Consider the following 113348-nt stretch of genomic DNA (forward strand, 5'->3'; position numbering starts at 1 on the left):
CTGACCCCATGCCGAACTCAGAAGTGAAACGCTGTAGCGCCGATGGTAGTGTGGCATTCGCCATGCGAGAGTAGGACACTGCCAGGCACCCAATTTTAGATTACGCGGTGAGCGTGGTCTTTACCGGTTAGTGTGCTGATATGGCTCAGTCGGTAGAGCGCATCCTTGGTAAGGATGAGGTCCCCAGTTCGATTCTGGGTATCAGCACCATTTTCAAGTAGTACAGCTTTTGCCTGACGGCATTAGCGCCGTGGAACCACCTGATCCCATGCCGAACTCAGAAGTGAAACGCGGTAGCGTCGATGGTAGTGTGGCATTCGCCATGCGAGAGTAGAACACTGTCAGGCACCCATTTAGAAGAGGCCTCCCATTCGGGAGGCCTTTTTGCATTGGAAATTTGCCGTTATGATGGGTCTCTTTTAGTAAAAATGCTGGGATGTCAGCACGTTGCCCGTTAATCTTGGTCTGGTGTTGTCGCGCGTCATTGCCAGAGGAGTATGCATGGCCACGTTGAAGGAAATTGCACAGGAGGCGGGGGTATCCCAGGCTACCGTGTCGCGGGTGCTCAATGAAGATCCGACGCTGAGCGTCAAGGAAGAGACCAAGCAGAAGATCTTCGAGATCGCCGAGCGGCTGGAGTACAAGACCAGCGGTGCCCGCAAGGGGGTTCACAAGAGCAAGCTGCACTTCCTGGCGGTCTATGCCTACCCGCAGAGCACCGAGGTCAACGATCCCTACTATCTGGCCATCCGCTACGGCATCGAGACCCAGTGCGCCCGCCTCAACATCGAACTGACCCACTTCTACAACGGTGCCGAGGGGCGCGATCTCTCCGCCGTCGACGGTATCCTGGTCATCGGCCATCTGCCCGCAGAGCGTCTCGCCGCGCTTCACTCCCTCTCTGCCCAGCTGGTGTTCGTGGATTGCCGCTCTCAAGGTGACTTTGACTCGATTGACGTGGATCTGGCGCTGATCAGCCAGCAGGTCGTGGATTTTTTCATGGCCCAGGGACACCAGCGCATCGGCTATATCGGCGGTCAGGATGATGGCCCGGATCTGCGCGAACTGGCCTTCCTCGACTACGGTCAACGCCTTGGTGTGGTGCAGGAGAGCGACCTCTATCGTGGGGATTTCTCCAGCGCCTCCGGTTACAAGTTGGCCAAAGAGATGCTGGCCGGGGATTGGCCCAAGGCACTGTTTGTGGCCTCCGACTCCATCGCCATCGGCGTGCTGCGTGCCATCCACGAGAAGGGGCTGGCGATTCCCCAGCAGATCGAGCTTATCAGCGTCAACGATATCCCGACCGCCAAGTTCACCTTCCCGCCACTTTCCACGGTGCGGATCCACTCCGAGTTGATGGGCTCCCAGGGGGTCAATCTGCTGGTTGAACGGCTGCGTGACGAGCGGGATATCCCGCTGCGGGTGCTGGTACCGAGCAAGCTGACCCTGCGCGGCACCACACGATAATTTTAGTAAAACCCCCCTATTTTTAGTCGCGCCATCTTGCGGTGGCGCAACACCTCTCCCAAGTAAACCGCTTTCCCATCTCTTCCAAGAAACTCATATCATATTGTTTTATAGTTAATTTAATTACATCATGGGCTGCTGTTATCAACATCCATGCCACTCATCTATACCTTGCCCTCCTTTGTCTTCCGCTTCTGATCTCGCTCACAAAACCATCCGCTCACTGTGATTAGGTTAAAACTTTACCGATCTAAAACTGATATTTAGTAAATGTTTATCTAGAGTTTACCCAGTTAACGTTGCCTTGTTCCGGGAGGACATGTGAATAACTGGGAAAACGTCCAATTCGTTGGTGAAAACAGGCTGGCCCCGCGCGCCTACTTCTTCTCTTATGCCGACCACGCGCTGGCGGCCACCATGCAGCGCGAGCTGAGCCGCCGTTTTCTGAGCCTGAGCGGTCAGTGGCAGTTCCACTACTTCGACCACCCTCTGCAGGTACCGGAGGCCTTCTATCACAGCCCCATGAGTGAGTGGGGCCAGATCACCGTGCCCAACATGTGGCAGATGGAAGGGCATGGTCAGCTGCAGTACACCGACGAAGGTTTTCCCTTCCCCATCGACGTGCCCTTCGTGCCGACCAACAACCCCACCGGCGCCTATCAGCGCAGCTTCACGCTGAGCCCGACCTGGGATGGCGAGCAGGTGATCATCAAGTTTGACGGGGTGGAGACCTACTTCGAGGTCTATGTGAACGGCCACTATGTCGGCTTCAACAAGGGGAGCCGTCTCACCGCCGAGTTCGATATCAGCGCCTACGCCAAGGTTGGCGAGAACCTGCTGTCGGTGCGGGTGATGCAGTGGGCTGACTCCACTTACATCGAAGATCAGGACATGTGGTGGATGGCGGGGATCTTCCGCGACGTCTACCTGGTGGGCAAACCGGCGGTCCATGTGCAGGACTTCTTCATCCAGACCGCGCTGGCCGATGACAACCAGAGTGCCACCCTGAGCTGCGACATCCAGCTGGAAAATCTGGGTGAGTCGGCCAAGGATCACCGTCTGGTCTGGTCACTGCTGGATCAGGGCAGCGAGATCGCCAGCGGCTCGCTCGACCATCTCGCCATCGACGGCAAGTGTGATTGCCGCTTCACGCTGGATCTGGCCAACCCCCATCTGTGGAGCGCCGAAGATCCCTACCTCTATCAGCTGCAACTCTCCCTCTACAACGCTCAGGGCGAGCTGCTGGAAGTGATCCCACAGCGGGTCGGGGTGCGTGAAATCAAGGTCAAAGATGGCCTCTTCCATGTCAACGGCCGCTATCTCAAGCTGCACGGGGTGAACCGTCACGACAACGACCACCTCAAGAGCCGTGCGGTCGGCATGGACCGGGTAGAGCGCGATATCGTGCTGATGAAGCAGCACAACCTCAACTCGGTGCGCACCGCTCACTACCCGAACGACCCGCGTTTCTACGAGCTGTGCGACCAGTACGGTCTGTTCGTGATGGCGGAGACCGACGTGGAGACCCACGGCTTTGCCAACGTCGGCGACCTCAGCCGCATCACCGACGATCCCTTCTGGGAGCCGGTGTTCGTGGATCGCATTGAGCGCCACGTACACGCTCAAAAGAACCACCCCTCCATCATCATCTGGTCGCTGGGCAACGAGTCCGGCTACGGCTGCAACATCAGAGCCATGTACCAGCGCTGCAAGGCGATCGACCCGACCCGGCTGGTGCACTACGAAGAGGATCGCGATGCCGAGGTGGTGGACGTGGTGAGCACCATGTATTCGCGCGTCTCCCAGATGAACTGCTTCGGCGAGTTCCCGATGGAGAAACCGCGCATCCTCTGTGAATACGCCCATGCCATGGGCAACGGCCCGGGGGGTCTCACCGAATATCAACAGGTGTTCGACCGCCATCCCCATATCCAGGGCCACTACATCTGGGAGTGGTGCGATCACGGCATCCTGGATCAGGACGAGCAGGGGCGCCCCGTCTACAAGTACGGCGGCGACTACGGCGACTATCCCAACAACTACAACTTCTGTATGGATGGCCTCATCTACCCGGATCAGACCCCGGGGCCGGGCCTGCGGGAATACAAGCAGGTGCTCTGCCCGGTCAAGGTGCGCGCCCTGGATCTGGCGAGCGGCAAGCTTGAGCTGGAAAACCGCTACTGGTTCTCCAACCTGGACGACATCCGCCTGCTGGTCGAGGTGAAGGCGGAAGGCGAACTGCTGGCGAGCCAGCACATCCGCCTGGAAGGGGTGGCCCCCGGAGCCACCACAGAGTTGCAACTGGCGCTGCCGACTCTCGACGAGCGGGAAACCTTCGTCCAGCTGCGAGTCATCAAGGCCAGCACGACCCGCTACAGTGCGGCGGAGCATGAGCTGGGCCAGTACCAGTTCCAGCTGAAGGCATCGACCCGTCAGCTGCAACCCTTTGCCAATCCCAACGCCACCCCGCTGCACATTGCCGACGAGCGGCTCGCGCTGACTTTGAGCGGTAGCGGCTTTGCCCTGCGCTTCTCGCGCCTCGACGGCAAGCTGGTGAGCTGGCAGCAGGATGGCATCGAGCTTATCGAGCGGGCGCCGCGCCTCACCTTCTTCAAGCCGATGATCGACAACCACAAGCAGGAGTACGAGAGCCTGTGGCACCCGAACCACCTGCAGATCATGCAGGAGCACTTCCGTGGCTTGAGCTGGCGTCAGCTGGGAGAGGCGGTGGAGGTGACGGTGGAAAGCCTGATCGCCCCGCCGGTGTTCGACTTCGGTATGCGTTGCCGCTACGTCTACACCCTGAACCAGAACGGCCAGCTGCACGTGGCCCTCTCTGGCCAGCCCTACGGCAGCTATGACGACATCATTCCCAAGATCGGTTTCGAGCTGGGTATTCGCCAGGATCTCGATCGGGTGCACTACTACGGTATGGGCCCGGGCGAGAACTATCAGGACAGCCGCCAGAGCAACTGGATCGACTGCTTCCAGAGCACGGTGGGCGAGATGTGGGAGCACTACCCCTTCCCGCAGGACAACGGCAACCGTCAGCAGGTGCGCTGGGCAACCCTGACCAACCGTCACGGTGCCGGTCTCTACGTGCGGCCCGATGCCCCCATCAACCTGAGCGTCTGGCCCTACAGCTGGGAGCACATCCACGCGGCGCAGCACATCAACGAGCTGGAACCGAGTGGCTATCTCACCCTCAATCTGGATCACAAGGTGCTGGGGCTTGGCTCCAACTCCTGGGGCTCCGAGGTGCTGGACTCCTGGCGGGTACGCTTCGAGCCGTTCAGCTTCGGCCTGACCCTGCTGCCCATCGCCCGTGGCAACCTCAATCCGGCTGCGCTGGCCGGGCTCGATCTCACCATCAACGGCGGGAGGAACCTCGCATGATCACCCTGGACAACCTGACCCTGTTCAAAAACATCTACCGGGAGGGCAAGAAGTGGGGCCGCTGCGTGGAGGCCATCAACAACGTTGGCAACCTCAAGCCGGGGATCTGCCACTCCATCGGTGACTCCCTCACCTACCGCTTGCAGGAGGGGGCCAGCCCGGCCACCTCATTGTTCGAGGGGCAGCGCCGCTACTTCGACGTCCACTACTACCTGGAAGGGGAAGAGACGGTGGAGTGGGCTGCCAAGAATGAGCTGCGGGTCGAACAGGCTTACGACGACACCACAGACCGCGAGTGGCTGGCCGGCGAGGTGCGCGAGCGCCAGAAGGTGGGCAACGGCCAGGTGGTGATCTTCGAGAACGATGAGGCCTATCGCTTCGCAGGTGACGCGCCGGTGCGCAAGGTGATCATCAAGGTCACAGTCGAAGGCGGCTACTTCAAAAACAAATAACAAGCCGCTGATTTTGTACTGATAAAAAGCCGGAAGGCGCGGGGTTCACCCTACAGCTCAGGCCCCGCCCTTTCGCAGACAACTACTACAGGTCTGGAGATGCACCATGTCTGATTCCAAACGGAATACGATAGGCAAGTTCGGTTTGCTGTCGCTCACCTTTGCGGCGGTATTCAGTTTCAACAACGTCATCAACAACAACATCGAGATCGGTCTGGCGTCAGCCCCGATGTTCTTTCTGGCCACCATTTTTTACTTCATTCCGTTTTGCCTGATCATTGCGGAATTTGTGTCACTGAATAAGAACTCCGAAGCGGGGGTTTATGCCTGGGTGAAGAGTTCCCTCGGCGGTCGCTGGGCCTTCATCTCCGCCTACACCTACTGGTTCGTGAACCTCTTCTTCTTCACCTCCTTGCTGCCGCGGGTCATCGCCTACGCCTCTTACGCCTTCCTGGGTTACGAGTACATCCTCACTCCGCTGGCCACCACGGGCCTGAGCATGATCCTGTTCGCCTTTGCCACCTATGTCTCTACCAACGGCGCCAAAATGCTGGGCCCCATCACCTCGGTGACCTCGTCCCTGATGCTGCTGCTGACACTCTCCTACATTCTGCTGGCGGGCGCGGCCCTGATCGGCGGCGTGCAGCCGGCCGACCCCATCACGGTGGAAGCCATGGTTCCCGATTTCAGCTGGGCCTTCCTGGGTATTACCACCTGGATCTTTATGGCGGCCGGTGGCGCCGAGTCGGTGGCGGTCTACGTGAATGACGTGAAAGGCGGCTCCAAATCCTTCGTCAAGGTGATCATCGTCGCCGGCATCTTTATCGGCGTGCTCTACTCCATCGCCTCCCTGCTGATAAACGTCTTCGTGCCGAGCGATACCCTGAAATACACCGGCGGCTCGGTGCAGGTGTTCGAGGGGCTGGCCTCCTACTTCGGTCTGCCTGAAATCCTGGTGAACCGCTTCGTGGGTCTGGTCTCCTTCACCGCCATGTTCGGCTCCCTGCTGATGTGGACTGCGACTCCGGTGAAGATCTTCTTCTCCGAGATCCCGGCCGGCATCTTCGGCAAGAAGACGGTCGAGCTGAACGAGAACGGAGTGCCGGCTCGTGCAGCCTGGATCCAGTACCTGATCGTGCTGCCGTTGATGGTGATCCCGACCCTGGGCTCCAACACCGCGCAAGACCTGATGAATACCGTGATCAATATGACCGCCGCCGCCTCCATGCTGCCGCCCCTGTTCATCATGCTGGCCTACCTGAATCTGCGCCTGAAGCTGGATCACCTGCCGCGGGACTTCAAGATGGGCTCGCGCACCACCGGCATCGCAGTGGTTTCGGTGCTGATCGCCATCTTCTCGGTGGGTTTCCTGGCCTCCACCTTCCCGACCGGCGCCGACATCATGACCATCATCTTCTACAACGTGGGCGGGATTGTGATTTTCCTCGGCTTCGCCTGGTGGAAATACAACAAATACGAAGCCTCCCTGAGCGATGAAGCGCGCGCCAAAGAGGCCCAGCCGGCCGCGCAGGTGTCGCTCCAGGCGTCATGAGCCGCGTCCCTGAACAGACAGGCCCGAGTGGCCAACACGAGCAAAACGGGTGGCCGATGGCCACCCGTACCCCGTTAAACCCAACTAGAAAAGGAAGAACACAATGAGCGAGGTGATCGAGTTTGCCGAATTCAAGCGAGTCGAGATGAAGGTGGGCAAGGTGCTGGAAGTGGTGCGCCACCCGGGTGCCGACAAACTCTATATCGTCCAGATCGATGTGGGTGGCGAGCGTCCCCTGCAGACCGTCACCAGCCTGGTGCCCTACTACAGCGAGGCGGAACTGCTGGGCAGCCAGGTGGTGGTGCTGACCAATCTCAAACCTACCAAGATGCGCGGAGAGCGCTCCGAATGCATGTTGCTCTGCGCCGAGACCCCGGACGAGAGCCAGAGCGTGCTGTTGCAGCCGCGGGTGCCGATGGCACCGGGCACTCCGATCGTCTGACTGGTTTTGCGAGCCGGTGCGGGAGACTGCACCGGTTCACCAACGAGGCCGCCCAAGCGGCCCGATCATAACAAGAGAGTAAAGCGCAGGGCCGACAGACCCTTGCCAAACACATCACAGAGTCACAGCGTTACCCGCAGGGAGCGCGAGTCCACTGGAGGACACCATGTCTGAATCCGTACGCGGCACCATAGGCAAGTTTGCCCTGTTGTCGATGACCTTTGCCGCCGTGTTCAACGTGCGCAACATCGTCAACAACAACATCGAGCTGGGGCTGAGCTCCGCCCCCATCTTCCTGCTGGCGACCCTCGTCTACTTCATCCCGTTCGTCTTCATCATTGCCGAGTTCGTCTCGGCCAACAAAAACTCCGAGTCGGGCATGTACGACTGGCTTAAAAAACCGCTCGGCACCCGGATGGCCTATCTGGGCTCGTTCCTCTACTGGTTTGTGAACCTGTTCTGGTTCGTCTCATTGCTGCCCAACGTCATCGCCTATGCCTCCTACGCCATGCTGGGCTATGAGTACAGCTTCTCGCCCATGGTCACCTCGGTCATCTCCATCGTGCTGTTTGCGGCGGCGACCCACATCTCCACCAAGGGGGCGAGCTGGCTCGGCAAGATTGCCGAGATCGTGGCCTACGGGGTGTTTGCCCTGTTCGCCATCTATGTGCTGGGCGCCCTGATGGCTCTGAGCGGCGACCATGTACCGGCCCAGCCCATCACCCTGGAGGCGATGACCCCCACCATCAACTGGGCGACGCTCGGCATCATGTGCTGGATCTTCCAGGCGGCGGGCGGTGCCGAGACGGCGGCGGCCTACCTCAATGACGTGAAGGGGGGCCAGAAGTCCTTCATCAAGGTGATCATCAGCGCCGGTATCGTCATCGGTGCCATGTATGCGGTCGGTTCCCTGCTGGTGAACGTGTTCGTGCCGCGCGAGAGCCTCACCTATGCCGGCGGCATGGTGGAGATCTTCACCGGCATGGCCCAGTACTTTGGGCTCTCCGAGGCGCTGGTGGGCCGATTCGTCGGCGTGGTGCTGTTCATCGCCATGTTCGGCTCCATGATGATGTGGACCTCGGCGCCGGTGAAGATCCACTTCTCCGAGATCCCCCAGGGCGTCTACGGCGAGAAGACCACTCAGCTCAACGAGCACGGCGTGCCGGTGCGCGCCGCCTGGTGGCAGTTTGCCTTCGTGTTCGTGATGCTGGTGGTCAACGGCTTCGGCTCCGAGTCGGTGCAGCAGATGATGAACACCGCCATCAATCTCACTGCAGGGACAGCCATGCTGCCGCCGATCTTCATCATGGTGGCCTACTTCGTGTTCCGCTGGAAACACGACGACACCCCGCGCGAGTTTCGCATGGGGTCGCGCAAGTTCGGGATGGGGGTGGTGTCGGTGCTGATCGCCATCTTCGTGGTGAGCATGAGCGCCTCCGCCTTCCCGGCCGGGGTCGATCTGGTGCGCGCCTTCTTCATCAACGTCTTCATGACGGCGGTCTTCTCGGCGCTGGCCTACTGGTGGATCTCCCGTTTCGAGAAGCGCCAGGTCCGCAAGCAGGCAACCGGCACAGCTGGCGGCAAGCTGGCCAAACAGAGCTGAAGCACAAGGCTGGCCGGCTCCGGTGGCCAGCCGGGTTTGCTTAATTTCCGGCAGATAAAGAGGGGTCGCTCAACTTTGCGCCTCCCGCTTATCGGGGTAAGCTGGGGATCCGTTTCAACAGGAGCTGTGCCACAGCTCCTGTTGTGTTTCCTGTCGTCCCCGATCACCGGCCCCGCGCGGGGACGGGATCTGCTTTCACCGGAGACCGCTCGTGCGTCTGGATCCCTTTACCTCTGTACTGATTGTGGTGGTCGCGCTGGCCTCCTTCTTCCCCTGCGAGGGGCAGGTAGCCGTCTGGTTCGGTTTGCTGACCAAGCTGGCGGTAGCGCTCTTGTTCTTCATGCATGGTGCCAAGCTGTCGCGCCAGAACCTGCTGGCGGGCCTCGGCCACTGGCGGCTGCACCTGGTGGTGATGGCCAGCACCTTCGTGCTGTTTCCGCTGCTGGGGTTGCTGCTCACGCCACTGGTGCCCCACTGGCTGAGCCCGGCCATCTACCTTGGTTTCCTCTACCTCTGCGCCCTGCCCGCCACCGTGCAGTCGGCCATTGCCTTCACCTCCATGGCCGGCGGCAATGTATCGGCGGCGGTGTGCAGCGCCTCGGCCTCCAGCATCCTCGGCATCTTCCTCTCGCCGGTGCTGGTGGGGCTGATGATCAATGTACAGGGGGAGGGGGTCGACACCTGGCACTCGATCCAGGCCATCATGGTGCAGCTGATGCTGCCGTTCGTGGTGGGCCACCTGTCACGCCCGCTCATCGGCCGCTGGGTCGACAGCCACCGGCCGCTCATTGGCAAGCTTGATCAGAGCTCCATCCTACTGGTGGTTTACGTCGCCTTCAGCGAGGCGGTGGTGCAGGGGATCTGGCATCAGGTCGGCTGGTACGATCTGGCCAGCATCGTGCTGCTGAGCTGCGTGCTGTTGGCACTGGTGCTGGGCTGGAACGTCTGGATCAGCCGTCGCCTCGGTTTTGGCAAGGTGGACGAGATCACCATCGTTTTCTGCGGCTCGAAGAAGAGCCTCGCCAACGGGGTGCCGATGGCCAACGTCATGTTCCCGGCCGCCAGCGTCGGGGTCATGGTGCTGCCGCTGATGATCTTCCACCAGATCCAGCTGATGGTGTGCGCCGTGCTGGCCCGTCGCTACCGCGAGCAGGAGGCGGTGCCCCAGGTGCAGGAGGGGTAAGCCATCGGGATAAAAAAGAGGGAGGCCATGGGCCTCCCTCTTTCGTTTGCCGCCTCGTCAGCGTTTGCGCCAGACGGTGAGCTGGGCCACCGTGTGCTGGTACTTGCGGGCGGTCTCGCGGATGACGAAGGGGACGTCCCGCGGGGGCATGTGCTCCTCGAACTCCTCCGCCAGCAGCCGTTGCAGCGCCTGATAGGTGCCGAGGGCCTCGCCGTTTTCCCGGATGCCGCCGAGCCAGTTGGCCTTGGGGGTGTAGTCGGTCAGCCAGGTGTAGGGGCTGGTGAGCACCAGCAGGCCGCCGCTGCGAAGGCGCGGAGCAATGTCCCGCAGGAAGCGGGCGGGTTCCCGCAGCCGGTCGATGAGGTTGGAGGCGAGCACCAGATCGTAGTCACCGTACTTGGGCTTGAGGTTGCAGGCATCCCCCTGGCTGAAGTGGACCCGCTCGCTCTGCTCGCGACCGAGCTCGTGGTGTGAGAGGCGCGCCTCGCAATATTCCACCAGATCCCCTTCCACCGGCACCGCATAGTGGAAGCTGTCCTGTCTTGCCAGGGTCAGGGCCACGTCGATGAAGCGGGCCGAGTAGTCCACCCCGTCCACGTGGGCGAAGCGGCGAGCCAGTTCGAAGCTGGCGCGGCCGGTGGCGCAGCCGATGTCGAGCGCCCGCTCATGGCGGCTGCACAGCTCGCAGGCAAGACCGGCCAGAGCCTCGGCGTAGTTGGCGACCCCGAAGTGGTTCGGCCCGTACTGGAAGTCGAGATACTGAGCGACCAGGGTGTCGGTTTCATAAGGGTTCACGATGACGGGCTCCTGATGGCGTGAGACTAGGTAGCGGAAGCCCGCGTGCTGGAAGAAGTGGCGACGGAAGGCGTAGCGGGAGGACTTGAGCGCCTCGTTGCCGGTGCTGATCCAGCTGCCCCCCTTGATGAGGGTGTGCTTGCCGTCGAAGGTGGGGGTGGAGAAGTCGTCGTAGAGGGGATGCACCTTGAACCCCTCGAAGCCGTCGATGGCGGTGTTGGTCCACTGCCAGACGTTGCCCACCAGATCGAAGAAGCTGCCCTGCGGGCAGGCATCCACCGGACAGGAGGACGCGAAGCGGGCCAGGTTGATGTTGCCGGGCGCCTCGATCCAGTCCGGCTGATCGCCGGTCAGCTGTTCGCGCAGCAGCATCCACTCCGCCTCGCTCGGCAGCTGGATGGGCAGGCCGGTCTGGGCCGCCTGCCAGCGACAGAAGGCGGCGGCCTCCAGCTGGTTCACCTCCACCGGCCAGTCCCAGGGCATAGGAACCTGCCTTGTCATCAGCCGTAGTTGCAGTTGCTCGGGTTCGAGGGGGTCGCCGACCCAGAAGGTGGGCATGCGCGCCCCGGCATACTGGCGCCAGCCCCAGCCTTCGTCATCCCACCAGGCACGGGTCTCGTAGCCGCCCGCCTGCACGAAATCGAAAAATTCTGCGTTGCTCACCAGCATGCGGCTGGCCTGGAAGGGGGCCAGTTCGATGTGGCGCTCGCCATATTCGTTGTCCCAGCCGTAGGTGGCGTCCTGTTTGCCAAGCCGCACCCGGCCGCCGGCCACCGGCAGCAGGGTGTTGGCGGGCACCTCGTCACGGCGATGGCGCGCCTCGGGGCAGACCGGCCACTGGGGCTGGCTGCGTACCCAGGCCAGCGGCAGCTGGCGGATCAGCACGCTGGAGGTCTCGAGGTGGATGCGCTCGTGCTCTATCCCCATCAGGATGACCCAGGCCGGGCTCTGCCAATGGATGGGCAGCTCGATCGGCATCCGCTCGATGAAATCACACACCAGGGCGCGCACCCGGCCCCGATAGTCGCGCAGCTCGCTGACGGAGGGCCAGTCGTAGTGGGTCTCGTCCAGATCGTCCCAGCTCATCTCGTCCACCCCGATGGCGACCATGGCCTCGATGCGGGCGTCGAGTCGCCCCTCGATGAGGCGTGCCGCCAGCAGCTTGTTGATGAAGAAGGCGGCGGTGTGGCCGTAGTAGAAGATGAGCGGGTGGCGCAGGGGGATCGCCTTGTCAAACCAGGCCCGCTCGTCGGCCAGGCAGTCGAACAGCGAGTCGTAGAGATCGAAGGTCTGGCAGAAGTAGGCGAGCAGCTCGCGGCGCTTGTGTTCGGGATCGCTGCCGGTCAGCAGCGGGGTTCGGGTCGGTTCCGGCAGGCCGGTGGCGGTGGAATAGAGAAGAGTGGCTTGGGTCACGCTCTGACTCCTTGTTGGCAGTGAAGACTGACAAGACAGTGGTAATGGCATTACCGCAATGGAGAGCTTTGTACGCACAAAGTATCACTATTGGCTCAACAGACCGGCTCGGCAACCAAAAACTTCCGCGGCTTGTCAGCATAGCGACCCCGCGAACGGCTCGCCAGCCAACCCTCCGCCTGCCCGTTCGGGGATGGTCAGATTCGCCATTTTATGGTCTGAATGACTCTCTGTTTGCTGTGCCCATGTGGAGTGAAAATGGATATCTTCTTGTAAATCATGTGGTTGATTAACTGGCACAGGCTTTGCGATGGATGCTGAACAAGGGGCCGCGACTGGCCAATACACAATGAGGAGAGTGGCGATGAAATGGATGATGGGCGTGGTGCTGACGGTCGGGCTCAGCGGGTGCAGCTGGCTGGATGATACCCGGGTGAGCGGGGCGGGGGCCCTGATCGAGCAGCAGCACGGGATGGGCCGGCAGGTGACCCGGGTGCTGGCCGGGGTGCCCGCCAGTGTCCATCTGGTGGCCGGCGAGCCGCGCGGGGTGCGCATCCGCGGGCAGGAGAACCTGCTGCCCTATCTGGTGCTGAGCGAGCGGGGCGACAAGCTGGAGATCGAGGTGAAGGACGGCTACCGGCTCGATCCGACCGAACCGCTGGAGATCACAATCACCCTGCCCGCGCTTCATGAGCTGGCGCTGGCAGGGGTCGCCAGCGGCGAGCTGCGCGGCTTCAAGGGGGAGGCGCTGGTGCTGTCGGTGGCCGGGGTCGGCGACATAGTCGCCGACGGGCTTGAGCTGGAGCGACTGGAGGGCAACATCGCGGGAGCGGGCAGCCTGGATCTGGGGAACAGCACGGCCAGGGCCGTCGAGCTCAACATCGCTGGCTCGGGGGATGTGCTGGGGGCCGAGCTGAAGGGGCGCGAGGTGGAGGTCAATATCGCCGGCAGCGGCGACGTGGAGGTTCGGGCGCAGGATCGGCTCAAGGTGGGCATCGCCGGCTCTGGCTCGGTCAGCTACTGGGGCGATCCCGTGCTGCAGAGCGAGATTGCCGGCTCCGGCGAGGTGAGCCGGCAGGGCAGCTGAATGGTCTTGTCCACCGACCAGAAGAAAACAGGCCCGTTACGGGCCTGTTTCGATCAGAGGTGGCGGGCGTGAAAGCGCAGGTGCGCCTCGATAAAGCTCGCCACGAAGTAGTAGCTGTGATCGTACCCGGGGTGGCGGTTGAGCTCCAGCGGCCACTCCTTGCTGGCGGCCACATCGGCCAGGGCATCGATGTGCAGCTGTTCGGCCAGGAAGGGATCGTCCAGCCCCACGTCTACCAGAGTCGGCAGTGGTTTGACCGACTCATTGCGCAGCAGCTGGCAGGCGTCCCACTCCTGCCACAGCAGGGGGTTGTTGCCGAGGTAGGCACCGAGCGCCTTCTGGCCCCAGGGGCAGCGGCTCGGGTGGCTGATGGGGCTGAAGGCCGACACCGAGCGGTAGCGACCCGGCTCGCGCAGGGCGGCGATGAGCGCCCCGTGGCCACCCATGGAGTGGCCGCTGATGGCCCGTTTCGTCGAGACCGGGAAGTGGGTCTCGATGAGCTCGGGCAACTCGCGGGTGACGTAGTCGTACATCTGGTAGTGATCGCGCCAGGGGTGCTGGGTGGCGTTGACGTAGAAGCCGGCGCCCATGCCGAGATCGTAACCGGGGTCGTCCGCCACCTCTTCACCGCGCGGGCTGGTGTCCGGCGCCACCAGGGCGATGCCGAGCTCGGCGGCGATGCGCTGGGCGCCCGCCTTCTGCATGAAGTTTTCATCGGTGCAGGTGAGGCCGGAGAGCCAGTAGAGCACCGGCACCTTCTGGCCGGTGAGGGCCTGGGGTGGCAGATAGATGGCGAAGCGCATCTCGCAACCCAGCACCTCGGAGGCGTGGCTGTAGCGCTTGTGCCAGCCGCCGAAGCTCTTGTTGCTGCTGATTATGTCCAGATTCATCGGGGGAACTCCTGCACCCCGCCCACGGTGGCGAGCGGGGTGATCATGCTCAGTAGTGGATGACGCTGCGGATGCTCTTGCCTTCGTGCATCAGATCGAACGCCTCGTTGATCTGCTCAAGCCCCATGGTGTGGGTGATGAAGTCGTCCAGCTTGAACTCACCCTGCATGTAGCGCTGCACGTAGCTCGGCAGCTCGCTGCGACCGCGCACGCCGCCGAAGGCGCTGCCGCGCCAGACCCGGCCGGTGACCAGCTGGAACGGGCGGGTGCTGATCTCCTGGCCCGCGCCGGCCACGCCGATGATGACCGACTCGCCCCAGCCCTTGTGGCAGCACTCCAGCGCCGCGCGCATCACCTTGACGTTGCCGATGCACTCGAACGAGAAGTCGACGCCGCCGTCGGTGAGCTCGACGATCACCTCCTGAATGGGCTTGTCATAATCGTTCGGGTTGATGCAGTCGGTGGCGCCCAGCTTGCGGGCCAGTTCGAATTTGCTCTCGTTGATGTCGATGGCGATGATGCGGCCGGCCTTGGCCAGGCGTGCCCCGATCACCGCGGAGAGGCCGATGCCCCCCAGCCCGAAGATGGCGACGCTCTCACCCTCTTTCACCTTGGCGGTGTTCATCACGGCGCCTATGCCGGTGGTGACGCCGCAACCGAGCAGGCAGACCTCTTCCAGCGGGGCGGCCGGGTCCACCTTGGCGATGGAGATCTCGGGCAGTACCGTGTACTCGCTGAAGGTGGAGGTGCCCATGTAGTGATAGATGGGCTGGCCATCTTTTGAGAAGCGGGTGGTGCCGTCTGGCATCAGCCCCTTGCCCTGGGTGGCGCGGATCTTCTGGCACAGGTTGGTCTTGCCGGATTTGCAGAATTTGCACTCGCCGCACTCGGGGGTGTAGAGCGGGATCACGTGATCGCCCACCTTGACGCTGGTGACGCCCTCGCCGACGGATTCGACGATGCCGCCCCCCTCGTGGCCGAGGATGCAGGGGAAGACCCCTTCCGGATCTTCACCGGAGAGGGTGAAGGCATCGGTGTGGCAGACGCCGGTCGCGACGATGCGCACCCGCACTTCGCCCGCCTGGGGCGGCATGACCTCGACTTCTTCGATGGAGAGGGGCTGGCCCGGGCCCCAGGCGATGGCGGCCTTACACTTGATGCTTTGAACCTGTGCCATGACGGATGTCCTTATTGTTGAGCAGGGTGAGGAGAATGGGTTCGGACATCCAGTGTAGTTTCCCGCTTATTTGGTGATAATAAGGCGAAATCTGAAATCACTTTTACAGACAGGTAATAATGTTCGGCTGGGAAGGGATCTGTGAATTTGTCAGCGTGGCGGAGCAGGGGGGCTTTACCCCGGCGGCGCGCAAGCTGGGGGTGTCGGTGGCGCAAGTCAGCCGGCAGGTGGCGCAGCTGGAGGATCGGCTGCAGGCCAAGCTGCTGCTGCGCACCACCCGTCAGGTGCGGCTCACCGAGCTCGGCGAGATCTACTATCGCCACTGTCGCCAGCTGCTGGACAACCTCTATGAGGCGGAGCTGGCGGTGGGGCGCCATCAGGCGGTGCCGCAGGGCACCCTGCGCATCACGGCCCCGGTCTCCTACGGTGAGAGCCGCATCGCCCCGCTGGTGAACGACTTCATGGTGCGCTTTCCCCAGCTGGAGGTGACCCTCAACCTCACCAACCAGCTGCTGGATCTGGTGCACGAGGGCTACGATCTGGCGCTGCGACTCGGCCACCTCAAGGACTCCAGCCTGGTGGCGCGCAAGCTGGCGCAGCGGGTGCCCTATGTGTGCGCCTCGCCGGCTTACACCGCCCGTCACGGCATGCCCAACAGCCTCTCCGAGCTCACTCGCCACACTTGCCTGGTGGGCAACAGCGACGAGTGGCACTTCACCCTGGATGGCCGCCCCCACAGCGTGCGGGTGCACGGCCTGCTGCACTGCAACAGCGGCCACGCCCTGCTGGATGCGGCGCTCAAGGGGATCGGCATCATCCAGCTGCCGGACTACTACGTGAGCGACCACCTGGCCCAAGGCGAGCTTATCGAGTTGCTGCCGGAGCTGCGGGCGCCGGCGGAGGGGATCTGGGCCCTCTATCCCCACAACCGCCATCTCTCTCCCAAGGTGCGGCTGCTGGTGGACTATCTGGCGGAGCGGCTGAGCGATCCCCATCAGCCCGCGCTGGTGCGCCCCGTCGGCTGAGCTCAGCTCAATAAAAAAGGCCCGCTTGTGCGGGCCTTTTGCATGGCATGAAGGGGGGTTATTCCCGCTCCTTGACGTAGGGGGTGCCGAGCGCCTTGGGTGCCACCGCCTTGCCGATGAAGCCGGCCAGCAGGAACACGGTCAGGATGTAGGGCAGTGCCTCGATGGCCTGCACCGGGATCGGGAAACTGCCGATGCTGACCCCTTGCAGCCGGATGGCGACCGCATCGAGGAAGCCGAACAGCAGGCAGGCCGCCATGGCGTTCCAGGGGCGCCACTTGCCGAACACCAGCGCCGCCAGCGCCATGAAGCCCTTGCCCGCGCTCATGTTGGGGATGAACTGGGCAGTCTGGGCCACCGCCAGGTAGGTGCCGCCGATGCCGGCCAGCAGGCCGCCGATGATGAGCGCGGTGTAGCGCATGCGCACCACAGAGATACCGGCGGTGTCGACCGCAGCCGGGGCCTCGCCCACCGCCCGCAGGCGCAGACCGAAGCGGGTACGGAACAGCACCCACCAGGCCAGCGGCACGGCGGCGAACGCCACGTACTCCAGCAGGGAGTGGCCGCTCAAGAGCTCGCTGTAGAGCTGGCCAACGACCGGCACGTCATACAGCTCCTTGGCATAGGGCAGGTCAATGGGGGCGAAGCGGGCCGCGCCGGACAGCGCCGGGGTCTGGCCGCCCTGATCGAACCAGTAACGGCCCAGGGTGACGGTGAGGCCGGCCGCCAGGATGTTGATGGCCATGCCGCTCACCACCTGATCACCGCGGTGGGTGATGGTGGCAAAGCCGTGCATCAGGGCGAACAGGATGGAGACACCCACCCCGGCACCCAGCCCAATCCAGGCAGAGCCGGAGACGGCTGCCGCCGCCGCGCTGGCGAACGCCGCCGCCAGCAGCTTGCCCTCCAGGGCGATGTTGACCACCCCGGAGCGCTCGCAGAACATGCCGGCCATGGCCGCCAGGATCAGCGGTGGCGCGGTGCGGATGGTGGCATCCAGCATCAGGATCAGAATTTCGAACATGATCAGGCCCCCTTGACTTGCGCAGAGCGGTTGGCAAACGCCAGATAGAGCTGCTCGATGCGCGGACGCATCATGTGCTCGAGGGCGCCACAGAACAGGATCACCAGACCCTGCAACACCACCACTATGTTGCGGTCCACCCCGAACTCGAAGCTCAGCTCGGCGCCGCCCTGATAGAGGAAGCCGAACAGCAGGCTGGCGATGATGACGCCGACCGGGTGGTTACGGCCCATCAGTGCCACTGCTATGCCGGTGAAGCCGAAGCCTTCCACGAAGTTGAGCTTGATCTGGTGCAGTTCACCCTGCAGCACGTTGAGGGCGAAGAAGCCCGACAGCATGCCGGAGATCACCATGGCCAGGATCACCACCTTGGGATAGGAGATGCCGGCATAGGCGGACGCACTCTGGCTGGCGCCGACCGAGCGGATCTCGTAGCCCCAGCGGGTATGCCAGATGAAGACCCACACCAGGGCCGCGCAGAGCAGTGCCCAGAAGAAGCTGATGTTGAGCGGGCTGTTCGACATCTCCATGCCGAATGCCCCCGCCAGTTCGCTCATCTTCGGCAGCCAGCTCGCCTCGGCGAACACCTTGCTCTCGGTGGCCATGGAGCCCGCCGGCTTGAACACCTCGACCAGCAGGTAAGCCATCAGGGAGGCGGCGATGAAGTTGAACATGATGGTGGTGATGACGATGTGGCTGCCGCGCTTGGCTTGCAACCAGGCCGGGATGAAGGCCCAGGCCGCGCCGAACAGGCCGCCGGCGATGATGGCCAGCGGCAGCAGCAGGGCGAACGGCAGGGAGTCACCCAGCAGCAGACAGACCAGACCGACGCCGAGGCCGCCGATATAGGCCTGCCCCTCGCCACCGATGTTGAACAGGCCGGCGTGGAAGGCCACCGCCACCGACAGACCGGTAAAGATGAAGCCGGTCGCGTAGTAGAGGGTGAAACCGACCCCTTCACCAGTGCCGAAGGCGCCGTACCACATGATCTCGGCGGCATCGACCGGGTTGATGTCGAGGTAGTAGAACAGGATGGCCGACACCAGGAAGGCCAGCAGGATGTTGACCGCAGGCAGTACGCCCACGGAGATCCAGGCAGGGATACGTGCTTGGCTCATGGGCGAGCCTCCTTGGCAATCTGGTCGAAGACGGGAGTGTTGACCATCAGCAGGCCGAATCCGTTACAAGTGGCTGTGAGCTTCATGATGTGGCTCCTTGTGATTGGCTTGCCGCCACCTCGTCAGGAACTATGTTCGCCATCATCAGACCTATGGTGCGCTCATCCGCCTTGGCGGCATCCAGCTCACCGACGATGCGACCGTCGGCGATGACCAGGATGCGGTCAGAGAGGCTCATGATCTCGTCCAGCTCCACCGAGACCAGCAACACCGCCTTGCCCTTGTCGCGCATGGCAATGATCTGCTGGTGGATGTACTCGATGGCGCCGATGTCGACCCCGCGGGTCGGCTGGCCGATCAGCAGCACATCCGGGTCCTGCTCCACTTCCCGGGCGATCACCAGCTTCTGCTGGTTGCCGCCGGAGAAGTTGGCGGTCTTGTGCTCGGGATGGGGTGGGCGCACGTCCCACTTGTCCATCTTGGCCTGGCAATCCTGCAGGATCGCCTCCTTGTTCTGCAGCCAGCCCTTGTTGTACTGGGGGCGGCGGTGATAGCCGAGGATGAAGGCCTCTTTCGCCTCGAAGCGGTTGATGAGACCCATCTTGTGTCTGTCTTCCGGCACGTGGCCGAGACCGAAGTTGCGCACCCGCTCCGGGTCGGCCGGGTGACTCACGCTCACCTCGTGGGCCTGACCGTTGCCGGTGATGGTGAAGCTGCCCTTGCTGGGCTTGAGGATGCCGCCGAGCAGGCTGAGCAGCTCGGACTGGCCGTTGCCGGAGACACCGGCGATGCCGACCACTTCACCGGCCCGCACCTCGAAGCTGACGGATTTGACCCGCTCCACCCTGGCATCGTCCACATAGCTGAGGCCATCGACCTTGAGCTTGGCGTCGCCCGGCTGGGTCGGCCCCTTGTCGACCTTGAGGCGCACCTTGCGGCCCACCATCAGTTCGGCCAACTGCTCCTTGTCGGTATCCCTGGTGGCGACGTGGGCCACCATTTCACCCCGGCGCATGATGGAGACCTGATCCGTGATGGCCAGGATCTCCCGCAGCTTGTGGGTGATGAGGATGATGGTGGCGCCCTGATCCCGCAGCTTCTTGAGCACCTCGAACAGGTGATCCGCCTCTTGCGGGGTCAGTACCCCGGTCGGCTCGTCCAGGATCAGGATGCGGGCGCCGCGATAGAGCGCCTTGAGGATCTCGACTCGCTGTTGCAGGCCCACCGGAAGATCCTCGACCTTCTCGTGCAGCGGCACTTCGAGACCATAGTCCCGTGCCAGCTCGCCCAGCAGCTTTTCGGCCGCCGCCAGGCTCTGGCCCAGGTGCCAGCCGTTTTCCGCGCCGAGAATGACGTTTTCCAATACGGTGAAGTTGTTCACCAGCATGAAGTGCTGGTGCACCATGCCCACGCCTGCGGCGATCGCATCTTGTGAGCCATGGGGTTTGAAGGGGTTGCCGTCGATGAACATCTCGCCTTTGTCGGCGTGGTAGAAACCGTAGATGATGCTCATCAGGGTCGACTTGCCGGCGCCATTTTCGCCGACGATGCCGTGAATGCTGCCTTTACGAACCTTAAGGTCGATCTGCTTGTTGGCGTACACTTCGCCAAACCGCTTATCGATACCCCTTAATTCGATGGCATAGCGATCTGTCTGGTCCATGATGCAGTCCTTGCGGGTCATGAAAAGAGACTAAAAACCGGCCCGTGCGGGCCGGTCGTTGGGTTGAGAGTAGTAGCGGTTACTCAGTATTTGCAGGTGCTGTCGCTCATATAGTCGTGCACCTTGACCTTGCCGGAGATGATCTCGGCCTTGATGGCCTCCACCTTGGCTTTCATCTCGGGGGTGATCAGCTTCTCGTTGTCTTTGTCGAGTGCCCAATCCACCCCACCCTCGGCCAGGCCCAGGTTCTTGATACCCGGTTTCCAGGTGCCCTTGGCGGCGTCATCCCAGGTCTGGTAGGCGGCGAGGCCCACCGACTTGACCATGGAGGTCAGCATGGTGCCCGGTTGCAGGTGGTTCTGGTTGGAGTCCACGCCGATGGCCAGCTTGCCTTCGTCCTTGGCGGCCTGGTAAACACCGATGCCGGTACCGCCGGCGGCGGCATAGACAACATCGGCGCCCTTGGCGAACTGGGACTTGGCAAGCTCAGCACCCTTGGCCGGGTCAGCAAACGCCGCCGGGGTGGAGCCGGTCATGTTCTGGAACACTTCGATCTTCGGATTGACGTACTTGGCACCCTGCTCGTAGCCGCACTCGAACTTGCGGATCAGCGGGATGTCCATGCCGCCCACGAAGCCGACCTTACCGCTCTTGGAGGCGATGGCCGCCAGCGCGCCCACCAGGAAGGAACCTTCATGCTCCTTGAAGATGACGGACTGGACGTTCGGCTTGTCGACCACCATGTCGATGATGGTGAACTGGGTTTTCGGGAATTCGGTCGCGACCTTTTCTACCGCGGAACCCATGTTGAAGCCGACGGCCACGATCGGGCCATTGCCACGGCTGGCCAGACGACGCAGACCCTGCTCGCGCTGGGCTTCGTTCTGGGGTTCGAACTCCTTGACCTTGACGCCTTTGTCCTTGTTGTAGACTTCGACGCCATTGCGGAACACGGCTTCGTTGAACGATTTGTCGAATTTGCCTGCGGTGTCGTAGATGACGGCGGGCTGGGAGGCTGCCTGGGCAGAAAGGGCAGCGAGAGTGAGGGCGGCAACGGTGGCCAGCTTGAGCACTTTAGTCACGATCGTATCCTTGATTGTTATGTGAGGGTCCACAACCTGCCGGGGCAGGCCATAAAGCACGCCGGCTAACTGTAAGTGAGCCGTGGTACGGGTCAAGGAGATCATAAAGGAAAAACGTTTGCGTTAACGGTTTGAAATATAAGCAAATGACTTTATAAGTTGTTGTTTTGATGCCTGTTTTTAGATTTAAATTCTGTGAATAATTGGCTCCAAATGACATTTCTGTTTGTATTCATGAGGTTATAAGCAAGCGTTTTCCTGAAATCGGCTAAAAAGTGGCTTCCAATGGTGCCAGCTGATGGATTTTTCTCTGTGGTCAGGCCTCCGCTCGGGGTAGCAGAGAAGCGGGCCGTGGTGATCACCACTACGCCGATTTGGTCTGCGGCGCCGCAGGTCGTATAATCCCCGCCTGTATAAATAAACAGGAGTGGTGATGGACGTTTCAACCCTGCTCGACGGGCTCAATGACAAGCAAAGAGACGCGGTGGCGGCCCCCCGTTGCAACCTGCTGGTACTGGCCGGTGCCGGTTCGGGCAAGACCCGGGTGCTGGTGCACCGTATCGCCTGGCTGATGCAGGTGGAACGCTGTTCGCCCTTCTCCATCATCGCGGTGACCTTTACCAACAAGGCGGCGGCCGAGATGCGCGGCCGGGTCGAGAAGGTGATCGGCGACGGCGTGCGCGGCATGTGGATCGGCACCTTCCACGGCATCGCCCACCGCCTGCTGCGGGCCCACCATCTGGATGCGGGGCTGCCGCAGGATTTCCAGATCCTCGACTCCGATGACCAGTACCGACTGATCCGCCGGGTGCTCAAGGCGCTCAACCTCGACGAGAAGCACTGGGCCCCGCGCGCCGTGATGGGCTACATCAACGGCAAGAAGGACGAGGGGCTACGCCCCGGCGACATCGACCTCTACGGCGACCCCGTCACCCGCACCTATCAGCAGATCTACAAGACCTATCAGGAGACCTGCGATCGCTCCGGGCTGGTGGACTTCGCAGAACTGTTGCTGCGCGCCCACGAGCTGTGGCTGAACAAGCCCCACATCCTCGAGCACTACCGCGACCGCTTCCAGAACATCCTGGTGGACGAGTTCCAGGACACCAACGGCATCCAGTACGCCTGGCTGCGGATGCTGGCAGGGGACACCGGCAAGGTGATGATCGTCGGCGACGATGACCAGTCCATCTACGGCTGGCGCGGCGCCAAGATCGAGAACATCCAGCGCTTCCTGACCGACTATCAGGGGGCCGAAACCATCCGCCTCGAGCAGAACTACCGCTCCACCGCCAACATCCTCAAGGCCGCCAACAGCGTGATCGCCAACAACGCCGAGCGCCTCGGCAAGGAGCTGTGGACCGAGGGGGCCGAGGGCGAGCCGATTTCGTTGTACGCCGCCTTCAACGAGGTGGACGAGGCCCGCTTCGTGGTCGGCCGCCTCAAGGACTGGAAAGAGAAGGGCGGCCTCTTGGCCGACTGCGCCATCCTCTATCGCTCCAACGCCCAGTCACGGGTGCTGGAAGAGGCGCTGATGCAGGACGCCATGCCGTATCGCATCTACGGCGGCCTGCGCTTCTTCGAGCGCCAGGAGATCAAGGACGCCATGGCCTACCTGCGTCTTATCAACAACCGTGGCGACGACGCCAGCTTCGAGCGGGTGGTCAACACCCCGACCCGGGGCATCGGCGATCGCACCCTGGAGATACTGCGCAATAACGCCCGGGATCAGGGCCAGAACCTCTGGCAGTCCGCCAAGACCCTGCTGAACGACAAGGTGCTGACCGGCCGTGCCGGCAACGCGGTGCGCGGCTTTGTCGAGCTCATTGACACGCTGGAGGAGCAGGTCGCCATGCTGCCCCTGCACCAGCAGGCGGATATCGCCATCCAGCACTCCGGCCTCAAGGCCATGTATCTGGCGGAGAAGGGCGAGAAGTCCCAGGCGCGGGTAGAAAACCTGGACGAACTGGTCACCGCCTGCCGCCAGTACCAGCGGCCGGATGAGCTGGAAGATATGAGCGATCTCTCCGCCTTCCTCGCCCACGCGGCGCTGGAATCCGGCGAGAATCAGGCGGACGAATATGCCGACGCGGTGCAGCTGATGACGCTGCACAGCGCCAAGGGCTTGGAGTTCCCGCTGGTGCTGCTGGTTGGCGTCGAGGAAGGGATGTTCCCCAGCCAGCAATCCACCGAGGAGTCGGGCCGGCTGGAGGAGGAGCGCCGCCTCTGTTACGTCGGCATGACCCGCGCCATGGAGAAGCTCTACATCTGTTATGCCGAGAGCCGCCGCATCTACGGCCGCGAGATGTTCCACAAGCCGAGCCGCTTTATCCGCGAGATGCCCGCCGAGTGTCTGGAAGAGATCCGGCTGCGCACTCAGGTCAGCCGCCCCACCCAGTACGGTCGCTTTAGCCAGAACGAGGTGCAGCAAAGCTTCGACGCCAGCGGCATCAAGCTCGGCCAGCGGGTGCTCCATCCTAAATTCGGCGAAGGGATAGTGCTGAACTTCGAAGGGGTCGGCCAGCAGAGCCGGGTGCAGATCCAGTTCGACGACGTCGGCGCCAAGTGGCTGGTGACGGCGTATGCCAGATTGGAAGCGCTTTGATTTTCCCCGTCTTTTGATACAACCAACCCGGCTTAGGCCGGGTTGGTTGTATCAATCAATGGCATACAAATAACTTCTAACAATCTTATTTAACACATTTAAAATAACTGCTTAAGTCAAGGCAATGGCTTGTTTTCTGTATTATAAATCTGTCTCAAAATTTCCATTATTAGTGGCTCTACAAAATCAATTATAAACAAATCATGCGATTCAGTTATAATATATTCACCAATTTTGTTGTGAGCAATAGAACATCGTGTTCGATAGATCCAATATGCAGATAAATTAGATATCCATTTTTCATAAAGCTCAATATCATTCTTAGATATCAATTTTTTATCTTTAAGTTGCTGAGAAGTATGATCAGTATTTTCAAAAAAATCAATTGCCTCATCCCACTTATCTTTTATGGGATTTGAATCTTTGGAATAATCCTGAAATATACATCTTGCAACATCTTTGTGTTGAGCAGGGATAACCATCAAAGCGCATATCTTGGTAAAATCGTAAGCATGGCAATAAATTATCTCTTTTAAAGAGTCAATTTCCTTATTTGAATAATTTTTAACAAGCTTGCCAAATCCAACAATATCATCATTGAGTTTCTTGATATTCTGAACAAAAATCCAATCAAAAGATAACTCTATTTGATGGTATAGCTTTAGAAATCTTGATATTGAGCTATGTGAGTGAATTGCAGATGTCAATGATTTCTTATGGCTGTCGGAGGGTATTTTTAAATTATCTAATAGTGTTATTTGAGTAAGGGTTGGCCGCATAGAAAATGCTAACTCTTGATGTGAAAAACCGCCCCATATCTCAGAGGTATACTTAAATTTTTGATTATAATCAGCTATGAAATCTTTATTTACAACAACATAGTCATGCTGGAATTCACTTAATCCAGCCGCACGACCTTTCCCATTAGTTTCAATGATAAAGCATGATTTTCTTAAATCCGTAAAGTTCTCCTCGTCTGAATATTGGATTCCCTTGGTAAAACATAGAACTCCAATTACAGAGCCCTGGTATATTAACTCAATATCTTCATTCCTACACGTCCCGGATATTATACCAAAGACTTTCATAGGAACATGGTCATTTACAGCAATCAAGTCCTGTAGACACAATTCAATATTATGAGCTTCATCTTCTAACTCGTGTTCTGCAAGATTTGAGATGATTTCATCTACTTTAGCTTGAGTTGCTTGAGTTGCTTGAGTTGCTTGAATTACTTGAATTGCAGGGAGGCTAGGCTCCCCTGCGATATCTATCACTTCACTCGTCATGTTAAGATCCAGAGAAAGAATTATTTCTGATAATCTGCCGCATATTTCCAGCACTCTTTCAAGTCGACAGCCGCCTCACTATTGAAATACTCTTTCAGACCATCATGAGTTAATTTCCTGGTTGCGAAACCAATATTTTTCTTTCTTGGGTTAAAAGTATCCTTAGCATTCTCGAAGGATAGTATTGCAAGGGGATCGAGGTCTTTATCTTCCTTTAACCGAGCAATTACAGCTTCCAATCCGGAATCAAATCTTTTTGTAAACCTAGGGTTGCTGTCGAAAAATGATGCCATACTGAAATATGCTAACATGGTATTTTCAGAACCTAGCCAATTATATCCTCTTTTCAACTTTTCCAGATCGCTTATTTTTTTTCCTTTGGTGTTCTCATCATATTCGTCGTTATCCATCACACTCGCAGACTCAGCTGCAAAATCTATTTCTGAATAATGATTCCAACACAACTCGTCAATCATTACGAAACTATGGAGCCTATTAAGATAGGCTTTGAATTTTTCTGTTAAGACCTCTTCAGATGCATCTAAAATATCTGAGTCAAACAACTTGGTGACAAGGCCATCTTTTTCAATTTCATGCGAACCAGTTAAATAGGCGTAATAGCTTGTTGCAAGATCACTTAATGGATATTTATTAGGTTGAGTTCTACGAAAACCATCTCGCTCTTTGATTATAGAAATACCAGGAACAGCTTTTTCTATTTCACCGGATAATGATGTAAACAGTAACTCTATTTGATGTCTCATAGACATAGTCTTCTGCCCTGAGTTTAATACGATCATCCGATATATAAGCTTTCCTAAGTCTTTTTCGAGCCAAAACTCCAGCAACAGCTTCGCCTTTGGATTAAATTCAAAATCGTTGTCTTTAATATCCTTCAATATATAGCTTCTTTGTAACCCATCTAAAATATCGACTTGATTTGGCTGTGACAGAGATGCAATTAAAGCCTCCTTGTCATCACAGAGAGAAATTATTTTCTCGACAATATCTGGCTTTACTGAAAGAGTTATCGTTGGCAATAACGCACCTAGTTTAATATCATCAGATAGACGTCTATATGCCTTGTGTGACTCTCTTCTACGCTGAATTAGATAGTCACCAAAAGAACTCCCAATTATATTTAGATATGTTTCAATGTCTGCTTGGCAATATATTACTTTAGTCCCTTGTTTCAGGTCCTCTGCCTGACCGATAAATTCAAGTCCCATGATTTTTTATCCTTGTTCTGTTATTGATACAATCGCACGATTTTAACTAAATAGTGTCAGCAAAGAAATCTAGGGTTACATTCTTTCGAAGCAAGGCTTAACACCAAGTATTAGGAGTTCGTTCCAGTCACTCACTTAACCAACTTGCTCTCCATCACCCCTTGCTTGCCTTCCTCTTCACTGACCTGGCTCAGCTTGGAGCGGGCCATCAGCAGGCCCATTTTGACCTCCTGCCAGACGTAGTAGTTTTTGCCCGCCTCGGTGCTGAGGGTCAGGGTGGCGTCGTTCTCCGACTTGGAGGTGATGGTGTGGCTGCCTGGCGTCACCTGCTTGAGGATATAGCTGTGGGCCACGGTGTCGCCGACCGCCATGCCATCCACCAGCACCGGCATCTTCACGGCCGTGCCGAAGGTTTCGTTGCGATAGATATAGAGGTTGGCTGCATCCTTGGGCGCCACAAACTGCTTGGCCTGCGCGTCTGCGGTGGCATCGGCCATGGGTACGGAAGCACAACCGGAAAGCAGCGCCGCCGACAGCAGGGCAGCACTCATCATTATTTGCCTGAACATAGTGTTTGGTTTTAGTGGGTTAACGGGATTTAAAGGTTCGCATGAGGCTTTGTGGCCGGGCAACCACTCAAACCGCTGCCGGTGTGACGGGATTCAATATTCCGGCAATTAACCGGCATGGTGCGGCACTTGGACTGTGCAGCGAACCGCGGCATATCGCTTGTCATTGATGCCCAAATGGATGCTGACGCTACGCAGGCCAGGGACTTAGGTTCGATTACACCTCGCTGATCAAACCTGCACGAGCTGACAGGGGGTATGGCCACTCAGCGTCTGATATCAAACATGGCCGTCAGTTATTCGAATGCGCTTTTACGTCAGGGTGTTGCATGCTTGCCAGCTCACTCTGGACGGTCTGGAACAAGCTGATCAGGCGCGCTCGATAGGTGTGATGGGCCAGCACTGTCTGTTGCCCATGGGCGGCGATGGCGGCGCGTTCCTCCTCGTGGCTCAGGTAATAGCGACAGATCTCCAGCAGATCCTGCTTGTCACGGAAGATCACCAGATCCTTGCCCGGGGTGAAGAGATGATGCAGATCCTCCTTGTCGTTGGTCACCATGAATCCACCGGCGCCAAGAATATCAAACACCCGCATGGGGAGTCCCGACTCGACGAAGCTGAGTACCAGATTCAGGTTGATCCTGCTGCGTTGAAACAGGCGTGGCATCGCTTGGTAATGTTCTGCGTATCCGCAATAGCTCTCTGTGTGTGTCGCCCACTCCGGGTGTCCATACACGGCGACCCGTTCAAACCGGGCCGCCAGAGCCTGGATACAGGACACCCTTTCTCGATAGGAGTGTTCGCGCCCCAGCAGATACGCCAGTTTTTCATATTCGCTCAGGTAGGGTAGCCCGCTCAGCGGATACACCTCTTTCACAAGCCGTAGATGAGATTCCGTGAGTTGTGCGGTCAGGGGCCGCCCCTCCAGGTGCGCATCGATGTGCCCAATCAGCTCTTCCAGCGTTTGCAGCGGTCCGGGGGCCAGCCGTGGCTTGATGTGGGTCTGGTATTCCGGCGGGGTCAGGTTGGCGATGAAGGAGATATCGTGATCATAACCCGGCTCGGCTGGCAGTTGGCGCTGCTCGTTGATGGCGACCGGCAGGTAGTAGACGTTGCCATTGCCCCGCTCCTTGAGCCTGCTTGCTACGGCAAGGTCGTAGACAAACGTGAAGGAGAGGGGGTTGGAGATGGCGTCATGATGCATGCCATAGCAAGGTGTATCGACCACCCAGGCAATGTAGGGCTTGCGCAACGCTTCGGCCGCTTGAGAGAGGAGGGGGTTGAAGTTGATGCTGAAAAGGTAATCAAAATTGAGAAATGGCAGCCTGGTAAACACCTCGGCAGAATAGGCGATGCGAATCACGTTAAACCCCAACGCCTGGAGCGTGTCCATGCAGTCTCTCGCTATGGTGACATGCTCAAAGCAGAGTACGGTTGCAGCCTGATCCTTCATGCTTGCTCCCCTGTGTCTGGTCATGGAGAGGGGTGATCTTGCAGGCTCCTGCGTCATGCCATTGAGCCCTGTACCCTCGTCATGTCCTGATGACTGTTTTGCTGCCCCATCATGGGATGGGCCTGTTTTTGGCCCTGGCCTCCCGGCTTGTCAAGAGAGAGGGGTCGTCAAGGCGACGTTGTCCATACTGGTCTCAATTGTCCCTGTATAACGCGATGATGAGTCTCGCACGAAGCTTGATGATCAACAATCACCCAGGCAGGGTGTCAACGAGTGACACATCTTCAGATGCGGGTACCCGTCTAGCTCCCCATATGCCCGATGACGCTTGGTCAATGGAACCAACATGTCGCTCTTGGCTGTAACTCGGAGGCAGAAGAGCGTGTGGGCGTAGGCAAGAGGGTCTGCAGGGCGGCTTTGATCACGCCGCCAGCCAAGGCATACTGCCCCGTCACCAGATGGGAGTCATTGATGTCTACATGGATGCCGACACTGCGCCGGATGGGGCGCTGGCTGTTGCGAAAAACGGCGCTGGCGCTGCTGACCAGCCTGCTGTTTCTGATTTCGTTTACCCTGTTTCAATACGCATCCTGGTGGCCTGTATTGGCCGAGGGGACGCCTGTCCAATGGAGCGGTCTCTCCCCCAGTCATACCTTGGCTGAGCTGACCCCGGCCATGCTGGAGTTCAGCGTCGTACTCGCCTGTGTTTACTTGCCGCTGTTTTTGCTGACACCCCGCCCGCTGTTGTTGCCGCTCTTTGCCGGGCTCTGGTTGTGGGAGACCTATGACATCGCCTTTATGACGGCAACCGCGTCGACCTGGCTACCTCACGAGATCATCTGGAGCTTTATCCTGCCCCACACCCACTGGCTGCTGCTCACCCTGTTGTCGCCGCTGCTGCTGATCCGCCAGCTTGGCAGGCGACTATTTGCGGATACATCGGCAACACAGGCAGGGGGCGTCATCCTGGACGGCGGGCGGTAGCCAGAGGGAGCGATCGATGACGCGATCGTCCGATTCCACGAACGTCCGATTACGCTTCGCTAATCGAACCCACATGCAGGCGGGTTCCAACAGGCATCCGCCTGTCGGGCTCACCTCGGCTGAAACGCTTTGACGATAAATTCGATAAAGAGCCGCACGTTGGGGGACTGCTCCTTGTGGAAGGGGTAGACGGCGAACAGGGCGTGGGGGTCGGGTTGCCAGTCGGGAAGCAGTTTGACCAGGGTGCCGTCCGCCAGCTCGCTTGCTACGAACTCATGCGGCACCAGGATCACCCCAAGCCCTTGCACCGCAGCCTGTTTGAGGGCGATGCCGTTGTTGGCGCAGAAGCTGGCAAGACGCATATCCACCGCCAGGCTCTCCTCTGCCCGGCTAAAGCACCACTTGTTGGGGGAAGAGGAGAGGCTGTAGCGCAGGCAGTTGTGATCTTTGAGATCCTCCGGATGGGCGGGCTGACCCGCCTCCTTGAGATAGTCGGGGGCCGCACACAGCATCCGCTGCACCTGGCACAGGGGTTTGGCACGCAGGGTGGAGTCATCCAGGGCGCCTGCCCCCCGGATCACCACGTCCAGCCCCTGATCCACCAGATCCATGTAGGCGTCGCTCAGGATCACCTCGATGCCGATTGCCGGATAGCGGCGCTGGAACTCGCAGACGAGGGGGTTGAGCCGGATCAGCCCGTAGGACATGGGCATGCCGATCCTAAGCCTGCCCCTTGGGGTGAAGGAGGTAGCCATGATGGACTGGTCGGCGGCGTCCAGGCCATCCAGCACGGCGCAAATCTGGCGGTAATAGGTCATGCCGGCTTCGGTGACGCTCAGCCGCCTTGTGGTGCGGTTGATGAGGGCGATGCCGAGAAAGGCTTCCAGCTCGTTGATGTTCTTGCTGACCGCAGCCTGTGAGAGGTGCAGGTCATATGCCGCCGCCCTGAAGGTGCCCATCTCCACCACCCGGCGAAAGACGTTCAGCGCCGTGATCTTGTTCATCCTGCCCCCGATAATTCACCAATGGTAAATGATGGTGCCATCATGGCGCGGTGAATTCACCCAATCCGGTTCGCCGGGCGCCAGGAAAGAGAGATATGCAACAAGGGCGGCAGGGCCTTGACCCGACCGCCCGGTGCCGCGCGAAGGCTTATTGCGCCTTGCCGGGGGCGGGAGGCAGGTTGATGCCGACATCGGCCCAGGGGTTGGTGCCGAGCAGCTGGGCGTGGGGCACGTCGGCCTGGTAGCGCATGGTGAATGCTCTGGGTCCGTGGGCGAAGGCCACCAGCAGCCCCTGTTTTGCATCCATCAACCCGGCGTGCATGCCGAGCCCGTGATAGCTGACTCGCACGGCCTTGTCCTCAAGGCCCACCTTGTCGATCTGGAAGCGGGCGATGCTGCCATCTTGCAGGGTAAAGCCCCAGCGGAACGGCCCGCCGCTGACCACAGTCATCACCTCGTCGATGTCGGTGCCGTCCTCTGCAGAGTTGACGTGCATGCGGCCGTATTTCCCCAGTACGGCGCTGCGGGTGCGCTCGTCCAGCGCCATCAGGTCATAGACCTTGGGGTAGGGGCCGACGCCTGTCTCCTCGGTGGCGACGCCGCCCCCCTGCACCGCGGGCGCACGCCCTGCTAGCCTGGCCTGCTCCAGCAGCTCCCCCTGACTCAGGTTGAAGGCCGCAATCAGGGCGCCGTGCTCCGCTTTGGTCAACGCGCGGCGGTGGGAGGCCTCAAGCAGCGGCCTGGCGGCGTCGGGGATGTCGACGGTGACCACGTTGACGCCGATGGGGTTGAGCGCTTTGTTGGCCGCCTCGACTCCGGTCACGGCGGCGCGACCATCACTGAACTGCACCGAGACCAGGTCACCGGCGAAGGTGTTGAAAGAGAGGGCCGAAGCGATGGTGCCGGCCAGCAATGTAATATGGGTGAGCTTCATACAAGACTCCTCGTTAAGGTTCGAGAAGCAGTCTAGGGCGGTGGAAAGTGCACTGAAATAGCATCAAATGAATATCAAAATTCACTGCTGGTAATCAATCGTATGGGGGATGCCATCCTGCCGCTTGGAGCCGCAGGTGCCAAGGTTGATTGACGCATCCTTGCGCGAACCTGCGTAGAAGCTGGGGTCACATAGGGAAGGGAGATCAGAAACCCGGCCTCGACGGGGCGCGGCGGCCGGGTGAATTGTAAAGAGTAGGGTGACAGGTAACGCCGGGTATCAGCCTAGTCTAATCAACTCGATGGGGGCGTAGCGCTCCCGGGAGTTGGCCAGCAGCACGCACTGCTCGTGCTCGGCCTGATAGGGGGTCAGGTTGTCGGTGTGGGCCTCTTTCAGAACGTCGACGGCGCCGGTGGCGGCGATCATCACCCGCTGACCCGGTGTGAGCGCATTGCGGTTTCGGTCATAGATTTTCATGGCACTCTCCTTTGGTGGTGCCCGGCGACATGCCCGGGCTGCGCGAATCAGCCTACGCCTCTGTAAAAGAGTGATGCATGTCACAGATCAGAAAAGAGCCAAAGAGGGCCTCGGCATATCGGCAGCCGCAGGGGCCGTCCAATCCTGTCGCTGGGCAGCTGGCCGGGGCCGGCATTTTGCGGGGGCGGGCTCGAACAAACGGGGGGATACGCTATAGTGGATGCCGCTCGTGCAACCGCCTTCAACCAACCGAGAGCGCATTATGAATCGTGAGATCGCCGCCCAGTTTATCAAGATGCTGACCAACCTCGACCACTGTCTGGCCAAGGCCGAGGCCCATGCCGCCGCCAAGAAATTCAACGTGGAGAACTTCTTCAATGAGCGGCTCATCGTCGACATGCTGCCGCTGGTCAAGCAGGTGCTGATCTGCTGCGACAGCGCCCGCGCCGTGGTGGCCACCGCCAGCCTGAGCGAGCCGCCGGTGCTGGGGGATGACCCCAAGACCATGGCGGATCTGCGCGCCCATGTGGCCAAGACCCTCACCTATCTGCAGAGCAAGCTGGATGCCGATTTCAGCCAGTATGCGAGCGGCCACTACACTCCCTACTGGGCCGGTGGCAAGGGGATGGACGGCCACACCTGCGTGCACGAGTACGGCATCCCCAACTTCTACTTCCACCTCACCATGACCTATGCCCTGCTGCGCCAGGCCGGGGTCGAGCTTGGCAAGGGGGATTACCTGGGTGCCATCAAGCTGCAATAAGCTGTATTCAGGAACGAAAAAGCCTGCCCGCTGGCAGGCTTTTTTTATCCGCGAACGGGGGCGAGCCAGATCTAGCTGCATGAGCGCTGGTGACGGCTCTGGGCATAAAGGCGTGGTCTTCGGCCCTCGCGCGGTTACAATCCGGCGTCAAAGTAGAAAGGGTAAGAGAAACATGAAGATCCGAGTAATGATGCTGGCGGCCTTGCTGTGCCATGGCGCCGTGCAGGCGCAGGAAAGCGTCGCCGCAAGCTGGCCAGACACCCCCGTCACCCGTCTCAAGGCGCAGGCGCTGCTGCAGACCCTCAATGCCACCCTGCTCAGCAACCCGAGCGCCACCGTCACCCTGCAGAACTGGTGCGCCGACCACCGGATGGCCGGGGAGCCGCGCATCCGCGCCCTGCGTGATCAGGATACCCGCAAACCGGCCGATGCTGCCGTCCGCGAGCAGCTCAAGATCGCGGCCGACGAGCCCGTCGGCTATCGCCGGGTGCAGCTCGCCTGCGGCGATCATGTCTTCTCCGAAGCGGACAACTGGTACGTGCAAAGCCGCCTCACACCGGAGATGAACCGGCTCCTCGACACCAGCGATACCCCGTTTGGCCTGGCCGTCAAGGCGCTCAACTTCAGCCGCCGGACCCTCTCTTCCACCCTGCTGTGGACACCCCTGCCGGCCGGTTGGGAGATGCAGATGCCCACCCTCACCAGCAGTGACCAGCCGCTGGCGATCCCCGAGCGGGTGCTGCAGCATAGGGCCATCCTCTCACGGGGGGATGGCGTGCCGTTCAGCCTGGTGGTCGAGACCTATCGCCGCGATCTCTTCGCCTTCCCGCTGGACAAGGCCCCCGGCCGCTGAGCCCGGATGGTGGTTTGGCGCACAGGCCGCCAGAAATAAAAAAAGCCTGCCGGCTGGCAGGCTTTTTCGTGGGCGTCACTCAGCCCGGCGGGATCTCCGGCTCCACCAAGGCCGCCAGCTGGGCCAGGGACTCCTGCCAACCGAGATAGCACATCTCCACCGGGATGGCTGCGGGGATCCCCTCCTGCACGATGACGAGTTCGGTGCCGCACACTACCCCGGTCAGGATCACGGTCACGTGCATCACCCCCGGCAGGTTGGGGTCGTCGAAGCTGTCGGTGTAGCGAATGCGCTTGCCCGGTTCGAGCTCCAGGTATTCGCCGCCAAAGGCATGACTGTGGCCGTTGCCGAACTGGGTGAACGCCATTCGGAAGTGGCCGCCGACCCTGGCCTCCAGCTGTTCCACCTGGCAGGTGAAGCCGTGGGGTGGCAGCCATTTGGCTAGCGCATCGGCCTCGATAAAGGCCCGGTAGATCCGCATCGGCGGCGCCTTGAGCACCCGATGCAGTCGCACTGTTCCTGTCTTCATCTCTCTTCCTCGTTGCCTTGGGTCCATCAAGGATAGTCGGTTGCGTCCGCTTGCCGACCAGAGGCCGGCCGCGGTGCCCTAGAAGGGGCCGTTGCGCTCGCGCAGCTGGTCGGGCAGGCCGTCGTGGTCCCCCAGCTCGCGCTCGGGTACCGCATCCCAATGCCGCTCACCGATGAAGCGGTTACGCTCGGGGTGCAGGGCGTAGTGGATGTGGTTGTCCGCCCGATCGGTGTCGCCCACGCAGAGCAGCCGCACCGGCTGATCGGTGTTGTTGATGAAGGTGTGGGCCAACCCGTCGCCCGCCTTGAAGCCGACCGAGTCGCCGGGTTGCAGCCGATGGAGCACGCCGTCGAGCCAGACATCCGGAGTGCCTTCCAGCACGTGGACAAACTCATCCTCGGTCTCCTCGGCGTGGGGCCAGCTGGTGCGCCGGCCCGGCGGCAGCAGCTCGTGGTGAATGCCGAGACGGGCAAAGCCGTAGTGTCTGCCGAGGGCACTGCCCAGAGAGAGCGGCTCCTCGCTGCCGGAGTAGCGGCCGGGTTCGGGCTCCTGCAGCTCGCGCCAGTGTTTGATGCTGGGGTGACGGGTCATAGTGGTTCCTTTTCTATGAAGATATGGTCACGGGAAGGGTCATCCTGACTGCCGGAGTGCGGGGAGAACAGCAGAGATTTGCTGGTCAGATGAGCCCCTCTGGCGAGGGGCCCGATGCTCGGGGCTATTTGGCCTTGACGCAAGGCATGGCGGGCAGTTCCCCCTGGGCGGCCGGCCGGGTCATCTGGTAGTGGCCGGCGAGATCCCGATAGACGCGGGTATTCCACACCTCGCCGTTGTCGAGCTGGAAGGCGATGTCGTAGTTGATCCCGGAGACCACCTGGCTGCGCACCTCGAGAATGCGCTCCAGCCTGGCGGAAGTGTTCATGCGCGCCAGCACGCTGGCCAGCGCTGCTTCGGCGCCGGCGTTCGGCAACGGCTGACTCTGCCATCCGCCGGCCATGGGGGCGCACTCCTGCTGTTGCGGAGCCATGCTGCAGGCGCTCAGCAGGCCAGCAACCAGAATGGGAAACAGCGCTTTTTTCATATCTTTTTCTCCAGCCAATAAAGTAATGACCTTATCAACATTCGGGCGATAACGCAGCTGTCATGGCTCCAAAAGCCCCCCTTTTGGGAGGCGGCCGGCCCGTTCAGCGACCCAGGTTGTCGGCCAGCTGCTTGGCGCGGCCGGCGGCCCACTGGTCGATCATCTTCGCCATCTCGCCGGCGGTGATGGGGCTCTCCTTGTGGGTGGTGTCCGGGCTCTCGCGTGCATCCATCACCCGCACCAGCAGCTTGCCGCTTTGGGAGTCGAGCAGCTGGGCCATGCTGCCCACCCTGAGCAGATAGGGCTCCTTGCCGATCACCTCACGGGTGACGTTGATGGCGATCTTGGCGGGCAGCAGATCCCGCAGCTTGGGGTCGGGCCGGGTCAGGTCGAAGTTGGTGATGGCGGCCTGTACCCGCAGCACGCCAGGGCCGGGGGCGGTGGCGATCTTGACGCCGTGGCTCATCAGCTCGCGCTGGAAGGTGGCGTGGTAGTAGCGGCCGATCTCGTTCTGCTCGTTGGCGGTCAGCAGATACCACTGGCCATTTTCCTGCCGGATAAACTGGAGCGGATCGAGCAGCACCTCATTGTATTGGCGCAGATCCACGCCGGGCTCCTTGTAGATGCGCTGGTTGGGGTTGCTTTCACTCTGCTGGAAGGCGGTCAGCGGGATCGCCTGCAGGCTGTGGGAGACCTGGTTCTTCACCGCGCAGCCACTCAGTAGAATGGCCACCATGCCCGCGATTACGGCTCTCTTCATCTCTTGCTCCTGATTGCGCTGCTTGTCCGACCCTGGCATCCGCTGCGCAGGGCATGGCAAGAGAGATAACCGATTCAAAGAGCGCCCACAAGGACAGAATGCGGGGTGTTCAGGCAGGGTCCAGCCTGGCGTCGATGGCTATCCGATTGCCGGGACATGACGCCAATACGATGATTTTGTTTCGGATCGGCAATCATTTGATCAAGGTTGCGGATATTGACGCCGTTCGCTCATATAATCGCCGCCATGACACTGATTCGGAAGGATTCGATGACCAGCCTGATGGCGGCCCTGTGGGGGCTGCTCTTCTCCTGCCTGGCCTGGGCGGCACCCGGCCCCTTCGTCACCACGCCCCCTGACAGCACCACCACGACGCAGCCTGCCAGCATGGAGCCGCTGCTCTCCTGGTTTACCGGCGAGTTCTCCAGCCGCGAGCAGGCCAGCTACGACAGCCGCTTTACCAGCGCCGAGCTGCGGCTGGTGGAGATCTGGCCCGGCTACAAGGGCTTTCGCTGGGTCTATGCCGAGCAGTTCCTGACCGAGCGGGCGGTGCGCCCGTTTCGCCAGCGCATCTATCGCTTCTCGCTGGTGCCCGATGGCCGCATCCTGATGGCCGAGCTGACCATGCCGCGAGCCATCGACTTCGCCGGTGCCTGGCGCCGGCCCGAGCTGCTAGACTCCCTCACCCCGCAACAGCTCTCCCTGCGCCAGGGTTGCGAGATCTGGCTGACTCGCCAGCCGTCGGGGGAGTATGCCGGCCACAGCAAGGTGGGCAGCTGCTCCACCAATTTCGGCGGTGCCAGCACCCTGGTGCAATACCTCTGGATCGGCCCCCACAGTGTGCGACTGCTGGATCGGGCCTATGACACCGATGCCCATCAGCGCTGGGGCAGCCCGGGGGAGGGCTATGTCTATCTGCGCCGGGTGAAGCAGCGCGGCGAATAGGCTTGCCCCCTACAGCTGGTGGCGCTGCTCGATCAGGTAGTCGATGAGCAACCGCAGGCGCAGCGGCAGCGGCTCCCTGGCCGGGTAGAGCAGGTTGACCGGGCGCGGGGCGGGCAGCGCCTCCGCCAGGATCTCCTGCAGGGTACCGCGCTCTAGCTCCTCGCTCAGCAGGGCGCGCGGCTGCAGCAGGATGCCGGCGTGGTTGAGGGCGGCCACCTTGAGGGCGCCGCCGTGGTTGCTGATGAAGGGGCTGTCCCACAGGTGCAGCAGTTCGAGGGGAAAGGCCTCGGCCAGGCGTGACTGGCCGAGCCAGGGGCTGAATCCCAGGCAGTGGTGGCTGGCCAGATCCGCCAGCGTGAGGGGAGTGCCGTGGCGTTGCAGATAGTCTGGCGAGGCGCAGAACACCGAGCCCGTGCTGGCCAGTGGCCGGGCTATGTAACCGGCGTCCTTGGGCTGGCCGATCCGGAAGATGAGGTCGAAGCCGTCGCCGATGACGTCCACCAGCCGATCCGACAGATCCAGCTCGATGCGGATCTGCGGGTAGCGCTCCATGAAGCGGCACAGCAGCGGCGTCAGCCGGTAGCTGCCGAAGGTGACGGGGGCGTTGATGCGGATCCTGCCCGCCGCCTGGCCGGTATTGGCCAGGGTGTTCTGCTCCAGCTCCCGGTAGTGTTGCAACAGGTTCTGGCAGCCGGCGAGGTACTCCAGGCCCGCCTCGGTCAGGCTCTGGCAACGGGTGTTGCGATTGAGCAGGCGGGAGCCGACCCTGGCCTCCAGCCACTTGATGTACTTGCCGATCATGGCCGGCGTCATCGCGAAGCGCTCCGCCACGGCGGCGAAACTGCCCGCGCGGGCAACCTCGACGAAGATCTCGATGGCGGTCAAGCGGTCCACTCTAAACTCCTGGTTTATAAAGCCCGGCGCCACTATGTCTGGCTGGCGTCGCGGCTGTCAATATACTGGGCGGCAGCCAATCCACGCTGGAATCTCTCTCGATGACGCTCGACTATTACGCCCTCTATCTGCTGCTCGCCATCGGCACAGTGCTGAGCCCGGGGCCCGCCGTGATCTACACCATAGGCAACACCCTGACCCGGGGCGCCCGCCATGCCATCGCCGGTTTTTGCGGGGTGGCGGTGGGCATCCTGCTGGTGGCGAGCCTGGCCTCGCTGGCGGTGCTCTGGTTCACCCGCTGGCTGGCCGCGGGCCAGCAGATCCTCACCCTGGGCGGCGCGCTCTATCTGCTCTATCTGGGGCTCAACTCCTGGCGCCAGCGGGCGGTGAGCCCGGTGCCGGGGGCCGGGCCGGCTCGGGATTGCCGTCGCAGCTTCATCAAGGGGGCGCTCATCAGCCTGCTCAACCCCAAGGCGATCATCTTCTTCACCAGCCTGTTCCCCCAGTTCATCGACTTTCAACACGGGGCGCTGGGTCAGTGCATGCTGCTGGCGGTCACCTTCAGCGCCGTGGTGCTGGTGGTGCATGGCGGCTACTGCCTGGTGTTCCACTGGGTGGGGGCGCAAGGCTATGGCGAACGCTTCGCCAGGGGGATCAACCGGCTGTCGGCGGTGATGTTCACCGGCTTCGCCCTGTTGCTGCTGTTTAAAGGACTGCGATAGAGAAGAGGGGGTTGGGGGGCTGCGTGGGATCGGCGCACCGGCGTGGAAGGGGAATCGTGACGGGATGGCGTTTAACCGCGCCATCCCGTTGTTTTATCAGAGCTTGAACAGCGGGCGCAGGCGGATGCCGATCAGGCTGCCGGCGAGGGCCATCAACATCCAGACCCAGCCGTGCAGGCTGCCCGATGCCGTGCCGTCGAAGAAGCCGCCAAGGTTGCAGGCGCTGTACATGGCACCCATCCCCATCAGCAGGCCGCCGATGATGGAGGCCAGGCTGTTGCCAAGCCGCATCGGGGCGAATTGGCCGCCACCGCTGATGCAGCGCGCCAGCATGGCCCCCAGGATCCCCAGCCAGAACATGCCGACCATGGGGTTGATGAAGAGCGGCTGGGCCAGCTTGGGGTGCCCCTCGAATAGACCGAACAGGGAGGCACCGCGCAGCGCCATGTCATAGACGGCGCCAGTGATGGTCCAGGCCGAGCCGTGCAGGGCGACCACGCTGGAGTTGAGCACGGCGATGATGATGCCGCCGGTCAGCACGGTGAAGCGGCCATCGCGCCAGAACAGGTTGCCGCCGCTGAAGAGGGGCTTGAGCTCACCGGTGCGCTTGAGCTCGCTCTTGCGAAACAGCAGGAACAGCGCGGCGACCAGCGCCAGGTTGAGCAGCATGCCGCTCCAGATATTGCCGGTCAGGTCTTTTGCCAGCACCACATGGCTGGAGAAGGTGGCCTCCAGCTCGGGGCGGAACTGGTTGCTGATCAGGGTGCCGATGCCGTAGCAGAGCAGCACCAGCCAGAAGCGGGGTTGCCCCTCGCCGCAGCAGTAAAGGGTGCCGGTGGCGCAGACGCCCGCCAGCTGCATGCCGATGCCGAACAGGAAGGCACCGACGATGAAGGGAATGCCGATGGCCATCACGTTGCCCACCATGGCGTCGCCAAACAGGGCGTGGCTAAAGGAGAGGAAGCCGGTGAACAGCAGAATTTCGATGGCGATGGTGAGCAGGTGAACCCGCACGTAGTAGCTGTTGCGCTTGGTCAGCATCTCGCGCCAACCGAACACGATGCCGAAGCGGCTGAAGGAGAGGGTGAAGCCGAAGCCGAATCCGATCAGGGCCATAAGAGCCCATTTCATACCAAAGGTGTTGCCGAGCCAGAGTAACGCTCCCCCCGCGATTGCCACGATGGGGAGCGACCATTTTCGATTCATGCCTGTTGTTTCCTGTGCGTCATGGATGGAAGCCGTGCATCCTATTCCCACATTGAGTCCGATTCCAGCCCGGATCCGGTGGATGGCCGGAAAATTCGGGCAAAACCCCATCCAGATCAATTAACCCTGTGTTGCAGAGCTAAATGAGGATGAATCCGTTTTCGCGCAATAATTAATATCTCTGCCGTCTTGAATTGGAATTTGATGACGAAAGATGAATTTATATTTTGCGCCACCCAATATTTCTGGGTAGAATCTTGGCGTGTTATCAACAGGTGGAAGGATATTATGGACAGCGACAGTTGTAGCCGATTGCACAGCGCGATGTGGGCTAATCAGAACTGAGGTTGATATCCCTTCTTCTCCCTCACTCTGATCGCTCAGAGTGTGGCATCTAGCGAGTCATCCCGACTCTTGCAACCCAGTCCCGCCGGGATCTGCGTTGTTCCCCGGATTGTTCCACTCCCTCTGCGAGCCATGCCGCCTCGCGCCCCAGCAATTGCACGCCTTGTCACGCGAGCCCTTGGTAATGGGCACGTGTCTGCTCGTCATGGCCGCTCGAAGGTTTCTTTGTGAGCATGGTCAGCCAGGCTGGCGTGAAATAACAGGATGAACCGTGTGTATTGAAGACAATGTTGTTTTCGATAGGACGGGTTGCGAATTTAAATAATGAAAGCCTCTGTCATATATATATTCAAAATATGCCTTGGCGATTTTGAAATATATTCATGGGGTGCGGTTGTTTCCCTGCTGAACCGGCCCATGAGCCGCCGCTCGTTATTGTTCGACCATCATGCCGTTATGGTTGCCTGCCGTTATCCTGATCTTCTTTGTGCAATGAGTCGCCGTCGCGATTCATGCCCTGTCGATAATACGCGCCGCGCGGATCTGCCCGCCGGCGATGACCAGCTGCGCCCTCGAGATGCCGGGCCGGCTTGCTGCAGCCCAACTCGGAGGAACCGCCATGACCGAAGAGCCCGAACCTAGACCCTCGGGGTCCACGCCTGCCCACTCCTGATCCCTGCGGGACGGGATGCGGTGTCCTGACCCCTGATCCGACCTGACCATGCCGGTTGGTACGACGGCAGACATTTGTCTAACGGGCCGCCCTGCGCGCGGCGATTGACCGTGCCGGCATTGTGTTGGGTTCACAGCCTTCGATTTCAGTACTGACGCCAGGCCCGGCCCGCGACAGCGCCCGCTTGCGCGTAAAAATCAGGATAAAGAGTCATGAAACAACAACATACCGCCAGCCGGCACAAGCAGCAGGGGTTCGTCGCCCCGGGCAGCCAGAAGGAGAAGCTCTCCTCCCGGGTGCTCGACGAGGCCGACAAATCCCTCGAGTACACCCTCACTGCCGTGCGCGGCAACATCGACGGCCTCACCGCGACCGAGGCCGCCAACCGCCTGATCCAGTTTGGTCCCAACGAGGTGACCCACGACAAGCCGCCCCATGCGCTGATCCAGCTGCTGCAGGCGTTCAAGAACCCTTTCGTGATGGTGCTGATCGTGCTCGGGCTGGTCAGCTACGTGATGGACGTGCTGATGGCCGAGCCGGGCGACGAGGACTGGGTCAAGGTGATCATCCTCGGCGTCATGGTGGGGCTGAGCGGCTTGCTGCGCTTCTGGCAGGAGTACCGCTCCGCCAAGGCGGCCGAAGCGCTCAAGTCGCTGGTGCGCAACACCGCCACCGTGCAGCGTCGCCCCTCGCCGGGAGTCGCCCCCCAGCGCAAGGAGGTGGCGATGACCGAGCTGGTGGCCGGTGACATAGTGCACCTGCAGGCGGGGGACATGATCCCGGCCGACATCAAGCTGATCGAATCCCGCGATCTCTTCATCAGCCAGGCGGTGCTGACCGGTGAAGCGCTGCCGGTGGAGAAGTACGACACCCTGGGTGCCGTGGCTGGCAAGTCGGCGGAAGGGAGCGCTGCAGCCGAGGGGGGGATGCTCGATCTGCCCAATATCTGCTTCATGGGCACCAACGTGGTGAGCGGCACCGCTCGCGCCGTGGTGGTGGCCACCGGCAGCGACACCTATTTCGGTTCGCTGGCCCGCAACGTGGTGAGCCATAAGCGCATCGAGACCAGTTTCGATCGCGGCGTGAACAGCGTCACCAGGCTGCTGATCCGCTTCATGCTGGTGATGGTGCCCATCGTCTTCATGCTGAGCGGGGTCAGCAGCGGTGACTGGATGTCGGCGCTCACCTTCGCGCTGGCGGTGGCGGTGGGTCTCACCCCCGAGATGCTGCCGATGATCGTCTCCGCCAACCTGGCGCGCGGCGCGGTGGCCATGGCCAAGCGCAAGGTGGTGGTGAAGCGGCTCAACTCGGTGCAGAACTTCGGTGCCATGGACGTGCTCTGCACCGACAAGACCGGCACCCTGACCCAGGACAAGATCATCCTCGAGCACCACTACGACGTGCGTGGCAACCGGGACGACCGGATCCTGCAGCTGGCCTGGCTCAACAGCTTTCACCAGAGCGGCATGAAGAACCTGATGGACATCGCGGTGGTCGAGCACGCCGATGCGCTGGGGGAGAGCTGCAAGCCGGCCAACTACCGCAAGGTAGACGAGCTGCCGTTCGACTTCGTGCGCCGCCGCCTGTCAGTCATTGTGCAGGACGATCTGGGCCAGCAGCTGATGGTCTCCAAGGGGGCGGTGGAAGAGATGCTGGCCGTCTCCAGCCAGATCGCCGATGGCCAGGAGGTGCGGGAGCTGACCGACGCGGATCGCCGCGCCCTGCTGCGCCAGAGCGAGGAGTTCAACGCCGAGGGCTATCGGGTGCTGATCGTGGCGACCCGCGAGATCCCGGCGGGCGAGTGCAAGCAGAGCTATCAGACCCGCGACGAGGCCAAGCTGGTGGTGCGCGGCTTCCTCACCTTCTTCGATCCGCCCAAGGATTCGGCCGCGCCGGCCATCCGCGCACTGAACGACTACGGGGTGGCGGTCAAGGTGCTGACCGGCGACAACCCCATCATCACCAGCAAGGTGTGTCGTGATGTGGGGCTGGCGCCCGGCGTGCCGCTGCTCGGCAAGGATATCGAGGGGATGGACGACGTGGCGCTGTGCGAGGCGGTCAAGCAGACCACCATCTTCGCCAAGCTCACCCCGCTGCAGAAGTCGCGGGTGGTGAAGGCGCTGCAGGCCAACGGCAATACCGTGGGTTTCCTCGGTGACGGCATCAACGATGCGCCGGCGCTGCGGGATGCAGACGTGGGGATCTCGGTGGACAGCGGTGCCGACATCGCCAAGGAGACCGCCGACATCATCCTGCTGGAGAAGAGCCTGATGGTGCTGGAGGAGGGGGTGATCAAGGGGCGAGAGACCTTTGGCAACATCTTGAAGTACCTCAACATGACCGCCAGCTCCAACTTCGGCAACGTCTTCTCGGTGCTGGTGGCCTCCGCCTGGCTGCCCTGGGCGCCAATGCTGGCGATGCAGATGCTGATCCAGAATCTGGTGTACGACGTCTCCCAGATGTTGCTGCCGTGGGACAAGATGGACCCCGAGTTCCTCAAGCGGCCGCGCAAGTGGGAGGCGAGCAACATCAAGCGCTTCATGCTGTGGCTCGGCCCGACCTCGTCGGTGTTCGATATCAGCACCTACTGCCTGATGTGGTTCGTGTTCGGGGCTGGCGCCCTCTATGCCACCGCCAACGGCAGCATGGATCCGCTGGTCAACGGTCAGGCCATCATGAACTCCGGCTGGTTTATCGAGGGGCTGGTGTCACAGACCCTGGTGGTGCATATGCTGCGTACCCGCAAGATCCCCTTCCTGCAGAGTACCGCCACCCTGCCGGTGCTGCTCTCCACCTCGATCGCCATCGCCATCGGCTGCTACCTGCCGTTCTCGCCGCTGGCTGAGCACTTCGGCTTCATCACTCTGGATGGGCCCAAGTACTTCATGTGGCTGGTGATCACCATGCTGGCCTACATGGGGCTGGCCCAGACCGTCAAGACCCTCTACATCAAGCGCCACGGTCAGTGGTTCTGATGAAGGGTGAGTGAGAGGGCCGGTTACCCGGCCAGGAGCAATGAACGCAAAGAGGGATGGCCCGGGCCATCCCTCTTTTTCATGGCTGCAAAACAGATGTCAGGGCAGGACCAGGGCGTAGGCCTCGCCGGCCATGCCGGTCAGGATGGAGAGGCTGACGGCGCCGAACAGCAGGCCGGTGACCAGGTTGAGCGGACGCTGCACGCGGCCGAGCAGGCGCTGGGCGCGAACGGTGGAGAGGCTCCAGGCCAGCACGCCGAACCAGGCCAGCGAGAGCAGGAACAGCTCCAGCACCAGCAGGCCGCGGGTCAGGCCGTCCACCTGGGGCGTCACCATGGCGGCCAGCAGCCCCATGAAGAACAGCAGCGCCTTGGGGTTGAGCAGGTTGGTGGCAATGCCGCGCTGCACTCCCTTGCGCCAACCCTGCGCCTCGCCGCCGGCGTGCAGGGCGAGCTCGGCCGAGCTGCGCCAGGCCGCCTTCAGCGCCCCCCAGCCAAGCCAGCCCAGATAGAGGGCGCCGACCACCTTCACCGTCATGAACAGCCAGGGGTGTTCGGCAATCAGCAGGCTGATGCCGGTGAGGCTGAGGGTGGCATGTACCACAATCGCCAAGGCGATGCCCAGCGCCGCCCCGAGGGCGGTGGGCCTGTGCAGGCTGGTGCGCAGGATCAGCGCGAAGTCCGGGCCCGGGCTCGCCAGGGCGATGAGGTGGATGAGACCTATGGTCAGAAACAGGCTGGTGAACATGGTGAAACCTCGATGATGGTACGAGGCGACAGCATGGCGGATCGCGAGGGCGCAGGATTGTAAAAGATTGCAGTGCGGGGCTAGTCGGTGCGCCCAATGGCGGCCTGCATCTGCTGGCGAAAATCGGCAGGGGTGAGGCCGAACGCCTGCCGAAAGCCGTGGTGGAAGTGACTCTGATCGAAGAAGCCGACCGCCAGCGCCACCTCGCTCACCGGCAGGCCGCTGCCGAGCAGGCGCTTGCTCTGCTCGAGCCGCAGCCGCTTGAGCCAGGCGTAGGGGGTCATGCCGGTCTTTTTCTTGAACTGGCGCAGGAAGGCGAAGCGATCCAGCCCGAACAGGGCGGCCAGATCCTCCAGGCTGTGGCGCTGATCCAGCCGGGCCATCAGATAGTCGCGCAGGTACCTGAGCTGGGGGTCGGCCAGGGCGTGGCGCTCGGGGGCGATGTGCAGCAGCTCGCCGAGCAGGGCCAGCAGCTGGCTCTCCGCCAGCAGGCCGTCGGGGCTGGGGTTGTCCAGATACATGTGCAGCCTGGCAAAACCCTGATAGAGGTCGGGGCGGCTCTGCAACCCCTTGTCGAAGAAAGGCTCCGGGCTCTCTGGCAGCCAGCGGGCCAGCTGCTCGGGGGCGATGGCGAACACCCGCACCTCGTACCCTTCCGGCCGCAGGCTGAGGCCGTCGTGCATCTCGTCCGGGTTGACGGTGGAGAGCTCGCCGCGCACTAGGTGGTGGCTGTTGCCCTTGTGGATGAATTTCTGGCCGCCCTGCTGCACCAGACCTATGTGGTAGTCCAGGTGAACATGGCGGCCATAGCTGAACTCCCTGTGGTGGGAGTGGGAAAGTTCAACTCCCGGCAGCAGCCGGGATTGCCAGTAGTGGATGCGGGATTGGGGTGCGCTCATCGGCTATTGATAACCTGAAACCCGGGCATGGGCTTGTAGATTATTGCAGCGCCGGGCGGCGTCCCGTCAAGCCTGCTCCGCAGCCTGCCGGCGCTTGCCGCTGCGCAGCCCGTCCAGACTGAACAGCACCAGCGCACTCCAGATGAAGGCGAAGGTGATCATCTTGTCCAGCGCCAGCGCTTCGCCATAGAGGGTGACCGCCAGGATGAACATCAGGCTGGGGCCTATGTACTGGAAGAAACCCAGGGTGGAGAGCTTGAGCCGGGTGGCCGCGGCGGTGAAGCAGAGCAGCGGCGCCGTGGTGACGGCACCGGCGGCGATCAGCAGCAAGTTGAGGTGCCAGTCATTCTGGGTGAGATGGCTGGTAGGGCTGTCGGCGATGCCCCACAGATAGATGGCGGCCGGCGGCAGCATGATCAGGGTCTCGATCAAGAGGCCGGTCAGCGCGTCGAGGGCCAGCTTCTTGCGAATGAGGCCGTAGATGGCGAAGCTCGAGGCCAGCACCAGTGCGATCCAGGGCAGGGAGCCGAAGGCGATGATCTGGATGGCGACACCGATCGCGGCCAGTCCCACCGCCCACCACTGCAGGCGGCGCAGCTTCTCGCTCAGGAACAACATGCCGAGCAGCACGTTGAACAGCGGGTTGATGTAGTAGCCGAGGCTGGCATCCAGCATGTGGCCGTTGTTGATGGCCCAGATGAACAGCAGCCAGTTGCCGCCGACCGTGATGGAGGTGAAGGCCAGGGTGAGCAGCACCTTCGGCTGGCGCAGTACCGCCTGCACCTTGTGCCACTGGCGGCCGAGCAGGGTCAGCACCAGCAGCAGGGCGCACGACCAGATCATGCGATGGGTCAGGATCTCGGCGGCCGGCACGGCGGCGATGGTCTTGAAGTAGATGGGCGCCAGGCCCCAAAGGGTATAGGCGCACAAGGCGTAGATGACGCCCTGGCGCTGAACGTGTTGCTGCATGCGGATAACCTTCACTGGAGAGGCGGATGCTGGAACGCATCGCAAAAAATCAGTGTAGCGATCCTTTTGCGGGGAAAGAAGCGAATAAATGGTGATCAGCGGATTTTAACGGCGTACTGCCCGGCTCAGCGGCCTCCGCCGCGGCGGATCTTGTCCACGTCCAGCAGCAGCCACAGCATGAGTGCGATGGCAGAGATCCACGGACCCCAGGTCACGTAGGCCTCACCGTGTCCCAGTATGTAGAACAGCAGCGGCAGTCCTATTACCAGAAACAGTACACTTCCCAGAAAAAATAACATTTTTATCTTTATATTTAAGGGCTTGTCTATTTGATGATTATATCGATTGAGGCCGACGATGAAAGGGTAAAAATGAAAAAGGGGGATTTCTCCCCCTTTTCGATAAATGAACGTCATTTCTGATGCTATTCGAGCTGGATCCAGGTGCTTTTCAGCTCGGTGTACTTCTCCAGCGCATGCAACGACTTGTCGCGACCGTTGCCGGACTGCTTGAAACCGCCGAACGGCATGGTCATGTCGCCGCCATCCCAGTTGTTGACGAACACGGTGCCGGCGCGCAGGGCGCGGGAGCCCTTCACCGCCTTGTTGAGATCCGCCGTCCAGATTGCGGCCGCCAGACCGTAGTCGGTGTCGTTGCCGAGCGCAATGGCCTCTTCCAGGGTCTCGAAGCCGGTTACCGCCAGCACAGGGCCGAAGATCTCCTCGCGGAAGATGCGCATCTCTGGGGTCACCTCATCGAAGATGGTGGGCTCGATATAGAAGCCGCCGCTCTCGGTATTGGTGCGTTTGCCCCCCAGCAGCAGCTTGGCGCCCTCCTGCTGGCCGATGGCGATGTAGTTGAGCACCTGCTCCATCTGGATGTGATCCACCATGGCGCCGATGCGGGTGGTGGGGTCGAGCGGGTTGGCCGAGATCCACTCGCGGGCATGGGCCAGCAGCCGCTCCATGAACTGCGGCTTGATGCTGTTTTGCACCAGCAGGCGGGAGGCTGCGGTGCACACCTCGCCCTGGTTGTAGAAGATGGCACCGGCCGCGCTGCGGGCGGCGGCGTCCAGGTCAGGCGCATCCGCCAGTATGATGTTGGGGCTCTTGCCGCCGCACTCCATGAAGGCACGCTTGAGGTTGGACTTGCCGGAGCACTGCACCAGATGCTTGCCGATCTTGGTGGAGCCGGTGAAGGTGATGCAGTCGACGTCCATGTGCATGGCCAGCGCCTCGCCGACCGTGTGGCCGAAGCCGGGCAGTACGTTGAACACCCCGTCCGGAATGCCCGCCTCTTTGGCAATGCCCGCGATGCGCAGGGCGGTGAGGGGAGATTTTTCAGAGGGTTTGAGGATCACCGAGTTGCCGGTGGCAAGTGCCGGGCCCAGCTTCCAGCAGGCCATCACCAGCGGGAAGTTCCAGGGGACGATGGCGGCCACAACGCCGAGCGGCTCGCGGGTCACCAGGGCCAGGGCGGACTCCTCGACCGGCGCGACCTGATCGTAGATCTTGTCGATGGCCTCGGCGTTCCAGGCGATGCAGTTGGCGGCGGCGGGGGCGTCATAGCCCATGGCGTCGCCGATGGGCTTGCCCATGTCGAGCGATTCCAGCAGTGCCAGCTCCACCAGATTGAGCCGCATCAGTTCGGCGAAGCGCTGCAGGACCTGCTTGCGCTGCTTGGGCGACAGACCGCTCCAGCGTTTGTCGTCAAAGGCTGCGCGGGCGGCCTGCACCGCCAGTTCGGCATCGGCGGCGTCGCAGGCGGCGACCCTGGTCAGCAGTTTGCCATTGGCCGGGTTGATGCAGTCGAAGGTGGCGCCGTTGATGGCGTCCCGGTAGCTGCCGTCGATGAAGGCTTGCGAGGGCAGGGTCAGGTGGGAGGCCTTGTGTTGCCACTGGGCCAGGGTCAGGTCACTCATGTTCACTCCTTGAACCGGCAAAAAGTCAGTTTCCGCGTATCAATATGCTAAACATCCTGCCGCTTGTAAATCCATCTTGTAACAATTCGTTAAACACTTTGCTGGTTTGGCCTCATCCGGCATCCGTCCCGTTGAGAGTATCCGGCAGGGCAAACCGCACCGCAAGCGCGGCCGTCGGCGCCTGCCAAACCTGAGGCCGGCGCTAAGGGGCTGGTCGTGCTGCTGGGTCCGCCGAGGGGCGGGATCTCCCCTCTCATGGCTTAGAAGCTGGCGGGGGTGTTGGCCGAGATCAGCACGCATTCGTGCTCATCCACATTGCGAAAACGGTGCGGGGTGCGGCTGTCGAAGTAGTAGCCGTCCCCCGGCGCCAGCAGATAGACCTGCTCGCCGACGGTGACCTCCACCTGGCCCTGGATGACGATGCCACACTCTTCGCCTTCGTGGCTCAGCATGTCGTCGCCGGTGTCGGCGCCCGGTGGCAGTATCTCCTGCATCATGCCGATGGCGCGGTTGGCGCGGCTGTGGCCCACCAGTCGGTAGCTGATGGGGTGGGTGCCGAGATCCGGCATGTCGGCGGCGCGGAAGATCACCTCGGAGTCCATCTCCGTTTCATCGGTGAAGAAGGTGGCCAGCGACATGGGGATCCCTTCCAGCACCTTGCGCAGGGAGGCGACCGAGGGGCTCACCTGATTTTTCTCGATCTGGGAGATAAAGCCGTTGGTCACACCGGAGCGTTTGGCCAGCTCGCGCTGGGAGAGGGCGGCTTTGGTGCGAACCGCCTTGAGGCGGTGACCGATATCCATCGATAGACACTCCTTGACTGTTTACTATTATTAAATTTGTGTTAAATATCTTATACCACCCCGCTCAGAGCAGCTAGCCGGGTGACACCATATGGGGCAAGTTTGAGCCCTTTTTTAAGATTTTAGGTGTTTAATTTAATAGGCATTGGCCGATAGTTACTAAACACCTTAAGGATGAGGTGACCATGAAACCGATCAGCGACATCAATACGCCCTCCGACATGTCCGCCTTCTGGATGCCGTTTACCGCCAACCAGCAGTTCAAGGCGGCGCCGCGCATCCTGAAGTCGGCCGAGGGAATGTATTATCACTCAGAGGATGGCCGCAAGATACTGGATGGCACCGCCGGGCTCTGGTGTTGCAACGCGGGTCATGGTCGGCGCGAGATTGCCGAGGCGGTCTCCCAGCAGATTTCCCACCTCGATTTTGCCCCCACGTTCCAGATGGGGCACCCCCTGCCGTTCGAGCTGGCCAACCGGCTGGTGGAGATCGCCCCCAAGGGCTTCGGCCACGTCTTTTATACCAACTCAGGTTCGGAGTCAGTGGATACCGCGCTCAAGATTGCGCTGGCTTGGCAGCGGGCTCGCGGCCAGGGCACCCGTACCCGGCTCATCGGCCGTGAGCGCGGCTACCACGGGGTCGGTTTTGGCGGCATCTCGGTGGGGGGCATTCCCGGCAACCGCAAGTGGTTCGGCTCCCTGCTGGGCGGGGTGGATCATCTGCCACACACCCTCAACATCACCAAGAATGCCTTTACCAAGGGGCTGCCCGAGGAGGATGTGGCGCTGGCCGACGAGCTGGAGAAGATCGTCTTCCTGCACGATGCCAGCAATATAGCGGCGGTGATCGTCGAACCCATCGCCGGCAGTACCGGCGTGCTGATGCCGCCCAAGGGCTACCTCAAGCGGCTGCGGGAGATCTGCACCAAACACGGCATCCTGCTGATCTTCGACGAGGTGATCACCGGCTTCGGTCGCCTCGGCTCCCCCTTCGCCGCCCAGGAGTTCGACGTCATCCCCGACATGATCACCTGTGCCAAGGGGCTCACCAATGGGGCCATCCCCATGGGCGCCGTGCTGGTACAGAACCACATCTATGACGACATGATGGCGGCCGGCAAGGGGGCCATCGAGCTGTTCCACGGCTACACCTATTCCGGCCATCCGGTGGCGGCCGCCGCGGGCCTCGCGACCCTCGAAATCTATCGCAACGAGAACCTGCTGAGCCGCGCCGCCGATCTGGCGGGCTACTGGGAGGAGGCGGCCCATTCGCTAAAGGGCTGCAAGCACGTGAAGGATGTGCGCAACTACGGGCTGGTGGCGGGCATCGAGCTCGAGTCCATGCCGGATGCACTGGGCAAGCGCGCCTACGAGGTGTTCGTGCGCTGCTTTCAGAAGGGTCTGCTTATCCGCGTCACCGGCGACATCATCGCCCTGTCGCCGCCCCTCATCATCGAGCGCAGCCAGATCGACGATCTCTTCACCCTGCTGCAGGACGCCCTGCAGGCCCAGGACTGACTTTTAACCGGTTGATGGCGCCCGTCGCGGCGCCACTTGCCCGTGCCTGCTCCCCGGGGCGGCGCGGGCAGGCACGCATAACCCATCACGGAGGATTTATGACATACAGGGTCAGCAACTTCATCGACGGCGAGACGACCGAGAGCCGCAGCGAGCGCTTCGGAGCCATCTTCAACCCGGCCACCGGCCAGCAGCAGGGCCAGGTGGTGCTCAGCACCGTCGCCGAGTGCCAGGATGCCATCGCCAGCGCCGAGCGGGCCCTGGCCGACTGGGCGCAGACCCCGCCCCTGGTGCGGGCCCGGGTGCTGTTTCGCTTCAAGGAGCTGATGGAGCAGCACAGGGACGATCTGGCGCGGCTGATCAGCCGCGAGCACGGCAAGGTGTTTTCCGACGCTCAGGGCGAGCTGACCCGAGGTCTCGAGGTGGTGGAGTTCGCCTGCGGCATTCCCCATCTGCTCAAGGGGGAGCACTCTCTCAACGTGGGCCGCGGGGTCGACAGCCACTCCATGATGCAGCCGGTGGGGGTCTGTGCCGGCATCACCCCGTTCAACTTCCCGGCCATGGTGCCGCTGTGGATGTTCCCGGTGGCCATCGCCTGCGGCAACACCTTCATCCTCAAGCCCTCCGAGAAGGATCCCTCCCTCTCCCTGCGCATGGCCGAGCTGCTCAAGCAGGCCGGCCTGCCGGACGGGGTGCTCAACGTGGTCAACGGCGACAAGGAGGTGGTGGACGTGCTGCTGACCGATCCGAGAGTCGGTGCCGTATCGTTTGTCGGCTCCACCCCCATCGCCGAGTACATCTACTCGACCGCTTCGGCCCACGGCAAGCGGGTACAGGCGTTGGGCGGCGCCAAGAACCACATGGTGGTGATGCCGGATGCGGATCTCGAGCTGGCGGTCTCCGCCCTGATGGGGGCGGCCTACGGTGCGGCCGGCGAGCGCTGCATGGCCATTTCGGTGGCCGTGGTGGTGGGAGATGAGACGGCCGATGCGCTGGTGGCCAGGCTGTCGCCGCTGGTGGTGGCGCTGCGGGTGGGCCCGGGGCTGGGCCAGAGCCCGGAGAACGAGATGGGGCCCCTCATCAGCCGCGAGCACCTGGCCAAGGTGCGTGGCTATGTGGATCAGGGGGTGGCCGAGGGGGCCGAACTGGTGGTCGATGGCCGCGGTGTCAGCCATGGGGAAGGCTACTTTATCGGCGGCAGCCTGTTCGATCGGGTCGGCCCCGAGATGCGCATCTACCGGGAGGAGATCTTCGGCCCTGTGCTGGCCATCGTGCGGGCGCCGGACTACGAGACGGCGCTCAAGCTCATCAACGAGCACGAGTACGGCAACGGCACCGCCATCTTCACCTGTGACGGCGACACAGCGCGGGACTTCACCGCTCGCGTGCAGGTCGGTATGGTAGGGGTGAACGTTCCCATCCCGGTGCCCATGGCGTTTCACAGCTTCGGTGGCTGGAAGCGGTCCATCTTCGGGCCGCTCAACATGCACGGGCCGGATGGGGTGCGCTTCTATACCCGGATGAAGACGGTGACTGCCCGCTGGCCCCAGAGCCTGCGGGCTGGCGCGGAGTTCTCCATGCCGACCATGAAGTAATCAACCATGCAGCAGCTAGCCCGGACATGGCCCGGTGGCAGGAATCCACCTTCGTTCGCCGCTATCACTGTGAAGGAGTAACAGATGCGACTGGGAATTCTCGATTGTGACCGGCTGGACCCCGACTTGGCGGGGGACTTCGGCCCCGTTTACTCCGAGATGTTTATCAAGGGCTTCCGGGCCCTGGCCCCCGGGCTGGAATTTCGGGTCTGGTCGGCGCTCGATGGCGAGCTGCCGGCCGATCTGCACGAGTGCGATGCCTGGCTCATCACCGGCTCGCGCCACGATGCCTACAGCGACATTCCCTGGATCCAGGCGCTGCGCGACTGGATCCGGCGCGCCCACGATGCCGACGTCAAGCTGGCGGGGGTCTGCTTCGGTCACCAGGTGATCGCCCAGGCGCTGGGGGGCGAGGTGGTGAAGTCCACCAAGGGGTGGGGGCTGGGGGTGTCGGTCCATCCCATGCTGGCCAGGCAACCCTGGATGGAACCCGGGCTCGAGACCATCCGGATCCTGGCCAGTCACCAGGATCAGGTGGAGCAGTTGCCACCGGGGGCCACCCGGCTGGCGGGCAATGATTTTTGTCCCAATTTCATGTTTTTGCAGGGTGACCACATAGTGGCCATCCAGGGACATCCGGAATTCTCGGTGGCGTACAACCGGGTGCTGATCGAGCGGCGGCGGGACTTCCTGTCCGATGACCGCTATCAGCGCAGCCTCTCCTCGCTGGAGGGAGAGGTGGATTCGGCCACCATGATGCAGTGGTTGTTGCAATTTTTGGGCATCCTGCCCGGCGCCGACACGGCCGCCGGCGGGATCACAGCAGGAGAGCGAGCATGATTATTGGCGTACCCAAGGAAATCAAAAACCATGAATACCGGGTCGGCATGACTCCCGCCGGAGTGCAGGAGCTGACGGCCCGGGGACACAAGGTGCTGGTGCAGCAGCAGGGAGGCGAGGCGATCGGGCTGTCCGACACCGAGTACCAGGCAGCCGGTGCCGAACTGGTGGCCAGCGCGGCGGAGATCTTCGCCCGGGCCGAGATGATAGTGAAGGTGAAGGAGCCCCAGCCGGAGGAGTGCGAACTGCTCAGACCGGGTCAGCTGCTGTTCACCTATCTGCACCTGGCGCCGGATCCGGTGCAGACCCAGCTGCTGGTGCACTCGGGGGCGGTGGCCATCGCTTACGAGACGGTGACCGACGATCGCGGCGGCCTGCCGCTGCTGGCGCCCATGTCCGAGGTGGCGGGGCGGATGGCGATCCAGGCCGGTGCCCACAGCCTCGAAAAGGCGCAGGGGGGCAACGGCACCCTGCTGGGCGGTGTGCCGGCGGTGGCACCCGCCAAGGTGGTGGTGCTGGGTGGCGGCGTGGTCGGCGTCAACTCGGCGCGCATGGCGCTGGGACTGGGGGCCGACGTCACCATCCTGGATCGCTCCCTGCCGCGGCTGCGGGAGCTGGACAGCCTCTACGGCCCGGCCCTCAAGACCCTCTACTCCACCCGCACCAACATAGAGGCGTGCATCGCCCAGGCTGACCTGGTGATCGGTGCCGTGCTGATCCCGGGGGCGGCGGCGCCCAAGCTGCTGACCCGCGACATGCTCAAGCTGATGCGCAAGGGCTCGGTGCTGGTGGACGTGGCCATCGATCAGGGCGGCTGTTTTGAGACCTCCCACCCGACCACCCACGAGGAGCCCACCTACGTGGTGGACGGCATCATCCACTACTGCGTGGCCAACATGCCGGGCGGGGTGGCGCGCACCTCCACCTTCGCGCTGACCAACGCCACCCTGCCGTTCGTGCTGGCGCTGGCGGACAAGGGCTATGCCCGGGCGTTGCAGGAGGATCGCCACCTGCGAGCCGGTCTGAACGTGTTCAAGGGCAAGATCACCCAGGCGGCGGTGGCGCAGGCGCTCGGCTACGAGTACGTCAGCGCCGAGGCGGTTCTGGACTGACGCAGCCGTCGCGGGCCCGCCCGGCAAACGTCGAGCGGGCTCACAAACCCCGCGATTTCAGGGAGGGCCGCTGCGGCCCTTTCTCATATACTGGGCTCCCCTGTCAGTGAGGTCTCTTCATGTCCCGCATTCTGCTGCTCGCCAATCTCAACTGTGATCACGTGCTCTCCCTCTCCGAACCCCTGGTGGCCGGTGCCCGCCTGCAGTACGTGGATCAGGGCCGCCGGCTCGGCGGTGGCGCCGCCAACACCGGCATCGGGCTGGTGTGGGCCGGCCACGAGGTGACCATAGCGTCGCGCATCGGGCTGGACGAAACCGGCGACTGGCTGCTGGAGCAGGCGGCGGGCTACGGCCTGGACTGCAGCCATGTGGAGCGCTTCGGCGGCGAGACCGGCGAACTGCTGATCCTGGTGGACTCCACCGGCGAGCGCACCATCCTCAGGCGGCCGCGCCGTCCGGATCTGCCGGGGGATCTGCCGAGCGAGGGGGTGGACTGCCTCTACGTGAACTACCCCGGCACCGCCATCATCGGCTACATGCGCCAGATGCTCGGCAAGAGCTTCGTGGTGGCCCAGTACCCCAAGGGCGGCCAGGCGCGTCGCCCCTGCCACGTGCTGGTGGCCTCCCGCTCCGATCTCGGTGAGGTGGACGACCTCTGGCAGCATGCCCGCCAGATCGCCGGCGAGCAGCTGGCCTGGCTGGTACTGACCGAAGGCAAGGCGGGGGCGGTGGCCATTCACGGCGAGGAGCAGATCCGGGTGGCGGCGCGGCCGGTGTCGGTGGTCGATACCACGGGGGCGGGGGATGCCTTCGCCGGCGGCCTGATCCACGGGCTGGCGCGGGGCATGGCGATCCGGGAGGCGCTGCAGTGCGCGGTGGACTGGGGCGCTTTTGCGGTCGCCTCCGAGAGTTCCATCCCCTCCAGCGCCCTGAAGAACTGGCTCAAGCAGCCCCATTGAATCGGCAAAAACGGTTGCGAATGACACATGGCAGCATCGACGGGGGCGAGGGAGGAAACCGGCGAATTTAACCGTCAAAACCCGCCAAAACCTTGGGCTAACCCTGCAAGTTTGCGATCAATCAAAGAAAGTGTCGATTTATGTGCATCTTCATCGACACCCGCCTGAGCTGCTCTTAACCTTGACCTCCACGACTCAGATTAAGAGGCGGACGCTGCGCGGGCGCAGGGGTTCCCCTACCTCTTAGCTTTAGGTCGTCGTCCTGATTTCTGGCTTGTAGTAAGAGGCAAGTGCGACCATGCAACTGACACGATTTACCGACTATGCCCTGCGTACCCTCACCTTTCTGGCCGTCCAGCCGGGAGATCGCCTGTCGACCATCACAGAGGTGGCCGATACCTTTGGCATCTCCCGCAACCATGTGGTCAAGATTGTCCACCAGCTCGGCATCAAGGGGTACATAGAGACGGTGCGTGGCAAGCATGGCGGCATCCGGCTCGGTCGCTCCGCCGTCTCCATCAACCTGCGCGACGTGGTGATGGACATGGAGCACGTGCTCTGCCCGGTGGACTGCAAGCGCGAAAACTGCCGCCTCTCCGGTGGCTGCCGCATCCAGGGCATTTTGCGTCGCGCCATGAACGCCTTCCTCGAGGTGCTGGGCGAATACACCCTGGCCGATGCGGTGCGCGACCCGACCCGGCTCTGCCACCTGCTCGGCATCGAACAGGATTCCATTCTGGCCATGGCATAAGCCAGGCAAGCACGACAAAGGGGCCCGCGGGCCCCTTTGTCGTTTGCGCCGGACGCGGGATCAGGGTTGGGGGATCAGGGTGATGGCGCCGTGCAGGCAGGCGAGGCCGCAGGCGCCGCAACCGTCGCAGGCCGCCATGTTGATGCTGACGCCGTCGGCGCAGGCCTTGATCGCCTGCTGGGGGCAGGCATCTTCACAGAGCAGGCAGTAGAAGCCCTGGCGGGCCTGACAGCTTGCCTCGATCCGCACCCGGGTCTGCACCTGACGGCCAAGTTGCAGGTCGAGGGCGCCGGTCGGACAGGCTCTGGCGCAGCTGCCGCAGTAGCTGCACTGGCCGCAGGCGAGATCGAGCAGCGGCGTGCCGGCGATGGGGGTGCCATCGTATTCGGGCTGGGTGGCCGGCTTGAGCAGGCCGTTGGGACAGGCCTTGAAGCATTCGCCGCAGCGGGAGCATAGGGAGAGGAACTGGGACTCTTCGATGGCCCAGGGGGGACGGGCTTCATGGCAAACCACCTCGGGTTTGCGGGAGCCTCCCAATGCCTGCGTCAGCCAGCGACAGAAAAAATGCGTCATGCCCACCCCTGATACCTATTAGGGGTTAATTTTATCCAAGTTTCCCTTCGCAAGCCAGAGAATAGCGCCGGCCAGGATCGCAAGCCGGGTTGCCCTTGTGTAAGCTAGGCGGGTCTTTTTGCAGGATTGAATGAACTCATGTGGTTATTTCTGTGGCGTGCTTCTCTGCTCTATGTCTTCCCCTTGCTGATGTGGGGCTACTGCCGCATCAAGGGGATCGAATTCGTCGAGCTCGACACCGGGGTTAACAGCCACAAGTGGGTGGTGCTGGCCGCCTATCTGCTCTACGTGCTGATCTGGCTGCTGCTCAACCGCTATCTCGAACTGTTCCTGCGCCAACGGGGTCGCAAATGATCGAGCCCGGGCTCTGGACCCTGTTGCTGCCGGGTGCGCTGCTGGCCATCGGTATTGGCTGGGGGATCGGGCGGCGCAGCGGCACGGCACAAGTCCGGGAATTGCTGCTGAGCCAGGAGCGCCTGCAGATGCTGCAGGAGCGTTATGACGAGCTGCAGGACGAGCGGCTGCTGGGCCAGCAGAAGCTGGATCAGCAGCAGACCCTGCTCATCAAGCTCACCGCCCGCCTCAAGGATGCCGAGGCCACCCTGCGCAGCGAGCGGCTGGCTGCCGCCGAGAAGCTGCAACTGCAACAGGAGGCGGAGGCACGCCTCAGTCAGCAGTTCGAGAACCTCGCCAACCGCATCTTCGAGCAGAACTCGGGCAACTTCCGCGAACTGAACCAGAACAGCCTGGATCTGCTGCTCACCCCGCTGAAAGAGCAGCTTGAGGGCTTTCGCCGCCAGGTGGGGGAGACCCACGCCCAGGAGACGGCCCAACGCCACAGCCTCAAGTTCGAGCTGGAGCGCCTCGCTGAGCTCAACGCCCGCATGACCGAGGAGGCGGCGGCGCTGACCCGCGCCCTCAAGGGCGACAGCAAGCAGCAGGGCAACTGGGGCGAGGTGGTGCTGGCGCGCATCCTCAGCGAATGCGGTCTGCGCGAGGGTCACGAGTACCACACCCAGGTCAACATCGAGGTGGACAAGGGCAAGCGCTATCAGCCCGACGTCATCGTCCACCTGCCGCAGGACAAGGACATCATCATCGATGCCAAGGTGTCGCTGACCGCTTATGAGCGCTGGTACAACGCCGCTGACGAGCTGGAGAAGGCGGTAGCGCTGAAAGAGCACGTCGCCTCGGTACGCAACCACATCCGCGAGCTGGGCCGCAAGGATTACCAGCAGCTGCCCGGGGTGCGCACCCTCGATTACGTGCTGATGTTCGTGGCGGTGGAGCCCGCCTTCCTCACCGCGGTGGAGGCCGACCCCTCGCTGGTGCGCTACGGTCTCGACAACAACATCCTGCTGGTGAGCCCCACCAACCTGATGGTGGCGCTGCGCACCATAGAGAATCTGTGGCGCTACGAACGGCAGAACCAGAATGCCCGCCAGATCGCCGAGCGGGCCGGCCGCCTCTACGAGAAGCTGCGGCTGTTCGTGGAGGAGATGCAGCAACTGGGGGGCAGCCTGCACAAGGCGCAGGAGAGCTACGACAAGGCGATGGGGCGGCTGGTGAACGGCCGCGGCAACCTGATCGCCCAGGTGGAGCGCTTTCGCGAGCTGGGGGTGGAGGTGACCAAGACCCTGCCCGAGCCGCTGGTCAACCGGGCGCTGGAGCGAGAAGACCCGGCCGAGTGAGACGGAGCCTCATGCTTCATGTAACAAGAAGGGCAGCCAGTGGCTGCCCTTTTGTATTGCTTCGTCCGCACAGGCTTCGCTCTTCGAACGCGTGAACTCACCGGCATGCGGGTTGCCGCCCTGGTCGGTTATTGCCTCCAGAAGGAGGGGAAGAAGATCACCGCCACGGTCAGGATCTCGAGGCGCCCCAGCAGCATGCCGAACGACAGGATCCACTTGGCCGAGTCCGGCAGGGAGGCGAAGTTGGCGCTGGGGCCGATGACCGGGCCCATGCCCGGGCCCACGTTGGCCACGGCGGTGATGGAGCCCGAGATGGCGGTCAGGGGATCTAGTCCGATGGCGCCGAGCAGGGCCGCGATCAGCAAGATGATGGCGAAGTAGGCCAGCACGAACGAGATCATCGAGCGGATGATGGCGTCGTTGACCGGCCGGCCGTTGTACTTCTGCGGGAAGACGCCGGAGGGGTGCATCAGCTGGCGCATCTGCTTCTTGAACAGGGCGAAGGCCACCTGTACCCGGAAGATCTTGAGGCCGCCGGCGGTGGAGCCGGAGCAGGCGCCGAGCGCCAGCAGCACGATGAAGATGATGCTGGTGAGCGGGCCCCAGGTGCCATAGTCGCCGAGACCATAGCCAGTGGTGGTGAGCACGGAGACGATGTTGAAGCTGCTGATACGCAGGGCATCCGTGAAGTCGTAGGTGCCCCGCAACCAGAGATAGACGGTGACCACCAGGGTGACCCAGACCACCAGCCAGAAGAAGCCCCGCACCTGGGCATCCTTGAGCAGGCTGTGATCGCGCCGGCTCAGGCTCTGCACGTAGAGCAGGAAGGGCAGGCCGCCGAGAAACATGAAGAGCGTGCCGATCCAGTGCGCCGAGTTGGAGAAGTGGGACATGGATTGATCGGAGGTGGAGTAGCCGCCGGTACTCAGGGTGGTCATGGCGTGATTGACCGCCTCGAACAGGGTCATGCCGCTCACCCAGTAGGCCAGGAAGCAGAGCATGGAGAGCACCAGGTAGACCAGCACTATGTTGTTGGCCACCGTCTTGGCGCGCGGGGCACTTTTATCCGACCAGTCCGAGCTCTCGGTCTGGAACAGCTTCATGCCCCCCACGTTGAGGTAGGGCAGTACCGCCACCGCCATCACGATGAAACCCACCCCGCCCAGCCACTGCAGGATGGAGCGCCACAACAGGATGCTGTGGGCCATGTTGTCGAGCCCGGACAGCACGGTGGAGCCTGTGGTGGTCACCCCCGACATGGTTTCGAAGTAGGCGTCGGTGAAGTTGATGTGGGTGATGAAGAAGAAGGGCAGGGCGCCAAAGATACAGGCCACCACCCAGACCGAGGTGGTGAGCAGGAACATCTCCCGCACGCCGAGGTGAAACTCCGCCTTGCGGCCGTAATGAAGGCAAAGCAGGGCCGCGCCGTGGGTGATCAGCACCGACTTGAGAAACTCGACGAACCCCTCTGAGCCGGTCAGCAGGGCCAGCAGGGTGGGCAGCCACATGAACAGGGCCAGTTTGGAGAGCACCAGCCCGAGGGTGAAGATGATGGGACGCAGCTTGATCATGCAAGATAACCTGGTCGTTGATTGACAAAAGACCCGGACACCCCCCTGGAGAGGCGGTGCCGGGTCTGCTTTGCGCTGCCTGGGTACATGGGCAGGTTACAGGAAGAAGGGACTTGGCTGGAACAAGCGTTCCACTTCCGGAATGTATTTCTTGTCCACCAGGAACATCACCACGTGGTCGTCCTGCTGGATCTGGGTGCGGTCGTGGGCGATCAGTACTTCATCCCCCCGAACCACGGCACCTATGGTGGTGCCGGGCGGCAGCTTGAGCTCGCCCACCGTCTTGCCAACCACCTTGGAGGTGTTCTCGTCACCGTGGGCGATGGCCTCGATGGCCTCGGCGGCACCGCGACGCAGGCTGTAGACGTTGGCGATGTCGGCCCGACGCACATGGGTCAGCAGGGCCGAGATGGTGGCCTGCTGGGGCGAGATGGCGATGTCGATGGAGCCGCCCTGCACCAGATCCACGTAGGCGCTGCGCTGGATCAGCACCATGGTCTTCTTGGCGCCCATCTTCTTGGCGAGCAGGGCCGACATGATGTTGGCCTCGTCCTCGTTGGTCACCGCGATGAAGACGTCGATCTGGTCGATGTGCTCCTCCGCCAGCAGCTCCTGATCCGCCGCATCGCCGCAGAAGACGATGGTGTGCTCCAGCACCTCGGAGAGCTGCTCCGCCCGCTTCTGGCTGCGCTCGATGAGCTTTACGCTGTAGCGCTTCTCCAGCTGACGGGCGAGGCCGGCGCCTATGTTGCCGCCACCGACGATCATGATGCGCCGGTAGGGACTCTCGAGGCGCTGCAGCTCCGACATCACGGCGCGGATATGGCCGGCCGCCGCCACGAAGAACACTTCGTCATCCGCTTCTATGATGGTGGTGCCCTGCGGACGGATGGAGCGGCCCTGACGGAAGATGGCCGCCACCCGGGTCTCGATGTTGGGCATGTGATCGCGCAGGGTGGAGAGGGCGTTGCCCACCAGCGGACCGCCATAGTAGGCCTTGACCGCCACCAGACCCACCTTGCCGCCGGCGAAGTCCACCACCTGCAGAGCGCCCGGGTATTCGATCAGGCGGCGCACATAGTCGGTCACTAGCTGCTCGGGGGCGATCAGGTGATCCACCGGCACGGATTCGGGCAGGAACAGCCGATCCCGCTCCACCAGATAGGCCGGGGAGCGAATGCGCGCCACCTTGTTCGGGGTGTTGAACAGGGAATAGGCCACCTGGCAGGCGATCATGTTGGTCTCGTCGCTGTTGGTGACGGCGACCAGCATGTCGGCATCCTGGGCGCCGGCTTCGCGCAGCACCTTGGGATGGGCGCCGTGGCCGTTCACAACCCGCAGGTCAAACTTGTCCTGCAGCTCGCGCAGCCGATCGCTGTCGGTGTCGACTATGGTGATGTCGTTGTTCTCGCCGGCCAGGTTCTCGGCCAGGGTGCCGCCGACCTGACCGGCGCCCAGAATGATGATCTTCATAGAACAGCCTCATGGACGTCACCCTTGCCAGCTCTGCCTGTGTGCGCGGGGACAGTCATCAACATCATGAATCTCATAGGGAAAACGTGCTCGATATTGGGCAGTAACGGGTGCCGACCGGCGGCACCCCCGTACTTGCGGCCCTGCTTAGCGCTTGCTCAGCCTGGCGTAGTAGAAGCCGTCCATCTCGGCCTCGCCCGGCAGGAACTGGCGACCCGGGCACTCCGGTGTGTCCTCTGCGTGCAGGGGCACCAGGGTGGCATCCGGCGTGGCCGCGAGGAAGGCGCGGATCTGATCGCGGTTCTCTTCCGGCAGCACGGAACAGGTGGCGTAGAGCAGAGTACCGCCGCTTTTCAGTTTCGACCAGAGGGCACCGAGGATGCGGCGCTGCAGTTCTGCCAGCTCGCGAATGTCCTGATCCCGGCGCAGCCACTTGATGTCGGGGTGGCGGCGGATGACGCCGGTGGCGGAGCAGGGGGCATCCAGCAGGATGCGGTCGAACTGCCCCTCTGGCCACCACTGATCCGGCGTGCTGGCATCGCCGTGGATCACCTTGGCGCTGAGGCCGATGCGATCCAGGTTCTCCTGCACCCGCTTAAGGCGGTTCTCGTCGGCATCGACGGCGACCACGCCGGCCAGCTTGGGTTGGCGCTCCAGCAGGTGAGCTGTCTTGCCACCGGGGGCGGCGCAGGCATCCAGCACCCACTCGCCCGGCTGCGGGTCGAGCAGGGCGGCCGCCTGTTGGGCGGCACCATCCTGTACCGAACAGTCGCCGACCTCGAAGCCGGGCAGCTTGGTCACGTCGCAGGGACGCTCCAGCAGGATGCAATCCTCGCCCTCTTCACCGGCCACCGCATTGATGCCGGCGTCAGCCATGCGGGCCAGCATCTGCTCGCGGCTCTGGCGCTGGCTGTTGTTGCGGATCCACATGGGCGGGCGCTGGTTGTTGGCCTCCATGATGAACTCCCACTCCTCCGGATAGGCCTGACGCAGACGCTTGGTGAGCCACTCGGGGTGGCCGAGGCGCACGCTCGGCACGCGGTCGATACGCAGCAGAATGACTTCGGCGCTGCGCTGGAAGTTGCGCAGCACGCCGTTGATGAGGCCGCGCAGAGAGGTACCTTTGAGCAGCTTGACGGCGTTGACGGTCTCGGCCACCGCGGCGTGAGCCGGAATGCGGGTGTAGATGAGCTGATAGAGACCGACCAGGATCAGGTAGTGGAAGATGCGGCTCTTGTTCTTGAGCGGCTTGTCCATCATCTCGCCGACCGCCGCATCGAGGCGGGGCAGCCAGCGCAGGGTACCGTAGCAGAGTTCTTGCAGGAGGGCGCGATCGCGGGGCGCAACCTTCTCCTGGGCAGCAGGCAGAACGGCTGAGAGGGACTGGCCCTGATCCAGCACCTGTTGAATGACGAGAGCAGCCTGTGCGCGTGTTTTCATAGTGTTACCTTAGATGCGCAAGTCGGGGCCTGGGCCCCGCCTTGTGTCAATTCAGTTCAATTCAATTGCGTGCCGGGTTCAAACCAGTCGCGGCGAGAGTTGAGCAGATCCGTCACGGACATCGCCTTCTTGCCGGGCGGCTGCAGGGTCAGCAGGCGCAGTACCCCCTTGCCGGTGGCGACATCGATCCCCTGCTTGTCGGCCTTGAGCAGGGTGCCGGCGCGCTGGCCGTGATCCTGTGTGATGACCTCGGCCTGCCATACCTTGACGGTCTGGTCAGCCACCTCGAACCAGCTGATGGGCCAGGGGTTGAAGGCGCGGATGCAGCGCTCGATGGCGACGGCTTCCATCGACCAGTCGATACGGGCCTCTTCCTTGGAGAGCTTCTCGGCGTAGTTGGCCAGCGCATCGTCTTGCGCCTCGGCGGCGGTGTCGCCGGCGGCCATGGCATCGATGGTGTCGACCAGCGCCTGCGGGCCCAGCTCGGCCAGCTTGTCATAGAGGCTGGCGGAGGTCTCGTCGGCGGCGATGGGGCAGCTCATCTTGCGGATCATGGCGCCGGTATCCAGCCCCACATCCATCTGCATGATGGTGACGCCGGTTTCGGCATCGCCCGCCCAGATGGAACGCTGGATCGGGGCGGCGCCGCGCCAGCGCGGCAGCAGGGAGCCGTGCACGTTGATACAGCCCAGGCGCGGGGTATCGAGCACCACCCTGGGCAGGATCAGGCCGTAGGCCACCACCACCATCAGGTCGGCGCCAAGGGCAGCCAGTTCGGCCTGGGCCTCTTCCTTGCGCAGGCTCGCCGGTTGATAAACCGGCAGATCGTGGGCCAGCGCCAGCTCCTTGACCGGGCTGGCGGTGAGCTTCTGGCCGCGGCCGGCGGGCTTGTCCGGCTGGGTATAAACGGCGACGACCTCGTGGTCGGAAGACAACAACGCCGCCAGGTGACGGGCGGCGAAGTCGGGAGTACCGGCAAAAATCAGTTTCAGCTTATTCAATGGGGCAGATCCTCAGAGAACTTTGCGATCTTCACGGGCCATCTTTTCCAGCTTCTGGCGAATGCGCTGGCGCTTGAGTGGGGAGAGGTAATCCACAAACAGCTTGCCGACCAGATGATCCATCTCATGCTGGATGCAGATGGCGAGCAGATCGTCTGCTTCCAGCTCGAATGCCTTGCCGTGGCGATCCAGTGCGCGCACCTTGACCCACTCGGCGCGGGGCACCAGGGCACGGCTGCCGGGCACGGAGAGACACCCTTCCTCGATGCCGGTGCTGCCGGCCTGCTCGATGATCTCGGGGTTGATCAATACCAGAGGATCTTCACGGTTTTCAGAGACATCGATCACTATGATGCGCTGATGAATGTCGACCTGAGTGGCGGCAAGGCCGATGCCTTCCTCCGCGTACATGGTTTCGAACATATCATCTACAATGTGTTGTAACTCGGGTGTAAAGGTCTCGACAGGGGCTGCGACGGTACGCAGACGCTCATCGGGGAAACGCAATACATCTAGAATGGCCATAGTTTTTTCTTTAGTTTCGTATAAATGCAGTCAATATTGGCGTAATTCTAGTCATTTACGCCGACAAAAAACAGCAACACTTTGCGCGCAGAAGTAACAGGGAGTGTTATGTATCTGAAGCAAACCATCCTCGCCTGCCTGTTGGCCACGTTGAGCCAGGGAGCTCAGGCCGACCAGCTCAAACTGAAGGCAGGCTATCCCGAGACCTATGTGGTGCAAAAAGGCGACACCCTCTGGGATATTTCCGGCCAGTATCTGGCAGAGCCCTGGCTCTGGCCAAGGCTCTGGAACATCAACCCGCAGATTGCCAATCCCCACTGGATCTACCCGGGTGACGTGCTGCACCTGAGCTGGGTCAACGGCGAGCCACGGCTCGGCAAGGCGACCCAGGGCGGCAAGCAGGTGATCCGCCTCTCTCCCAAGAGCCGCTACGAGAACAAGGCCAATCCCATTCCAACCCTGCCGCTCAGCGAGATAGGCCCCTTCCTGCAGACCGACCATATTCTGGCAAACAGCCAGCAGGCGAAGCAGTTGCCCTACGTGCTCGGCAATGATGAGGCCCATATCGGCATGCTGGAGGGCGATACCCTCTACGTGCAGGGTTCGCTGATCCCGGGCCAGGATTACGGCATCTACCACCCTGGCGCCATCTACAAGGATCGGAAAACCGGCGAGCAACTTGGGCAGGAGGCGGTCTTCGTCGGTACGGCCAGGGCGGAGGCCCTGCTGCCGGATGGTCGTACCCGGGTCACCCTCAGCCACAGCAAGCGGGAAGTGTATCAGGGAGACAAGCTGATGCCGTTCCCGCCGCAGGAGAGCCTCTCCGCCGTGTTTACACCCAAGGCGGCCCCCGTCATCTCGCCCGGCTATATCGTCGATCTGCCGAGCAAGGCCCGGGGCGGCGGCAAGTTCGATGTCGTGCTCATCAACAAGGGTCTGCGGGATCAGGTGGCGCCCGGCGATGTGCTGGAGATCCTGCGACCCGGGACCCGGCTGGTGAGCAAGAATGGCAAGGTCGCCTATCGGGAGTACTCTTCCGTCTATGACAAGGCCTTCTATTCTGCCGGCAAACCACCGCTCCCCTCGGAGGCGGTGGCGCGGGTCATGCTGTTCAAGGTGTATGACAAGTTGAGCTACGGGCTGATCCTGCAAAGCCAGAACATGGTCGGCACCGGCTATCAGGTCAGCAACTTCTGACGTGACGCTTCCATCCGGGCGACTCGCGCTGTGGCTGACACTGGATGCCGTCACCGGTATCGGCCCGGTCACTGCCGCTCGTCTGCTCGCCCATTTCGGCGGCGACATCACTGCCCTGTTCGACTCGGAAGACGGCACCTTGCGAGAACTGGGTCTGCAAAGTGCCCAGATCCGGCAGATGCGATGGCCTCTGCCGATGGTCGAACAGGGGCTGAGCTGGGCAGCCGAGCCCGGCAATCACCTTCTCTGCCCCGACGATCCCGCCTATCCACCTCTGCTCAAGGAGATCCCAGCCGCCCCTCTGTTGCTCTACTGCCGCGGCAATCTGGCGGCTTTGTCTGTTCCCCAGCTGGCGATGGTCGGCACGCGCCACCCGACCTATGCCGGCAAGGACAATGCGGCCCGCCTCTGCAGCGAGCTGGTCGGGTACGGATTGGCCATTACCTCAGGTCTGGCACTTGGCATCGACGGGATTTGTCATCAACAGGCGCTGACAAACGGGGGGATCACCCTGGCAGTGCTGGGTTCCGGGCTCGACAGCCTCTACCCAAAGCGTCATCAGGGGCTGGCAGAGCAGATCCTGGCGCAGGATGGTGTGCTCATCTCCGAGCTGGTGCCCGACAAGGGGCCGCTGGCGGAACACTTTCCACGGCGCAATCGCATCATCAGCGGCCTGTCGCTGGGAACCCTGGTGGTGGAGGCTGCCGAGCAGAGCGGTTCGCTCATCACGGCCCGTTACGCGCTAGAACAGGGACGGGATGTCTTCGCCGTGCCGGGGGCACCGCAGAACGGGCAGGCGCTGGGCTGCAACAAATTAATCCAGCAGGGGGCCAAACTTGTGTTGAACGCGGCCGATATAGTGGAAGAGCTGCCGGGATTCTGTGCCCTGAGCCATCAAGGGACGGATATGTCTGAGCAGCAGCATAATAGCGAATTGCCTTATGCCGATTTGTTGGATAACGTAGATTACGAGACCACGAGCGTGGATACCGTTGCCGAGCGGACCCAGCTTCCTGTCGAAGTGGTATTGGGCAGGTTGGTTGAGCTGGAGCTGGCCGGAGCAGTGATGGCGGTAGCCGGTGGATACGTCAGAGCGAGGAGGGCGAATCATGTTTGATGTACTGATGTACCTTTTCGAGACCTACATCCACAGCGATGCAGATGTGACGGTCGAACAGAACGAACTCACCGATGAACTGAGCCGCGCCGGTTTCGACAAGGAGGAGATCGAGAAGGCACTCGACTGGCTGGAAAGATTGGCCAACCTGCACGACAGCGAGCGGGAGGTCTATGTGGCCGCCAGCACGCAAGGCTCGATGCGCATCTATGCCCCGCAAGAACTGGCCCGTCTAAGCACCGAGTGCCGCGGCTTCCTGCTGTTTCTGGAGCAGGCCCAGGTGCTCAACGCCGAAACCCGCGAAATCTGCATCGAGCGTCTGCTCGAGCTGGACAAGCCGGATATCGAGCTGGATGACCTGAAGTGGGTGGTCATGATGGTGCTCTTCAACGTTCCCGGCAGTGAAAACGCCTACCAGCAGATGGAAGAGCTGGTGTTTGACGAGTCAGATGGCGTCATCCACTGACAGCCCGCAGCCGCGCTGGTAGAATCCGGATCATCTGGATTTCAAGGCGCGGCCCATGTCAAAGATCGATCACCACCTCTTTTCTGCCCACGAGCATGCGCTTGACCGTGAGCCATGCCCGCAGTGTGGTGCCGAGCTGGTGATCCGCCAGGGCAAGCACGGCCCTTTTCTGGGCTGTTCCGCCTACCCCGCCTGCGACTTCATTCGCTCCCTGACCCCCTCCGGCCGTGACATCGAGAAAGTGCTCGAGGGGTCTGCCTGTCCGGACTGCGGTCAGCCGCTGGCGATCAAGAAGGGGCGCTATGGGTTGTTCGTGGGCTGTACCCAATATCCGGCCTGCCAGCACATCGAATCCCTGCAGGAGAGTGACGATACCCAGGTACTCTGTCCCGAGTGCGGCAAGGGTCATCTGATCAGCCGTACCTCGCGTTATGGCAAGCAGTTCTACTCCTGCGACGGATATCCCCACTGCAAATACGTCGTCAATGACAAGCCGGTTGCCATGCCTTGTCCGCAGTGCGGCTGGGGCATCATGGTGGAGAAAAAGGTGCGGGGGAGTGTGCGCTGGATCTGTCCGCAAAAGAAATGCGGCCACCAGAGCGAGCGGGTATAATCGCGCCGCCTTGAGCGAATTGAAACGTTTTCGGCAACCTTCCACCCCCCACTTGGAGTAAGGAAATTCCCGCCATGACTAAACCTTTCGTTGCCGTATTGATGGGCTCTGATTCCGATTTTCCCGTGATGCAGACCACTCTTGAGGTTCTCAAGTCGTTCGACATCGCGGTGGAAGTGAAGGTGACTTCCGCACACCGTACCCCGGCGGCGACCCACCAGTACGTAACCGATGCCGAAGCCCGTGGCTGCAAGGTCTTTATCTGCGCCGCCGGTCTGGCCGCTCATCTGGCAGGTGCCGTGGCTGGCATCACTACGCGTCCCGTGATCGGCGTGCCCATTGATGGTGGCCCGCTCAAGGGGCTGGATGCCCTGCTCTCCACCGTGCAGATGCCGGGTGGTGTGCCGGTGGCAACCGTGGCTATCGGTAAAGCCGGTGCCAAAAATGCCGGCTATCTGGCAGCCCAGATGCTGGCGGTGGCCGATGATGAACTGGCGGCCAAGGTTCGGGCCGAGCGCCAGAAGAATGCCGACGAGGTGCTGGCCAAGGATGCCGCCCTGCAGGCTCAACTCAAGTAAGCCCCGAGACGGCAACCACGGTCAGCCTCGCTCTCTGTTGTTGGCAGGGGGATGAAGGGGGCTGCGGTGGTTGCCACCCTGCGGGGTCAACCTTAATTGATGATGAGGCGACAGCCCGGCTGTCGCATTTTTTATGTCCAAAGAATTTGAACTTGCTGTTGCCGCACTCCAGCACGATGGGGTGATTGCCTACGCTACCGAAGCGGTTTTTGGCCTGGGATGTGACCCCGATTCCGAAGCGGCGGTACAACGCCTGCTGGCGATCAAGCAACGACCGGTAGAGAAAGGGTTGATCCTGATTGCCGCCGATCTGGCCCAGCTGCAGGATTACATCGATTTGGACCAGCTCACCAGCGAGCAGCTGGCCAGGGTGGAGGCCAGCTGGCCCGGTCCCTTTACCTGGATCATGCCGGCTCGTCCCGATACGCCGGCCTGGCTGACCGGACAATTTGACACCCTGGCCGTGCGCGTCACGGCACATCCACAGGTACAGGCGCTGTGTCGTGCTTTTGGCAAGCCGCTGGTCTCCACCAGTGCCAATCTGACTGGCGAGGAGCCTGCCCGCCGGCTGGCCGACATCGGCGAATTGCTGGCCAGCCAGCTGGCCTATATCCTGCCCGGCGAGGTGGGGGGGCAGGCCAACCCATCCGAGATCAAGGATGCCAGAACCGGTGCCGTCATTCGCCCCTCCTGAGCGGCGTTGGTGACGAGGTCTGGTGGCTATGCGGACGGGCGGAGTGCCGGTTCGAGGACATCACAATAATAGGGTCAGGCGACGATCCTGGCTGACTGGAGACAAGATGAGCAAACCGGATGTAGCCCAGGTCAAGGCCTTCCTGCTGCAGTTGCAGGACGACATCTGCCGTGGACTGGAGCAGGCTGACGGTGCCGGGCACTTTGTGGAGGATGCCTGGCAGCGTGAGGGGGGCGGCGGTGGCCGTACCCGGGTGCTGCGCCATGGCGCCGTGATCGAACAGGGGGGAGTCAACTTCTCCCATGTTTATGGCGATGCCATGCCGGCTTCCGCCACGGCCCATCGCCCCGAGTTGGCCGGCCGCAGGTTCGAGGCCATGGGGGTGTCGCTGGTGATCCATCCACACAACCCCTACGTGCCGACCAGCCATGCCAACGTGCGCTTCTTCATCGCCGAAAAAGAGGGGGAGGCGCCCATCTGGTGGTTCGGAGGGGGCTTCGATCTGACGCCCTTCTATCCGTTCGAAGAGGACGTTCGGCACTGGCATCAGGTTTCCCACGACCTCTGCCAGCCGTTTGGCGATGACATCTATCCCGAGTTCAAAGCCTGGTGCGATCGCTACTTCTTCCTCAAGCATAGAGGCGAGACCCGTGGTGTCGGCGGTCTCTTCTTCGACGATCTCAATCGCTGGCCGTTTGACGACAGTTTTGCCTTCATGCGAGCGGTGGGTGAAGGCTACCTCGCCGCCTATCTGCCGATTGTCGAGCGACGTAAAGGAGATGCCTATGGCGAGCGGGAGCGGGAGTTCCAGTTATATCGCCGCGGTCGCTACGTGGAGTTCAATCTGGTGTACGACCGCGGTACCCTGTTCGGTCTGCAGACGGGGGGGCGTACCGAGTCGATCCTGATGTCGATGCCGCCACTGGCCCGCTGGGAGTATGACTGGCAACCGGCGGCTGGCAGCCCGGAGGCGCAGCTCTACACCGACTATCTCAAGCCGCGTGAGTGGCTGTGAAGCAAGGGGCCATCGCGGCCCCTTCTTGTTGCCGATATTCGACTTGTTCCCGCGGGGGAAAACCCGTTAAATCGGGAGATTGCCCTCTAAAGGAACGCCTTGATGGATCGTTATCTGGTTTTTGGCCACCCGGTGCGCCACAGCAAATCCCCCTTCATTCATACCCTCTTTGCCCGGCAGACCCAGCAAGAGCTGGAATATGGTCTGGCCGAGCCGGCAGTCGAGGAGTTCGCCACCGCATTGAGTGCCTTCTTTGCCCAGGGCGGCAAAGGGTGCAACGTCACAGTCCCCTTCAAGGAGCAGGCATTTGCCCTGGTCGACCGGTTGAGCCCCAGGGCCAAACGGGCGGGGGCGGTCAATACCATCAAGTTGACCGATGACGGCGTATTGCTGGGGGACAATACCGATGGGGCCGGGCTGGTGGCTGACCTCAAGTCCCACGGGATGAATTTGGCCGGCAGCAGGATCCTGTTGCTAGGAGCGGGTGGTGCGGCGCGCGGTGCGCTGGCGCCCTTGTTGGCCGAACAGCCGGCCGAAGTGGTGATCGCCAACCGGACCCACGCCCGGGCCGAGCAGCTGGCAGCCGAGTTTGCTGATCTGGGGGCCGTCAGTGCCCAGACTTACCCACAGCTGGTTGGTTCTTTTGATCTGATCATCAACTCCACCTCCGCCAGTCTGCAGGGAGAGCTCCCACCTCTGGATCCTGCCCTGATCCATGCCGACATCGCCATCTACGACATGATGTATGGTGCGACGGATACCCCTTTTATTGGTTGGGCCAGACAACATGGTGCCCGCCAGACCATGGACGGGCTGGGTATGCTGGTGGAACAAGCTGCCGAAGCATTTACCGTGTGGCGCGGAATCCGGCCAGGGACTAAACAGGTATTGAGAGAACTGCAACGCAATCTGGGGACCCTATGAATCAAGGCATCCTGTTTCCCGAGCTGGCGGACTGGCAACCGCATGAACAGCGCATCCATTTTCCCGCCCAGCAGATGGGTGCACTGGTCGACTGCTACATCAGCCGCCGGCGACTGGAAAAAATGACCGGTCTCTCCTTGGCCAGGGAGGAGGACATACTGCGGGCCTTCGAAAGCGTGCGTTTTGACATCGAAGAGATGGCTGAAAAACTCATTGAAGAACAAGAGTTTGCCGAAGATGGTGCAATCTATCTGTGATTTCTACGAGTTTTTTCTCAAAGCAGCGGAACTTGTACCAAGAGACGTGGACTAACTAGATAGTTGAGGAAGTGCTAGCTAGTCACCTTTATAACGCCCCGGTATTCGTACTGGGGATTTTTTTATCTGCATGAAAAGTAAGAAAATTTATGTAATTCATTTTTTGTGAAACTAAATTACATAAATTACTTTCACTTTCTGCTGCTTTGCTATACAGTTAGCAACGTAGGGTACAGAGGTAAGATGTTCTATCTTTCAGACCTTTTATTTCACGTAATTGAATGTGGCTGAATAGCAGCCCCGGTGAGTCATCATCGGGGCGTTTTTTTATGGGTTGCGTTTAGAGTAAATGCTTTAATGTCGGTGAATATTTGTTAGAATGAAAGGGCTTCTTGAGGAAAAACTAGTCGTCTTTGTTCTCAAGATTTAGCTTCTTCCCAATTTTTGAACTGATTGTTTAAGGCCGGTACTGCATCTGCAGTATCGGCCTCATTTTTATCCCTCCGCCACAGAAAATGTAATTAAATTTCATTTTGGTACTTATTAAGCGATATCGCCGCTTTTCCTCTGCATGAATTTGAAAACGTTGCCAATGGGATGAAAAGTTAATTGTTATATAAAATTAACTGTTTATCCCATTGATCAATATGGTTATTCAGATTTTTGGAGGGAAGTAAGCCAAGCGTGGATGGAGGGCAGAGAAGGGGACTCACAGGCTGAAAGCCTTTCAATCAGCGGAGGAGCCGCTCCGCCAATTGCATGGTTGCTTGCCGCGTCAACAAGAGGGGAGCTATTCCTCGATCGACTCTTGTTCGTCGTCAATCACCTCATCAGCGCCAGCCTGATACCAGCCGGTTAGCGTCTGGGCCAGCTTTTCCACCCCGATGTTGTTCAGCGAGGAGAAGGCTTCCACCTGGATATGCGGGCCCAGTGCCGCCACGGCCTGGCGTACCTTGATGACCTGATTGTTGCGCGGGCCCGGGCTCAGCTTGTCGGCCTTGGTCAGCAGCAGCATGACAGGCAGTGCGCGGTGGGCGCTCCACTCCAGCATGTTCATGTCGGTATCTTTGAGCGGGTGACGGATGTCCATCAGGATCACCAGCCCTTTCAAGGACTCGCGACGCTGCAGATATTCAGCCAGGGACTTTTGCCACTTAAGCTTCATTTCCAGCGGAACTTGCGCATAACCGTAACCTGGCAGATCGACCAGACGCTTGCCCGGCTCCAGCTCGAACAGGTTGATCAACTGGGTGCGACCCGGGGTCTTACTGGTACGCGCCAGGTTCTTGTGCTTGGTCAAGGTATTCAATGCAGATGACTTACCGGCGTTGGAACGGCCGGCAAACGCAATCTCGACACCCCCATCATTTGGCAGGTGACGGATGTCGGGTGCGCTGGTCACAAAATGCACCTTATTGAAATTCAGAGTTTGTGTATCCAACGTAAATTCCCCATAGAGATAGAGGGTTATAGAGTTACTTTTTTGTGAAATCGTGTAAAATGGCGTCGCTTAAACGCGTTTATTTTAACATGCCTTCAGCGGCATGGGATCTGGAAGCCTAATAACGAGAAGTTGGAACGCCATGAAGAACCTAGTCATTACTCTTGCTCTGATGGTTGGCGTAACGGGGATGGCACAAGCCAAGGGCGATGCCGCTGCGGGACAAACCAAGGCTGCCGTTTGCGCGGCCTGTCACGGACCGGACGGAAACAGCCTTGTCGACATGTATCCCAAGATTGCTGGTCAGCACGCATCATATATCAAAAAGCAGTTAGTTGAACTGAAGGCTGCAGCTTCCGGCCAAACTGGTCGGGTTGCTCCCATCATGGGGCCGATGGCGCTTCCCCTGTCCGAGCAGGACATGGAGGACCTGGCTGCCTACTTCTCCAGCCAGAAGGTGACGCCGATCGCCGTGCCCGATGATGCTGTGGCGGCAGGCAAGGCGCTCTACATGGGGGGCGACATGAGCCGCGGTCTGGCTGCCTGTACCGCCTGTCATGGTCCTCGTGGTTCCGGGGTCGAGCAGGCCAAGTATCCAAGCCTCTCCGGCCAGCACCCTGCCTACATCAAGGCTCAACTCACCGCCTTCCGGGCTGCCGCTCGTGACAACGATCCGAACGGCATGATGCGGGATGTGGCCAAGAAGCTGACCGATCAGGATATCGAAGTGCTATCCAAATATGTGGCGGGCCTGCACTGATTGCGGTCGTTTATCCAGCCCGTTGATATTGACGAGGAGCCAGCGGCTCCTCGTTTCTTTTTGGCCTTTAACACCATTTGGCCAATTTTTTCTCGCATTGTTGTAAGAGATCTCCCATTCATGAGCCTGGCCAGGGCTTAAAAAATTCGGGAATAATGCTTAGTAATTCATTAATTTCAATATGTTAAATGACAATAGATGGATTATTTCCGTTTGAAAACGCTCCTGGTGGATTGAGCCACTTTATTAAGTTGATACAGTGGATGCATGGAGTGGCCCGCAGGGCAGTTCACGACAGGGATGACGTGAAAGACAGGATGTCGAGACGGCAGGACGCCACGGAGCCATGCAAGTGGCAGGCAAAGGATTGAAAAACCAGGATGGTGACCGTTCAGGAAGAGCGGGGCTGCGGGAAGCAACCACCCCAGAAGATGACCGGACGTCGTCTGCATGGGTCAGGCAAGCACACGCACATTCAGGATCGACCAATTAAGGTCAGGATGACCACACACAAGATATGATGCGCAGAGGTATCACCACGGACAGGGTGACTTGCAGCCAGGGATGGGACTCGCATAAACATATCAAGGCAGCTTCGGCTGCCTTTTTTCTTTTGGGTCATTAACCCGCCCGGTCATTCTGTGTCAAAATACCAGCAACATGCCCAGAGGATGCCGATCCTGCGGTATTTGGCGGTCATTCATGGCCGGATGGGTGCGGGATCCCACTTTTTGTTTCTCGTCCATCACTCCCGGTATCAGCATCCTCCCCGGCCCACATCAGGCCGGGAACGGGTTTCAATCCAGTTATTTGTCGGAGTCAGTCATTCATGTCGGCTAAACAACCCAATCGCAAGCCCGCCGGTAAGCGCAAAGAATCAGAGGCCAGTGCCCAGGAAGGCCGTGAGCGCAAGCGCGCCGCCAAGCGCAAGGGATTGAAGGCCGGATCCCGCCAGCAAGTTGAGCAGAGCGGCAAGAAAGGCGGTACCAAGCAGGCCAAGGACCCGCGTATCGGTTCCCGCAAGCCCGTCGCGCTGATCGTGGAAGAGAAGGGTGGCAAGCCGGTGGCGCCCAAGCCGGCCAAAGAGAAGAAGCTGGTGATGACCCCTGAGCAGGAGCTGGCCTCCATCGAGAATGATGATCGCCTCAATGACCTGCTGGATCGTCTGGATGCTGGTGAAACCCTGGAAGCGACCGAGCAGGCCTGGGTCGATCAGCGGGTCGATCGCTATCAGGAGCTGATGGACGAGCTTGGCATCATCGACAACGATGATGACGAAGACGACATGGACTTTGATGATGCCGACTTTGACGAGCCGAACCAACCTGCCTCCGAAGAGGAGCTGTGGGATCGTTTCACTCAGGTTGACTATCAGCCGGAGCCCAAGCCTGAGCCGAAGAAAAAGTGATGAGTGGATGGATGCTGGCCGCCTTGTTGGGCGGCCTGATTTTGTTGGGGCTGGCCTTCTATGCCGGTTCCCTGCTGGCCCGTCTCAAGCGCCAGCACGACAGCCAGCAGCAGGCCATCGCGGCCCGCAATGAGCGTATTCTCGAGAGCGTCAGGGTCATCGCCCACGCGGTACGAGACGGCCAGTGCGACTACTCCGAAGGTGCCATCCGGCTGACCAACCTGCTCGATGCACTGCAGATCAAGGGCGGTCGTGCCTTTGCCGGTGAATTTCCGGGTCTGTACGGTCTCTACGAGAAGGTGAAAGAGATGCCGACCCATGAGGCGAGGCGGGCCCTCAAGCGCAATGAAATCATGAAGATGGATCTCGAACGCAGTGGCTATGAGGCCGAGCTGGAGGCGCAGATCCTCAAGGATGTGGCCCGACTGAAGGATTTTCAGTTAAGCCGGTGAGCCAATAACAACAAGAGGAAGCAAGCGTGCAAGCAGAACAGATTGTGTGGGATCAGGCCCTGATCGAAAAATATAATTACAGCGGCCCACGTTATACCTCCTATCCCACTGCGCTGGAGTTCAACGAGGGCTTCGGTTATCCGGACTTTGTCCAGGCCGCGAGCCAGTATCCGGCGCGCAACCTGTCGCTTTACGTGCACATCCCCTTCTGTCACAAGCTCTGCTACTACTGCGGCTGCAACAAGGTGATCACCCGTCACCGCCACAAGGCTGACCAGTACCTCGATTACCTCGAGCAGGAGATCAAGGCACAGGCCCCGCTGTTCAAGCAGCGGCTGGTGACCCAGCTGCACTGGGGCGGCGGCACGCCCACCTATCTGGATGAACCCCAGACCCGCCGACTGATGGCCATGTTGCGGGAGCACTTCCATTTCGCCGAAGAGGGAGAGATCAGCATCGAGGTGGATCCGCGCGAGATCGAACTCTCCATGCTGGACGTGCTGCGGGAAATCGGCTTCAACCGCATCAGCCTCGGCGTGCAGGATTTCAACAAGGAGGTCCAGGTCGCGGTCAACCGCGAGCAGGACAACGACTTCATCCGCGCCATGCTGGAGCGGGCCCGCGAACTGGGTTTTCGTTCCACCAACCTGGATCTCATCTATGGCCTGCCGCACCAGAACCGGGAGAGCTTCCACCACACCCTGGAAGAGGTGCTCAAGACCGACCCGGCGCGCCTCTCCATCTTCAACTATGCCCACCTGCCGAGCCGCTTTGCCGCCCAGCACAAGCTGAAGGAGGCGGACATGCCGGCGCCGCAGGAAAAGCTGGCCATGCTGCAGTACACCATCGCCTTCCTGACTGGCCGCGGTTACCAGTTCATCGGCATGGATCACTTCGCCAAGCCGGACGACGAGCTGGCGGTAGCCCAGCGTGAGGGCAAGCTGCATCGCAACTTCCAGGGCTATACCACCCAGGGGGATTGCGACCTGCTGGGGCTGGGGGTCTCCTCCATCAGCATGATCGGCGATGCCTATTCCCAGAACCAGAAAGAGCTCAAAGCCTACTATGGCCAGGTAGAAACGCTGGGACACGCCCAGTGGAAGGGGTGCTCCCTCAACCGGGACGACCTGATCCGCCGCGAGGTAATCAAGCGCCTTATCTGCGATTTTTCCCTGAACTTTGCCGCCGTCGAGCAGGCCCATGATCTGGTGTTCAATGAGTACTTCGCCGAGGATCTCAAGCTGCTGCAGACCTTCATCGATGACGGCTTGGTGCGCATGACCGAAGAGGGGCTGGAGGTGATCTCCACCGGTCAGCTGCTGATCCGCAACATCTGCATGTGTTTCGATGTTTACCTGCGGAGCAAGGCGCGCCAGCAGCAGTTTTCCCGGGTGATCTAAGCCGGTCGATGCTGTTGGAAAATAAAAAAACCGCCTCTCGGCGGTTTTTTTATTGGGCCTGGCTGTACTCAGCGCTGGGCTGCGCGGGCACTCAGCTCGGCCTTTTCGCTCTCGTTCAGGAAGGCCAGGGTCAGGCCATTCTGCTGGGCGGTGCGGATCTCGCTGGCGGTCATGCCAGCGGCTGGAGCGGCTACTTCATATTCGTGGGGCAGGTCGATCCCCTCTACCGCCGGGTCGTCGGTGTTGAGACAGGCCAGCACGCCGGCGGCCAGGAACTGGCGGATCGGGTGCTCGCTCAGACTCGCCACCGTGGTGGTCTGAATGTTGGAGGTGAGGCAGGATTCGATGCCAATGCGGTGCTCGGCCAGATAGGCCATCAGGGCTGGATCCTGAATTGCCTTGACGCCGTGGCCGATACGCTCGGCCCCCAGCTCGCGAATAGCCTGCCACATGCTTTCGGGGCCAGCGGCTTCACCGGCGTGCACGGTGACGCGCATGCCCGCATCGCGCACCCGGCGGAAGTGCTCGATGAACAGCTCGCCCGGGAAGCCCAGCTCGTCGCCGGCCAGATCGATGGCAACCAGCTTGTCGCGATGAGCCAGACAGGCATCCAGCTCCTGCTTGCACTGCTCGGTGCCGAAGGTACGGCTCATGATGCCGATCAGGTTGGTCTTGATGCCGAAGTCGCGGCTACCGGCCGCCACGCCGTCGATGATGGCTTCGACCACGCCCTGCGGGTGCAGCTTGTGAGCCATCGCCATGTAGGCCGGGCTGAAACGCAGCTCGGCATAGTCGATGCCGGCGCGCAGCAAGTCTTCCACGTTCTCGTAGGCCACCCGGCGGCAGGCATCGTAGTCGGCCAGCACAGCTACGCCCCAGTCCAGTTTCTTCAGGAAGGCGACCAGGCTCGGCTCGTTCTCGACGATCTGCACGTGGGGGCGCAGCGCTTCGAGTTCGTCTGCCGGCAGCCGGATATTGTGCTGACGGCCCAGCTCGAGGATGGACTGCGGACGGATGTTGCCGTCCAGATGGCGGTGCAGGTCGGTCAGGGGAAGAGATCTGTCAATCATGATGGCGCCTTCTTCGAGTCGGGTTGGAAAGCCTGCCATTCTAGGCGGGGCTTCCAAAAAAGATACCCCGTTTGAAATCAAACGGGGTCTTATTGGTCGGCGATTTGCCAAGGCGTGATGGGAATCGTTTTTCCTCGGGACTCAGGAGAGGTCGAGTTCCTTCAGTTTGCGGGTGAGGGTATTGCGTCCCCAACCGAGCAGGCGCGCCGCCTCCTGTTTGTGGCCATGGGTATGGTCCAGCGCGGTTTCCAGCATGATCCGCTCGAACTGGGGCAGGGCATCGGCCAGGATGTCGGTTTCCCCCAGGGCCAGCTTGGCGGCGACCCAATCCTGCAACTGCTGCTGCCAGCCGCCGGACAGCGCCGGCTGGCCCGGCTCGGCGGTGCTGGTGATGGGGGTCAGCAGCTCGGTGGGCAGGTCGCTCACCAGCACCTCCTGCCCCGAGGCCATCACGGTGAGCCAGCGACAGACGTTCTCCAGCTGGCGCACGTTGCCGGGCCAGGGCAGACGGCTGATATAGGCCTGGGTATCCGGATGCAGGCTCTTGGCCTCCACGTTCAGCTCCTTGGCTGCCCGCAGCAGGAAGTGACGGGCCAGTTGGGGAATGTCTTCGCGCCGCTCCTTGAGGGCGGGAATGTGGATGCGGATGACGTTGAGGCGGTGGAACAGGTCTTCCCGAAACTCGCCGTCGGCCACCCGTTTCTCCAGGTTCTGGTGGGTGGCGGCGATGATCCGCACATCCACCTGTACCGGCTGATGGCCACCGACCCGGTAGAACTGGCCGTCGGCCAGCACCCGCAGCAGCCGGGTCTGCACATCCAGCGGCATGTCGCCTATCTCGTCGAGAAACAGGGTGCCGCCGTCGGCCTGTTCGAAGCGGCCGTGGCGGATGTTGTTGGCGCCGGTGAAGGCCCCCTTCTCATGGCCGAACAGTTCCGACTCGATGAGATCTTTCGGGATGGCCGCCATGTTGAGGGCGATGAAGTTCTTGTGGGCGCGTGGGCTGTGCTTGTGCAGGGCGTGGGCGACCAGCTCCTTGCCGGTGCCGCTCTGGCCGTTGATCAGCACCGAGATGCTGGAGCGCGACAGCCGGCCGATGGCGCGGAATACCTCCTGCATGGCCGGCGCCTCGCCGATGATCTCCGGGCTGCTGGCCGGATCCTGCTGGCGTGCCTTGCGCTTGGTGCGCTGCTCCTTGAGGTGATTCTCGGCGCGGCGCACCAGGGTGACCGCCTCGTCGATGTCGAACGGCTTGGGGAGGTATTCGAAGGCGCCGCGCTGGTAGGCGTTGACTGCGCTGTCGAGATCCGAGTGGGCGGTCATGATGATGATGGGCAGGTCGGCCTGGCGGCGATGGATCTGCTCAAGCAGGCTGAGGCCGTCGATGCCGGGCATGCGGATGTCGGAGAGGATCACGTCCGGTGAGCGCATCTCCAGCGAGCTCAGCAGCGCCTCGCCATCGGCGAAGCTCTCGCATTCGAAACCTTCACTGCCGAGGGTGCGCTCCAGCACCCAGCGGATAGAACTGTCGTCATCGACGATCCACACTTTTGCTGTCATGACGTTCCCTTATTTGCGAAGCGGTAGAAAGATGGTGAATTCGGTATGGCCTGGCCAGCTGATGCAGTCGATCCGCCCCTTGTGCTGGTCGATCAGGTTCTGGGCAATGGAGAGGCCGAGCCCTGTGCCCCCCTCCTTGCCGGTGATCATCGGATAGAAGAGGGTGTCGCGGATGGCATCCGGGATGCCGGGGCCGTTGTCGATGATCTTGATCTCGGCCGCCAGCCGGTAGCGCTGGCCGTGGATGGTGATCTGGAACGCGGTGCGGGTCTTGATGCGGATGAGGCCGGTCTGCTCACCGATGGCCTCGGCGGCGTTGCGCACCATGTTGAGAAAGGCCTGCTGCAACTGGTCCGGCTCCATCTCGAACTCCGGGATGCTGGGATCGTAATCCCGCTCGATGCGCACCGTCTGCGGCAGCTCCAGTTCTACCAGCCGGCGCACCTGCTCCAGCACCGAGTGCACATTGTGCATCTGGTGGCGACCGGGCCGCTGGGGGCCTAGCAGCCGGTCGACCAGCACCCGCAGCCGGTCGGCCTGCTCGATGATGATGCCGGTGTACTCGCGCAGGGCGGGGTCGGGCAGCTCCTTTTGCAGCAGCTGGGCCGCGCCGCGCAGACCGCCGAGGGGATTCTTGATCTCGTGGGCCAGGCCGCGTACCAGCTCCTTGGCCGCCTGCTGCTGGGCATGCTGCTGCAACTCCTGGCTGATCTTCTTCTGCTGGTCGATCTTGCGCAGCTCCACCACCATCAGCCGCTGTTCGTGGTCGGCCAGTGGACTGACGCTCATCTCCACCAGTCTGGGCTCCCCTTCCACCACCAGGGTGACTTCGCTGTCGGTGAAGCCCTGCCCCGAACTGAGGCACTGCTTGAGGCGATGCAGATCGAGGGAGATATGTTCCAGCAGATGGGGCAGCTCGATGCCGATCAACCGGCGCTGACTGAGGGAGAGCAGCTGCTCGGCGGCGGGGTTGACGAACTGGATGCAGAGCCGCTCATCCATCAGGATGACGGCAGTCAGCAGGTTGTCGAGCAGTATCCTGGCTTGATCCGGGCGGGTTGGCACTGGTTTCTCCCTAAAACGGTGCTATACACCAGCTATGCACCAATGTGGTGCATTTAGTCTACCCGTATCGAGGCACAGGATCACCCCTTGTTGTTGAGCGGGGTCGCTTTGGGGGCTGAATTGATGCTGGCCCGGTGCAGGTAGAAGGTGACTGCCTTGGATTTAGCAAGGATCGTACCGTCTTTGGCGAGCAGCTCGAGCTGGGCCTCGTGGGCACCCCGATCCAGGTTTTCGACCCGGATGGCGAGGGCATTGTTGACGAGAGGGGCCGCCTTGCCGTCCAGGGTCAGGCGCACGTCATACTGGGTGGGCGGCTGGGGCCTGACCTGGCCCTGGAACACCACGTTGCCTGTGTTGTCGCGCAGGGTGCTGCCCTGTTCCGGGGAGAGCAGTTCGATCACCAGCTTGGCCGCTTCCTTCTCTTTTTTGGCATCGACACCGGTCAGGCTGTTGAAGTTGTCCACCTGGACCGAACGTGGGGCAGTGCCGATGAAGGGGGCGACGCGTAGATCGACCTCCTTGGCCTTCTGTCCCGGGGGCGGTGCATCCGTGTAGTGGACGACCCCCTGGTTGTCGGTCCAGGAGTATACCTTGGCGGCCTGGGCGGCACTGGTGGCCAGCAGCAACAGGCTCAGCATCCATACTGGGTAGGCGGTTTTCATCCATCTCTCCTTGACGGGATTCTGCTTAATCCTATCAGAGAAAAAACCCGCCTGTCGGCGGGTTTGGTCAAGTTCTGAGCTGGGATCCGGATTAAACGGAGTAGTACAGTTCAAATTCCAGCGGGTGCGGGGTCATGCGCACACGGTCAACGTCCTGCTGCTTCAGCTCCAGGTAGGAGTTGATGAAGTCGTCGCTGAACACGCCACCGCGGGTCAGGAACTCGCGATCCGCATCCAGAGCGGCCAGGGCTTCGTCCAGAGAGCCGGCCACGGTCGGCACTTCGGCAGCCTCTTCCGGCGGCAGATCATACAGGTTCTTGTCCATGGCATCGCCCGGATGGATCTTGTTGATGATGCCGTCCAGACCGGCCATCAACTGGGCAGCGAAGGCCAGATACGGGTTGGCAGCCGGATCCGGGAAGCGGACTTCGATGCGGCGCGCTTTCGGGCTCGGCACGACCGGGATACGGATGGAGGCAGAGCGGTTGCGGGCGGAGTAGGCCAGCATGACCGGTGCTTCATAACCCGGTACCAGACGCTTGTAGGAGTTGGTGGTCGGGTTGGCGAAGGCGTTGATGGCCTTGGCGTGCTTGATGATGCCGCCGATGTAGTGCAGCGCCATCTCGGACAGACCGCCGTACAGGTCGCCGGCGAACAGGTTGACGCCGTTCTTGGCCAGAGACTGGTGGCAGTGCATGCCGGAGCCGTTGTCGCCGAACATGGGTTTCGGCATGAAGGTGACGGTCTTGTTGTAGGCGTGGGCCACGTTGTGGATCACGTACTTCAGCACCTGTACTTCGTCAGCCTTCAGGGTGAGGGTGTTGAAGCGGGTGGCGATCTCGTTCTGACCGGCAGTGGCCACTTCGTGGTGGTGAGCCTCAACGACCTGGCCCATCTCTTCCAGCACCAGGCACATGGCGGCGCGGATGTCCTGGGAGGAGTCGACCGGGGCAACCGGGAAGTAACCGCCCTTCACGAACGGACGGTGGCCTTTGTTGCCGTGCTCGTAGTTGGTACCGGAGTTCCAGGCGGCTTCTTCGGATTCGATCTTCACGAAGCTGTGACCCATGGTGTTCGAGAAGGTGATGTTGTCGAACATGAAGAATTCCGGCTCCGGCCCGAACAGCACGGTGTCGGCGATGCCACTGGCTTTCAGGAAGTCTTCGGCACGCTTGGCGATGGAGCGTGGATCGCGGTCGTAACCCTGCATGGTAGCGGGTTCCAGCACGTCACAGACGATGTTCAGGGTGGTCTCTTCGGTGAACGGGTCCAGCTTGGCGGAGGCAGGATCCGGCATCAGCACCATGTCGGATTCGTTGATGCCTTTCCAGCCGCCGATGGAGGAGCCGTCGAACATCTTGCCGTCTTCGAAGAAATCTTCGTCGACCTGGTGGGCAGGGATGGATACGTGCTGCTCTTTACCCTTGGTATCGGTAAAGCGCAGGTCGACAAACTTGACTTCGTGTTCCTGGATCAGGGCCAAAACGTTCTGGGCTGACATGCTAAGTAACCTCCGGTGTTAAAACTCTTAGGGTGAATGCGTCATCACATTCACATAAGCCAGTATCGTGCCAAGTTTGTGACAGCTTGATTTCAGGGCATTTGCGACTACGGGCCTGCCCCGAGACTCGCTATCTCAGCGCGTTACGCCTCAAAGTAGTGCAACCTTGGATCGTTTTGGTGCACTAAAATGGTGCGTGGTATACGGTCGGCCCCTATCTAAGCAGGCTTTGATGAGAAGGTCTATGATCCTGATCCCCTGTTATGCGCGAATGTACTGCAATTCTGCTAGGCAGATCACAAAGGCGAGAGTACAATTAGCGCCCAATTTTACCCGGTGATTTGAGGCGAGAATGTTAGAGAATTTACGCAATATTGCGATTATTGCGCACGTTGACCACGGCAAAACCACGCTGGTGGACAAGCTGCTGCAGCAATCCGGCACTCTGGATCGCACCAGCGAAGGTCAGGAACGGATCATGGACTCCAATGATCTGGAACGGGAACGTGGCATCACCATTCTCGCCAAGAACACTGCGATCCGCTGGAACGACTACCGCATCAACATCGTGGATACCCCGGGTCACGCCGACTTCGGTGGTGAAGTTGAGCGTGTGCTCTCCATGGTTGACTCCGTACTGCTGCTGGTTGACGCCGTTGACGGCCCGATGCCACAGACCCGTTTCGTGACCCAGAAGGCGTTCGCCCAGGGTCTGAAGCCGATCGTGGTCATCAACAAGATCGACCGTCCGGGTGCTCGTCCTGACTGGGTAATGGATCAGGTCTTCGATCTGTTCGACAACCTGGGCGCCACCGATGAGCAACTGGACTTCAAGGTTGTTTACGCCTCTGCACTGAACGGTTGGGCCACCCTGGATCAAGACGTCGAGTCCGAGAACATGGAACCCCTGTTCCAGGCCATCGTCGACAACGTGGAAGCGCCTGCCGCGGACACCGACGGTGCCTTCCAGATGCAGATCTCCCAGCTGGACTACAACTCCTACGTGGGCGTTATCGGTATCGGCCGCATCACCCGTGGTCGCGTCAAGACCAACCAGCAGGTGACCGTAGTGGGTGCCGATGGCAAGACCCGTACCGGCAAAGTTGGCCAGGTGCTGGGCTACCTGGGTCTGTCCCGTACCGAAGTGGCCGATGCGCAAGCTGGCGACATCATCGCCATCACCGGTCTGGGCGAGCTGAAGATTTCCGACACCATCTGCGACAACGGTGCTGTTGAAGCGCTGCCGCCGCTCTCCGTTGACGAGCCGACCGTGAACATGACCTTCCAGGTCAACACCTCTCCGTTCGCCGGTAAAGAGGGCAAGTTCGTGACCTCCCGCAACATCCTGGAGCGTCTGAACCAGGAGCTGGTCCACAACGTGGCCCTGCGTGTGGAAGAGACCGATGATCCGGACAAGTTCCGTGTCTCCGGTCGTGGTGAACTGCACCTCTCCATCCTGATCGAAAACATGCGTCGCGAAGGCTACGAGCTGGCGGTATCCCGTCCGGAAGTTATCCTGCGCACCGTGGACGGCGTTCTGCAAGAACCGTTCGAAACCGTAACCGTGGACGTGGAAGAAGCGCACCAGGGTTCTGTCATGGAGCAACTCGGCCTGCGTAAGGGCGAGATGACCAACATGACCCCGGATGGTAAAGGCCGTGTTCGTCTCGACTTCATGATCCCGAGCCGTGGCCTGATCGGCTTCCAGACCGAGTTCATGACCCTGACCTCAGGTACCGGTCTGCTGTACCACACCTTCGACCACTACGGTCCGCACAAGGGTGGCAGCATCGGTGAGCGTCAGAACGGCGTGCTGATCTCCAACGCTACCGGCAAGGCGCTGACCTATGCCCTGTTCGGTCTGCAAGACCGTGGTCGTCTGTTCATCGGTCACGCGACCGAAGTGTACGAAGGCCAGGTGATCGGTATTCACTCCCGTTCCAACGACCTGACCGTCAACTGCCTGAAGGGCAAACAGCTGACCAACATGCGTGCCTCCGGTACCGACGAAGCCCAGGTGCTGACTCCGCCGATCCGCATGTCTCTGGAACAGGCTCTGGAGTTCATCGACAACGACGAACTGGTTGAAGTCACTCCGAAGAGCATCCGTATCCGCAAGAAGCTGCTGACCGAGCTGGACCGCAAGCGCGCCGGTCGTGCTTGATCCGCTGCATCAGCGATGAAAAGAGGCCTGCGGGCCTCTTTTTTATGGTCGTTTTCCGCAGAAGGAGCCACAGTCGCGCCCGGACGAGTCGCATCTGGCCGGCTCGCGGGTGGTCAAAGGGTGACGGGATCTGACACAATGTCGGCATGATGAAGACATCGGGAAGCACAATGCAGCTGAAATCCGGTGGCCGTCTCGGTCACGCCCTCTCTTTCTTGCGCCATGATGGGCGCCATTTCGCCCAGTTCGTCTGGGGCCGTTTCCAGCAGGACAGGCTGACGGTCACCGCCGGCTATCTGGCCTATGTCACCCTGCTCTCCCTGGTGCCCATGATCGCCGTGGTGTTCGGCATGATGTCGGCTTTTCCGGTGTTCCAGAGCCTGAAGCAGGCGATGGAGCAGTTCGTCTATCACAACTTCGTACCCACCGCCGGCGAGATGCTCAAGGAGTACATCGACGGCTTCGTGGCCAACGCCACCAACACCACGGCAGTCGGTATCGGTGCCCTGATCGTGGTGGCGCTGATGCTGATCTCGGCCATCGACAAGAACCTCAACTACATCTGGCGTTCGACCCGGAGCCGGCCGCTGGCCCAGGCATTCGCCATGTACTGGATGATCCTGACCCTGGGCCCCGTGCTCATCGGGGCCAGCATCGCCATCTCCTCCTATATCTTCTCGCTGCGGCTGTTCGGGGCCGAGAGCCTGTTCGGCATCGGCTACCTGCTGCTGCGCGGCCTGCCATTCCTGTTCTCTGTGCTCACTTTCCTGCTGGTCTATACCGTGGTGCCCAACTGCAAGGTGCGGCTGATGCACGCCTTCATCGGCGCCCTGGTGGCGGCCACCCTGTTCGAGCTGGCCAAGCGTGGTTTTGCCATCTATATCACCAACTTCCCTTCCTATCAGGCCATCTATGGTGCCCTGGCGACCATCCCCATTCTGTTTGTCTGGGTCTACCTGAGCTGGCTGGTGGTCTTGCTTGGCGCGGAAACCACCGCCTGCCTCGGTGAATATGAGCGACCGGGTGCCGATGAGTTGGCCTGACCCGGCCCCTTGCTGTTAGCATCGACGACCGCCCCCATCAGCAGATGGGGGCGGTCGTTTCGTTTTGAGAGGAGAGGGAAGTGATTGCACTGATTCAGCGGGTCAGCGAGGCCAGCGTAACGGTAGAGGGTGAGGTGACCGGGGCCATAGGCCGGGGTCTGCTGGTGCTGCTCGGAGTGGAGCAGGGGGATGACGAGGCCAAGGCCGACAAGCTGCTGCACAAGGTGAGCGGTTACCGCATCTTCTCCGATGAGAATGGCAAGATGAACCTCAACGTTAGCCAGGCCGGCGGCAGCCTGCTGGTGGTCTCCCAGTTCACCCTGGCGGCGGACACCAACAAGGGGATGAGGCCCAGCTTCTCCGGCGGCGCTCATCCGGTCGAGGCCGAGCGGCTGTACGACTACTTCGTGGCGCGGGCCGCCGCCAGCGGCATACCGACTGCCACCGGCCGCTTCGCCGCCGACATGAAGGTGGCGCTGGTCAACGACGGCCCGGTCACCTTCTGGCTACAGGTCTGACGCCAGCGGATCGCGCGGGCTGGTGTGCAGCAGTATGTTGCGCAGCCCTGGCACCGGGTAGGGGGTGGTGGGGCCGACCCACTGCTCCAGCAGCATCAGTACCCGGGTCAGCTCGAGGCGGGTGCGCGGCAGCAGGTTGATGATGAGCTCGCCGTTGAGGCGGGGGGCCAGCGCCTGATAGATGCGCTCCTGGAACAGCAGCGGCGGATTGCCGTCCTGGCTGAACAGATCGAGCAGGATGAGGTCGTACTGCGCCTCGCTCTGCTCCAGAAAGGCGAGGGCATCGGCCTGGTGCAGGGTCGGTGTACGCTGGCTGCCTTGTTCGGGCTGAAAGAACAGTTGATAGAGGGTGATCACCTCTTCATCGAGGTCGACGCACTCGTGGCGGGCATCGGGCCAGCGTCGACGCAGATGGCGAGTGAGATCGCCGCCCCCCAGCCCCAGTTCGAGGATGCTGGCGGCCTGTTCGGGCAGCAGGTAGGCGATCACCTGTTGGTGCGGCAGGCAGAGGGTGGCGGGCTCGGCCAGGGACATGGCCGACTGCACCACGCCGTCGATCTCCAGCCAGCGGTGATGGGCATTTTCCTGCACGGTGAGCCGGCGCTGGGGCTTGGCGCTGAGGTGCAATAAGTGGTCGGCTTGGTACGCTTGCAGATTGAAGTCCATGAATTTGCACGGCAAGATGGTTTTCGACCAGTGTAACTCAAGGATGGAACTATGTACCGGATGGTCACCCCCCAGACGGCAGCCGAGCTGGATGCCCATTATCAATTGAGCTGGGAGGCATGGGTGTGCAAGCCCTTCACTCTGTCCGTCGGCGCCAACTCAAGGATCGCTTTATGTACCGGGTAGTCACTCCTCAAACCGACGCCGAACTGGATGCCTACTACCAGTTGCGCTGGGAACTGTTGCGTAAACCCTTCAATCTGCCTCTCGGTTCCGAGCGGGACGAATACGACACCGTCGCCATTCACCGGCTGATGCTGGCCCCCGACGGCACACCCATCGCGGTGGGGCGGCTGTTTGTCGGCGGTGACGAGGCCCAGATCCGCTTCATGGCGTTGCGCCCCGAATTTCGCGGCCAGGGGCTGGGTGCCCGCATGGTGCAGGATCTCGAACAGCTGGCCTGCAGCGAGAAGGTGAAGCGACTGGTGATGAATGCCCGCCAGGAGGCGGTGGAGTTCTACCGCAAGTGCGGCTTTCTCGAGGTGGGGGAAGGCCCCGTCTCTTTCGGCCGTATCCCGCACCGCCAGATGATCAAATCCCTGAGCCCGCTGCAGACCATCCAGTACCGCCCCGAGTGGTGCCAGGATCTCACCACTCGCTGGTCGCAGGGCATTCCCATCAGCGAGAAGATGGGGGTGCACATCACCCACTACGACGGTCAGACCTTCCACCTTAAGGCCAATCTGGCGGCCAACCTCAACGTGCATGACACCATGTTCGCCGGCAGCATCTACAGCCAGTGCGTGCTGGCGGGCTGGGGCCTGATCTGGCTGCAACTCAAGGAGGCGGGGCTAGTGGGGGATACTGTGCTGGCGGAGGGCAACATCAAGTACTACCGGCCGGTCAAGGAGGAGCCGGAGGCGCGGGTGGCCCGCGAAGGGATGCCCGCCGTGCTCGAGCCGCTCAAGGCCGGTGAGTCCGCCAAGTTCAGCCTCAAGATCAAGCTGTTCAGCGGCGACAAGCTGGCCGCCGAGTTCCTCGGTCACTACGTGGTGCAGCCGGTCAAGCGGCCGGGTCAGTAACGGCAGGTGGGATCCCATCAAACAACAAGGCCTCATCACGAGGCCTTGTTGCTTTCTATCGGCTAGCCGTTGGCCGCCTGCGCCTTCGGCGCCGGTCGCCAGAGCGGGCTGCCGTTGCCCTGGGGCGGGTAGCGCACGCCGGTCTCCCAACCACAGCCGTCCGGCTTCTGCTTGAAACCCCAGCTGAGGGTCGGCTCGGCGAGCGGCCCGCGCCACTGGCCGAGCAGCTCGGCGCAGTGCTGGCCGTTGAGAACGCCCAGATCCAGCTGCCACTGCTCATTGACCAGATCGACGCTGCCCTGCAGTCCCAGCAGATGGGTGATGGTAGAAGCGCCGGCCTGCTCGATCTTCAGCTGGCCTTGGGCCACCTTGCCCTGCAGCTTGATGCGATAGAAGGGGGTGTCGCCCTCCTGCATCGTCTGCCAGAGCTCGGCCGGGGTGAGGGTCGGCGCCGCCGCCTGCTTGAACCACTGATCCAGCAGCGGATCTATCTTCACCTTGTCCCAGAAGGGTTCGGTGGCATCGAGGGCAAAATTCCCCTGCAGGGAGCTGCGCCAGGCGCCCGGGGTGCCGCCGTGCAGCGCCTGCAGATCGGCGCTCAGGTCCAGCTTGCCGGCGAAGGAGACGGGGGAGTGGAGGATCTTGCCCCACTGCACCAGATCCAGTTTCTCGCCCTTGAGCTGCACCCGGCTGGTCTGGCCCGGCTCGCGTCCCCACTGGCCGCTCAGGCTGAGGCTGCCCTCATCCGGCAGCGAGCTGGTGAGCTTGTTGAGCTGCCAGGAGCCGGCACTCAGCTCGCCATCCAGCTCGCCATTGCGGGCGCTGAGGCCGTCCCACACCAGTTCGAACCAGGCGCTCTCGAGGCGGGCCCGGCCCAGCAGCGGCCCTGGCTGATTGCCGTGCAGGCTGAGGTCGGTCAGATAGAGCTGCCAACCGGTCAGGGAGAGGGGCAGGGTATCGTCGAAGGAGAGCACCTTGAGCTTGTCGAAGGCCAGCTTGCGGATGTCGATCTGCTGCGGGCGCCAGCTCTGCCAATCCTGCCACCACCCTTCCGGCAGGCTGATGTCCATGCCGCTCAGCGCCATGTCCTTCAGGGTCAGCTTCTGCTGCAGGGGAGCGAAGGATAGCTCCAGGTTGAACTCCCCTTCATAGGCTTTGCCCTGCAGCTCCGCATCCAGCTGCTGGGGCGAGAAGGCGACCTTGCCCTGAATGGCCTCCAGCTGGAACAGGCCACGGCCGAGATCGCCGAGGGTCCCCGAGAAGTAGCCGCTGGGTGTGCTGCCAGCCTGCCAGTTGAAGGCGGTCAGCTGGCCGCTGAGGTTGTTGAGGGCCAGCTCCTGCTCGATGTCGTTGAAGCTGAGATCCCGGATCTGGCCGAGATCCAGGCTGACCTGGCGCAGGGGGGATTCGGCTTTGGCGAGGGTGCCCCACTCGATGCGCATGCCCTGGCTCTTGAGGTTGTTCAGCCGCAGGCTGCGGGCGGGCCAGTCCAGCACCATGCCGGTTTCGAGCAGACCGTCGAATAGGTTGGCGGTCAGCTTGTCGGTACTCAGCACCTGCCCCTCCAGTCGACCGGCCAGGTTGAGGCGGGAGAGGGCCCAGGCCGGGGTCGCCAGTTCAGTGATGTTGAGGGTCAGGTTGGCCTGGGGTGGGCGCACCGGGTTGAGCAGTTGCCAGTCGCTCAGGGTGGCGTTGAGGCCGCGCAGGGTCAGCCCGTCGCTCTCCAGGCTGAGCCGGTCTATGGTGCTGTCGGTGATGGTGAGGGAGTGCACCGGCAGGCTCGGCAGCTGATTGGGCAGCGGCAGCTTGATGGCCGGGCGAATGAGGTCGAGATGGGCGATGCGCACGTCCCGGTTCAGCCAGTCGATGCTCTCTATCTCGAGATAGATCTTGTCGAGGGTCACGGCGTTGCCGTAACTCACCTGCTCCGCCAGCAGGGTGTAGGGGTGAAGCGGGTTGAACACCAGTCGGCCTATGGTGACTGGTACGCCAGTCTGCTGGCTGAGCCAGCCGGCGATGGGCCCCTTGGCCCGCTCGGCGTCGAACAGGCCGAGCCCGACCCAGACAAACAGCAACAGGAAGGCAAGGGTGTAGAGCAGGCCGCGCAGCCAGGAATTCATAAGCGCTTTCCTCCTGTATTGGTTGAGTGATCAGGCGTTGGCAGCGTGATCCCGCAGGTCAAGCATTGGAATAGTGATCCCGCAGGCCGAGCCAGCGTCGTATCAAGGGTTCGACATGATCTGGGTGTCGGTCCATCAAGAAGCGAGCCATCTTCTGCACCTGCGGGATGAGCGATTGGTCGCGTACCAGATCGGCGATCTTGAGGTCGGCCAGGCCAGTCTGGCGGGTGCCGAGCAGCTCGCCCGGGCCGCGCAGCTCCAGATCGCGCTGGGCGATGAGGAAGCCGTCGTTGGTCTCCCGCAGCACCCCGAGCCGGCTCTGGGCCGTCTTGGACAAGGGGGCATGATAGAGCAGCACGCAGTGGGAGGCCACTGAGCCGCGCCCGACCCGGCCGCGCAGCTGGTGCAACTGCGCCAGCCCCAGTCGCTCCGGGTTTTCGATGATCATCAGGCTGGCGTTGGGCACGTCCACCCCCACCTCGATGACGGTGGTGGCGACCAGCAGTTGCAGTATGCCCGCCTTGAACTCCTCCATCACCCGCTGTTTCTCGACCGGTCGCATCCGGCCGTGCACCAGCCCGATGTGCAGGCCAGGCAGCCGATTTTGCAGCTCGGCGGCGGTGTCCTCGGCGGCCTGGCACTCCAGTACCTCCGACTCTTCGATCAGGGTGCAGACCCAGTAGGCCTGCTTGCCCTCCTCGCAGGCCAGTCTGACCCGTTCGATCACGTCCTGGCGGCGGCTGTCCGGCAGCGCCACCGTGGTGATGGGGGTGCGGCCCGGTGGCAGCTCGTCGATGATGGAGGTATCGAGGTCGGCATAGGCGGTCATCGCCAGGGTACGGGGGATGGGGGTGGCGGTCATGATGAGCTGATGGGGATGTACCCCTTCCCGCTCCCCTTTTTCCCGCAGGGCGAGGCGCTGATGCACACCGAATCTGTGCTGTTCGTCGATGATCACCAGGGCGAGGCGCTGGAACACCACCTGCTCCTGGAAGATGGCATGGGTGCCCACCACCATCTTGACGCTGCCGTCGGCGATGGCAGCCAGCGCCTCCTCCCGCGCCTTGCCCTTCTGCTTGCCCGCCAGCCAGCCCACCCCGATGCCGAGCGGTTCCAGCCACTTGGCGAAGTTGATGGCGTGCTGTTCGGCCAGCAGCTCGGTCGGCGCCATCAGCCCCACCTGACAGCCGTTGCCGATGGCCTGCAGGGCGGCCAGCGCAGCGACCAGGGTCTTGCCGGAGCCTACGTCCCCCTGTACCAGCCGCATCATGGGGTGGCTCTGTTGCAGATCCTTGCCTATCTCCGCCACCACCCGGTTCTGGGCGCCGGTGGGGGTGAACGGCAGGGCGCCGAGCAGCTGTTCCACCAGGGCCGGGGCCGGCTTGAGGGCGCGGGCCAGCTGGGTTTGTGCCTGGGCCCGCACCTTGAGCACAGATAGGTTGTGGGCCAGCAGCTCTTCCAGCACCAGCCGCTGCTGGGCCGGGTGCTGGCCGCTTTCCAGCAGGGCCAGCGCCACCGAGGGGGGCGGACGGTGCAGCAGCTTCAGGGCCGCGGCCAGATCGATCTGCTGGGGATAGAGGCCGGCGGGCAGCAGCTCCTCCACGCCGTAGAGGTCGAGCTGGGCCAGCGCCTGATCGGTGAGGCTGCGCAGGGTGAGCTGGCGCAGCCCCTCGGTGGTCGGGTAGACGGGGGTGAGCGCCTCTTCGGTCTGGCCGGCCTGCTCCTCGCCGAGCAGCTTGTACTCGGGGTGGGCCATCTCCAGCCCGTATTTGCCGGGGCGCACCTCGCCGAAGCAGCGCATCAGCCGGCCAGGGCTCAGGCTGTTCTTCTGGGCGGCGGTGAAGTTGAAGAAGCGCAGGGTGAGGGTGCCGGTGCCGTCGCTGATGCGGCAGACCAGCATGCGGCGGCGCCCCATCACCAGCTGAGTGTCCTGGATCTCCCCTTCGACGGCGCCGTGCAGGCCGGGCGGCAGATCGCCGATGGGCCACACCTGGGTGCGGTCCTCGTAGCGCAGGGGGAGGTGGAACAGCAGATCCTGCACCGTGGCCAGCCCCAGCCGCTCGAGCTTTTCCTGCATCTTGCTGCCGACGCCCTTGAGGCTGTCGAGGGAGATTTTATCCAATTTCATCAATTAGATGCCCGAAAACACTGTAAATATGTCCAGATGATAGGGTTTATTGCCGTCCCGACGCAAGCCGCGTCGCGCGGTTGGGGGTCGGCCCGCGGGATCGGAAGCCAGGAATGAAAAAAGCCTGCCGAGATGCGGCAGGCCCTTGCAAGGAACCTGAGGTCGCGATGCGCGCGGTCAGATGATGCGTTTGAGCAGGATATGGGCCTTGACCCTGTGGATCCGGGCCAGCAGCTTGCGCACCTGATCCGGGTAGTCCTGGATCTGCTCGATCTGATCGAAGTGGCTGATGCGCTTGGTGTTGGTCAGGATGTTCTCGCGCTCGGCGTTGAACTGGGGCCGCAGCAGGTGGCGGCGATCGTAGACCAGCAGGCCGTTCTCCAGATCCAGCGCCCAGGCGCGGGGATTGAGGTTGTTGCCGGTGAGCAGGGCCCACTCGTCATCCACGAAGATCCCCTTGAGGTGGTAGGAGTTGCGCTCGCAGCACCAGAGCATCAGGTTGAGACGGCCGGCATCGATATGATGCTGGTTGCGCTCGGCGAACTTGCGCAGGTTGGTCTCGTACAGATAGGGCAGGCCGCCGATGGTGGAGAATTTCTCCTCCGGCGGAATGAAGAAGTCGTTGGCGGTCTTGTCGCCCACCACGATCGTCACCTTGCAGCCGCGCTTGAGCAGGGCCTCGATATCCTTGTTCAACTCCTTGGGCGGGTTGAAGTAGGGGGTGCAGATGAAGATCTCCCGCTCGGTGGCCCGCACCAGGGTGCGGATCATCTTGTTGAGCTGGTTGCCGCGCTTGCCCAGGCCACTCATCGGGGTGATGGCCACCTCCTGGCTGTTGACCGGCATGGTGTCGAAGCGGTACTGGCCGAGGCGCAGGTTGTGCTTGAAGCGGCGGATCGGTCCCTTCAGCTGCTTGGCGCTGGGGATGTCGGTGCGATCCAGTCGCTGCACCGCTTCGCTGCGCAGGAACAGGTCATCCACGTAGTTGACCATGCTGCGGGTCAGCTCAGGGCTGGTGATCTGGTGATAACGGTCGAAACGGTAGCGATCCTGCTGGTGCAGGTAGATGTCGTTGAGGCTGGCACCGGAGTAGAGCAGGGTGTCATCGAAGATGAACCCCTTGAGGTGCAGCACTCCGAGCAGTTCACGCCCTTTCACCGGCACGCCGTAGATGGCGATCTGGTGCTCGTGGCGAGCGGCCATCTCCTGATACATCAGGTGGTTGCCACCCTGCTTGCCCTTGCCGATCAGGCCGCGCTGGGCACGGTGGAAGTCGACGAACACCTTGACGTCGAGGGCAGGGTTGCGCTGTTTGGCGGCATAGAGGGCAGAGAGGATCTCCCGTCCCGCCTCGTCATCCTGCAGATAGAGCGCCACCAGATAGATGCGGCGAGTCGCGCTGGCGATGAGCGAAAGGATCCGGCTCTTGAAGTCCTTGGCGCTGCTGAGCACTTCAAACTGGTCTGCGGCGACGGCGATCTGGGGCAGGCGCGCCAGCAGCTGTCGATAATGTGCCGATGAATGCATAGAGAAACCTGAAATCACTGCGTTAAGCGTTCCACTCGGAGCGATGGATAGGCGATTCTAGCAATCTCACCCTGTTAGCCAAAGAAAGAATCGTCATAAAGATGAAAAAGGCCTCACATCGGAGGCCTTTTTCTGCACGGTCGCGATCAGAGGAAGCTGTAGATCAGCATGGCCATCACGCCGCCGGTGGTACCTATGATGGTTTCCATTACGGTCCAGGTTTGCAGGGTCTGCTTCTCGGTGAGACCGAGGTAGCGGTTGGCCAGCCAGAAGCCGGAGTCATTGACGTGGGAGAGCACTATGGCCCCGCCGCCGATGGCGATGGTGACCGCCGCCAGCTGGGCGCCGCTGAGGCCGAGCGGCTCCAGCATCGGCAGCACCAGGCCGCAGGCGGTCAGCATGGCGACGGTGGCGGAACCCTGAATGACCCGCACCGCGGCGGCCAGGATGAAGGCCAGCGCAACGATGGGCAGGCCGGAGTCCGCCAGCATGTTGCCGAGGGCGGCGCCCACACCGGAATCCACCAGCACCTGCTTGAACACGCCACCGGCACCGGTCACCAGGATGATGACGCCGGCCGGCTGGATGGCGCTGTTGCAGACGCTCATCACCTCGTCACGGGACATGCCGCGGCGGATCCCCAGCAGATAGAAGGCGGCCAGGCAGGCGACCATGATGGCGGTGAAGGGGTGGCCGATGAACTCCAGCCAACCGTGCAGGGGCGTGCCGGCCTCGACGAAGCGGCCGACTATGGTCTTGAGACCGATCAGCAGCAGCGGCAGGCCGATGAGGCCCATGGCCAGCCCGAAGGAGGGCAGGTTCTGGCTGTCGTCATGGGCACTGCTCTGGGCGTCGGCTGGCAGCGGCACGTCGACCACCTTGCTGATCAGCTCGCCAAACAGCGGGCCGGCCAGGATCAGGGCAGGAACGGCGGCGATCAGGCCGAACAGGATCATGTAGCCGAAATCGGCTCCCAGCTGGGACGCCACCAGGATGGGGCCCGGCGCCGGGATCAGGAAGGCCTGGCAGGTGGCGATGCCCGCCAGCAGGGCGATGCCGATCTTCACCACGCTGCCGCCGCCACGGCGGACGATGGCGAAGGCGACGCCGATCAGCAGCACCACCGCCACGTCGAAGAACAGTGGCAGTGCGCAGACGAAACCGGTCAGCGCCATGGCCCAGTTGGCGCGCTTGACGCCGAACTTGCCGAGCAGGGTGTGGGCCACCCGGTCGAGGGCGCCGGTGACTTCCATCACCTTGCCGAACATGGCGCCCAGTGCCACCACCACGGCGACGAAACCGAGGGTGCCGCCCATCCCTTTCTGGATGGTGGCGGCGATGTCGGCCGGGTTCATGCCGGCGGCGAGCCCCGCCACCATGGAGACCAGGATGAGGGAGACGACCGCGTGCAGGCGGGCCTTCATCACCAGAAAGAGCAGCAGCACGATGGAGCCGGCGGCCGTCATGATCAGGGAGAGGTCAGACATTGTTGTGCATTCCTTGTTCCAAGTTCAGTATCGACACCCTGCCGATCCGTCGGCAGACCATATCTTTATGATTTATTTAGATTTATGGCCAGGGCTCAAACTCGCTTGCCCAGGTGACTATGAGTGCGCTCAGTCTGTGGCAGACTTCACAATTCTTGTTGTTACCGGTAACATGTTACCGGTAACGTGCTAAGTTAGAACCCATCGGCAGCACGTTTTTTGAAAAATGAGATAGAGGTCAAACAATGGCGGGTAAGAGCATTATCGTGATGGGTGTGTGTGGTAGCGGCAAGTCCAGCGTGGGCCTCAAGGTGGCCAGCGTGCTGGGCGCCAAGTTCATCGACGGTGATGATCTGCACCCCAAGGCCAACATCCAGAAGATGGCCGGTGGCAACCCACTCAACGACGAGGACCGCGCCCCCTGGCTGGAGCGGATCCGCGACGCGGCCTACAGCCTGGAACAGAAGAACGAGGTGGGCGTCATCGTCTGCTCCGCCCTCAAGAAGCAGTATCGCGACCAGATCCGCGAGGGCAACGAGTCGGTCAGCTTCCTCTTCCTCGACGGCAGCCAGCCGCTGATCCTCGAGCGGATGCGGGCCCGCAAGGGCCACTTCATGCGCGAAAGCATGGTACAAAGTCAGTTCGATACCCTGGAGCGCCCGGACGGCGAAGCCGGTGTATTCCACATCGATATCGACGGCACCTTCGAACAGGTGGTTGATCGCGCCGTCACCGCATTGGAGCAAGCCCAATGATCCATCAGGTTATTGCCAGCGTCACTGCCCGCATTCGCGAGCGCAGTGCCGCCCGTCGCCAGGCCTTCCTGGCCCGCATCCAGCGCCAGGCCGATCAGGGCAAGACCCGCGCCGCGCTGGCCTGCGGCAACCTGGCCCACGCCGTGGCCGCCTCCAGCTGTGACGAGAAGGGGCGTATCCTCGACATGACCCGTGCCAACGTCGGCATCGTCAGCGCCTACAACGACATGCTGAGCGCCCATCAGCCCTATCAGGGCTACCCGGACATCATCAAGGCCGCGCTGGCCGAGCTCGGCCACAGCGCCCAGGTGGCCGGCGGTGTGCCCGCCATGTGCGACGGCGTGACCCAGGGCCAGCCGGGGATGGACATGTCCCTGTTTTCGCGCGATCTGATCGCCCAGGCGACCGCGTTGTCGCTCTCCCACAACACCTTCGATGCCACCCTGCTGCTCGGCATCTGCGACAAGATAGCGCCGGGCCAGATCATGGGAGCGCTCTCCCACGCTCATCTGCCCACCGCCTTCGTGCCGGCCGGCCCGATGGCGAGTGGCATCAGCAACGACGAGAAGGTGAAGGTGCGCCAGCAGTACGCCGCCGGCGAAGTGGGTCGCGATGCCCTGCTCAAGATGGAGTGCGGCGCCTACCACGCGGCCGGCACCTGCACCTTCTACGGCACCGCCAACACCAACCAACTGGTGTTCGAGGCCATGGGTCTGATGTTGCCGGGCTCCGCCTTCGTGCACCCGCACAGCGAGCTGCGCCGCGCCCTCACCGAGGAGGCGGCCCGCCGCATCAGCGCCATGATCCCGGGTTCCCCGGCCTATCGCCCCCTGAGTGCGGTGATCGACGAGCGCTCGCTGGTCAACGGGCTGGTGGCCCTGCTCGCCTCCGGCGGCAGCACCAACCACAGCATCCACATGGTGGCGCTGGCCCGCGCCGCCGGTCTGGTGCTGACCTGGGACGACATCAGCGATCTCTCCGACGTGGTGCCGCTGTTGGTACGCATGTACCCGAACGGCCCGGCCGACGTGAACGCCTTCGAACAGGCGGGTGGCGTGCCCGGCCTGATGCGCCGGCTGGCGCAAGAGGGGCTGATCCACCTGGATGCCACCCCGGTCTTCGGCGAGATGCAGGATTACCTCAGCCGCCCGGCACTGGTGGATGGCAAGCTGGTATGGCAGCCGGTGGGCGAGAGCAGTGATGCGAGTGTATTGTCGCCTTCCGGTAGCCGGTTCCAGGCCACCGGCGGCACCAAGCTGCTCTCCGGCAATCTGGGCCGCGCCGTGGTCAAGGTCTCTGCCGTGGCCCCCGAGTATCGGGTGATTGAAGCCCCGGCCCGGGTCTTCTCCTCCCAGCATGCGGTGGAAGCGGCCTACAAGGCGGGGGATCTCAATCAGGACGCCGTCATCGTGGTGCGTCACAATGGCCCGGCCGCCAACGGCATGCCGGAGCTGCACAAGCTGATGCCGGTGCTCGGCAACCTGCAGAAGGCGGGTCACAAGGTGGCGCTGGTTACCGACGGTCGCCTCTCCGGTGCCTCCGGCAAGATCCCGGCCGCCATCCACGTCACCCCGGAGGCGCTGCACGGCGGGGCCATCGGCCTGCTTGCCGATGGCGACCTGCTGCGGGTGGACGCGGTAACCGGCAGCCTCGACTGCCTGACCGATTTGAGCGGCCGTACCCAGGCCGAGATCGACCTCACTCTGGAACAAGAGGGGTGGGGCCGTGAACTGTTCAGCGTGATGCGTCGCGCGGTATCGAGCGCCGAGTGTGGCGCCACCATCTTTGATTAAGAGCTGACTAAGGAAGAGCTATGCAGAACTGGAAAGTGACCCCGGCCGAGGTGTTTGCCGCCTCCCCGCTGGTACCCGTGATGGTCATCAATGAGCTGGATCAGGCCCTGCCGATGGCCAAGGCGCTGCTGGCCGGCGGCATCTCGGTGTTCGAAATCACCCTGCGCACCCCGGTAGCGCTGGAGGCCATCGCCCTCATCGCCAAGGCGATGCCGGAGGCCATGGTCGGTGCCGGTACCGTGCTCAACTGCGCGCAGTTTGATGCCGCCGTGGCCGCCGGTGCCCGCTTCGTCATCTCCCCGGGGATGACCCCGGCCCTGCTGGCCCACGCGGCCAAGAGCACGGCGCCGCTGATCCCGGGCGTGGCCACCCCGTCCGAGGTGATGCAGGCGCTGGAAGCGGGCTACGACCACCTCAAATTCTTCCCGGCCGAGGCGAACGGCGGCACCAAGGCGCTGGCCGCCATCGCGGCGCCTCTGCCCCAGGTGAAGTTCTGTCCCACCGGCGGTATCGGCCCGAAGAACGTGGCCGATTACCTGGCGCTCAAATGCGTCGCCACCGTTGGCGGCTCCTGGATGCTGCCGGCCGAGGCTGTGAAGAACGGTAACTGGGAAGAGGTGACCCGCCTCTCCCGCGAAGCCGTCGCCCTGGTCGCATCCTGATTTGACGCCGGCGTGAGCCGGACCTTCCGTTTGCCAAGCAAGCAGGCCACCCTCGGGTGGCCTGCTCTGTTATGGCTGAATGGCGGGGATCTGGACCTCAGCCCAGGCTGTCACCTTCGTAGAGGGAGAAGCCCATGTCGAGCCGGGTGTCGGCCAGCGGCTGGCCGTTGAGGCGGGCCAGCAGCATGGTGGCAGCCGCCCGGCCGATCTCCTTGCGCGGCGTGACGATACTGGCCAGCTTGGGGGTCATGGCGTGGCCGATGTCGAGGGCGTTGCTGCCGGCGATGGCGATCTGCTGGGGCACGGGTATCCACTTGGCCTGACACTGCAGCAGGGCGCCCACCGCCAGGTCATCGTTGGTGCAGAACAGGCCGTCCAGATCGGGATAGCGTACCAGCGCCTGCTCCAGCAGCTGGCCGCCGAGGGTGAAGCTGGAAGATTGCTCGGTCAGCAGGTGCTGGCCGCTCAGGCCGAAATCCTGCATCGCCTGGTAGTAGCCCTCCATCCGCAGCTGGGTGCGCACGTCGAGCCGCGCGCCGAGATAGACCAGCTTGCGTCGGCCCCGGCGCAGCATCTCTGTTACCATGGCCCGGGCGGCTGCCCGGTGATCCATGCCGACCACCATGTCGATGGGGCTCTGCGGCAGATCCATGGTCTCCACCACCGGGATACCGGCGGTGGCGATCATCTTGCGGGTGCGTTCGGTGTGCTGGCTGTCGGAGAGGATCAGCCCATCCACGTGATAGGAGAGCAGGGAGGCGACCTGCTCCTCTTCCCGCTCCGGGCTGTAGCCGTAGTGAGCCAGCAGGGTCTGGTAACCGGCGGGCCGGGTCACCGACTCGATGCCATGCACCACGGCGGAGAAGACCTGGTTGGAGAGGGAGGGGATCAGGATGCCGATCGCCTTGCTGGTGGCGTTGGAGAGAATGTCCGGCGCCCGGTTGGGGATGTAGCCGAGATCCTCCACCGCGGCGGCGATCCGCTCGCGGGTGCCCTCGGCCACGGCTTGCGGGTCGCGCAGGTAGCGGCTGACGGTCATCTTGGTGACCCCGGTCAGGTCGGCTATGTCCTGCAGGGTGGGGCGGCGCTTGCGGGTATCGTTCATCTCTGGATCCGGGACAAATGTTACATGTAACATTACCGTTTTTTTGTAACAAAGTCAGCATATGACGCCGTCAACAAGGGGAATCTCAGGATGATCAAGGCCAAGTGCTTTGAGGGTGTGCGCTTCGAGCAGCAGGACCTGGCTGGGGAGCAGTTTCAGGGATGCCGTTTCATCGGCTGCAACTTCTCCAGGCTAGATCTCGGCGAGAGCCGTTTCGTTGACTGCAGCTTCTATGACCGGGAGAGCGAACAGAACTGTTTGCTGCAGGGCTGCAATCTGCGCGAGGCGAGTTTTCTGCGCTGCGATCTCACCATGGCCGACTTCAGTCACAGCCAGTGCCTCGGGCTCGAGCTGCGCGACTGCCAGGCGATGGGGATCAACTTCTCCCGCGCCAGCTTTGCCAACCAGATCACCGTCAAGAGCTACTTCTGCGAAGCCCATCTCACCGGCAACAACTTCAGCTACGCCAACTTTGAGGGCTGTCTGCTGGAAAAATGCGAATTGAGCGGCAATCGCTGGCAGGGGGCCAACCTGTTCGGCGCCTCGCTGGCGGGCTCGGATCTCAGCGGTTCCGAGTTTGGCCAACTGGACTGGAGCCGCATCAACCTGCAGGGCTGCGATCTGCGTCAGTGCGATCTGCCCGGGCTGGATCTGCGGCGGGTCAATCTGCACGGGGTGCAGATCAACGAAGATCAGCAGCAGGCCTTGCTGGAGCAGATAGGGCTGGTCGTCTTCCCTTGAACAGCCTGAAAAAGAGGTAATTTTTCACCAAAGGTGGCGCGTCGCCGCGCGCTGCCGGAGGGATGACAGCCTGCGCAAGGCAGGCTGTCGGGGGAGGAGGCAAGTCGACGTCAGCGCTTGGCCAGCCACTTGGTGGGGTTGATGGCCTCGCCTTGGTAGCGAATTTCGAAGTAGAGGCCGGGTCTGTCCTGGCCGCCACTGTCACCGACCAGCGCCACCGGTTCGCCCTGTTCCACGTTCTGGCCCACCTGGCGCAGCAGCGACTGGTTGTGACCGTAGAGGCTCATGTAGCCGCGACCGTGATCGATCACCAGCAGCATGCCGAAGCCGTCCAGCCAGTCGGCATAGACCACCTGGCCCGGCGCCACCGCCTTGACCTGGGTCCCTTCGCTGGCGCCGATCAGGGTGCCCTTCCACTTCAGCTCGGCGGTGCGTGGCGAGCCGTAGGCGATGAGGATCGGCCCCTGCACCGGCCAGCGCAGGCTGCCATTGGTCTTGAGGCCGCTGTAGTAACCGGCGCTGCTGATACCGGAGCCCCGCTCAGGCTTGCTGGTGGTGCTCTCCCGGCTGGCGGTCTGCTGCTGGGCCGCTTTGCTCTGCTGGGCGGCGAGCCGCTCCTGTTCGGCGCGGCGCTGTTCGGCCAGCTTGCGTTGCCGCTCCTGTTCCGCCTTCAGCTTGGCAAGACGCTCCCGCTCGCGGCGCTCCTGCTCTTCCCGCTGGCGGCGCAGTTCTTCCAGCCGGGCCTTCAGCGCTTTCTCCGCCTTGACCAGCTTGGTCAGCTTCTGTTCGTCATCCTGCACCGACTGCTGCAGCTGGTTGCGCACCTTGGCGCGGCTCTGCTGGCTGGCCAGCAGACTTTGATGGTGCTGCTGCTGTTCGGTGAGCAGGGATTGCAGCCGGCTTTCGGTCTCTTTGGTGGCCTGCTGGTTTTTGGCCAGCTTGGTGCGGGTGGCCCGCAGGGCTTCGATGGCCTCGATGCGTGCCTTGTTGAGGTAGTCGTAGTAGTCGAGGGAGCGGCTCAGTTTGGCCGGATCCTGCTGGTTGAGCAGCAGTTTGAGGTAATCGTGGTTGCCGGCGGTGAAGGCGCTCTCCGCCTGTTTGGCCAGCAACTGCTTCTGGTGGCTGGCCTGCTGCTCCAGATCCAGCTTGTCCTGTTGCAGCCCCACCAGCTTCTGCTGGTTCTCTCTGAGCTGCTGTCTGGTCTGGTCGAGCTTGGCGGCGGCGGCCGAGATGGCCTGCTCATCGGCCTTGAGCTGGGTGTTGAGCTTGGCCAGCTCCTGCTTGCTGAGCTTGATGGTCTGCTGCTGTTCCTTGATCTGGGACTGCATGGCGCCCAGCTGCTGGTTGGCAGCCCAGGCCTTGCCCGGCCCGAACGACAGACAAAAAAACAGCGCGCCGGCCAACAGGCCGACGCGACTGGTTTTGGTTGAAATCACTTCGCATCCCCGCATGGGGAAGGATTATTTCAGAATCATCAGGGGCTTGCCAGTCATTTCCGGCGGCACCGGCAGACCCATCAGGGTCAGCATGGTGGGGGCCAGATCGGACAGTTTGCCGCCTTCCAGCACCTCGGCCTTGCGACCGAAGTAGATGAGCGGAACCGGCAGATTGGTGTGGGCGGTATGGGCCTGACCGGTCTCTTCGTCCATCATCTTCTCGGCGTTGCCGTGGTCGGCGGTGATCAGGCACTCGCCACCCACTTCAGCCAGGGCCTCGGTGACGCGACCGATGCAGTGGTCAACGGCTTCACAGGCTTTGACGGCCGCATCGAACACGCCGGTGTGGCCAACCATGTCGCCATTCGGGTAGTTGCAGATGATGACGTCGTATTTGCCGCTCTTGATGGCACCGACCAGCTTGTCGGTCAGCTCTTCGGAGCTCATTTCCGGCTGCAGGTCGTAGGTGGCCACTTTCGGGCTGGCAACGATCTCGCGATCTTCGCCAGTGAAGCAGGCCTCTTCGCCGCCGTTGAAGAAGAAGGTGACATGAGCGTACTTCTCGGTCTCGGAGATACGCAGCTGGGTTTTGCCCTGCTTGGCCAGCCACTCACCCAGGGTGTTGACCAGGGCGGTCGGCGGGTAGGCACAGGCGGTTTTGATGTCGGCCGCGTACTCGGTCAGCATCACGAAGTTCAGCGCCGGGGTGGCGGTGCGGGCGAAGCCGGTGAAGTCGCTGTCGACGAAGGCGCGGGTGATCTCGCGGGCGCGGTCGGCACGGAAGTTCATGAAGATCAGCGCATCGCCATCCTGCATGGGGGCGGCTTCGCCGATACGGGTCGCCTTGACGAACTCGTCGTTCTCGTCGCGAGCGTAGGCGGCGGCCAGGGCTTCGCTGGCGCTGTCGGCGGTGAACTCGCCCTTGCCTTGAGTCATCAGGTCATAGGCTTGCTGTACGCGATCCCAGCGGTTGTCACGGTCCATGGCGTAGTAACGGCCGATCATGGAGGCGAAACGACCCTTGCCCAGACGGGCGAACAGGGCGTCGAACAGCTCGATGGAGGACTGGGCGGAGCGCGGCGGTACGTCGCGGCCATCCAGAAAGGCGTGGAAATAGATCTGCTCGGCACCACGTTTGGCGGCCATCTCGATCATGCCCATGATGTGCTCTTCGTGGCTGTGTACGCCACCCGGGGACATCAGGCCCATGATGTGCACGGCCTTGCCCTTGCTCACGGCAGTGTCAACAGCCTTGGCCAGTTCGACGTTCTCGAAGAAGGGACCGTCCTGGATGTCTTTGGAGATGCGGGTCAGTTCCTGATAGACGATGCGACCGGCACCAATGTTGACGTGGCCCACTTCGGAGTTCCCCATCTGACCGTCCGGCAGACCCACGTCCAGGCCGGAGCCGGAGATCAGGGTGCTGGTGTAGTCACGGGCGAGACGGTCGAGGTTGGGAGTCTTGGCGGCAGCGACGGCGTTGTGCTCTTGCTTGGTGCTGTAGCCCCAACCGTCCATGATGACCAGAACCAAAGGTTTCTTAGCTGTTGACATAAGGCTATGTCCTCTCGGATAGGAATGAATTGCGGGAAGTGAAACTAGCGTAATATTACTACATCTGCCGAAATAGTCACCTGATAGCCAAGCCCCGTCCGGCGGGGCCCGTACCCTGTTGCCGAGCTGTTTCTCCTTTGTCGCCGGCTTGTCGCATTGCACGAAGAATCCTCGGTCAGGCCTGCCAGATACCGCTTTTTATGTTGCTGTCGCATCTCGTATCCAGCCGATGGGAGCCCGCTCCCGCTTTGCCGCCAAGATGGCTGATCTTGGCTGGGTCCCCATGTATACTCGAGCACTTGTCTTGGTCCCTGGATAGTAGAAGATGCAAGAGTATTTGGATTTTGCGGCCCGCAACCCGCTGCTGACCGCAGCCTGGTTCGGCCTGGCGGGCACTCTGGTTTACACCACGGTGCGTGCCCGTTTTTCTCCGGTCAAGTCGGTGAACAACCACACCGCCACCCTGCTGATCAACCGTGAAAACGCCACCGTGGTGGACATTCGCAGTCAGGAAGAGTTTGCCAAGGGCCATCTGGCCGGTGCCCAGCACCTGCCGTTCAGCCAGATCCAGAGCAATAACCTGGGCCCGGTTGAAAAGCATAAAGATGCCCCCATCATAGTGGTGTGCGAGTCGGGGATGACCGCTGGTGGCGCGGGTCGCCAACTGAGCAAAGCCGGCTTCAAGCAGGTGTATGTGCTCAGCGGTGGCATGGCCCAGTGGCGTGCAGAAAATCTGCCGGTGACCAAAAAACGCTGATTTAAGGGCCTGCGCCCACCTATTTTCATAAAAAGGAATCAAACAAAATGGCTGAAGAGATCAACAACCAGGAAGTACAACCGGAATTCCACATCCAGCGCGTCTACACCAAGGACGTCTCCTTCGAAGCGCCGAACACCCCGCACATCTTCCAGAAAGAGTGGCAGCCGGACGTCAAGCTGGACATGGACACCAAGACCAACATCCTGGCTGACAGCGTCTATGAAGTGGTACTGACCCTGACCGTCACCTGCAAGCTGGAAACCGAGACTGCCTTCCTGTGCGAAGTACAGCAGGCCGGTATCTTCACCATCGGCAACCTGCCGGAGCCGCAACTGGCCCACTGCCTGGCTGCCTTCTGCCCGAACATCCTGTTCCCGTACGCCCGTGAAGCGGTGGCCAACCTGGTGAGCAAGGGTTCCTTCCCGCAGCTGAACCTGGCACCGGTCAACTTCGATGCCCTGTTTGCCCAGCACATGGCACAGGCTCAGGCCCAGCAGGCGACTGCGGAAGCCTGATAATGGCCGACCAGATCGCTATCTCGGTCTTGGGGGCGGGGTCTTACGGCTCCGCCCTTGCCATTTCTCTGGCGCGCAACGGTCATCCGACCCTGCTGTGGGGTCACGATCCCGCCCATGTCGCCGAGCTGGAACAGAACCGCTGCAACAAGGCATTCTTGCCGGATGTCCCCTTTCCCACCGATCTGCAGCTGACCGCGGATCTGCAACAGGCGGTACAAGCCGCCCCCGTACTGCTGCTGGTGGTGCCAAGCCATGTGTTTGGTCAGGTGCTGGCCCGGGTCAAACCCTTCCTGCGCCCCGATACCCGTATCGCCTGGGCCACCAAGGGGCTGGAGCCGGACAGCGGCCGCCTGCTGCAAGACGTGGCGCGCGAGGTGCTGGGTGACGAGATGCCGCTGGCGGTGATCTCCGGCCCTACCTTCGCCAAGGAGCTGGCCGCCGGTTTGCCGACCGCCATCTCGGTGGCCTCGACCCACGACGACTTCGCCGACGATCTCTCCCTGCTGCTGCACTGTGGCCGCTCGTTCCGGGTCTATACCAATCCGGACTTCATCGGTCTGCAGCTGGGCGGGGCGGTCAAGAACGTCATCGCCATCGGCGCCGGTCTCTCCGACGGGCTGGGTTTTGGCGCCAACGCCAGGACTGCGCTCATCACCCGTGGCCTGGTAGAGATGCAGCGCCTCGGCGCCGCGCTCGGGGCCGACGCCAAGACCTTCATGGGGATGGCAGGGCTCGGGGATCTGGTGCTGACCTGTACCGACAACCAGTCGCGCAACCGTCGCTTCGGGTTGGCCCTCGGGGCTGGCAAGGATGTGAACACCGCCATGACCGAGATCGGTCAGGTGGTGGAAGGCTATCGCAACACCAAGGAGGTGCATCTGCTGGCGGCCCGCTGTGGCGTCGAGATGCCCATCTGCGAGCAGATCTTCAAGGTGCTGTACGAAGGCAAGAATCCGAAAGAGGCGGCCATTGCCCTGCTGTCGCGAGACAAGAAGGACGAATAATCTGCCTGCCGCAGAATGCAAAAGGCCCCGCCAGCTGGCGGGGCCTTTTCTTTGCAGAATGTTTTTACCACAAGGGCAGCAAATCAGTAGTAGGAGTGATCGCCGCGCTGGTGCTCGGTGGCATCCTTGACGCCGTTGAGCTCGCCCGGGAATTTTTCCAGCAGCTGCTTCTCGATCCCCTCTTTCAGGGTGTAATCGACCATGGAGCAACCGTTGCAACCACCGCCGAATTGCAGGATGGCCAGCTTGTCCTCGGTCAGTTCGACCAGGGTGACTTTGCCACCGTGACCGGCCAGCATGGGGTTCACCTCGGACATCAACACGTACTCGATACGGTCGATCAGCGGGGCGTCATCGGCCACTTTGCGCATCTTGGCGTTCGGGGCTTTCAGGGTGAGCTGGGAGCCCATCTGATCGGTGACGAAGTCGATGGTGGCATCCACCAGGAAGGGGGCGCTCAGGGGATCGACCATGCAGTCGAAGCCGCTGAAGGGCAGGTGTTGATCTTCCGGATCGACCGCGTCGGGTGGGCAATATGATACGCCGCACTCGGCATTCTGGGTTCCCGGATTGACCACAAACACCCGGATATTGGTGCCATCAGGCTGTTTTTCCAGCAATTTACGGAAATGGGCCTGGGCGGTGTCGGAAATGCTGATCATCACTATCCTCATAAACCTGAGTGTACGACTAGGGTATTCATGATAACTCTGTTGGCAAGGCTTGGGTAGCGTGCCGTTGGCTACTTGAGGTGCTTGAGGGTACGACAGATGGCCCACACTTCCACCTTTGTGACTCCGCTCTCATGCAGTAGGCGGGTGAGGTGGCCGGCGGTGGCGCCCGTGGTGACCACATCATCGAGCAGCGCCACGTGCTGATAATCATGGGGGCGGATCTGGAAGGCGCCGCGCAGATTGCGCCGCCGTTGGCCCGCACTCAACTTGGTCTGCTGCGGCGTTGCCCTGACCCGGCGCAGCAGCCGATTATCGCAGGGGATGCCGGTCAGCTCGCCGAGGGCGCGGGCTATCTCTTCCGCCTGGTTGAAGCCACGCCACCACTGGCGCCACCAGTGCAGGGGGACCGGAATGATGGCCTGTGGCGGCTCGCGGCAATCCAGATGATCCGCCAGCACCCTGGCGAGCAGAGGGGCCAGCAGGATCTGGCCGGAATACTTCAGCCGTGGGATCAGCATGGGGTAGGGTGGCCGGTAGTCACCTATGACCTGCAGTCGCTCCCAGGGCGGCGGCCTGCGCTGGCAGCGACCGCAGATCGGCTCGCGCGCGTCATCCAGTGCCGGCAGGGGGGCAGCACACAAGCGGCAGCTGTGGTCAGCCTGCTGCAGGGCCTGTCGGCACCAGCTGCACAGCAAGGGGTCAACATCGCAAGGTTGCTGGCAGAGCAGGCAGCTGCCCTGCCAGTCGGCATGACTGCCGAGGATCGGACTTGCTTTGGCGAGCAGCCGCTTTAACATGCTGACCCCAACAGAGTGAACAGGATCTTGAGTCTAGATGAGCGTATCGGTAGAGCGGTTTGGTCAGGGGCCCGATCTGGTGCTGTTGCACGGATGGGGGATGAATGGCGCGGTCTGGCACGGCATTGTGCCGGCCCTGGCGGCTCGCTATCGCGTCCATCTGGTGGACCTGCCCGGCTTTGGCAACAGCCCGCTGGCGGGTGAGGCCGAGTACAGTCTGCCCTGGCTGGCGGAACAAGTTGCTGCCATCCTGCCGGAGAGGTGCCATTTGTTGGGTTGGTCCCTCGGTGGTCTGGTGGCCAGCCAATTGGCCATGAACCATCCCGAGCGACTGCACTCTCTCATCACTGTGGCCAGCTCACCCTGTTTCATGGCCCGCGACGAGTGGCCGGGGATCGCCCCCAAGGTGCTGACCGGGTTCAACCAGATGTTGGCGGGAGACTTCAAGCAGACCATTGAACGCTTCCTGGCGATCCAGGCCATGGGCAGCGAACATGCCAGAGATGACATCCGTCAGCTGCGCCACTGGCTGGCGGAGCGGCCCGCTCCACAGCTGGCCGCGCTGGAGGCGGGGCTAGGTTTACTGGCCGATGTCGATCTGCGCGATGAGCTGGTGCAGTTGAGCCTGCCCTGGCTGCGGGTCTACGGCCGGCTGGATTCGCTGGTGCCCAAAGCCTCCATTCCTCTGCTGGACGAGCGCTACCCGGCCAGCCGCAGTGTGGTGCTGGAAAAGGCCTCACACGCGCCCTTTATTTCTCATCCACAGCAGTTCATTGAAATCATTGAATATTTTGTAGGTTGAAAAATAGCCAATTTGCTTCATTAATCCTCTGGGGTGACGGATAATTAATCCAGTGTCAGAGGAGAATTGTCATGCGTATAGATTCTGCATTGAACAGCGGTGTACAGGGGTTCCAGCGTGCGGAGCAGATCGCCGACAAGGCATCCAATCAGATCGCCAGGCTCAACACCCCGAGCGGTGACAAGGTACAGTTGCCCGAGGAACTGGTGAACCTCAAGAGTGCCGAGGTACAGGCCGGTGCCTCCGCCAAGGTGATCCAGACCGCCAGCGACATGATGGGAACCCTGATCGACATCCGGGTGTGACATGAACATCAATGTCAGTCTGCCGACCATCATTCCCAACCAGCTGCAACCGCAGACGGAATCGGCACGCACTGACAATCGCCGCGCAGCCCTCATCCCCCAGAGCCGCCAGACCGAGGCCTTCAATGCCGAGCCCGAGGTCGGCTCCCAGAAAGACAAATCCAGATCCACTCAGGCCAACGCCAATCAGACCTCCCAGCAGGCACGGGAGGGCTCCCAGACCGGCAACCCGCAGGCTGCCGTCGACAACCGTTTCGTCGAGGCCACCGGTGAAGACGGCCAACGCAACAAGCAGCAGGATCCCAAACAACAAGAACAGCAGCAGAAACAGGAGCTGCAGGTCAAGGAGCTGGCAGACAGGGATCAGGAGGTGCGAATCCACGAGCAGGCGCATCAGAGCACCGGCGGTCAGTATGCCGGCAGCCCGACCTACCAGTTTGCCATGGGGCCGGATGGCAAGCGCTATGCCACCGGTGGTGGCGTTTCCATCGATATCAGCGTCATTCCCGGTGACCCCAGGGCCACCATCGCCAAAATGCAGCAGGTACGTGCCGCCGCACTGGCGCCGGCGCAACCATCCTCCCAGGACCTGAGTGTGGCAAGGAGTGCCGCGGCCAAGGAGGCACAGGCCCGCAAGGCGCTGATCTCTGCCGATCCGGACTCCACCTTGAAGGCCGATGGCAGTGCCAAGACCGGGGTGTTGAATGGCTACATGGAGCAGCGCAACCAGGTCATCGCCCAGCGCTATCAGCAGGCGGTCAAGCCAGCGACTCCGCAGAGCTTCAACCTGAGCGTCTGAGCCTGGCAATTCCCCCTGTTTTTCCCCCGCAAGCGGCTATTTGCAACTACTCTGAGGGGTAATCCCATCCACACTCACAGGAGTCGTCATGCACTTTGATGAAGTCAAACCGGAAGATTTTGCCACCTTCTCCCGTGTCCCTCCGCCGCACCTCCAGATGGAGCAGTTTTTGATGCAGCTCGGTGGGGGCGGTACCGAAGGCACCCATTTCAAGAAGAAGGTGATGCTGGCGGCAGGGTGGAGTCATACCGGCGTCGTCTCTTATGGCAAATATCCGCAAGAGGCCTGCAAGGCATTCAACCGGCTGCGGGAGGTGCTGGCGGCCCATCAGGAGGCCGACGCCATTCTGAGCGCACTGGCCGAGTGAAGCGGCTGCACCACCGGCACAAAAAAGCCCCTCGCGGGGCTTTTTGCATTCTGGGGACTTATTTCTTCAGTTTGGAGAGGGCGGCGGCGAAGGCGTTGCCCATGGCGCCGTCGGTCGGGGTGCTCTGACGGGGGGCCTGTTTCGACTTGGCGTTGTTGCCGGTATGGCGCGGCTCGGCCGGTTTGCGCACCGGCTGGCCGGCCTTCTCATCCAGACGCATGGTCAGGCTGATGCGCTTGCGCGGTACGTCCACCTCCAGCACCTTCACTCGGACGATGTCGCCGGCCTTGACCACCTCGCGGGGATCCTTGACGAAGCGATCGGTCAGGGAGGAGATGTGCACCAGCCCGTCCTGATGGACGCCGATGTCGACGAAGGCGCCGAAGTTGGTGACGTTGGTGACCACCCCTTCCAGTACCATCTCGGGCACCAGATCGCTGATTTTTTCCACCCCTTCCTTGAAGGTGGCGGTCTTGAACTCGGGGCGCGGGTCACGGCCCGGCTTGTCCAGCTCGCCAATGATGTCGGTGACGGTGGGCACGCCAAACTGCTCGTCCGTGTAGTCGGCGGGTTTGAGGGTGCGCAGCAGGCTGCTGTTGCCTAGCAGGCTGTCCACGGTCTGCTCCAGTTTGGCGAGGATCCGCTCCACCACTGGGTAGGATTCCGGGTGTACCGCCGAGCCATCCAGCGGGTTGCTGCCGCCGCGAATGCGCAGGAAGCCAGCGCACTGCTCGAATGCCTTGGGGCCGAGCCGGCTCACTTTCAGCAGTTGTTGACGGTGCTGGAAGGCGCCGTGTTCGTCGCGGTAGGCGACGATGTTCTGGGCCAGGGTCTGGGAGAGGCCGGAGACCCGGTTGAGCAGGGCGACCGAGGCGGTATTCACATCCACCCCGACCGCGTTCACGCAATCCTCGACCACGGCATCGAGGCGGCGGGCCAGCTGGCTCTGGCCGACATCGTGCTGATACTGGCCGACACCGATGCTCTTGGGGTCGATCTTGACCAACTCGGCCAGCGGATCCTGCAGCCGGCGGGCGATGGAGACGGCACCGCGCAGGGAGACGTCGAGATCCGGGAATTCCTGGGAGGCAAGCTCGGAGGCGGAGTAGACCGACGCTCCCGCTTCACTCACCACGATCTTCTGGGCCTTGGCGGCCGGGTAGCGCTCGAACAGGTCGCTCACCAGGCGGTCGGTCTCCCGCGAGGCGGTACCGTTGCCGATGCTGATAAGCTCGACCTTGTGCTTCTGGCACAGCTCGCTCAGGGTCTTGAGGCTCTGGTCAATCTGGCGTTTCGGTTCGAACGGATAGATGGTCGCGGTATCGACCAGCTTGCCGGTGGCATCCACCACGGCCACCTTGACCCCGGTGCGGATGCCGGGATCCAGCCCCATGGTGCAGCGCATGCCGGCCGGTGCCGCCATCAGCAGATCCTTGAGGTTCATGGCGAACACCTTGATCGCCTCCTCTTCTGCTGATTCACGGATGCGGCCGATCAGCTCGGTCTCCATCTGCAGGGAGAGCTTGATCTTCCAGGTCCAGCTCACCACCCCCTGCAGCCACTTGTCGGCCGGGCGACTCTGCAGGTTCAGTCTGAGGTGATGGGCAATGATCCCCTCGCATGGGCTGGCGCTCTCGTCGTCACCGGTGACCAGCGCCAGGTTGAGGATCCCCTCGTTGCGGCCGCGCAGCATGGCCAGTACCCGGTGGGAGGGGGCCTTGTGCAGCGGCTCGTCGTGCTCGAAGTAGTCCTTGAATTTGGCCCCTTCCTGCTCCTTGCCTGCCACCACGCGGGCGCGCAGGGTGGCGTTTTGCCACACATAGTCCCGCAGCTTCTCAAGGAGATCCGCCTGCTCGGCGAAGCGCTCCATCAGGATGTAGCGGGCACCGTCGAGGGCGGCCTTGTTGTCGCTGATCCCCTGCTCGGCGTTGAGGAAACGGGCCGCCTCCTGTTCGGGATCTTTCATCGGGTCGCTCAGCAGCAGGTCTGCCAATGGTTCCAGCCCCGCCTCGATGGCCATCTGCCCCTTGGTGCGGCGCTTGGGTTTGTAGGGGAGGTAGAGATCTTCCAGCCGGGTCTTGCTGTCGGCCTCGTTCAGCTCGCGGGCCAGCTCGGGGGTCAGCTTGCCCTGCTCTTCGATGGAGCGCAGGATCACCTGGCGGCGATCCGCCAGTTCGCGCAGGTAACCGAGCCGGCTTTCCAGGGTGCGCAGCTGGCTGTCGTCCAGACCGCCAGTCACCTCTTTGCGGTAACGGGCGATGAAGGGGACGGTGGCGCCTTCGTCCAGCAGGCGAACGGCGGCCTGCACCTGTTCCGGGCGGGCATTCAGCTCACCGGCAATCTGATGTTCTATTACGTGGCTTTGCATCGAGGGTCTCTGTAGTCGGGTCCAGAACAACGGGCTGGCGCGAGGGCGATGTCGCCGGGCAAGAGGCTGTCAGGGCGGTACTCAAGGTATCAGCCAGGCCACTGCCGCGCGGGCCGGTTGGCGCCGCAAGGCGCCGGGTGTGAGCACTATATGGGCTCGGGCAGCGGGATGCCAGCCCTGGTAGAGAGGACGGTGTCCGCCCTGGATGAGAGGCGGAGCAAACCCATGCTGGCTGTGGTAGCCGGTTGGCAGGGCAGGTGGCTGTGGTGTGACAGCGGCTTATTTGGGATAGCTGATCTCATTGATGTACCAGCAGGCGTCACCGACTGGCGTACGCACTATGGCCTCGTCACCCACCTCTTTCTTGAGCAGGGCGCGGGCCATGGGGGAGTCGATGGAGATGTAATCCTTGCGCTCGAAGATCTCGTCATAGCCGACGATGCGAAAGCGCTTGGTCTCTCCCTCCTCGTTTTCCACCTCGACCCAGGCGCCGAAGAAGACCTTGCCCTCCTGGGTGGGGGAGTAGTCGACGATCCCCAGCTCCTCGAGGCACTTGCGCAGGTAACGGACCCGCCGATCGATCTCCCGCAGCCGCTTCTTGTTGTACTGGTAATCCGCATTCTCGCTGCGATCGCCGAGGCTGGCCGCCCAGGCCACTTTGCGGGTGGTCTCGGGGCGCTCCTCGCGCCAGAGGAAATCGAGCTCCTGCTTGAGCTTGTTGTAGCCTTCACGGGTGATCAACTTGGTCTTCATGGAGGGTCCCTGTGTCGATGGGGCGGATGAGCCTCTTATGGCTCGGCAGATCTTATCCGCTGTCGCCTTGCTGTCGAGCAAAAACTGGCGGGCCGGATGACGTTGGGGGCAGGGGAAAAGTGGCGTCATGCCGGCAGCACGGGCAATAACCGGTAACATATTTATGCTTTGCCGTTACGAGTCCGGGCTCTAGTATTGGCAGCATATCGAGAGGAGAGGCAAGCAATGAGTCAGCAATACAAGGTTCTGGTCGTCGACGATGATTTGAAATTACGTTCCCTGCTGGAGCGCTACCTGACCGAACAGGGGTTCGTGGTTCGGGGCGTCGCCAATGGCGAACAGGCCGACCGCCTGCTGACCCGAGAGAACTTCAGCCTGATGGTGCTCGACCTGATGCTGCCGGGGGAAGACGGCCTCTCCATCTGTCGCCGCCTGCGCGAGGCTGGCAACCAGATCCCGGTGCTGATGCTGACCGCCAAGGGGGATGAGGTGGACCGCATCGTCGGCCTCGAGATGGGAGCCGATGATTACCTGCCCAAGCCGTTCAACCCCCGTGAGCTGCTGGCCCGGATCCGCGCCGTGCTGCGCCGCCACACCGTCGAGTTGCCGGGCGCCCCCTCTACCGCCGAGAAGGTGGTGAGCTTTGGCAGCTACCAGCTCAACCTGGCGACCCGTGAGTTGAGTCGCGATGGTGATCCGGTGGCACTGACCAGCGGCGAATTCGCCGTGCTCAAGGTGCTGGTGAGCCATCCGCGCGAGCCTCTCTCCCGCGACAAGCTGATGAACCTGGCCCGTGGTCGCGAATATACCGCCACCGAGCGCAGCATCGACGTGCAGGTCTCCCGCCTGCGCCGCCTGCTGGAGCAGGACCCGGCGCAGCCCCGTTATCTGCAGACCGTCTGGGGTCTGGGCTATGTGTTCGTGCCGGACGGTGACGGCGAATGAAGAAAGTGAGCAGCATGTTCTCCCGCATGCTCTGGTTTTTGGCCGCCGTGCTGGTGGTCTATCAGTTTGTCTCCTATGCCACCTTCTACAACTATCTGCTGGCGCCGACCGTCAAGCAGATCAGCCACCTGCTGGCCAATCAGGTCAAGCTCATCTTCCCGGTCGAGAGCAATCAGCTGGCGCTCAGTGAAGATGCCGAGGCGCTGGTCTACGTGGCGACCGGCAGCGACATCTATACCCAGACCGAGGCGG

General features: G+C 61.9%; 105 protein-coding genes, 1 tRNA gene and 1 rRNA gene (1 of these 107 running past the window's edge). 56 read left to right on the forward strand and 51 right to left on the reverse strand.

Annotated features, from left to right (window positions below):
* The first annotated feature begins 134 nt into the window (after nt 1-134).
* The 9 genes from AB5Y94_RS07825 (at nt 135) to AB5Y94_RS07865 (ending at nt 10095) form a co-directional block, all read left to right on the forward strand.
* A tRNA-Thr gene (locus tag AB5Y94_RS07825) sits at nt 135-210 on the forward strand.
* A gap of 22 nt (nt 211-232) precedes the next feature.
* Nucleotides 233-347 (forward strand): 5S ribosomal RNA (gene rrf, locus AB5Y94_RS07830).
* A 154-nt stretch (nt 348-501) separates the two neighbouring features.
* Nucleotides 502-1467 carry a transcriptional regulator EbgR gene (ebgR, locus tag AB5Y94_RS07835; RefSeq protein ID WP_017783352.1) on the forward strand — a complete coding sequence of 322 codons (966 nt, stop codon included), beginning with the start codon at nt 502-504 and terminating at the stop codon, nt 1465-1467.
* Nucleotides 1468-1788: 321 nt separating this feature from the next.
* The gene (ebgA, locus tag AB5Y94_RS07840) at nt 1789-4863 is read left to right on the forward strand and encodes a beta-galactosidase subunit alpha (RefSeq protein ID WP_368205309.1); all 3075 of its coding nucleotides are present in this window, start codon (nt 1789-1791) and stop codon (nt 4861-4863) included.
* Nucleotides 4860-5315, forward strand: a complete 456-nt coding sequence (locus AB5Y94_RS07845; RefSeq protein ID WP_042027176.1) for a beta-galactosidase subunit beta — start codon at nt 4860-4862, stop codon at nt 5313-5315. Before ebgA ends, AB5Y94_RS07845 begins: the two co-directional genes overlap by 4 nt.
* A 106-nt stretch (nt 5316-5421) precedes the next feature.
* The gene (locus AB5Y94_RS07850) at nt 5422-6867 is read left to right on the forward strand and encodes an amino acid permease (protein WP_225633632.1); all 1446 of its coding nucleotides are present in this window, start codon (nt 5422-5424) and stop codon (nt 6865-6867) included.
* A 103-nt stretch (nt 6868-6970) separates the two neighbouring features.
* Nucleotides 6971-7309, forward strand: a complete 339-nt coding sequence (locus AB5Y94_RS07855) for a tRNA-binding protein (protein ID WP_042072611.1) — start codon at nt 6971-6973, stop codon at nt 7307-7309.
* Nucleotides 7310-7475: 166 nt separating this feature from the next.
* Nucleotides 7476-8912, forward strand: a complete 1437-nt coding sequence (locus AB5Y94_RS07860) for an amino acid permease (RefSeq protein ID WP_368205310.1) — start codon at nt 7476-7478, stop codon at nt 8910-8912.
* Between the two features lie 211 nt (nt 8913-9123).
* Complete coding sequence (locus tag AB5Y94_RS07865; RefSeq protein WP_368205311.1) at nt 9124-10095, forward strand: bile acid:sodium symporter family protein; 972 nt, start codon at nt 9124-9126, stop codon at nt 10093-10095.
* Between the two features lie 57 nt (nt 10096-10152).
* Here AB5Y94_RS07865 and ovoA read toward each other — a convergent pair whose 3' ends face one another.
* A complete protein-coding gene (gene ovoA / locus AB5Y94_RS07870; protein WP_368205312.1) occupies nt 10153-12303 on the reverse strand; it encodes a 5-histidylcysteine sulfoxide synthase in 2151 nt (716 codons plus the stop codon).
* Nucleotides 12304-12667: 364 nt separating this feature from the next.
* On the opposite strand from ovoA, the gene AB5Y94_RS07875 reads away from it, so the two are divergent.
* The gene (locus AB5Y94_RS07875; protein WP_368205313.1) at nt 12668-13390 is read left to right on the forward strand and encodes a head GIN domain-containing protein; all 723 of its coding nucleotides are present in this window, start codon (nt 12668-12670) and stop codon (nt 13388-13390) included.
* Nucleotides 13391-13443: 53 nt separating this feature from the next.
* On the opposite strand, the gene fghA is transcribed toward AB5Y94_RS07875, so the two are convergent.
* Entirely contained in the window at nt 13444-14280 is an 837-nt protein-coding gene (gene fghA, locus AB5Y94_RS07880) for an S-formylglutathione hydrolase (protein ID WP_117405638.1), read from the reverse strand.
* 49 nt (nt 14281-14329) lie between these two features.
* Entirely contained in the window at nt 14330-15457 is a 1128-nt protein-coding gene (locus AB5Y94_RS07885) for an S-(hydroxymethyl)glutathione dehydrogenase/class III alcohol dehydrogenase (RefSeq protein ID WP_005307638.1), read from the reverse strand.
* A 119-nt stretch (nt 15458-15576) separates the two neighbouring features.
* Between AB5Y94_RS07885 and AB5Y94_RS07890 the strand changes: the two genes are divergently transcribed.
* The gene (locus tag AB5Y94_RS07890) at nt 15577-16482 is read left to right on the forward strand and encodes a LysR substrate-binding domain-containing protein (protein ID WP_005307641.1); all 906 of its coding nucleotides are present in this window, start codon (nt 15577-15579) and stop codon (nt 16480-16482) included.
* 58 nt (nt 16483-16540) lie between these two features.
* Here the strand turns inward: AB5Y94_RS07890 and AB5Y94_RS07895 are convergent, their stop codons facing one another.
* From AB5Y94_RS07895 to AB5Y94_RS07915, 5 genes are all read right to left on the reverse strand, one after another.
* Nucleotides 16541-17506, reverse strand: coding sequence for an ABC transporter permease (locus tag AB5Y94_RS07895; protein ID WP_005307644.1), 966 nt, complete (start codon nt 17504-17506; stop codon nt 16541-16543).
* A gap of 2 nt (nt 17507-17508) precedes the next feature.
* Nucleotides 17509-18624 (reverse strand): ABC transporter permease, encoded by a 1116-nt coding sequence (locus AB5Y94_RS07900; RefSeq protein ID WP_005307647.1) that lies wholly within the window; start codon nt 18622-18624, stop codon nt 17509-17511.
* An 82-nt stretch (nt 18625-18706) separates the two neighbouring features.
* Nucleotides 18707-20287 carry an ABC transporter ATP-binding protein gene (locus AB5Y94_RS07905; protein ID WP_054543849.1) on the reverse strand — a complete coding sequence of 527 codons (1581 nt, stop codon included), beginning with the start codon at nt 20285-20287 and terminating at the stop codon, nt 18707-18709.
* Nucleotides 20288-20370: 83 nt separating this feature from the next.
* Nucleotides 20371-21369 (reverse strand): BMP family protein, encoded by a 999-nt coding sequence (locus tag AB5Y94_RS07910; protein WP_024943029.1) that lies wholly within the window; start codon nt 21367-21369, stop codon nt 20371-20373.
* A 152-nt stretch (nt 21370-21521) separates the two neighbouring features.
* Nucleotides 21522-21815: a hypothetical protein gene (locus AB5Y94_RS07915; RefSeq protein ID WP_368205314.1), complete on the reverse strand. Its 294-nt coding sequence runs from the start codon at nt 21813-21815 to the stop codon at nt 21522-21524.
* Here AB5Y94_RS07915 and uvrD point away from each other — a divergent pair.
* Nucleotides 21803-23974: a DNA helicase II gene (gene uvrD, locus AB5Y94_RS07920; RefSeq protein WP_368205315.1), complete on the forward strand. Its 2172-nt coding sequence runs from the start codon at nt 21803-21805 to the stop codon at nt 23972-23974. The two genes, AB5Y94_RS07915 and uvrD, sit on opposite strands and share 13 nt — an antisense overlap.
* A 116-nt stretch (nt 23975-24090) precedes the next feature.
* Here uvrD and AB5Y94_RS07925 read toward each other — a convergent pair whose 3' ends face one another.
* The 4 genes from AB5Y94_RS07925 to AB5Y94_RS07940 form a co-directional block, all read right to left on the reverse strand.
* Complete coding sequence (locus AB5Y94_RS07925; protein WP_368205316.1) at nt 24091-25263, reverse strand: hypothetical protein; 1173 nt, start codon at nt 25261-25263, stop codon at nt 24091-24093.
* A gap of 20 nt (nt 25264-25283) precedes the next feature.
* Complete coding sequence (locus AB5Y94_RS07930; RefSeq protein WP_368205317.1) at nt 25284-26492, reverse strand: hypothetical protein; 1209 nt, start codon at nt 26490-26492, stop codon at nt 25284-25286.
* 131 nt (nt 26493-26623) lie between these two features.
* On the reverse strand, nt 26624-27061 hold the full coding sequence (locus AB5Y94_RS07935; protein ID WP_195879528.1) for a DUF2846 domain-containing protein: 438 nt from the start codon (nt 27059-27061) through the stop codon (nt 26624-26626).
* 292 nt (nt 27062-27353) lie between these two features.
* Nucleotides 27354-28514: a glycosyltransferase gene (locus tag AB5Y94_RS07940; RefSeq protein ID WP_368205318.1), complete on the reverse strand. Its 1161-nt coding sequence runs from the start codon at nt 28512-28514 to the stop codon at nt 27354-27356.
* Between the two features lie 501 nt (nt 28515-29015).
* Between AB5Y94_RS07940 and AB5Y94_RS07945 the strand changes: the two genes are divergently transcribed.
* On the forward strand, nt 29016-29498 hold the full coding sequence (locus tag AB5Y94_RS07945; RefSeq protein WP_025202412.1) for a hypothetical protein: 483 nt from the start codon (nt 29016-29018) through the stop codon (nt 29496-29498).
* A 110-nt stretch (nt 29499-29608) separates the two neighbouring features.
* Here the strand turns inward: AB5Y94_RS07945 and AB5Y94_RS07950 are convergent, their stop codons facing one another.
* From AB5Y94_RS07950 to ydfZ, 3 genes are all read right to left on the reverse strand, one after another.
* A complete protein-coding gene (locus AB5Y94_RS07950; RefSeq protein WP_368205319.1) occupies nt 29609-30502 on the reverse strand; it encodes a LysR family transcriptional regulator in 894 nt (297 codons plus the stop codon).
* A 148-nt stretch (nt 30503-30650) separates the two neighbouring features.
* Entirely contained in the window at nt 30651-31436 is a 786-nt protein-coding gene (locus AB5Y94_RS07955) for a hypothetical protein (RefSeq protein ID WP_368205320.1), read from the reverse strand.
* A 279-nt stretch (nt 31437-31715) separates the two neighbouring features.
* Entirely contained in the window at nt 31716-31913 is a 198-nt protein-coding gene (gene ydfZ, locus AB5Y94_RS07960) for a putative selenium delivery protein YdfZ (RefSeq protein ID WP_010635475.1), read from the reverse strand.
* Between the two features lie 262 nt (nt 31914-32175).
* Between ydfZ and AB5Y94_RS07965 the strand changes: the two genes are divergently transcribed.
* On the forward strand, nt 32176-32676 hold the full coding sequence (locus tag AB5Y94_RS07965) for a DUF1993 domain-containing protein (RefSeq protein WP_368205321.1): 501 nt from the start codon (nt 32176-32178) through the stop codon (nt 32674-32676).
* A gap of 187 nt (nt 32677-32863) precedes the next feature.
* On the forward strand, nt 32864-33529 hold the full coding sequence (locus AB5Y94_RS07970; RefSeq protein ID WP_308462875.1) for a hypothetical protein: 666 nt from the start codon (nt 32864-32866) through the stop codon (nt 33527-33529).
* Nucleotides 33530-33608: 79 nt separating this feature from the next.
* On the opposite strand, the gene AB5Y94_RS07975 is transcribed toward AB5Y94_RS07970, so the two are convergent.
* The 4 genes from AB5Y94_RS07975 to AB5Y94_RS07990 all read right to left on the reverse strand — a co-directional run bounded on the left by AB5Y94_RS07975 (nt 33609) and on the right by AB5Y94_RS07990 (nt 35896).
* A complete protein-coding gene (locus AB5Y94_RS07975; RefSeq protein ID WP_005307686.1) occupies nt 33609-34058 on the reverse strand; it encodes an SRPBCC family protein in 450 nt (149 codons plus the stop codon).
* A gap of 78 nt (nt 34059-34136) precedes the next feature.
* Nucleotides 34137-34649, reverse strand: coding sequence for a cupin domain-containing protein (locus tag AB5Y94_RS07980; protein WP_005307689.1), 513 nt, complete (start codon nt 34647-34649; stop codon nt 34137-34139).
* A 124-nt stretch (nt 34650-34773) separates the two neighbouring features.
* Nucleotides 34774-35136, reverse strand: a complete 363-nt coding sequence (locus tag AB5Y94_RS07985) for a cystatin domain-containing protein (protein WP_005307692.1) — start codon at nt 35134-35136, stop codon at nt 34774-34776.
* Nucleotides 35137-35239: 103 nt separating this feature from the next.
* Complete coding sequence (locus AB5Y94_RS07990) at nt 35240-35896, reverse strand: DUF3313 domain-containing protein (protein WP_017788679.1); 657 nt, start codon at nt 35894-35896, stop codon at nt 35240-35242.
* A 270-nt stretch (nt 35897-36166) separates the two neighbouring features.
* Between AB5Y94_RS07990 and AB5Y94_RS07995 the strand changes: the two genes are divergently transcribed.
* Nucleotides 36167-36841 (forward strand): chromophore lyase CpcT/CpeT, encoded by a 675-nt coding sequence (locus AB5Y94_RS07995; RefSeq protein WP_005307696.1) that lies wholly within the window; start codon nt 36167-36169, stop codon nt 36839-36841.
* 9 nt (nt 36842-36850) lie between these two features.
* Here AB5Y94_RS07995 and AB5Y94_RS08000 read toward each other — a convergent pair whose 3' ends face one another.
* Entirely contained in the window at nt 36851-37735 is an 885-nt protein-coding gene (locus AB5Y94_RS08000; RefSeq protein ID WP_368205322.1) for a LysR substrate-binding domain-containing protein, read from the reverse strand.
* A 101-nt stretch (nt 37736-37836) separates the two neighbouring features.
* On the opposite strand from AB5Y94_RS08000, the gene AB5Y94_RS08005 reads away from it, so the two are divergent.
* Entirely contained in the window at nt 37837-38457 is a 621-nt protein-coding gene (locus AB5Y94_RS08005; protein ID WP_260752144.1) for a LysE family translocator, read from the forward strand.
* A 96-nt stretch (nt 38458-38553) separates the two neighbouring features.
* On the opposite strand, the gene AB5Y94_RS08010 is transcribed toward AB5Y94_RS08005, so the two are convergent.
* Nucleotides 38554-39663: a YeeE/YedE thiosulfate transporter family protein gene (locus tag AB5Y94_RS08010; protein ID WP_368205323.1), complete on the reverse strand. Its 1110-nt coding sequence runs from the start codon at nt 39661-39663 to the stop codon at nt 38554-38556.
* Between the two features lie 1230 nt (nt 39664-40893).
* Here AB5Y94_RS08010 and mgtA point away from each other — a divergent pair.
* A complete protein-coding gene (gene mgtA, locus AB5Y94_RS08015; protein ID WP_368205324.1) occupies nt 40894-43656 on the forward strand; it encodes a magnesium-translocating P-type ATPase in 2763 nt (920 codons plus the stop codon).
* 99 nt (nt 43657-43755) lie between these two features.
* On the opposite strand, the gene AB5Y94_RS08020 is transcribed toward mgtA, so the two are convergent.
* The 6 genes from AB5Y94_RS08020 to AB5Y94_RS08045 form a co-directional block, all read right to left on the reverse strand.
* Nucleotides 43756-44403, reverse strand: a complete 648-nt coding sequence (locus tag AB5Y94_RS08020; RefSeq protein WP_368205325.1) for a LysE family translocator — start codon at nt 44401-44403, stop codon at nt 43756-43758.
* Nucleotides 44404-44483: 80 nt separating this feature from the next.
* Nucleotides 44484-45302 carry an AraC family transcriptional regulator gene (locus AB5Y94_RS08025; protein ID WP_017766216.1) on the reverse strand — a complete coding sequence of 273 codons (819 nt, stop codon included), beginning with the start codon at nt 45300-45302 and terminating at the stop codon, nt 44484-44486.
* A 66-nt stretch (nt 45303-45368) separates the two neighbouring features.
* On the reverse strand, nt 45369-46271 hold the full coding sequence (gene rarD, locus AB5Y94_RS08030) for an EamA family transporter RarD (RefSeq protein WP_017766217.1): 903 nt from the start codon (nt 46269-46271) through the stop codon (nt 45369-45371).
* Between the two features lie 125 nt (nt 46272-46396).
* Nucleotides 46397-46570 carry a hypothetical protein gene (locus AB5Y94_RS08035; RefSeq protein WP_005307716.1) on the reverse strand — a complete coding sequence of 58 codons (174 nt, stop codon included), beginning with the start codon at nt 46568-46570 and terminating at the stop codon, nt 46397-46399.
* Between the two features lie 125 nt (nt 46571-46695).
* A complete protein-coding gene (locus AB5Y94_RS08040; protein ID WP_368205326.1) occupies nt 46696-48192 on the reverse strand; it encodes an aldehyde dehydrogenase in 1497 nt (498 codons plus the stop codon).
* A 260-nt stretch (nt 48193-48452) separates the two neighbouring features.
* Nucleotides 48453-48995, reverse strand: a complete 543-nt coding sequence (locus AB5Y94_RS08045; RefSeq protein ID WP_005307724.1) for a cupin domain-containing protein — start codon at nt 48993-48995, stop codon at nt 48453-48455.
* Nucleotides 48996-49180: 185 nt separating this feature from the next.
* On the opposite strand from AB5Y94_RS08045, the gene AB5Y94_RS08050 reads away from it, so the two are divergent.
* The 6 genes from AB5Y94_RS08050 (at nt 49181) to AB5Y94_RS08075 (ending at nt 55769) form a co-directional block, all read left to right on the forward strand.
* Complete coding sequence (locus AB5Y94_RS08050; RefSeq protein WP_368205327.1) at nt 49181-50512, forward strand: aspartate aminotransferase family protein; 1332 nt, start codon at nt 49181-49183, stop codon at nt 50510-50512.
* Between the two features lie 98 nt (nt 50513-50610).
* Nucleotides 50611-52107 carry a CoA-acylating methylmalonate-semialdehyde dehydrogenase gene (locus tag AB5Y94_RS08055; RefSeq protein WP_368205328.1) on the forward strand — a complete coding sequence of 499 codons (1497 nt, stop codon included), beginning with the start codon at nt 50611-50613 and terminating at the stop codon, nt 52105-52107.
* 84 nt (nt 52108-52191) lie between these two features.
* Nucleotides 52192-52947: a glutamine amidotransferase gene (locus AB5Y94_RS08060; protein ID WP_017783315.1), complete on the forward strand. Its 756-nt coding sequence runs from the start codon at nt 52192-52194 to the stop codon at nt 52945-52947.
* Nucleotides 52944-54059 (forward strand): alanine dehydrogenase, encoded by a 1116-nt coding sequence (ald, locus tag AB5Y94_RS08065; RefSeq protein WP_042050336.1) that lies wholly within the window; start codon nt 52944-52946, stop codon nt 54057-54059. Before AB5Y94_RS08060 ends, ald begins: the two co-directional genes overlap by 4 nt.
* Nucleotides 54060-54178: 119 nt before the next feature.
* A complete protein-coding gene (locus AB5Y94_RS08070) occupies nt 54179-55018 on the forward strand; it encodes a PfkB family carbohydrate kinase (RefSeq protein WP_005307736.1) in 840 nt (279 codons plus the stop codon).
* A 298-nt stretch (nt 55019-55316) separates the two neighbouring features.
* Nucleotides 55317-55769: an Rrf2 family transcriptional regulator gene (locus tag AB5Y94_RS08075; protein WP_005307739.1), complete on the forward strand. Its 453-nt coding sequence runs from the start codon at nt 55317-55319 to the stop codon at nt 55767-55769.
* A gap of 60 nt (nt 55770-55829) precedes the next feature.
* On the opposite strand, the gene AB5Y94_RS08080 is transcribed toward AB5Y94_RS08075, so the two are convergent.
* Entirely contained in the window at nt 55830-56342 is a 513-nt protein-coding gene (locus tag AB5Y94_RS08080; protein WP_005307741.1) for a ferredoxin-type protein NapF, read from the reverse strand.
* 138 nt (nt 56343-56480) lie between these two features.
* Between AB5Y94_RS08080 and AB5Y94_RS08085 the strand changes: the two genes are divergently transcribed.
* Together AB5Y94_RS08085 and rmuC are read left to right on the forward strand one after the other, a co-directional pair.
* A complete protein-coding gene (locus tag AB5Y94_RS08085; RefSeq protein ID WP_005307744.1) occupies nt 56481-56696 on the forward strand; it encodes a hypothetical protein in 216 nt (71 codons plus the stop codon).
* Nucleotides 56693-58033, forward strand: a complete 1341-nt coding sequence (gene rmuC / locus AB5Y94_RS08090; RefSeq protein ID WP_252602642.1) for a DNA recombination protein RmuC — start codon at nt 56693-56695, stop codon at nt 58031-58033. The genes AB5Y94_RS08085 and rmuC overlap by 4 nt, the downstream gene beginning before the upstream one ends.
* A gap of 128 nt (nt 58034-58161) precedes the next feature.
* Here the strand turns inward: rmuC and AB5Y94_RS08095 are convergent, their stop codons facing one another.
* The 5 genes from AB5Y94_RS08095 to def form a co-directional block, all read right to left on the reverse strand.
* On the reverse strand, nt 58162-59604 hold the full coding sequence (locus tag AB5Y94_RS08095) for a TrkH family potassium uptake protein (protein WP_005307750.1): 1443 nt from the start codon (nt 59602-59604) through the stop codon (nt 58162-58164).
* Nucleotides 59605-59700: 96 nt separating this feature from the next.
* A complete protein-coding gene (trkA, locus tag AB5Y94_RS08100) occupies nt 59701-61077 on the reverse strand; it encodes a Trk system potassium transporter TrkA (protein ID WP_005307752.1) in 1377 nt (458 codons plus the stop codon).
* Nucleotides 61078-61224: 147 nt separating this feature from the next.
* A complete protein-coding gene (gene rsmB / locus AB5Y94_RS08105) occupies nt 61225-62517 on the reverse strand; it encodes a 16S rRNA (cytosine(967)-C(5))-methyltransferase RsmB (RefSeq protein WP_017788634.1) in 1293 nt (430 codons plus the stop codon).
* Nucleotides 62518-62573: 56 nt separating this feature from the next.
* Nucleotides 62574-63518 carry a methionyl-tRNA formyltransferase gene (gene fmt / locus AB5Y94_RS08110; protein WP_252602636.1) on the reverse strand — a complete coding sequence of 315 codons (945 nt, stop codon included), beginning with the start codon at nt 63516-63518 and terminating at the stop codon, nt 62574-62576.
* Nucleotides 63519-63530: 12 nt separating this feature from the next.
* Nucleotides 63531-64043 carry a peptide deformylase gene (gene def / locus AB5Y94_RS08115; RefSeq protein WP_011704266.1) on the reverse strand — a complete coding sequence of 171 codons (513 nt, stop codon included), beginning with the start codon at nt 64041-64043 and terminating at the stop codon, nt 63531-63533.
* A 108-nt stretch (nt 64044-64151) separates the two neighbouring features.
* On the opposite strand from def, the gene AB5Y94_RS08120 reads away from it, so the two are divergent.
* From AB5Y94_RS08120 to AB5Y94_RS08160, 9 genes are all read left to right on the forward strand, one after another.
* Nucleotides 64152-65240: a LysM peptidoglycan-binding domain-containing protein gene (locus tag AB5Y94_RS08120; protein WP_017778614.1), complete on the forward strand. Its 1089-nt coding sequence runs from the start codon at nt 64152-64154 to the stop codon at nt 65238-65240.
* 1 nt (nt 65241) lies between these two features.
* Nucleotides 65242-66357: a DNA-processing protein DprA gene (gene dprA / locus AB5Y94_RS08125; protein WP_368205329.1), complete on the forward strand. Its 1116-nt coding sequence runs from the start codon at nt 65242-65244 to the stop codon at nt 66355-66357.
* A complete protein-coding gene (locus AB5Y94_RS08130; protein ID WP_005307774.1) occupies nt 66350-66823 on the forward strand; it encodes a DUF494 family protein in 474 nt (157 codons plus the stop codon). The genes dprA and AB5Y94_RS08130 overlap by 8 nt, the downstream gene beginning before the upstream one ends.
* A 55-nt stretch (nt 66824-66878) precedes the next feature.
* Nucleotides 66879-67436 carry a type I DNA topoisomerase gene (locus AB5Y94_RS08135; protein WP_065017232.1) on the forward strand — a complete coding sequence of 186 codons (558 nt, stop codon included), beginning with the start codon at nt 66879-66881 and terminating at the stop codon, nt 67434-67436.
* 74 nt (nt 67437-67510) lie between these two features.
* A complete protein-coding gene (gene purE, locus AB5Y94_RS08140) occupies nt 67511-68014 on the forward strand; it encodes a 5-(carboxyamino)imidazole ribonucleotide mutase (protein ID WP_005307779.1) in 504 nt (167 codons plus the stop codon).
* 133 nt (nt 68015-68147) lie between these two features.
* Complete coding sequence (locus tag AB5Y94_RS08145) at nt 68148-68708, forward strand: Sua5/YciO/YrdC/YwlC family protein (protein ID WP_005307782.1); 561 nt, start codon at nt 68148-68150, stop codon at nt 68706-68708.
* Nucleotides 68709-68814: 106 nt separating this feature from the next.
* Nucleotides 68815-69723, forward strand: coding sequence for an oxygen-dependent coproporphyrinogen oxidase (hemF, locus tag AB5Y94_RS08150; protein WP_005307785.1), 909 nt, complete (start codon nt 68815-68817; stop codon nt 69721-69723).
* Between the two features lie 102 nt (nt 69724-69825).
* Nucleotides 69826-70647 (forward strand): shikimate dehydrogenase, encoded by an 822-nt coding sequence (gene aroE / locus AB5Y94_RS08155; protein ID WP_368205330.1) that lies wholly within the window; start codon nt 69826-69828, stop codon nt 70645-70647.
* Nucleotides 70644-70904, forward strand: a complete 261-nt coding sequence (locus AB5Y94_RS08160) for a DUF1488 domain-containing protein (protein WP_005307791.1) — start codon at nt 70644-70646, stop codon at nt 70902-70904. Before aroE ends, AB5Y94_RS08160 begins: the two co-directional genes overlap by 4 nt.
* A 790-nt stretch (nt 70905-71694) precedes the next feature.
* Here AB5Y94_RS08160 and yihA read toward each other — a convergent pair.
* Nucleotides 71695-72345, reverse strand: coding sequence for a ribosome biogenesis GTP-binding protein YihA/YsxC (gene yihA, locus AB5Y94_RS08165; RefSeq protein WP_005307794.1), 651 nt, complete (start codon nt 72343-72345; stop codon nt 71695-71697).
* Nucleotides 72346-72487: 142 nt separating this feature from the next.
* On the opposite strand from yihA, the gene AB5Y94_RS08170 reads away from it, so the two are divergent.
* The 4 genes from AB5Y94_RS08170 (at nt 72488) to hemN (ending at nt 76365) form a co-directional block, all read left to right on the forward strand.
* Entirely contained in the window at nt 72488-73105 is a 618-nt protein-coding gene (locus tag AB5Y94_RS08170; RefSeq protein ID WP_005307797.1) for a cytochrome c, read from the forward strand.
* An 829-nt stretch (nt 73106-73934) separates the two neighbouring features.
* Nucleotides 73935-74513: a Der GTPase-activating protein YihI gene (yihI, locus tag AB5Y94_RS08175; protein ID WP_005307800.1), complete on the forward strand. Its 579-nt coding sequence runs from the start codon at nt 73935-73937 to the stop codon at nt 74511-74513.
* An 11-nt stretch (nt 74514-74524) separates the two neighbouring features.
* Nucleotides 74525-74965 (forward strand): DUF2489 domain-containing protein, encoded by a 441-nt coding sequence (locus AB5Y94_RS08180; RefSeq protein WP_005307801.1) that lies wholly within the window; start codon nt 74525-74527, stop codon nt 74963-74965.
* A gap of 26 nt (nt 74966-74991) precedes the next feature.
* Complete coding sequence (hemN, locus tag AB5Y94_RS08185; RefSeq protein WP_368205331.1) at nt 74992-76365, forward strand: oxygen-independent coproporphyrinogen III oxidase; 1374 nt, start codon at nt 74992-74994, stop codon at nt 76363-76365.
* A gap of 68 nt (nt 76366-76433) precedes the next feature.
* On the opposite strand, the gene add is transcribed toward hemN, so the two are convergent.
* The 5 genes from add to glnA form a co-directional block, all read right to left on the reverse strand.
* Nucleotides 76434-77435 carry an adenosine deaminase gene (gene add, locus AB5Y94_RS08190; RefSeq protein WP_368205332.1) on the reverse strand — a complete coding sequence of 334 codons (1002 nt, stop codon included), beginning with the start codon at nt 77433-77435 and terminating at the stop codon, nt 76434-76436.
* A gap of 141 nt (nt 77436-77576) precedes the next feature.
* Nucleotides 77577-78995: a nitrogen regulation protein NR(I) gene (gene glnG / locus AB5Y94_RS08195; RefSeq protein ID WP_005307804.1), complete on the reverse strand. Its 1419-nt coding sequence runs from the start codon at nt 78993-78995 to the stop codon at nt 77577-77579.
* A 9-nt stretch (nt 78996-79004) separates the two neighbouring features.
* A complete protein-coding gene (gene glnL, locus AB5Y94_RS08200) occupies nt 79005-80060 on the reverse strand; it encodes a nitrogen regulation protein NR(II) (protein ID WP_368205333.1) in 1056 nt (351 codons plus the stop codon).
* Between the two features lie 80 nt (nt 80061-80140).
* Nucleotides 80141-80722, reverse strand: coding sequence for a DUF4124 domain-containing protein (locus AB5Y94_RS08205; RefSeq protein ID WP_005307806.1), 582 nt, complete (start codon nt 80720-80722; stop codon nt 80141-80143).
* A 91-nt stretch (nt 80723-80813) separates the two neighbouring features.
* Nucleotides 80814-82223, reverse strand: a complete 1410-nt coding sequence (gene glnA / locus AB5Y94_RS08210; protein WP_005307807.1) for a glutamate--ammonia ligase — start codon at nt 82221-82223, stop codon at nt 80814-80816.
* 352 nt (nt 82224-82575) lie between these two features.
* Here glnA and typA point away from each other — a divergent pair, with 352 nt between their 5' ends.
* The 3 genes from typA (at nt 82576) to dtd (ending at nt 85948) form a co-directional block, all read left to right on the forward strand.
* Nucleotides 82576-84387, forward strand: a complete 1812-nt coding sequence (typA, locus tag AB5Y94_RS08215; protein ID WP_005307808.1) for a translational GTPase TypA — start codon at nt 82576-82578, stop codon at nt 84385-84387.
* A gap of 170 nt (nt 84388-84557) precedes the next feature.
* Nucleotides 84558-85430, forward strand: coding sequence for a virulence factor BrkB family protein (locus AB5Y94_RS08220; protein ID WP_017766237.1), 873 nt, complete (start codon nt 84558-84560; stop codon nt 85428-85430).
* A gap of 80 nt (nt 85431-85510) precedes the next feature.
* Nucleotides 85511-85948, forward strand: coding sequence for a D-aminoacyl-tRNA deacylase (gene dtd, locus AB5Y94_RS08225; RefSeq protein ID WP_054543880.1), 438 nt, complete (start codon nt 85511-85513; stop codon nt 85946-85948).
* Here dtd and AB5Y94_RS08230 read toward each other — a convergent pair.
* On the reverse strand, nt 85937-86614 hold the full coding sequence (locus AB5Y94_RS08230; RefSeq protein ID WP_005307819.1) for a spermidine synthase: 678 nt from the start codon (nt 86612-86614) through the stop codon (nt 85937-85939). The genes dtd and AB5Y94_RS08230 overlap by 12 nt on opposite strands.
* A gap of 173 nt (nt 86615-86787) precedes the next feature.
* Between AB5Y94_RS08230 and AB5Y94_RS08235 the strand changes: the two genes are divergently transcribed.
* Nucleotides 86788-87696, forward strand: a complete 909-nt coding sequence (locus AB5Y94_RS08235) for a bifunctional GNAT family N-acetyltransferase/hotdog fold thioesterase (protein WP_005307835.1) — start codon at nt 86788-86790, stop codon at nt 87694-87696.
* A 62-nt stretch (nt 87697-87758) separates the two neighbouring features.
* Here AB5Y94_RS08235 and AB5Y94_RS08240 read toward each other — a convergent pair whose 3' ends face one another.
* From AB5Y94_RS08240 to gntU, 4 genes are all read right to left on the reverse strand, one after another.
* Entirely contained in the window at nt 87759-89816 is a 2058-nt protein-coding gene (locus AB5Y94_RS08240) for an AsmA-like C-terminal region-containing protein (protein WP_368205334.1), read from the reverse strand.
* Between the two features lie 58 nt (nt 89817-89874).
* Nucleotides 89875-91944, reverse strand: coding sequence for an ATP-dependent DNA helicase RecG (recG, locus tag AB5Y94_RS08245; protein ID WP_026141218.1), 2070 nt, complete (start codon nt 91942-91944; stop codon nt 89875-89877).
* Between the two features lie 177 nt (nt 91945-92121).
* Nucleotides 92122-93471, reverse strand: coding sequence for a CDP-diacylglycerol--serine O-phosphatidyltransferase (gene pssA / locus AB5Y94_RS08250; RefSeq protein WP_026139269.1), 1350 nt, complete (start codon nt 93469-93471; stop codon nt 92122-92124).
* A 146-nt stretch (nt 93472-93617) separates the two neighbouring features.
* On the reverse strand, nt 93618-94958 hold the full coding sequence (gene gntU, locus AB5Y94_RS08255; protein WP_005307857.1) for a gluconate transporter: 1341 nt from the start codon (nt 94956-94958) through the stop codon (nt 93618-93620).
* A gap of 245 nt (nt 94959-95203) precedes the next feature.
* Here gntU and AB5Y94_RS08260 point away from each other — a divergent pair, with 245 nt between their 5' ends.
* Genes AB5Y94_RS08260 through AB5Y94_RS08270 form a run of 3 tightly spaced genes read left to right on the forward strand, consistent with a single transcriptional unit; the run spans nt 95204 to nt 98168 of the window.
* A complete protein-coding gene (locus tag AB5Y94_RS08260) occupies nt 95204-95713 on the forward strand; it encodes a gluconokinase (protein ID WP_368205335.1) in 510 nt (169 codons plus the stop codon).
* Complete coding sequence (gene edd / locus AB5Y94_RS08265; RefSeq protein WP_368205336.1) at nt 95710-97506, forward strand: phosphogluconate dehydratase; 1797 nt, start codon at nt 95710-95712, stop codon at nt 97504-97506. The genes AB5Y94_RS08260 and edd overlap by 4 nt, the downstream gene beginning before the upstream one ends.
* Nucleotides 97507-97526: 20 nt before the next feature.
* A complete protein-coding gene (locus AB5Y94_RS08270) occupies nt 97527-98168 on the forward strand; it encodes a bifunctional 4-hydroxy-2-oxoglutarate aldolase/2-dehydro-3-deoxy-phosphogluconate aldolase (RefSeq protein WP_139430986.1) in 642 nt (213 codons plus the stop codon).
* 97 nt (nt 98169-98265) lie between these two features.
* Here the strand turns inward: AB5Y94_RS08270 and AB5Y94_RS08275 are convergent, their stop codons facing one another.
* Complete coding sequence (locus AB5Y94_RS08275; RefSeq protein WP_017778598.1) at nt 98266-99273, reverse strand: substrate-binding domain-containing protein; 1008 nt, start codon at nt 99271-99273, stop codon at nt 98266-98268.
* A gap of 90 nt (nt 99274-99363) precedes the next feature.
* On the opposite strand from AB5Y94_RS08275, the gene AB5Y94_RS08280 reads away from it, so the two are divergent.
* Nucleotides 99364-100014: a Qnr family pentapeptide repeat protein gene (locus AB5Y94_RS08280; RefSeq protein ID WP_017778597.1), complete on the forward strand. Its 651-nt coding sequence runs from the start codon at nt 99364-99366 to the stop codon at nt 100012-100014.
* Between the two features lie 110 nt (nt 100015-100124).
* On the opposite strand, the gene AB5Y94_RS08285 is transcribed toward AB5Y94_RS08280, so the two are convergent.
* Both AB5Y94_RS08285 and gpmM read right to left on the reverse strand, forming a co-directional pair.
* Entirely contained in the window at nt 100125-101465 is a 1341-nt protein-coding gene (locus AB5Y94_RS08285; protein ID WP_017766245.1) for a peptidoglycan DD-metalloendopeptidase family protein, read from the reverse strand.
* A 9-nt stretch (nt 101466-101474) separates the two neighbouring features.
* Nucleotides 101475-103004 carry a 2,3-bisphosphoglycerate-independent phosphoglycerate mutase gene (gene gpmM / locus AB5Y94_RS08290; protein WP_025202381.1) on the reverse strand — a complete coding sequence of 510 codons (1530 nt, stop codon included), beginning with the start codon at nt 103002-103004 and terminating at the stop codon, nt 101475-101477.
* A gap of 325 nt (nt 103005-103329) precedes the next feature.
* Between gpmM and AB5Y94_RS08295 the strand changes: the two genes are divergently transcribed.
* From AB5Y94_RS08295 to gpsA, 3 genes are read left to right on the forward strand one after another with little or no spacing between them, the layout of a single operon-like run.
* Nucleotides 103330-103761 (forward strand): rhodanese-like domain-containing protein, encoded by a 432-nt coding sequence (locus AB5Y94_RS08295; RefSeq protein ID WP_124250409.1) that lies wholly within the window; start codon nt 103330-103332, stop codon nt 103759-103761.
* Nucleotides 103762-103808: 47 nt separating this feature from the next.
* Nucleotides 103809-104279 carry a protein-export chaperone SecB gene (secB, locus tag AB5Y94_RS08300; protein WP_005307878.1) on the forward strand — a complete coding sequence of 157 codons (471 nt, stop codon included), beginning with the start codon at nt 103809-103811 and terminating at the stop codon, nt 104277-104279.
* Between the two features lie 2 nt (nt 104280-104281).
* Entirely contained in the window at nt 104282-105286 is a 1005-nt protein-coding gene (gene gpsA, locus AB5Y94_RS08305; protein ID WP_368205337.1) for an NAD(P)H-dependent glycerol-3-phosphate dehydrogenase, read from the forward strand.
* A gap of 83 nt (nt 105287-105369) precedes the next feature.
* On the opposite strand, the gene nfuA is transcribed toward gpsA, so the two are convergent.
* Both nfuA and AB5Y94_RS08315 read right to left on the reverse strand, forming a co-directional pair.
* A complete protein-coding gene (gene nfuA, locus AB5Y94_RS08310) occupies nt 105370-105948 on the reverse strand; it encodes a Fe-S biogenesis protein NfuA (protein ID WP_005307891.1) in 579 nt (192 codons plus the stop codon).
* Between the two features lie 80 nt (nt 105949-106028).
* Nucleotides 106029-106757 (reverse strand): ComF family protein, encoded by a 729-nt coding sequence (locus tag AB5Y94_RS08315; protein ID WP_124250411.1) that lies wholly within the window; start codon nt 106755-106757, stop codon nt 106029-106031.
* A gap of 37 nt (nt 106758-106794) precedes the next feature.
* Here AB5Y94_RS08315 and bioH point away from each other — a divergent pair, with 37 nt between their 5' ends.
* The 4 genes from bioH (at nt 106795) to AB5Y94_RS08335 (ending at nt 109030) form a co-directional block, all read left to right on the forward strand.
* Complete coding sequence (gene bioH, locus AB5Y94_RS08320) at nt 106795-107559, forward strand: pimeloyl-ACP methyl ester esterase BioH (RefSeq protein WP_124250412.1); 765 nt, start codon at nt 106795-106797, stop codon at nt 107557-107559.
* A gap of 71 nt (nt 107560-107630) precedes the next feature.
* A complete protein-coding gene (locus AB5Y94_RS08325; RefSeq protein ID WP_005307918.1) occupies nt 107631-107864 on the forward strand; it encodes a flagellar basal body rod C-terminal domain-containing protein in 234 nt (77 codons plus the stop codon).
* Between the two features lies 1 nt (nt 107865).
* Nucleotides 107866-108663, forward strand: a complete 798-nt coding sequence (locus AB5Y94_RS08330; RefSeq protein WP_368205338.1) for a putative metalloprotease CJM1_0395 family protein — start codon at nt 107866-107868, stop codon at nt 108661-108663.
* An 88-nt stretch (nt 108664-108751) separates the two neighbouring features.
* Nucleotides 108752-109030, forward strand: coding sequence for a hypothetical protein (locus AB5Y94_RS08335; protein WP_005307922.1), 279 nt, complete (start codon nt 108752-108754; stop codon nt 109028-109030).
* Between the two features lie 58 nt (nt 109031-109088).
* On the opposite strand, the gene AB5Y94_RS08340 is transcribed toward AB5Y94_RS08335, so the two are convergent.
* Both AB5Y94_RS08340 and greB read right to left on the reverse strand, forming a co-directional pair.
* Nucleotides 109089-111398 carry a Tex family protein gene (locus AB5Y94_RS08340; RefSeq protein ID WP_368205339.1) on the reverse strand — a complete coding sequence of 770 codons (2310 nt, stop codon included), beginning with the start codon at nt 111396-111398 and terminating at the stop codon, nt 109089-109091.
* A gap of 279 nt (nt 111399-111677) precedes the next feature.
* A complete protein-coding gene (greB, locus tag AB5Y94_RS08345) occupies nt 111678-112151 on the reverse strand; it encodes a transcription elongation factor GreB (protein ID WP_010635420.1) in 474 nt (157 codons plus the stop codon).
* A gap of 225 nt (nt 112152-112376) precedes the next feature.
* Between greB and ompR the strand changes: the two genes are divergently transcribed.
* Both ompR and envZ read left to right on the forward strand, forming a co-directional pair.
* Nucleotides 112377-113096 (forward strand): two-component system response regulator OmpR, encoded by a 720-nt coding sequence (ompR, locus tag AB5Y94_RS08350; RefSeq protein WP_005307934.1) that lies wholly within the window; start codon nt 112377-112379, stop codon nt 113094-113096.
* Nucleotides 113093-113348 carry the 5' portion of a two-component system sensor histidine kinase EnvZ gene (gene envZ, locus AB5Y94_RS08355; RefSeq protein WP_010635419.1) on the forward strand. Its footprint extends 1055 nt past the window's final position, so 256 of the gene's 1311 nt are visible here — the first part of the coding sequence; it begins with the start codon at nt 113093-113095; its stop codon lies off the right edge, out of view. The genes ompR and envZ overlap by 4 nt, the downstream gene beginning before the upstream one ends.

The organism is Aeromonas sp. s5 (genome assembly GCF_040907865.1).
Taxonomy (GTDB): Bacteria; Pseudomonadota; Gammaproteobacteria; order Enterobacterales; family Aeromonadaceae; genus Aeromonas; species Aeromonas dhakensis.

Bases quoted from the DNA above. Each gene is read 5' to 3' on its own strand.
- ebgR (WP_017783352.1), top strand. From the start codon at position 502: ATGGCCACGTTGAAGGAAATTGCACAGGAGGCGGGGGTATCCCAGGCT.
- AB5Y94_RS07845 (WP_042027176.1), top strand. From the start codon at position 4,860: ATGATCACCCTGGACAACCTGACCCTGTTCAAAAACATCTACCGGGAG.
- AB5Y94_RS07850 (WP_225633632.1), top strand. From the start codon at position 5,422: ATGTCTGATTCCAAACGGAATACGATAGGCAAGTTCGGTTTGCTGTCG.
- AB5Y94_RS07855 (WP_042072611.1), top strand. From the start codon at position 6,971: ATGAGCGAGGTGATCGAGTTTGCCGAATTCAAGCGAGTCGAGATGAAG.
- AB5Y94_RS07860 (WP_368205310.1), top strand. From the start codon at position 7,476: ATGTCTGAATCCGTACGCGGCACCATAGGCAAGTTTGCCCTGTTGTCG.
- AB5Y94_RS07875 (WP_368205313.1), top strand. From the start codon at position 12,668: ATGAAATGGATGATGGGCGTGGTGCTGACGGTCGGGCTCAGCGGGTGC.
- fghA (WP_117405638.1), bottom strand. From the start codon at position 14,280: ATGAATCTGGACATAATCAGCAGCAACAAGAGCTTCGGCGGCTGGCAC.
- AB5Y94_RS07885 (WP_005307638.1), bottom strand. From the start codon at position 15,457: ATGGCACAGGTTCAAAGCATCAAGTGTAAGGCCGCCATCGCCTGGGGC.
- AB5Y94_RS07890 (WP_005307641.1), top strand. From the start codon at position 15,577: ATGTTCGGCTGGGAAGGGATCTGTGAATTTGTCAGCGTGGCGGAGCAG.
- AB5Y94_RS07895 (WP_005307644.1), bottom strand. From the start codon at position 17,506: ATGTTCGAAATTCTGATCCTGATGCTGGATGCCACCATCCGCACCGCG.
- AB5Y94_RS07900 (WP_005307647.1), bottom strand. From the start codon at position 18,624: ATGAGCCAAGCACGTATCCCTGCCTGGATCTCCGTGGGCGTACTGCCT.
- AB5Y94_RS07905 (WP_054543849.1), bottom strand. From the start codon at position 20,287: ATGGACCAGACAGATCGCTATGCCATCGAATTAAGGGGTATCGATAAG.
- uvrD (WP_368205315.1), top strand. From the start codon at position 21,803: ATGGACGTTTCAACCCTGCTCGACGGGCTCAATGACAAGCAAAGAGAC.
- AB5Y94_RS07925 (WP_368205316.1), bottom strand. From the start codon at position 25,263: ATGACGAGTGAAGTGATAGATATCGCAGGGGAGCCTAGCCTCCCTGCA.
- AB5Y94_RS07930 (WP_368205317.1), bottom strand. From the start codon at position 26,492: ATGGGACTTGAATTTATCGGTCAGGCAGAGGACCTGAAACAAGGGACT.
- AB5Y94_RS07935 (WP_195879528.1), bottom strand. From the start codon at position 27,061: ATGTTCAGGCAAATAATGATGAGTGCTGCCCTGCTGTCGGCGGCGCTG.
- AB5Y94_RS07940 (WP_368205318.1), bottom strand. From the start codon at position 28,514: ATGAAGGATCAGGCTGCAACCGTACTCTGCTTTGAGCATGTCACCATA.
- AB5Y94_RS07945 (WP_025202412.1), top strand. From the start codon at position 29,016: ATGGGGCGCTGGCTGTTGCGAAAAACGGCGCTGGCGCTGCTGACCAGC.
- AB5Y94_RS07950 (WP_368205319.1), bottom strand. From the start codon at position 30,502: ATGAACAAGATCACGGCGCTGAACGTCTTTCGCCGGGTGGTGGAGATG.
- AB5Y94_RS07955 (WP_368205320.1), bottom strand. From the start codon at position 31,436: ATGAAGCTCACCCATATTACATTGCTGGCCGGCACCATCGCTTCGGCC.
- ydfZ (WP_010635475.1), bottom strand. From the start codon at position 31,913: ATGAAAATCTATGACCGAAACCGCAATGCGCTCACACCGGGTCAGCGG.
- AB5Y94_RS07965 (WP_368205321.1), top strand. From the start codon at position 32,176: ATGAATCGTGAGATCGCCGCCCAGTTTATCAAGATGCTGACCAACCTC.
- AB5Y94_RS07970 (WP_308462875.1), top strand. From the start codon at position 32,864: ATGATGCTGGCGGCCTTGCTGTGCCATGGCGCCGTGCAGGCGCAGGAA.
- AB5Y94_RS07975 (WP_005307686.1), bottom strand. From the start codon at position 34,058: ATGAAGACAGGAACAGTGCGACTGCATCGGGTGCTCAAGGCGCCGCCG.
- AB5Y94_RS07980 (WP_005307689.1), bottom strand. From the start codon at position 34,649: ATGACCCGTCACCCCAGCATCAAACACTGGCGCGAGCTGCAGGAGCCC.
- AB5Y94_RS07985 (WP_005307692.1), bottom strand. From the start codon at position 35,136: ATGAAAAAAGCGCTGTTTCCCATTCTGGTTGCTGGCCTGCTGAGCGCC.
- AB5Y94_RS07990 (WP_017788679.1), bottom strand. From the start codon at position 35,896: ATGAAGAGAGCCGTAATCGCGGGCATGGTGGCCATTCTACTGAGTGGC.
- AB5Y94_RS07995 (WP_005307696.1), top strand. From the start codon at position 36,167: ATGACCAGCCTGATGGCGGCCCTGTGGGGGCTGCTCTTCTCCTGCCTG.
- AB5Y94_RS08005 (WP_260752144.1), top strand. From the start codon at position 37,837: ATGACGCTCGACTATTACGCCCTCTATCTGCTGCTCGCCATCGGCACA.
- AB5Y94_RS08010 (WP_368205323.1), bottom strand. From the start codon at position 39,663: ATGAATCGAAAATGGTCGCTCCCCATCGTGGCAATCGCGGGGGGAGCG.
- mgtA (WP_368205324.1), top strand. From the start codon at position 40,894: ATGAAACAACAACATACCGCCAGCCGGCACAAGCAGCAGGGGTTCGTC.
- AB5Y94_RS08020 (WP_368205325.1), bottom strand. From the start codon at position 44,403: ATGTTCACCAGCCTGTTTCTGACCATAGGTCTCATCCACCTCATCGCC.
- AB5Y94_RS08025 (WP_017766216.1), bottom strand. From the start codon at position 45,302: ATGAGCGCACCCCAATCCCGCATCCACTACTGGCAATCCCGGCTGCTG.
- rarD (WP_017766217.1), bottom strand. From the start codon at position 46,271: ATGCAGCAACACGTTCAGCGCCAGGGCGTCATCTACGCCTTGTGCGCC.
- AB5Y94_RS08035 (WP_005307716.1), bottom strand. From the start codon at position 46,570: ATGTTATTTTTTCTGGGAAGTGTACTGTTTCTGGTAATAGGACTGCCG.
- AB5Y94_RS08040 (WP_368205326.1), bottom strand. From the start codon at position 48,192: ATGAGTGACCTGACCCTGGCCCAGTGGCAACACAAGGCCTCCCACCTG.
- AB5Y94_RS08045 (WP_005307724.1), bottom strand. From the start codon at position 48,995: ATGGATATCGGTCACCGCCTCAAGGCGGTTCGCACCAAAGCCGCCCTC.
- AB5Y94_RS08050 (WP_368205327.1), top strand. From the start codon at position 49,181: ATGAAACCGATCAGCGACATCAATACGCCCTCCGACATGTCCGCCTTC.
- AB5Y94_RS08055 (WP_368205328.1), top strand. From the start codon at position 50,611: ATGACATACAGGGTCAGCAACTTCATCGACGGCGAGACGACCGAGAGC.
- AB5Y94_RS08060 (WP_017783315.1), top strand. From the start codon at position 52,192: ATGCGACTGGGAATTCTCGATTGTGACCGGCTGGACCCCGACTTGGCG.
- ald (WP_042050336.1), top strand. From the start codon at position 52,944: ATGATTATTGGCGTACCCAAGGAAATCAAAAACCATGAATACCGGGTC.
- AB5Y94_RS08070 (WP_005307736.1), top strand. From the start codon at position 54,179: ATGTCCCGCATTCTGCTGCTCGCCAATCTCAACTGTGATCACGTGCTC.
- AB5Y94_RS08075 (WP_005307739.1), top strand. From the start codon at position 55,317: ATGCAACTGACACGATTTACCGACTATGCCCTGCGTACCCTCACCTTT.
- AB5Y94_RS08080 (WP_005307741.1), bottom strand. From the start codon at position 56,342: ATGACGCATTTTTTCTGTCGCTGGCTGACGCAGGCATTGGGAGGCTCC.
- AB5Y94_RS08085 (WP_005307744.1), top strand. From the start codon at position 56,481: ATGTGGTTATTTCTGTGGCGTGCTTCTCTGCTCTATGTCTTCCCCTTG.
- rmuC (WP_252602642.1), top strand. From the start codon at position 56,693: ATGATCGAGCCCGGGCTCTGGACCCTGTTGCTGCCGGGTGCGCTGCTG.
- AB5Y94_RS08095 (WP_005307750.1), bottom strand. From the start codon at position 59,604: ATGATCAAGCTGCGTCCCATCATCTTCACCCTCGGGCTGGTGCTCTCC.
- trkA (WP_005307752.1), bottom strand. From the start codon at position 61,077: ATGAAGATCATCATTCTGGGCGCCGGTCAGGTCGGCGGCACCCTGGCC.
- rsmB (WP_017788634.1), bottom strand. From the start codon at position 62,517: ATGAAAACACGCGCACAGGCTGCTCTCGTCATTCAACAGGTGCTGGAT.
- def (WP_011704266.1), bottom strand. From the start codon at position 64,043: ATGGCCATTCTAGATGTATTGCGTTTCCCCGATGAGCGTCTGCGTACC.
- AB5Y94_RS08120 (WP_017778614.1), top strand. From the start codon at position 64,152: ATGTATCTGAAGCAAACCATCCTCGCCTGCCTGTTGGCCACGTTGAGC.
- AB5Y94_RS08130 (WP_005307774.1), top strand. From the start codon at position 66,350: ATGTTTGATGTACTGATGTACCTTTTCGAGACCTACATCCACAGCGAT.
- AB5Y94_RS08135 (WP_065017232.1), top strand. From the start codon at position 66,879: ATGTCAAAGATCGATCACCACCTCTTTTCTGCCCACGAGCATGCGCTT.
- purE (WP_005307779.1), top strand. From the start codon at position 67,511: ATGACTAAACCTTTCGTTGCCGTATTGATGGGCTCTGATTCCGATTTT.
- AB5Y94_RS08145 (WP_005307782.1), top strand. From the start codon at position 68,148: ATGTCCAAAGAATTTGAACTTGCTGTTGCCGCACTCCAGCACGATGGG.
- hemF (WP_005307785.1), top strand. From the start codon at position 68,815: ATGAGCAAACCGGATGTAGCCCAGGTCAAGGCCTTCCTGCTGCAGTTG.
- aroE (WP_368205330.1), top strand. From the start codon at position 69,826: ATGGATCGTTATCTGGTTTTTGGCCACCCGGTGCGCCACAGCAAATCC.
- AB5Y94_RS08160 (WP_005307791.1), top strand. From the start codon at position 70,644: ATGAATCAAGGCATCCTGTTTCCCGAGCTGGCGGACTGGCAACCGCAT.
- AB5Y94_RS08170 (WP_005307797.1), top strand. From the start codon at position 72,488: ATGAAGAACCTAGTCATTACTCTTGCTCTGATGGTTGGCGTAACGGGG.
- yihI (WP_005307800.1), top strand. From the start codon at position 73,935: ATGTCGGCTAAACAACCCAATCGCAAGCCCGCCGGTAAGCGCAAAGAA.
- AB5Y94_RS08180 (WP_005307801.1), top strand. From the start codon at position 74,525: ATGCTGGCCGCCTTGTTGGGCGGCCTGATTTTGTTGGGGCTGGCCTTC.
- add (WP_368205332.1), bottom strand. From the start codon at position 77,435: ATGATTGACAGATCTCTTCCCCTGACCGACCTGCACCGCCATCTGGAC.
- glnG (WP_005307804.1), bottom strand. From the start codon at position 78,995: ATGACAGCAAAAGTGTGGATCGTCGATGACGACAGTTCTATCCGCTGG.
- AB5Y94_RS08205 (WP_005307806.1), bottom strand. From the start codon at position 80,722: ATGAAAACCGCCTACCCAGTATGGATGCTGAGCCTGTTGCTGCTGGCC.
- glnA (WP_005307807.1), bottom strand. From the start codon at position 82,223: ATGTCAGCCCAGAACGTTTTGGCCCTGATCCAGGAACACGAAGTCAAG.
- typA (WP_005307808.1), top strand. From the start codon at position 82,576: ATGTTAGAGAATTTACGCAATATTGCGATTATTGCGCACGTTGACCAC.
- AB5Y94_RS08220 (WP_017766237.1), top strand. From the start codon at position 84,558: ATGCAGCTGAAATCCGGTGGCCGTCTCGGTCACGCCCTCTCTTTCTTG.
- AB5Y94_RS08230 (WP_005307819.1), bottom strand. From the start codon at position 86,614: ATGGACTTCAATCTGCAAGCGTACCAAGCCGACCACTTATTGCACCTC.
- AB5Y94_RS08235 (WP_005307835.1), top strand. From the start codon at position 86,788: ATGTACCGGGTAGTCACTCCTCAAACCGACGCCGAACTGGATGCCTAC.
- AB5Y94_RS08240 (WP_368205334.1), bottom strand. From the start codon at position 89,816: ATGAATTCCTGGCTGCGCGGCCTGCTCTACACCCTTGCCTTCCTGTTG.
- recG (WP_026141218.1), bottom strand. From the start codon at position 91,944: ATGAAATTGGATAAAATCTCCCTCGACAGCCTCAAGGGCGTCGGCAGC.
- pssA (WP_026139269.1), bottom strand. From the start codon at position 93,471: ATGCATTCATCGGCACATTATCGACAGCTGCTGGCGCGCCTGCCCCAG.
- gntU (WP_005307857.1), bottom strand. From the start codon at position 94,958: ATGTCTGACCTCTCCCTGATCATGACGGCCGCCGGCTCCATCGTGCTG.
- AB5Y94_RS08260 (WP_368205335.1), top strand. From the start codon at position 95,204: ATGGCGGGTAAGAGCATTATCGTGATGGGTGTGTGTGGTAGCGGCAAG.
- edd (WP_368205336.1), top strand. From the start codon at position 95,710: ATGATCCATCAGGTTATTGCCAGCGTCACTGCCCGCATTCGCGAGCGC.
- AB5Y94_RS08270 (WP_139430986.1), top strand. From the start codon at position 97,527: ATGCAGAACTGGAAAGTGACCCCGGCCGAGGTGTTTGCCGCCTCCCCG.
- AB5Y94_RS08275 (WP_017778598.1), bottom strand. From the start codon at position 99,273: ATGAACGATACCCGCAAGCGCCGCCCCACCCTGCAGGACATAGCCGAC.
- AB5Y94_RS08280 (WP_017778597.1), top strand. From the start codon at position 99,364: ATGATCAAGGCCAAGTGCTTTGAGGGTGTGCGCTTCGAGCAGCAGGAC.
- AB5Y94_RS08285 (WP_017766245.1), bottom strand. From the start codon at position 101,465: ATGCGGGGATGCGAAGTGATTTCAACCAAAACCAGTCGCGTCGGCCTG.
- gpmM (WP_025202381.1), bottom strand. From the start codon at position 103,004: ATGTCAACAGCTAAGAAACCTTTGGTTCTGGTCATCATGGACGGTTGG.
- AB5Y94_RS08295 (WP_124250409.1), top strand. From the start codon at position 103,330: ATGCAAGAGTATTTGGATTTTGCGGCCCGCAACCCGCTGCTGACCGCA.
- secB (WP_005307878.1), top strand. From the start codon at position 103,809: ATGGCTGAAGAGATCAACAACCAGGAAGTACAACCGGAATTCCACATC.
- gpsA (WP_368205337.1), top strand. From the start codon at position 104,282: ATGGCCGACCAGATCGCTATCTCGGTCTTGGGGGCGGGGTCTTACGGC.
- nfuA (WP_005307891.1), bottom strand. From the start codon at position 105,948: ATGATCAGCATTTCCGACACCGCCCAGGCCCATTTCCGTAAATTGCTG.
- AB5Y94_RS08315 (WP_124250411.1), bottom strand. From the start codon at position 106,757: ATGTTAAAGCGGCTGCTCGCCAAAGCAAGTCCGATCCTCGGCAGTCAT.
- bioH (WP_124250412.1), top strand. From the start codon at position 106,795: ATGAGCGTATCGGTAGAGCGGTTTGGTCAGGGGCCCGATCTGGTGCTG.
- AB5Y94_RS08325 (WP_005307918.1), top strand. From the start codon at position 107,631: ATGCGTATAGATTCTGCATTGAACAGCGGTGTACAGGGGTTCCAGCGT.
- AB5Y94_RS08330 (WP_368205338.1), top strand. From the start codon at position 107,866: ATGAACATCAATGTCAGTCTGCCGACCATCATTCCCAACCAGCTGCAA.
- AB5Y94_RS08335 (WP_005307922.1), top strand. From the start codon at position 108,752: ATGCACTTTGATGAAGTCAAACCGGAAGATTTTGCCACCTTCTCCCGT.
- AB5Y94_RS08340 (WP_368205339.1), bottom strand. From the start codon at position 111,398: ATGCAAAGCCACGTAATAGAACATCAGATTGCCGGTGAGCTGAATGCC.
- greB (WP_010635420.1), bottom strand. From the start codon at position 112,151: ATGAAGACCAAGTTGATCACCCGTGAAGGCTACAACAAGCTCAAGCAG.
- ompR (WP_005307934.1), top strand. From the start codon at position 112,377: ATGAGTCAGCAATACAAGGTTCTGGTCGTCGACGATGATTTGAAATTA.